This window comes from Thermodesulforhabdus norvegica (assembly GCF_900114975.1).
In the GTDB taxonomy this organism is placed as follows: Bacteria; Desulfobacterota; Syntrophobacteria; order Syntrophobacterales; family Thermodesulforhabdaceae; genus Thermodesulforhabdus; species Thermodesulforhabdus norvegica.
In genome coordinates this window covers 1-92,266 of record NZ_FOUU01000003.1, presented here as the reverse complement: position 1 = coordinate 92,266, position 92,266 = coordinate 1, and the positions used below count along the sequence as shown (strand labels likewise).

Genomic DNA, 92,266 nt, shown 5'->3' with positions numbered 1-92,266 from the left:
GTCGCAATCCCCTCGAATCGGGTCAAGCTTTCCGACTGCGTCCTTATAAATACACGAAATCATTAAGCCGTCAAGCACTTTTCGGTAAACCTCCCCCAAAAAGGGCGTCCCGATGATTTTAGTCCTCGCTAAAACAGCCCTGAAAAGAAGATAAATACCTGAAATTACTAGATTTGCTTACTTCGGTAAACCTCCGCAAACCCTCATTCCACCGTTGCAAAATCGGGCAATTCCCGAACATTTAAAACCCACCCCGGCACTCCGGATTCCTAACACCTGTGAAGTTATGGGGCTTACTTTCAGTTTCTCCTGCGGAACCCCTAAGCCCGGCAACCTCCGGTAAAGGCAATCAGTGCCCTTAACAACTCAAAGAGCGGAAGGAGAGCTGCCGGAAAGGTAAAACGATACCACCACATCCGGTCGTAACAGTATAAGCCCCTTCTCTGTTGACCTCTTCGGCCTTTCCCGTACATTATCTCCGAACCGGCTTTTTACGAAAGGCGGGCGGTCCCCCGCCGGAGAACCTGCCCGAACCCGGAAGGAGAAGGCTCCGTGAAGGCATACATACTAAAACGCATACTCCACATGATACCCACCTTTTTCGGAATTACCTTTCTGACTTTCCTGATCATTCAACTGGCTCCGGGAAACCCTATTCTGATGAAACTCCAGTTTACGGCAGAAGGTCAGATTTCCGACACGGCCACCACAAAGCAAATAATCGAAGAGACGAAAAGGCTTTACGGGCTGGATAAACCCCTACCGGTTCAGTACCTTATGTGGCTCAAAAGAGTCGTAATGCTGGATTTCGGAAAATCCTATAAGGATCACAGGGACGTATGGGAGAAAATCAAAGAGCGTCTCCCCGTAACGCTTCAACTTAACGTGCTGTCTTTCCTTTTAATATACGTCATCGCCATTCCGGCGGGTGTTTTTTCAGCGGTCAAGTCGGGAAGCAAGTGGGATCGATTCCTGACAATCCTCTTCTTCGCCCTCTATTCACTCCCCTCTTTCTGGGTGGCGGTGATACTCATTATGCTTTTCGGAGGGGGTGAATACTGGGATCTTTTCCCGGTATACGGAATTTCATCTCTGCAGGCCGATCAGTGGCCTTTCTGGAAGTGGTTTCTCGATCGAATGTGGCATCTTGTGCTTCCCGTGTTCTGCCTCAGCTACGGTGGATGGGCATACCTGTCCAGATTGATGCGCTCGGAGTTGCTGGAGGTAATCCGGGAGGACTACATAAGAACTGCCAGAGCCAAGGGCCTCGAAGAGCGGGTGGTTATAATGAAGCATGCCCTGAGGAACGCTCTTCTACCCATCGTTACGCTGGCCGCCTATTTGCTCCCTGCCCTTTTTGGAGGAAGCGTTATCATCGAAAGCATCTTTTCCATACCCGGTATGGGTCAGCTTGGCTTCGAAGCAGTTCTTTCCCGTGACTATCCGGTAATTATGGCCCTTACGACCATATCCGCCCTGCTCACCCTTATCGGGCTCGTACTTTCGGACATACTTTATGCCCTGCTTGATCCCAGAATAAAGCTGGAGTAGAGGAGATCCCGTTTATGTTAAACCAGCCGCCCACAGACGAGGTGCTTTACGAAAAGCCCCGTTCCTATTGGAGTGCGGTATGGAACAGGTTCAGGAAAAACAGGCCGGCCATGGTTGGGGTTGTCTTTATAATCTGGCTGGCCCTCATCGCAATCCTGGCCCCTTTGCTTGCCAACAACAAACCTCTTTGTGTTTACGCAGAGGGCAGACTGTTCTTTCCCATTCTGGAGGGCAAGGGTTATGCAAAAACCGTCGTGACGGGAAAGGACCGGAGAAGGGAAATTCTTCTGGACTGGAAAAAACTCCGCGGGGTTAAGGGAATTTCTCCTTTTCAGAAGATGGAAAACCCGGTCAGAGGATGGATATTGTGGCCCCCGGTTCCCTACTCACCAACCGAGCACAACCTCTTTGAAATCCTTCAACCCCCCGGCGGAAAACACTGGCTGGGAACGGACGACAGAGGCCGGGATGTGCTCAGCAGGATGATTCACGGCTCCCGCATATCTCTTTCCGTCGGCATGGTGTCGGTTGGGATTGCGGCGGTTTTTGGCATTATACTGGGCGGTATGGCGGGATACTTCGGTGGTTGGGTCGATCAACTGATAAACAGGCTTATCGAAATCATGATGACGATCCCCACTTTCTTTCTCATAATAGCAATAATAGCCTTTCTCCCGCCGAGCATATACAACATTATGGTCGTGATCGGCGTAACGGGGTGGACGGGAATAGCCCGATTCGTGAGAGCGGAGTTTCTGAAGCTGAAAAACCTCGACTTCGTCACGGCATCCCGCGCTCTTGGCACTTCCCACGCCCGAATTATTTTCGTGCACATGCTTCCCAACGCCATGGCGCCCGTTCTGGTTTCTGTGGTATTCGGCATAGCAGGTGCGATTTTGACGGAATCCAGTCTGAGTTTCCTGGGGTTCGGCGTGCCGCCCCCAACCCCGAGCTGGGGAGATATTCTCAGTCAGAGCCGGGATTACATAGAATTCGCCTGGTGGTTGACCCTCTTTCCCGGGCTGGCCATATTTATCACAATAACGGCTTATAACCTCGTGGGTGAAGCGCTGAGGGACGCAATGGACCCAAGGCTTTTTCAGTAGGGGGAAGGTCGGATGATGGATTTTATTGAAGCGGCAACAAAAGACGGAACAATACCGCTCCTCACGGTAAGCGAGCTTACCCGTGAAATAGCCCGGGTTCTCGAAAACGAGTTTCCCTTCGTCTGGGTTACCGGTGAAATATCCAACCTGCGCATTCCGTCGTCGGGTCACATGTACTTTACCCTTAAGGATCAGTTCGCCCAGATCAGGGCCGTATGCTTCAGAGGTACCCGGCCTGCAATTCGATTTTCGCCAAAGGACGGCATGGAAGTGATTTGCTTCGGCAGGATAAGCCTTTATCAGCCCCGTGGCGAGTACCAGATTATAGTTGAAATCATGGAGCCCAGGGGGCTCGGTGCACTTCAGGCCGCTTTCGAGGAGTTAAAAAAGAAGCTGTTTCAGGAGGGTCTTTTCGACGAAGCCAGAAAAAAACCGCTTCCCCTTTGTCCGAAGCACATTCTGGTCGTAACCTCGCCGACCGGTGCGGCCATAAGAGACATCCTGAGAATCCTCAAGAGCGCGCCTCTGGGCGTAAGCGTCACGCTTCTTCCGGTTCAGGTGCAGGGTGAAGTTGCCCCCGCAGAGATCGTCAAAGCCATCGAATGGATTAACGAGAACGCACGGGCCTTTCCCTGGGACGTGGTTATTGTGGGCAGAGGGGGAGGCAGTATCGAAGACCTGTGGGCTTTCAACGACGAAGGAGTGGCCAGAGCGGTGGCAGGCTGTGTGGTTCCCACAATTTCCGCCGTGGGTCATGAAATCGATTATACAATCTGTGATTTTGTCGCCGACTGCCGGGCGCCGACTCCCACGGCGGCGGCAGAAATCATAGTTAAACGCCAGAAGGAAATTCTGGAAAAAGCCGGCAGGATTCAAGCTACTCTTATCACCTCAATACTGCATCTTCTGGATCGGTACAAAAACAGGCTGGACTTCAACCGGAAAAGACTCAGAGATCCCCAGAGATGGGTGGACGACAAAAGGCTTTATCTCGACGACCGTCAGGAAAGGATTATACGGGCGGTAAAAGGGCTTATTGAAGGCAAGCAAAGAACCCGGGAATTACTGGAAGCAAAGCTTATGATCGCCTTTGGCCCTCAAAAAATAGAGGAAAAAAAGCGCCGCCTAGGTGATCTTTATCGTGAGTTGAACCGGGGAATTGCAAATGTTCTGAAGGACGGTTCCGTCAGGTTGAAGAAGGCAGAGACGTCCTTGAGAATGCTCAGTCCTTACAGAGTGCTTGAAAGAGGGTATGCAATTGTGACAAGATCCTCTGATGGGACCCTGTTGAAGGAGGCTTCCGGAGTTGAGGTGGGCGAGGAGGTAAATGTCCTGCTGGCTTCAGGTGGTCTCAGGTGTACCGTAAACGAAAGACTTGAGGGAGTGGAGAAGTTTGATGACCGGGAAAAAACGCAGTGACCCCGTCAGAGCCGTTACCCTGGAGGAAGCCTTTGAACGACTTGAGTTCATAGTTCAGGAGCTGGAAGGCGGGCAGATCCCCCTGGAAGCTGCTATAGAAATGTTCGTCGAAGGCATGAAGCTCGTTGAATTCTGTCAGAAACGCCTTGATGAAGCCGAGCAAAAAGTGCAAAAGGTGATCAGGGAAACCAATCAGAGGTGGACTGTGGAAGCCTTCAACCCCGGATCTGACGACGACGAAACCCAGGGTTGGAGGTCTGATCCCGGGAGAGGAAAAAATGGAATTTAATCTTTCCGCATACCTCAAAGAGCAGAAAGCCAGAGTTGACGAAGCTCTGGAAAGGTTTCTCCCTCAGACGAGCGGGCTTGAAGCCAGGGTAGTTGAGGCTGCGAGGTACAGCCTTTTTGCCGGCGGTAAAAGAATCAGACCGATCCTTTGCATTGCCGCCCACGATGCGCTGAAGGGAAACTCCCCTGCCCTTTACCCCGTTGCCTGCGCCCTTGAGATGATCCACACCTATTCTCTTATCCACGACGATCTGCCCGCAATGGACAACGACGATTTCAGGCGTGGCAAACCCACTAACCACAAAGTCTTCGGTGAAGGCGTGGCAATACTTGCAGGGGATCTTCTGCTCACTTACGCTTTCGAGCTTATTGCCGGAGCGGCCACCAACGGAGCTGACGCTTCTCTGCTTTTAGAAGTAATAGGCCTGATTGCTCAGGCTGCCGGCTTTCGTGGGATGATAGGCGGTCAGGTCATAGATCTGGAGTGCGAAAACAGGAGTGATGTGGATCTGGCGACAATTGAGTACATGCACACGAAGAAAACCGGGGCGTTGCTCACGGCTTCGGTCGTTTCAGGTGCCCTGCTTGGAGGAGCCGGCGATAAAGACCTCGAACGCTTCAGGCGATACGGTCATCACTTTGGCCTGGCTTTCCAGATAACTGATGATTTGCTTGACCTTATCGGAAATTTTGATCAAATGGGTAAATCCCCGGGGTCGGATTTACAGAAAAACAAAAAGACCTACCCTGCTCTTATGGGAATTGAAGAGAGCAGGAGGGCGGCCGAGGAGCACGTAAATAGGGCCGTTGAAGCAATTGAGGTGTTCGGGGCTGACGCCGAACCCCTCAGAGCCATAGCTTTATATCTCCTGGAGAGACGGGGTTGACACCCGCCTGATCGGGAGTTTGCAGGAGGAAAGCCTTGACGGAGCAATCGAGGATTCTGGACAACATAAACTCTCCTGCCGACCTTAAGCGCCTGTCCCCTGTTCAGCTTCAGGCGCTGGCACAGGAGATCAGAGAGGAAATTATCAGGGTCGTTTCGAAAAACGGCGGTCATCTGGCTCCAAACCTGGGAGTCGTTGAGCTTACCCTTGCCCTCCATTACGTTTTTGAATCTCCTGAGGATCGTATAATCTGGGACGTAGGCCATCAGAGTTACCCTCACAAGCTGATTACTGGCCGTCGAGAGGTGTTCCACACTCTACGGACCTTTGGCGGTATATCGGGCTTTCCGAAGCGTGACGAGAGTCCCCACGATGCCTTTGGCACAGGCCACGCCAGCACCTCCATATCTTCGGCTCTGGGCATTACCGTGGCAAAGAGTCTCAAGGGCTGTTCGAGAAAGGTCGTTGCGGTCATAGGCGACGGAAGTATGACCGGAGGTATGGCCTTTGAGGCACTGAATCACGCCGGTGACCTCGGAAAGGATTTGATAGTCGTGCTGAACGACAACGAAATGTCCATATCGCCCAACGTAGGAGCTCTTTCTTCTTTCCTCAGCCGCAAGCTCTCAAGCCGTACAATCGTTCAGTTCAAAAAGCAGATGGAGCAGTTCCTCAAAGCCATTCCCGGAGTCGGATCGAACATCCTGCAGTGGCTCAAAAAGAGTGAGGATTCCTTTATCGCCTTTTTCACTCCCGGGATTCTGTTCCAGGCACTGAAGTTTCATTACATAGGCCCTATAAACGGTCACAGGCTTGAGCGGCTTATAGAAACCTTCGAAAAGGCAAAGCACATCAACGGGCCGGTTCTGATTCACGTCCTGACACAGAAAGGGCGTGGCTATCATCCTGCAGAATCAAATCCCACGCACTTTCACGGAGTCGGCCCCTTCAAGATCGACACGGGAGAAAGCTGCTCCTCCGGAGGATGTCCGCCGACCTATACGTCCGTGTTCGGGAGGACTCTGGTTAGGCTGGCAGAAAAGGATCCCAGAATCGTGGCGATAACGGCGGCAATGAAAGAAGGAACCGGGCTGGACAAATTTGCCGGCCTCTACCCCGAGAGGTTCTTTGACGTGGGAATTGCCGAACAGCACGCCGTTACCTTCGCCGCAGGGCTTGCAACTGAGGGATTTCGGCCGGTGGTAGCCATATATTCGACCTTTTTGCAGAGGGCCTACGACCAGGTAGTACACGACGTGGCCTTGCAAAACCTTCCCGTTGTTTTTGCAATGGACCGTGGAGGCATTGTAGGAGAGGACGGGCCCACACATCACGGAGTTTTTGACTTTTCCTATCTGAGGCACATACCCAATATGGTGGTGATGGCCCCGAGAGACGAAAACCAGTTGCAGCATATGATCTACACGGCTCTGAAGTACGAAAGAGGGCCTATTGCTTTCCGCTATCCCAGAGGATACGGTCTGGGAGTACCGATGGATGAGGAGTTAAAGGAAATCCCCATAGGACGTGGTGAAGTTTTGAGAGAGGGCAATGACGTTGTGCTGGTTGCAATAGGGGCCATGGTTCATCCCGCGGTGGAAGCGGCAGAGCTTCTGAAAAAGGAAGGGATCGAGGCCACGGTAATCGATGCTCGTTTCGTAAAACCTCTGGACGAAGAGTTGATAGCTTCAAGAGCAGAAAAGGCGGATGCGGTGGTGACACTGGAGGAGAATGTTCTGCAGGGAGGCTTCGGCAGTGCCATTCTTGAAATGTTTTCCAATCTGGGGTGGTTTCCTTCCAGGTTTCTGAGGATCGGTATTCCCGACCTTTTCGTACCCCACGGATCTCAGAAGGATCTGCGAAAAGCCCTGAAGCTGGACCCCGAGAGCATTGCGGAATCCGTAAAAAAACTCCTGGAAAGCAATGCAAAGGAATTCCGGACAAAGAGTGCCCGACTACGAGCGATTAGATAAGCTTCTCGTCCGGCGAGGTCTTGTGGAAACCAGGTCCCGTGCTCAGGCCGTCATAATGTCGGGGAGTGTGTACGTAAATGGAGAAAGGGTAACAAAAGCCGGGGCGAGGGTCAGCGTAGAGGCAAACGTAGAGATCCGCGGCAAACCGATTCGATACGTCAGCCGTGGAGGGCTGAAGCTGGAACACGCATTAAATTTTTTCGGGATTAATCCTGCGGGGTGTGTCTGTATGGACGTGGGAGCATCGACGGGAGGGTTTACGGACTGTCTTCTCCAGCACGGTGCATCCAGGGTTTACGCCGTTGATGTAGGCTACGGTCAACTGGACTGGAAGCTCAGGAAAGACCATCGCGTCGTGGTTCTGGAAAAACGAAACATTCGATATCTGCCCCGGGAGGCGGTCTCTGATCCAATAGAACTTGCCACAATTGACACTTCTTTCATATCTTTAAAACTCGTTATTCCGTCAGTTACGGGTTTTTTGAAAAAGGGAGCCATTACAATAGCCCTTATAAAACCTCAATTCGAAGCGGGACGTAAGCAGGTGGGAAAAGGGGGTGTGGTCCGGGATCCCGCCGTCCACGATAGGGTATGCAGTGAGATCAGATCTTTTATGGAGGATCTGGGTTTTGACGTTTTGGGCATAACGCCGTCACCCATACTCGGGCCGCGAGGCAACAGGGAATTCTTCATTGCGGGCGTCTGGAAACCCCATTCCGTGACGACTTCCGGTTCCGAAGGTAACGGTGAGCTTTCGATAAACCCCGCACGGCTTAATAATGCAAAAAAAGCCGATAAAAGCTTGTTTTTATGAGCAACGACGGCTAAATAGGGCTTGCTTTGGCTTATCGCCTATGTATAATGGCCTTGGAGTGCTGGGGATTAGGGGCTATCTACTTATAATCACTGGATTTTATCCACTGTTTTAGGGAGGAAAGAACATGACGAAGGCGGAACTTGTCAGCAAAATGGCCGAAAAAGCCAACATCAGCAAAGCCAATGCTGAAAAGGCACTGAACGCATTTATAGAGACCGTGAAAGAGGCTCTTTCGCAGGGAGACAAGATCAGTCTGGTAGGGTTCGGTACTTTCAGTGTTGCCGAAAGGAGCGCCAGGGAAGGTCGAAACCCCAAGACCGGTGAAAAGCTTACAATCCCTGCCTGTAAGGTGGTCAAGTTTAAACCCGGTAATATGTTAAGAGATGCGGTAAAATAGTTCTTTTGCCCTGCAGCAGAAATGCTGGTTCTGCTGCAGGGATCTTTGCCGACTGTGAATACGAGGAATCTTATCGGTGCTGTTAACGGTGCGGGTGATCGTCCTGTAATTGAGCCTCGAAAGGGAAAAAGGGAGGGTCTCCTTCCGGAGGTTGGTTGCTTCGTCTTTGTACCCGATGATATTAGGCTTTTTCTGAGAAGAGTTCGTTATCAAGTATCGAAGAGAAGCAGGATCTTTTTGAGTAATTGCTATGTTTTTTCCGATGGTACAAAAGCCAGATGGTGTTTATTGGGCCCCATTCTGGGCGCTCCACAGGCCGTAATGGTGCTGGAAAAAGCCGTAGCTCTGGGTGTTCGCGACGTGGTTGCCCTTGGCTGGTGCGGCTCGCTTCAAGAAAGTGTGAAGATAGGGGATGTGGTGGTTCCCATCGGTTTTTTTTCCGAGGAGGGAACTTCATCTCATTATCCCGTCGTCGAGGCTGAAAAAATCGGCGTGGCGGCAGGCGCCGGCTTATCCTGTTTGAAGATTCTGGAAAAAAGACGCATCCCCATACACAGGGGGGTTGTGTGGACTACCGACGCTCCTTTTAGAGAAACGGTCGGGAAGGTTCTTTTTTACAAGCAGAAGGGCGTTCTGGCCGTTGATATGGAGTCCAGCGCATTAGCGCGAGGCGCATCTTATCGAGGTGTAAACCTTTTAATTATACTAATTGTCTCAGACCACCTGTACACTTTAAAATGGCATCACGGTTTAAAGGAGGCAGTTTTTAAGGAGCGGAGAAAGCAGGTTATTGAAGCGGTAGTAAAAGCCCTTGATAACGGGGAAAAGGATGAAGGACGATCTTGAAAAGATAAGACAACGGATAGAAGAGCTTCGCAGAGAGATTCTCTATCACAACTACAGGTATTATGCCCTCGACGACCCGGTCATAACCGATCAGGAATATGATACCCTGTTCAGAGAGCTGCAGGAACTTGAAGAACGGTATCCTCAATTCATTACACCCGATTCCCCCACGCAGAAAGTCGGCCATCCGCCTCTTGAGTCTTTTGCTCCTTTCGAGCATCGCATTCCCATGCTGAGCCTTGAAAATGCCTTCAGTGAGGAGGAAGTGCTGGCCTTCGACGCCAGGGTGCGGAGGGCTCTCGGTTCCCCGGTTTACAGCTACGTAGCCGAACCCAAAATGGATGGGGTTGCCGTCGAGGTTATCTACGAAAGAGGTGTTTTAACGGGAGCCGGAACCAGAGGTGACGGGCGTGTGGGAGAAGACGTGACGCCCAACGTGAAAACGATTCGCTCCATACCGCTAAGACTTACGGCCTTCGACGGAGCGCCCGAACCGCCGGAGTATCTTGCCGTAAGGGGCGAAGTCTTTATGGAGAAGGAAGAATTCAGACGGCTTAACAGGGAACAGACGGAAAAAGGTCTGCCGCCCTTTGCAAACCCGAGAAATGCGGCTGCCGGATCTTTAAGACAGCTCGATTCAAGGATTACCGCCTCCCGGAAGCTCAGGGCTTACTTTTACGGCGTAGGCCATGTGGAAGGCATAGAATTCAGAAGTCACTGGGAAATCCTTGAAACCCTCCGTTCCTGGGGGCTTCCCGTGAACCCGTTAAGAAAGCTCTGTAAGGACATCAGGAGTGCAATAGCTCATTACCACGAACTGGAAAGAATGCGGAGTGCGCTGCCCTACGAAATCGACGGAGTCGTGATAAAGGTTAACGAAATCGAACTTCAGAAGCGTCTTGGCGAAAAAACCAGAAGCCCTCGTTGGGCCATTGCTTTTAAATTTGCTGCCCATCAAGCGGTTACCAGGGTTGTCGGAATAAACGTTCAGGTAGGCCGGACGGGTGTTTTGACTCCCGTGGCAGAGCTGGAACCCGTGCAGGTCGGCGGGGTTGTGGTCCGGCATGCAACCCTCCACAATTACGACGAAATAAAGAGAAAGGACATCAGGATAGGAGATAGGGTTGTCGTTCAGAGGGCCGGTGATGTAATTCCGGAAGTCGTTCGCGTGGTCAAGGAAGCCAGGACGGGAAGCGAGAAAGAATTCGCCATGCCCGACAGATGTCCCGTTTGCGCCAGTAAAGTGGTGAGGTTCCCCGAAGAAGTAGCCTACAGGTGCATAAATCAGAACTGTCCGGCCCGGGTGAAGGCATCCATAATTCACTTCGCCAGTCGTAATGCTATGGACATAGAAGGGCTGGGAGAAAAAACGGTAAACCTTCTGGTGGATAGAGGTTTGATCAGAAAGATTCCCGACATTTATCGCCTGAAAAAGGAGGACCTCGTTAACCTGCCCGGATTTGCTGACCTGTCGGCGGAAAACCTCTTAAAGGCGATCGACAAAAGCAGAAGGACAAACCTTTCCCGCTTTCTATTTGCCCTTGGAATACCCTACGTTGGAGAATATACGGCGTCGCTCCTTGCAACTCACTTTAAATCTCTGAAAGCCGTCATGGAGGCCGGACGGGACGATCTGGTTTCCATACACGGAATCGGTGATAAGGTAGCCGACGCAGTGGTGGAATACTTCCGCAATCCAGAAAACCGTGCCATGATAAAGGACCTTCTGGATCAGGGACTGGAAATAGAAGGAGAACCCGAAGAAGTAGCCGAATTCGATTCCTTCTGGAAGGGGAAGACAGTGGTCTTCACAGGATCGCTTAAGAACTTCACCCGGGACGAGGCCTCCAGAATCGTTACTTCTTTAGGCGCCAGAGTGGCCAACAGCGTAAGTCGAAAAACAGATGTGGTGGTAGTCGGTGAAAATCCAGGATCTAAGCTGGAAAAGGCCCAGAAGCTGGGCATCCAGATCATGAGGGAAGAAGAATTTTTGGAGAAGGTAGGTCAAAGGAGGTAGAGTCCTATGAAAAAGCGGGTGCATCTCTACATATCAGGTCGCGTGCAGGGAGTTTTTTTCAGGGACTACATGAGGGACACGGCAAGAAAGGTCGGTGCCACAGGCTGGGTCAGAAACCTTCCGGACGGTCGCGTTGAGGCGGTGGTCGAAGGAGAAGCCGATGCCGTGAATGCCGTCGTAAACTGGTGCTATCGCGGCAGTCCGGCAAGCAGGGTCGATAACGTGGAAATCTCCGAAGATATATACAGTGGTGAATTTTCAGACTTTCAGATTCGATATTAACCGTAACATCCCTTAAGGGGAGTAGAAAGGTGGAAAGCATAGTTAATGCATGGCACAAATTCGTAGATTTTCTGGTTACTTACGACCTGAAAACCCTGGTGAAGGCCCTCTACAAAGTAGACTGGATTGCCCTGCTTCATAACCCGGTGACGTGGTTCGTAGCCGGTGCAGGGCTAATTTATGTCATCATTTCAAAGAGATACGGTATTCTGGTTTTTGTGGGCTCCGTGGCGGCCCTGTGTTTTATATTTTATCAGACGATACCTGAAAACATAGAAGAGGTGGAAATCGATAAACTTATAACCTTTTTCGGTGCGACTCTGGCCGTCATGCTCGTAAACATATACTACTTCGTAATTCGTAAATAATGAAAAGGGCGGTGAAAACCCGCCCTTCGTCGTTTACTTTTCTCCGTTGACCCTCATCTTCAGGTCCTTTCCGACCTTAAAAAAAGGCAATCTTTTGGGCTTTACCTCAATGACTTCGCCGGTTTTTGGATTTCTTCCTTTATAACCCTGATATTCCTTCACCTTGAAACTGCCAAACCCCCTGACTTCGAGTCTGTCTCCCTTTATGAGAGCCTCTTCCATGGCCTCAAAGGTTACGTTTACCGCCAGTTCGGCCATGCGAAGCGTTATTCCTTCAGCCCTGGCAACGGCTTCTATTAGCTGACTCTTGGTCATGATCCTCTCCTCTTACCGACCGGTTCGATCACTTCTCGTCCTTTCATGTAAGGTCTCAAAGCCGGAGGGATTATCACACTTCCGTCGGCCTGCTGATAATTCTCCAGAATGGCAACCACGGTTCTGCCGACGGCCAGCCCCGATCCGTTCAGAGTGTGAACGAACTCACTCTTTTTCTTACCTTTCCTACGAAACCTGATATTGGCACGCCTTGCCTGGAAGTCTTCGAAGTTACTACAGGACGAAATTTCTCTGTAGGTATTTTGCCCCGGCAGCCACACTTCTATATCGTAGGTCTTTGACGCAGCAAACCCGAGATCACCGGTACACAGGCTTACCACCCGATAATGAAGCCCCAGTTCCTGAAGTATCGTTTCGGCATCCCGGAGTAAGCTTTCCAGCTCATCATAAGAGGTTTCCGGCTTGACAATCTTAACGAGCTCCACTTTGTTGAACTGATGCTGCCGGATAAGCCCTCTCGTATCCTTACCGTAGGATCCGGCTTCTGCGCGAAAACAGGGCGTGTAGGCCGTGTAGTATTTGGGTAACTCATCTTCCTGAAGTGTTTCATTCATGTGTATGTTGGTCACGGGCACTTCTGCCGTAGGAACAAGATAATAATCCCAGCCATCAAGCTTGAACAAATCTTCTTTGAACTTGGGCAGTTGCCCCGTGCCGATAAGGCTCGTGCTGTTGACTATGAAGGGAGGCAATACTTCGGTATAGCCGTGCCGTGAAGTGTGAATGTCCAGCATAAAGTTGATAAGGGCTCTTTCCAGTTCTGCCCCTTCCCTCCAGTACAGGCAGAATCTGGCACCCGTCATGCGGGATGCTCGCTCGAAGTCCAGTATTCCGAGTTCTTCGCCTATTTCCCAGTGAGGTCTTGGGGAAAAGTCAAACTCGGGCTTTTCACCCCACACTTTAACCACGGGGTTATCCGCCTCATCCTTCCCGACGGCTACGGATTCGTGAGGCATATTCGGAATAAGGAGAAGAATATCCCTGAATCTGTTCTCTATGTCGGCTACTTCCCCATCAAGAGCCTTAATTCTCTCGGAAAGCTTCTTCATTTTCGAGATAAGCTCATCGGCACTCTTACCTTCTCGTTTAAGCCGGGCAATATCCTCAGAAGCCTGATTCCTTTCGTGTTTTAAGGATTCAACTTCCTGAAGTAGTTCTCTCCTTCGCTGATCCAATCTTCTAAACTCGGAGAGATCCATATCCAGTTGTCGATCTCTCAACATCTGCTCGACACGGTCGATATTCTCGCGAACGAATCGCAGGTCCAGCATTTTTGTTCCCCTTTTATAAAGTCAACGACTTTTATCCGATCTATCATCCCTTTTCAATTTCCGCATTTACATAGGATATACTGTAATCGGTCAGTTCTTCAATGGGGGGAAGGCTATAAAAAACGGCCATAAAAGGAACGGTCTGACCGGGTTTTATGTGCACATTGGATAGATTGTCCCCTTCCCTTCTCGATAGTCTGTCTTGAATTTCTTTTAAGGACAGCTGAGTTAGTTCGTCCCTGGAAAGCACGTTTCCGGGGAAGAATTTTTGAGACATCACAACCTTGCCGTCGATACCTATAAGTTTGGCCTCAAGCGTAACAAAACTGACGGGATAGGGTGAAACGTTTCTTATTTCTCCCTGGATAACGAGCATCTGCCCCACATTCAAGTTTTCTATGAAAAAGGCTTCGGTTTTTTGTGCTATTTCTACGGGTGGTGTTTTGCCGGCGGGCGCATTTTTTTCGGTCTTTTCCGGTTTGATCATGAAGTAATAGACGGTCGCTATCGCTATCATAAAGAGCGGTAAAGCCGTTAATACGAAGATTTTGGATCTGGCCACGGGAGGACGCCGTGCCATTCCTGCCGTTCTCTGGCGGCCCGTAGAAGCCAGAGTGCGGGGCTTACGAGCAGGCTCTGCCTCATCCGTCGTCTCTTCTTCACCGGTAACATCTTCTTTATCTCGAGGTTCTTCAGGCTCTGGAGCTTCCAGAACCACCATTTCCTCTTCCGGCTCGGTCTCCACCTTGACCGAAAAAACATGTTTACACCGCGAACACCTTACTTTACTTACGGGTTTTTTCAGTCTTTTCTCGTCAACTTTAAAACGGGTACCGCAGGATTCACATGTAATTACCATTATTTTAAACTCCTCGCTTTAAGTCCTGACACCGGAAAAGCATACCTCATAAATTCCGGGCAGATGCCTGTACTTTTCGGAATAGTCAAGGCCATAACCGACCAGGAACCCCTGTTCAACGGTAAAACCGACATAATCGACTTCAACGGCGCACCGACGTCGTTCTTTTTTATCAATAAACACACAAACTTTCAACGAGGCAGGCTTTTTGGTAAGCAAATAATCCACAACCCACTTAAGGCTGTATCCCGTATCAACGATGTCTTCCACCAGAAGGACGTGCTTGTCTCTGATGTCCAGTTCGATATCCTTCGTTATCTTAATCTCTTCACTACTTACCGTGTTCAATCCGTAGGTGGAAATTCTCATAAAATCAACTTTTGCGGGAAGGTTCAAATTTCTCAGAAGATCCGCCAGAAAAATGAAAGCTCCTTTAAGAATTCCCACGAAGATTACTTCCGAGACCTCTCTGTTCCTGTAATCCTCTTCTATATCCCGAGCAAGCTCTTTGACTCGATTTTGAATATCCTTTGCAGAAATTATCTCCTTCAGAGTGTAATCCACCATTTCTTTTACCCCCGTAACCCGTTTTTTATCAGATCCAGCGACAGCGCCACATTGTTAAAAAAAGCCTGAAAAGTCAATGGCTTCTTCACTCTGTTAGGAAGATCCGCAGGGGCTGGAACCCGAAAAGGCCGTCATAAACGGTAAGGAAGTCCGCCGATTCTGCCGATTAAAGTAATGATAGCCAGATTGTAAACTTTTCTCCTCTTCATTGACATGACCCTGCAGGGTTCTTAAGGTTTTCTATGAAGGTGTAGTGCCGTTCAAGCCAGCCCCCCGGCGGGGTCCGGAGGAAAATTATGAAAGTAATCAACAAAAAATGCGACGAAGATGAATTTATGGCACCGCGCTTTCGTGGCATGACCGAGGATGACGAGGAGGAGTTTTACGAGCTGGATGATCTGGAAGCACCCGAGGAAATAGGTCTTATTCCGCCGGAAGAGGAATACGACGCGTCAGAGGAGGAAAAAGTGGAAGACTCTGATGAAGCTGAAGCGGTTGCAGAGGAGGAATCTTTTTTTGATTCCGATCACATTACTACTTACCTGCGGGAAGTTTCCGAGTACGTACTTCTTACTCCCGAAAGAGAAATTGAGCTTGCGGCGATAATCCGAGAGGGCCAGAACGCCCTTATGAAAATCATCGAGGAAGAAGGTAAGTCGGATCCTTACTTCAGACAGGTTTACACCAAGATTCAGAGGCTTCATGCAAAAGAAAAGACCTTCCCTGGAATGCGCGATAAAATCCTGAAGGTAATCCGCCGTTCCGTCGTTCAGGCTCTCGAAAAAAATCCGGAAAACGAGCATTATCGGGAGATTTACCGGCGCGTTCAGGAAATACTGACCCGGATAGACGAAGCAAAAAACGAAATGGTCAAGGGAAACCTCCGCCTCGTTTTGAGCATCGCCAAGAGATACCGGGGACGGGGGATGAGCTTCGACGATCTGATTCAGGAAGGCAATCTCGGGCTTCTCAAAGCGGTCGGTCGCTTTGACCACACCAAGGGAAATCGCTTCAGTACCTATGCTACCTGGTGGGTCCGACAAAGCATAATACGCGGGATTTACGACAAAACCAGAACCATTCGACTTCCGGTACATTTCATAGAGATGAGGAATCTCTATCAGAAGGTTTACAGTGAGCTGTACAGGGAACTGGGAAGAGAGCCCACGCCCGAGGAAGTTGCGGAAAGGGCAAACATACCGGTTGAGCGTATAGAAACCATTATGGCCCTGACGGGTCAGCCTGTTTCTCTTGAAACCCCCGTTGGAGACGACGAACAGCGTCTGGGAGATTTTATCGAAGACACCAGGGTGGAATCTCCCGCCGAAAACATACGGGATAAGGAGCTCTATGAGGTACTGAGGCGTGTGCTTGCCACGCTACAACCTCGTGAAGAAAGGATACTTCGCCTCAGATTCGGTATAAACGGAAATCCCGAGGAGACTCTTGAAAAGATCGGTAAGAGCTTCAACGTTTCAAAGGAAAGAATACGTCAGATTGAGAAGAAGGCTCTGCAGAAGCTTCAGCATCCCAAAAGGAGAGCACTTCTGGAGCCCTTTCTTGACTGAAGAGGGGAGCGGAGCAACGAAGTGGGACTGGAAGTTTACTGGCTAAAGGGCATCAGACAGGTAAAGGGATCAGACAGAAGAAGTTCAGCAGACCCGGATCCGGTGAAGCTTGCGGAAGAAAATTGGCGTCCTTTACCGGAGAGGAATTTAACGGGGCGCGAAAGACGGGAGCTTAACAGAAAGGCACAGTCCCTGAGGCCCTGCGTTCAGATCGGAAATCGAGGTGTGACCAGGGAAGTTATCGGGGAAATCCGCCGTCAACTGCTTATTCACGAACTCATAAAGGTAAAGTGGGCCACTCTTTCAAAAGAAGACGGTGATAAGCGAGAGCAAGCGGAGGAATTGGCCCAAAAGGTCGGAGCTCATCTGATTTCCCTTATAGGGAAAACCCTGGTACTTTACCGCCAGAAAGAACAGGCCAATCAATAGGGGAAAGATGAGTCGTCGTGTTATCGTCATAGGTTCCGGGGCCGTCGGCAGCACCTATGCTTTTGCACTTTTGCAAAGCGGGCTCGTTGAAGAAATAGTTCTTCTCGATCAGAACCGGGATCTGGCCGCGGGTCAGGCTATGGACCTGTCCCATGGTCTGCCCTTCGTTCTCGCCGCAAGGGTTTACGCAGGCGGTGAAGAAGATCTCAAAGATGCCGACATGGTCGTTATCACGGCGGGAGCAAAACAGCGCCCCGGTCAATCTCGCCTGGACCTGCTTAAAGTAAACGCCGCAATAATGAAGAGCATAGCCGATTCGCTGGAGAAGCAATGCGGCTCTGAAATTCCGGTTATGGTGGTTACAAACCCCGTAGATGTGATGACCTATGCCCTTTACCGCTACACGGGCTGGTCCCGTCGTTTGATCTTTGGATCCGGCACCGTGCTGGACAGCGCCAGATTCCGGTACATGCTGAGCAGACATTGTGGAGTGGACTCAAGAAGCGTCCACGCCTATGTTATCGGTGAACACGGTGACAGTGAAGTACCGGCCTGGTCGCTTACCCACATCGCAGGAATCCCTTTTGATACCTACTGCGGGCAATGCAATCGTTGCAATGAAGACCGGGAGAAGGTCAAAAAGACCGTCGAAGAGGAGGTCAGGAATTCGGCGTACCATATCATAGATTACAAAGGAGCCACCTGGTTTGCCGTGGCTCTTGCCATGACCCGCATTACCTCCGCCGTCTTGAGAAACGAGCGCTCCGTCCTGACGGTTTCAACAGTTTTGAAAGGAGAATACGGCCTCAACGACCTTTGCCTCAGCGTGCCCTGCATCGTGGGAAGAAACGGAATAGAGCAGATCATAGAAGCCGACTTAAAAGACCCGGAGAAAGAAGCGTTAAGTCTTTCTGCCGGTGTAATTCACTCGGCCGTCAAAGAACTGTCCTTAGGTTAAGCATCACATTGCCGTAAACAATTACGGCATTTTGAATTACACGCCTGCAGGGACAACCGCAAGGGTTGTCCCTGCTTGGGCAAGGAGCTTCACGGACACTTAAGACCTTTCAATCGGCCTTTCTCAGAGGTGGCAAGGCCAGATAAAGAGTGTGATCTCCACGCTTTATCAGAAGAAGCAGGCTTTCCGTCTCTTTTGCTTTGCTTATGGCAAGTTTGAAGTCTCTTATGTTGTGCACCTTTCTTCTGTTGACTTCCTTTATTAAATCACCTTCGGAAACCCTCGCCTCCCAGGCAGGAGAACCCGGCTCAACCCCGGTCACGAGCACACCGGTCTCGTCCCTGCTCCATCCGAAGCGCTCGGCTACCTCCGGAGTAAGATTTTGAACGGTTAGTCCCCATTTTTGAGCCTTCTCAACGGCTTCGTCCCCGGTCTCAAACTCCGTTGCGCCTTCTTCGGGCATAGTTCCCACGATAACACTTACATGCTTCTTTTTACCGTCCCGAAGAACGGTAACATCTACATGGGAGTTCGGAGCCGTTGCAGCGACAATCCTAGAAAGAGTTCGTGCATCAGGAATTTCTTTACCGTCAAACTCCACTATAATGTCGCCTCTTTTTATGCCTGCCTTATCGGCGGGGCCTCCTTCCAGCACATCCGCAACCAAGGCACCTTTAGGCTCTTTCAGTCCAAAAGATTTTGCCAGCTCAGGTGTCAAATCCTGTATCATGACACCCAGCCAGCCCCGCACGATTTTCCCTTCCTTGAGCTGGGGCAATAGTTCTTTGGCCATATTTATAGGTATTGCAAATCCTATACCCTGGCCTCTTGCCACAATGGCGGTATTGATCCCAACGACTTCACCCTTCAGATTGAAAAGAGGCCCACCGCTGTTTCCCGGGTTTATTGCGGCATCGGTTTGCAGAAAATCATCGTAGGGTCCGGCTCCGATAACGCGGCCTTTCGCGCTGATTATGCCCGCCGTAACCGTATGACCAAGCCCAAAGGGATTGCCCACCGCTATCACCCAGTCGCCCACCCGGAGTTCGTCGGAATCGCCCAGAACGGCAGGATCGGGAAAATCCTTATCGGGTTTGACTTTGATGAGGGCCAGATCCGTCTTGGGATCTCTTCCAACGATCTTTGCTTCGTATTCCCTGCCGCTGTCCAGCTTGATGGTTATTTCATCTGCCTTCTCTATTACGTGGTTATTCGTCAATATGTATCCATCAGAGCTTATGATAAACCCCGATCCGAGAGAATGAGTCTTGAATTCGCGTTTCGGCAGGTCACCAAAAAAGCGTTTAAAAAATTCGTCTCCGAAGAAGTCGCGAAAGGGGGAATCGGGGTCAAGGAAAGGCTGGAGGGGGTGATCCTTTATAACCTTTGTGGTGGATATGTTTACGACGCTGTGCTTAACCTTTTCCACGAGGTCGGCAAAGGACGGCAATTCTGAAGCTGACTTAGAGGGCCACAGAGCAAGAGAAAGGTTTGCATGCAAGACGACCACAACGGTCAGAACCACGCCTAAAAGTCCGGGAGCTTTTATGCATTTCATCAATCCAATCCTCCGATTCGAAAGTGTTGCTTTCACCTTGAAACTTCTTAATAAGAATTAATGAAGAAATCAACCGGAGTGTAGCATGGAGGACGCAAAATGGAGAGGGAACAGAGATATTTTTTTGAGTCTGCCTGCGACAGGGCGATGGCAATTGTTTTAAAAAACTCCGAGCTGAAAAAACTGTACCGGAAGGCCGAAGCCACCTATACACCCGGCGAGCTGAAGATACGGGTACTCGAACAGGCCGTGCAATCTATGGAGAAGGACGAGAATGCCAGGAACTTCTTTGCCGACGAAGAGAGCCTCACCAGTTTTTTCTGCGGGATATGGATTCAGTTTCTGCTAATTGAAGTCGGGGGGATGGAGGCGGAAAAATTAAAGACCGTTGCGCGGGACATTTTCAGAGAAAACTTAAGGTCTGTCACCATTCATTGATTTTTCCCGGAAATACGTCTCAATGCTGACATTAAAATCTCTGGTAAGAGCGTCGAAAAAGTTTTTTGCGTCCCGCAAACTTTTCATCCTTGCAAGGCAGAGGGCCGACGCATGCCCGTACCTGTCGAGCTTTTGTGCAAGCTCGATAACTTCGTACTCGGAAGTATCGGGCCATTTTGCGAGAAGCCTTCCCAGCGATACCCCCGGAACCGTTATTCTGAATACAATAGGAGAATCCCATGGGTCATCAAGAAGCCAATCAACACGGAACAGTCTGTCCGGGGGAATGGAATGCCGGGTTACCGCATCGGTGCATTCACCCTTGTGGATTGTCACCCCTCTTTCACTCAGAAGGGCCATGCAGTTGTCTTCACCGGGATAGGGTTTGCAACAATAGGCAAACTTGTGAACAGCCCGGTCAATCTGACCAATCGTTACAGCTAACTGCCTGCTTTGAAAACGAAGGAAACCGCCCCTTTCAACGGAAATAATCTCCGAAACTATCCTTCGAACCTCTTCGGGTCCGAGAACATCCTGACCCAGTTTTACGTAAAGATCCGTTTCACTTTTGGAGCCCGTTTTTTTGAGTATCAATTCCATGCTTTCAAAATTAGCGTTTTCGGCCTTCAAACCAAGCAGGGTGATAATCTGCTGAAAAATCTCACGCCCGATCTTTTCTGCGTAAAATCTCCTTCTTCTCTGAATCAACTTCTGAACACCCGCTCTCGCCCTCAGAGTCTTGCATATCGTTTCGTATTCCGGATCCACATCGAGCACTTCGGTCGTCGTAAGGATTTCAACGGTTGCGCCGTCATAAAGCGGGTAAACAGGGGAAACCTTCTTCCCGTCTATCAGCCCTCCCCTGCAATGATCGCCCAGTTGAGTATGAATGCGATAGGCAAAATCCAGAACCGTGCTTTCCTTCGGCAGAAAATAAAGGTCGCCTTTCGGGGTATAGACGGCTATCTCTTCACCCTCGGTGTACCTCAAAAGCTCCTTGCGATGCGTAGAGGGTCCCTGGTATTCGGCTATCTCCCTCAAAAACTCCGCTATTTCGTCATCATGCTCCTCGCGGAAAAACTCCTTATCCTCTCTCCACCTCCTCAATATGCCGTACTGCGCCCATGTATCCATTGATGGAGTTCTGATCTTTACCAGATAATTCTGCCCTGCATGATGAAACCTTGCGTGAAGGCTCCGATAACCGTTGGCCTTGGGGCTTGCAATAAAATCTCTGATGGTACGGGGCAACGGCGGGTAGGTTCGGTTTACAATCCCGAGAGCTTCGTAACAGAGGAGTTCATCTTCGGAACTTACGACAATTGTGAAATCGACGTAATTCTCAGCATTATGCACTTCCAGAGTTTTTCGCTGAGCATTATAGTAACTTCCCAGTCCCTTGCATCTACTTCTAACCTGTGCGGAAATACCCAGCTTCCTCAGAGCTTCTTCCAGAGTACTCCTTATTTCTACAATCTTGGGGTCGTTACTGATCTGATTTATATGGTTGAGAATCTTTTTGCTTTTGCGGGGATAGAGATACATAAGAGAGAGGTTATAAAGCTCTCGTTTGAGATGATAGATGTTCAGCTTTGCCGCCAGAGGTGCATAGATATCAAGGGTTTCCGTTGCGATTTTCTGCCGTTTCGCAGAGCTCAGATAATGAAGTGTGCGAAGATTATGAAGCCTGTCGGCAAGTTTTATTATGAGAACGCCAAGGCGACGGCTTGCACTCTTTAGAATTTTGCTGTGAGTCATGTAAACAGAGTTACCGTCGTGCCCCAGCCCGATCTTTGTGCATCCGTCAACGAAATCGGCAACGGCCTGGCCGAATCTCTTTCTCAGGTCCGATAGGTCAACATGAGGTACATCCTCAACCGTATCGTGCAAAAGGGCGGCACACAGAAGCGTTACATCCAGGATTTCGAATTCTCTGGCTATAATCTCCGCAACGGACACGGGATGAGTGATGTAAGGCTCCCCGGACTTCCTCTTCTGATCCTTGTGAAGCGCCGAAGCATATTCAAAGGCTTCAAAAATGCGATCCCCCTCATCACCGCACTTCTGTGCGATGGCCTTTATGGTTCGAAGTGCCTGCCAGTATTCCTGCGAGTTAGTTTGCATAAAACCTCAATCCGACTGCCAAAAAGCAATCAACTTCTCACAATTCTCATTTAATCCTCAAACTCGATACTTTCAACTAATAAAAAACCCTGTTCGGCCGGAGGGGGATAGCCGAACAGGGCCAGGAGGGGTTAGGAGAAGGCGACCTAACACCATCTGGTATTCTTTATAGTCGACAGAAAAAAAAGATTGCAATTTTTTTGTTTCAATATGCAAGCTTGCTAAGTGATCTCATTATGAGAGTAAACCCCATGCCTATCATGCCCATGATGCCCATCCCGCATGAAAATCCTGCGAGGAGAACCGGCGCGTAGTGACGCCACCTGAGTCCGTATTTTTTTATAAAATAATACCTGCCCAGCAGGGCCCCTATTACCTCGAGAAATACGCCGTGTGGCGTGGTCTGTCCCAGTCCTCTGGTGACCCCGTAGATAAGCATTATCGGGAGGTTAAGCACTGCAAGCAACCAGTAGGTCAGAACCCCCAGCCCCAGTCCCCAGAGGACATAAGACAGCTTCAAAGCCTGGAAAAATGGTGAATCCCCCTCAACCGTAGCACTCTGAAGGAGGAGAGTGTTCAAAGCCTGAAGATGCCATAGCTCCTGAGCATAAGGATAATGACTGGAAGGGATTGGCGCGAGATGCCACAGATACTGTGAAAAAAGCAGACTTGATATCATGACCACAGGAAAAACGAAAATCTCCGCCTTGATAATGCTCCTAAAGCTGGTCCCCGTCAGCTCAATTTCGCGAAACTTGACCGTCGCCTTTCCGTAATTGTGAATAGGTATCGGCGCATACCATATGCCTATACCGTGGTAGCCGAAAAACCGGGACGCTGCAATGAAGCTCATTTCCCGAACCATGGGTAAACTGACAAACTGCCCTGCCACACCTTCCATCCTTGCCGATATGTAAGAGATGATAGGCGTGTAAATAAACCCGTAGGCTACGAGGAAAATAATCGGAAATCCCGGAACCAGGTAATTACAAAGCAGGATATAAGCAGTCGTTGAAGCCACGTAGATGGCCAGGGCAATCCATATGCTGAAATCGCCACGGCCGGGAGGCGGAGTAAAAAGCCTTTTAAACCTCTCACCCAGAGGTTCCTTATGTCCGGCCTTCCGCAACATTACCATTACGTGGACGATACCTGCCACGGCAATTGCCAGTCCCAGCCCTATACCGAAGCTCATGTAAAAATCGAAGTTATTGGCAAACACGGTATCAACCGTCTCCATTCCCTTGTGCCAGTGATAGAGAATGCCCTTACGATAAAGAATGGGGTTTGCTATCATCGTTATAATGAAACCTATAAGTCCCCCCATAACCGCCCAGAAAGGTAGAACCATACCGAGAAACATTAAACCGAGATCGAGCTGGATACCGGTAGCTACGGCGGGAAGGAAATCCTCCGTGTAAGGAGTGAGCTCTATCCACGGAATGGGAAGAATGCGGATGGGTTCCACGAGAATAACGCCCGAAGCAGACGGTATAAGCACATAGATGAATCCGAAAATCAATCCTATAACGCCGCCTATTGAAAAGACCCTCCATCTCCAGCTCGTTTCCTCTCTGTTGGCCGACTCGGTAAGGGCCATTGTCCCGAGAGCTCCCACAGGAGCCATGGGAAAGGGAAGCCTCTCAACATCCGACGTGAGCCTGTAGAGCGCATACCCCAGGCCGAAATGATCCACCGCCTGGATAAGCTCAAAGCCTATCATCAAAAGTATAGGAACAAGCCAATCACGATGGAAGAAAGTCCTTTCAACATAGGACTCGGAACCGGGAGGCGGGGCAACCCAGGAGGGTATTAAGTGCGTAAGCCCCAGGACTCTCGCCGCCTCGGACTGCACTATGTACTGATTCCAGAGAAGACCCGAAAAAGGAGAGGAAAGAGCGGCTCCGGCCATATAGTAAAGTACGAAAACCTCCTGCTGCCTTAGCCGGGTATAAGCTCTCTTGGCCACCTCTCCAAACAGAATAACCGTAACCCACCTTGCCGCAGGCCCCACACCCGTTCCAATGACCAGGTTCAGATACATAGAGCCCGGCATCATGACAAAACCGATAAAAAGAGCCCCGAAAACGGCCTTCCATCCAAAGCCGTCTTCAAAATGATCCGGCGGCTTTAGAAGCTCTCTGTATTCCCTCAGTTCTCTGTCTTCTTTCACCTTACCCACAGCTCCGTAAATCAAAGTGGGAAAACGTGATACGAAATCGGCACAAATAGGCCGATCACAAGCCAAAGAAGTGCCATCGCCACATCACCCCAGATAAGCCCGATAAAAAACCAACGGGCTTTATGATACAGTTGCAGGCCACCGTAACGCATTACGATGACGTTGAACAACCAGCCCAGAAAAAAGGAAAACCAGAGTATCTTCATGGCCGAACTGTAGGCAACAAGATAGCCGATTGGATGTAAAGGCCACCATATGAACCTCTGATAACCCGCAATAACAAGCATCATAACCCCGGCTCCCACAACCCCAAAGAAAATGCTCCATCTCTTTGGCCCCTCCGGATGCTGAATCAGCGTTAACGCTTTTTCGTGGACACGGGATACGGACTCAAGAACCCAGGTGTCCGGAAAGCTCAGTATACCGTACTTGTAGGTTATGATAATTACCGAAATTGTTGAAATTACGAGGGACAAAGCAGTGGCCGCAACAATACCCAGGAGAAAGCGCCGCTTTTCTGAAGTGCCTTTTGAAAGAGCAGAAGCATGAAACAGGGTCGGCTGAAGGGATTCACGCATATCCAGAAAAGCAACCTTCTGCACCACCGCACAGAGGTATATCGAAAGCGGGGACAGATGGCCGCTGTGTAACACCGAAAGAAGGCCGTCGGAAGGAGCGGCGGTCAACGTATAATAAGGCAATCCACCCTGACATACTATTCGGGACGAAACCAGGTAAATAACAAAGGCAACAACCAGAAAGACCAGGGAAGATAAAAAATCGACACCGACACATACAAACCACAGACAAAGACCGATAAATCCGACAGTTGCGGCCATAAAAGAGCCCAAGGGTGATAAAAAGCCCGAGTAGCCCTCAGGAAAGACTTCATCGGAACCTCTTCCAGAGCGAGCTACCACCCTGAAAACCGCTTTGATGTGATGCCTTGCAAGCCATATAAGGAAGAGGGCAAAGACTCCATAGGCGCCCACCGCCTGCATTTCTTCAACCCTTTCTAGAACCGGACCGAAGGTCGTTCCCAAAGCTGCATCGGGTATGTGCATTCCGAAGACGCCAAGCACTCCCGGAATCAAGGAAGTAAGCACGAAAAAGAGCCAGAAACTCAGGGAAACCTGTCTTGGAGCTAAAGACGCAAAGCCTATGAAAGCAGGATAGATGTAAATCTTCGCTCTGTAAAACCCCTGTAAAAGGCCTTCTTTTGGAATATAAGGCTGAGCCAGCAGTAAAGTGGGGATTTGAGGGACCCCCGGAAAGTAGGTATGAAGACCGTTGAGAAGGTGAAGGGTCACCGGAATCAAAAGTCCGCAGATGAAAAAGGGACCGAAAAGATTTCGCCATAACGATCCCTTCTCCGACTCTTCTACAAAAATCTCCGGAACCCTAAGCAACGGAAAGCTCATTCGTTCGTTTTCTATCCAGTGATGGGAAAAGATCCCTGTGATCCCCATGAGTGTGGTAACCAGAAAAACCAAAAAGACTCCCCAGAAGAGGAGAGGAGTAATCCAGTGATCCCAGGGAATGCGAGAAAAAATTTGAAAAGCGTTCAGGCCGTAAGCCCCTTCCATACCGTAAAGAAGCTCTCCGATGAGGTCTTCCTGTACCGGGAAGATCTCTCTTCTCACCTCCGATATTACCTTCAAAATCTGCCGCTCCTGTCCCTGCAACCATCCCGGAGCCGTTATGTTCGCAATAAAGGTTCTGGCAAACCCCGTATGTGACAGGGTAGAAGCAATTGCGGACATGGCCCAGAGCAGCAGGACTTCAGAAAGAGACAATCTGAGAAAAGGGGAAATTCTCCCGGCCAGAGGATTCCACAAAAGCAGACAAAACATGAGGATGAAAAAGGACACCAGTGGGAAATGGCCGCCTCCAAGAGGGGAATTCTGACGAACGATATTATTCCACGGCGTTATCCAGCTTATAAGAATGCACAGCACAACACCGATGATAAGAACCCAGAATCGAATGTGCCTATTAGAATCGCCACTCATGAAAGAGTCTCTCTCCCCTCTATTCCCAACCCGTCGCTTTAAAAGCCACTTTCACTGGGTACCTTTTTGAAGGCATCAACTACAGGGGCAATCACATTTGAGCTATCTCACCGTCCCCAATCCGACCTCCTCTTTGGCCGCAGGATCCAGGGTATGCCACCTCAAAAGCTCCTTTCTTACCGCAGCAACGAACCTTTTATTTGCCCTGTACCAGGCTCTCGCCTCACCGGAAAGCCTCACGATCCTTAAAGTAACATGAACATAGCCCGGCTCATCGGGATCGGGACAGCAGTAAACGTGAACCCTCTGCCTCATCCCGAAATCGAAAGGAGCGAGCCATACGGTCGTCTGCAACAGCAAGCACATTGAAACCCCGGGGATCGATCTACCTTCGTGTATTTCATCCCACTGAGCCCAATCTATACGAACGCCATCACTCATGAAGACGCCGTGAGGCACGTCCTGATGGAGGTTGAAAAAGGCGGCCAGATAACGGACTATCTTCTCGTGCTCTTCCTCCGGAAAGAGAAAAGGAATATCGACGACGAGGACCCCGTTCTGGGGTTCGGGAAGCTTCCATGAGCGTTCCACATCCGGCATCGACATGTTCACAGCAACCCTGGCCGGGTAAAGAGAAGCCAGGAAAACGACGCCAAATACCAGAACCATACTTACAACGCTGACAAGAGAGGAATAGTTAAAGGTCAGGGAAGCGAACATTGCCGTACCACCAAGATACCTGGCAACAAACTGAGCCAGAAGATAGCCGATGACGCAGGATAGCACGGCATAAGCCATGGCTTCCATCATGAAAAGAAATCCGACATAATGTGGAGCCAGCCCGACGCTTGTGTAAACGGATATTTCCCTGCGCCTTTCGTGAACCTGACCGATTAAAGTGTTGATGCAAATAAGCAGAACCACTCCGACGGGTATGATAACATTTGACATTCCCTGATAGCGAAGGGCTGAGGAAGAGCTGTGAAAAAAGACTCCCTCGTTTTTTCCGAGATAAACCGGATACAGGTACCAGGTGCCCAGCCGCTCTTCGGCAGATGCTCCGTCATGGGAATTATTCTTTTCCGTTAACACATGGACGGCCATAATGGAACCACCCATCCTCAGGCATGTCCAGAAAGGAATAAAAACAGTGCGTTCCGCAGAAGCGAAGGAAAACCTCTGAGCCTCCGGCAGAATCTCCTCACCGGCTTCAATGGCCTCTACCTCAACCTCGGTAAGCTCTTCTTCGGGGTGGATTTCGAGATAGGCCGGTAAAAGAGGCTTGCCGTCAAGGCCTTTCAGGCTCTTAACAATATCTTCATCAAAGATGCCCACTACGGCAAAATCCAGCCCGTTGATCTTCACCCGGGGAAACATTGCAGAATCCGGTCCATGAAAACCCCGCCCGAAAGCGTGATGCCTTCTCCTTCCAGACTTCCCACGATCGCCGACAGGTATTCCCAGCTTCTCTGCAAGATAAACTGAAATAACTGCTTCCCTGATGGCTCCCTCCCCGATCCACCTACCCCATACGAGGCTTTGCACCAGAGCTTTTGGAGGCCTGACCCCAACTCCCATAACTCCCTCAAGTCCAACTCTTTTTCCATCCGGACTCGATATAACGGAAACCGTTCGGTCGTAAGAGCCCCCTGATCGGCCTATCCAGGCACGAGGAAATACGATCGTGTCGTGATACAGGGCCTTTATCTGCCTCAAAGCAAAATCACTCATAGGCATCCAGAAGGGATGATGCACCTCAAGGCCCTGATATGACGGGTTCTCACCTACTTTTGTATCGGTAACGCGCTGAAAGGTCTTAACGCTGGTGAAGGACATTATGGCAAAGGTCAGTATAATGAGTGTGATGCAGGTGAGAGCCGTTCTCAGGCGCCGTCTGTGGAGGTTGGACACTCCGATGGCGAACCCGGAAGTAAGAGCCTGGGAGGCCTTTATTTGCCCTATCGCTTTCGCCCCTGATGCCCTCCACGCCGCTTTTTTCTGCGTCTCGATTTCGTGCTCAAATCGATCCACAATCAGATAACCCACCAGTAAAGAAAGCCCGACGATAAAGAAAGCCACGATCACCATGGTAGGACTATAAGTGATCCGGAAGGCCGGGTGGACGCTTTTTATAATCCAGATGGTCAGCAGTAGAATAATCGAAAAGGTAAAGATCTGCCGGTATATTCCCGTGTGACAAAAAAGGTACCGCTCCATACAGTAAGCAAAAGGCACAAACAGAATTATGAAGAAGATTACGCCGAATAGCACATCTCTCTGAGTTGAATCTATGTCACCGTAGATTTTATTGAAATAACCCCAGGCACGAACGGTTTTTTCCCAGGCAATGCCGTAGTCTCCGGAAAGCAGACCCTTCTCGGCACCATTTAGATACTTCAGACCCTCTTCGTAACTCCTTTCGAGAAATGCATTTCTTATTCCCGTGTCACGAAGGTTTTTCAGACGATGTCCCACCAGTGCAGCCATATCCCGTACCGACACAAGAGGCCCGAAAATAATCCTGCCGGGATCACCGATCAGAAAGCCCCGTCCCATTGGATGTTTCTCGTCTGCGTTTAGAAAAAGAACATCCCTTGTGGTCAAGGAATCGGAAAGTACCAGCTTGAACCTCGTTCCGGGTTCCAGCAAAACCGTCATAAGAATTGTGTCCCTGCCGTCTATCCTGCTGTACCAGTACTTCATGGGAGTGGCATCGGTTTTCACATCCAGAAGCCTGACCTTGGTCACATAAGCCAGCTTCCTGGGATGAAACAGACCGAATATATCCGTCTGTTCGCAGGGAAACATGACGAGGGAAGTATAAGCCGTGCTTCCTTTAATTTTAACACGATACTGGGATTTGCCCGTCTCCCTCTTATCAGCGGCCCATCGAATTCTGCCGGTTTCCGGATCGAAGCCGTAAGGCTCCAGGATGAGCTTCTGGTAAGCCGCTTTTTTATTTGCGACACCGTGCAGTGAAAAGGTTCCGTCCATAAAAACCATAGATCTGAAAAGGTTTGCACCTTGCATGGCGGTAACGACGACGGCGGGAGCAGGTCTGTCGGGAAAGAGTTCGCCATAGCGGATGAAGCGGGCCGTGCCCTCAAGGCTGGCTATGGCTTCCAGTCCCGTCTTACATGCGCTGCTCAGGCCGGGCATATCGGTAAGCTTGCGAAAAAAGGGTAGCATAAAGGCCTTCAACCTCACGAAGTTAACGACATGCCAGTTTTCCCAGGTGTCATCGGGCGTTCCCCATAAAGGCGGTTCTCCTAAGTCGGAGGTCAAACCGTAGGCGGGAAGCCCGCCAAGGGTAGCCACATCACAACAAAGGCAGGTAAAAGGCGCTCCTTCTGCAGTATCTTCCGCCCAATAGGGGGAAAGAAAGAGGTTCTCAATACCGTAAGTTTCCGAGACGGTTCTGGACAGAGCGGTAAGTAGCTTTACCAGATGGCCTGATCTGGAAAGCTTTGTAATGTCACTCCTGAAGGGATAAGAACTGCCCCGTTCCTGTAACTGCACATAGGGAGACGCCGTAGAAAGATCCAGACTGACGAGAAGAACGGGCTCATAGCTCTTGACCTCTCCCCGAACCGAAATGGCGGATTTTATTACCAGCTCCCGCTTTTTCAGCTCCTGTAAATACTCCGGAAGCTGATGGGCTATGGAAAGAAGAATAGAAGCAACCAGCTTTTTCTCTTCATCTGATAAATCAACAATCTCCTGAAAGGAGCCCTTCCAGGATAGCCTGCGATAGAAGCTCTGAAGCCCTGAGAGGTCCTCTCTTTTCTTCTCCGAATGTGAAAGTTCTCTTATTAAATCATCGGCTCTGTCTTTGGCTTTATCGACAACAAGAGGCCAGATAAGGCTGTCCAGATTTATATCCTTTGCCAGCTCCTTAAAATCCAGCTTTTCGATAGCTGAAACGACTGCTTCAAGGGCCTCTATGCGCTTTTTCGTGAGTTTTATCTCGTCCCGGAGATAACGTCGCTCTCTACGCAGGTTTTTTGAAGAAGTCGTAATTGCCCATACAAATTCCCTCATCCCCGCCAGTTCTCTGTTGCCTCTGGAAGTAAAAAGAAACATGACCGACCGCTCTGGCGGATTACGCGCAAATTCCCGGGCAAGCTGCAGAAGAAGCAACATGGAGGTGGCCTCGTCAACCCCCGGAGATACTCCCGGTATGTAAGCGGTACTATCATATCGGGCTTCGAGTATCACGAGTTCTTCTTTGAGTTCGGGATTCCTGCCGGGAATAATTGCGTAAAAGTTCCTGAGGACGGTATTCTGCCAGGCCGTGCGAGCAACAATATGCCCATGAAGGGCCTTTTCTGACGAAAGGAGGTTTCTCACAACTTGAGCATCTTCGGGGGCAAGCCAGAAACGCGGGAAGGCCACCGGAGCCGACGAGTAAGTAGCCCTGTATGTACCTGAAGGATAGCCTTCGCGCCCCAGATAAACGACGGCCTTTGCTCCAAACATTGCAGCGTAAATCCAGGCATCGGGAACCTCCAGCTCCAGAAAAACAATTGCGCCTTCAAGTTTCAACCCCTTAAGATCCTCCCATTCTCCTCTACCGGCGTACACACAGGGTCCTCTGATGCCATTTTTACCCGCAGTGCTGAGATACGAAAGATTCGGCATCCACGGGCGTATCGGATAACGGACTCCTTCAACCTCCAGAAAAGCGTAGCTCGAGTCGGGTACCGGCAGAAAAAAATATTGATGCCCCATAACGGGATAGTCCAGCTCACGGAAAACACTTTCGACGTAACCTATAACGTTTTCTGCACCGGCCGATCCCGCAGATCTGTCGGAGTGCCTTATGACCCGGGCGATATCCTGCCACAGATCGGCGGGCTGAAGCGCTACTTCCGTGTGCGCACTCCCTTCGGGCCGGGTCTTTGCCGCATCACAGGGCACGCACAGAATAAAAAAGAGACAGAAAAGAAAGGCGAAGAGGCGCATATCAGGAAACTTCACCTGGCCGGTAATAATTTTCCGAATTCGTACATCTAAGAAACTCCACCGACGGAAACCTTTAGTTTCTCACGGGTCTCTACACGTTCTATATATCCGTCCCTTATCCAAACGACTCTGTCCGAAACGTCTATCATTTTGATATCGTGGGTTGCCGAAATGACCGTAACGCCCTTTTCTATGGAAAGCCTTTTAAGAAGTGAAATAATTTCTTCACCCGTTTTCAGGTCCAGATTACCCGTTGGTTCGTCGGCAAGAATAATGGAAGGATCGTTTGCCAGTGCCCGGGCAATGGCAACCCGCTGTTGCTGTCCTCCGGAGAGCTCCGAGGGCCTGTGCCATGCTCTGTCTTTGAGGCCAACCAGATCCAGTAACTGCATGCCTTTTTCCATGTATTCATCGCGATGCAGACCTGCAAAAATCATGGGCAGAGTTACGTTTTCAATAGCAGTCATCACCTGTATCAGGTTGAAGGTCTGGAATATGTAACCTATCTTATGGCATCTTAACCAGGCCAGTTCATAGGCATCGAGCTGGGAAACATCGACTTCATCAATAAAAACCTTCCCTTCCGTCGGTTTGTCAAGGGCTCCTATCATGTTGAAAAGAGTCGTTTTACCTGATCCCGATGGTCCCATGATGGATATGTACTCGCCACGGGCAACCGACAGAGAAACCCCTTTAAGGGCTTCAACGCGATTGTTACCCATTTCAAAGACCTTTTTAACGTCCTTTACCCTGACGACGTAGTGGACATCTGCCATGAGACTTTATCCCGAGCTAATGCGTGTCCCTTGATGCTTCCACAATTGGAAAGCACTCCTGACAGAGCAGGGTACGCTCAAAGGGAATGCCTTCATCTTCTCCAAGCTTTTTTCCGCAACAGCTACATTTTTTGTCTTTTTCGTCAACCCGACCGCCCCGTTCCATACTTTTCGTCCTGATTATAATAATTGTTATTGCAAATGTTAAATCATTCTTCCTGTCTTAAGGCCACGGCGGGCTGCATCCGGGCAGCTACAATGCAGGGATATGAGACACCCAGTATAGAAAGAAATACAGTCAGAGTAACCGTAAGTATTAAAATCTTCCCCAGTCCTCCGGCGGGAAAATACAGAAGACATATCAACCCGATCTTTGCCAGCGCCGTAAGCGTCGCCAGGATCGTGCCCAGGAGCCATCCGGCCAGGCTTCCCATTAACCCCTGATAGATCGCCTCAAGCATAAATATCTTCACCACAAAGGAATCAAGAGCCCCCAGACACTTCATAGTTCCTATCTCTCGAAACCTCTCGGTAACGGCCATCAATTGAGTATTGGTTATACCAACAAGGCTTATCAGCATGGCAAGAATTGCAAGCCATATGTCTCGAGGATGGGCACCAAACCTGCCGTTCTCCATAAGGTATCCGGCCCTGATTATCTTCTGTTGAGTTGCGGGATCGGCGAAAGGCCACAGGCTGTTAAGTATCTCGAAGGTAAAAAAAGTGTAGGCCAAAAAGGAGACCGCAAGCATTAAGGAAGCAACGGTAATAACGGACCTGGACCACCGTTCAATCATAAAGGTCCAGGCTATCCTCATAACGTGCTTCCAGGGTAGCACAATCTGTTTTTTTACCGTTCCTTTATCGATCTCCTTCATTTCCTGTACAAACCCTTTTTCTGTCTGCTGTATCTTTCCAGAATCCTTTTAGTACTCAATGCCCCGTCGGTATCTATGGGATACTCTCTTCCGGTATGAGGCTCCCGATCAAGACAACGAAGTATTTCTCCGGCCAGATATTCGGCATCGAGCTTTTCAATACACCTGACGACCCCAAACTTCTCAAATCTTCTGGCCCTCAGTGCTTGTTCCCGGTTCTGCTTAAAAGGATACACAAGCCCGAATACTCCGGCGCTCAGAAGGTCCATCATAGTATTGTATCCGGCCATACTTATGGAAAGGTCACTTGCCAGAAGCTCGGAAACAAAATCCCGGGAAAAAGTATTTACCCTGATTCCACGATACCTTGCCGCCCTGCTTTCAATAGGTTTTTTGACCTCCTCGGGCATAAAGGGACCGGGGAATACATCCAGTTCGACATCATTCAGGGGCAACAGCCCGAAGGCATCAATAGCCGTCTCGATTAACTCATGCCCCACACTTCCTCCACCGTTACTTACGACTATTCGCTTTCCGGACCGTTCTGAGGGAGCACGAATCCCGCATCTTCCGGGCTTCCTGACCACGTATCCCGTGTATTCCACGGGTACGGGGATTTCGTCAAAGCGCGCAAAACTTTCCTGAAGTGTAATCACCCTGGGATCGGAGTGCACCAGAACGAGATCGAAAAAGCTCTTCAGATATTTAAGGGCTTTTTTTTCAAATTCATCTCTCTTTTTCTTTTCGACCAGAATGTCTCTTATGCTTGAAACGACAAGCGTGTCGGGAAAATCACGCCTCAGCATCTCGAGAAGCGGAACCAGTTCGAAACGAAACTTCTTTCTACCAAAAGGAAACAATTCTATAACGCAGACATCCGGCCGCTCATGCCGGCAGGTCTCCAGCAAAACCTCCTTTCTACGATTTTTTACTGCCTCGAGATCCTCGCCGTCGGGAGAAAAAAGCCTCTCAAAATTTTCGTCCATCATCAGAGCCGGTAATCTAAGAATTCGAACATTTCCAGGGTAGTCAACTTCATCTATCGGCCGGCCGCCCTCGATGAATATGACCTCATGGGGCTGCAATGCCCTGGCAATTTCAAGGCTACGGTAAAGATGCCCGACCCCCAAAACGTGCTGACAATAAAGCAGAACCTTCATTTTCAGAGTTTCCTGTAAAGGGTCACGATCTTCTGGCCGGCCACGTCGGGATCCACCAGTTCAAACCCCCTGTATCGGGGCAAAATACCGTTGAAACCGTAAACCATATAGTAGGCTCCACTTCTCGCCTTTTCACGAAGGAAATCTGCGAAAAGGTCGTGCATGGTTATGTAGGTATAAAAGATGTCCACATCCGCCAGAGTAACTCCGGTTTCTTCTGACATCTTTCTATGAGACCTTTCATCCAGAGAGTCCCCACACCACACCTTCAGAGTGTCGGGAAGAGGTTTCAGGCCTTTCATTTTTAAAAACGACGCAATTTCACCTTTTAAGTCAAGATATTCATCGTATATGAAATCTTCTATTTCAAATCCCAGAGACCATCTGCAAACGTAAGCCATGAAGATATTTACCCTTCCGTCCCCACTACCCATATCCAGAAAAACGGTTTTTTTCGGAACCACTATGCCCTTATCAATAAGCCGCTCCAGGATCTTCAGAAGTACGGCCATGTCGCTGGTCTTGCGATATCCTGAATTGCCGACATGGCCTACCTTTCTGGCATCGAGAAACTCCGCCAGCCTCTGAAGGGTTTTACAGGTCAGCCGATCCATGGTTACGAAATCTCAAAAAGGCCAGAATACGCTCGTTCAGCTCAAAGACCGCATTTATCTCGTGTCCGGAAATTTCCTGGAGTTTAACGATAGAATCGCTACCAAGTTCATCGTAAATCTTTCTGCATAGATAGTTTACACAGATGGTATGTCTAAAGACCAGGCTGCATCCACCGGGTACGAGGAAGAAGCATCCTCCGGGATCATATCTCTTTTTCGGCAGTTCCACGGCGGCCATAAGGTTTGCCAGCAAAAGTGACATACCGTAGTAATTTTCTATCCCTTTACCGCAACAACTGCCTCCTTCCTCTTCGTCACACTTGCGACATATCTCATCAAGCCCGAGTTCCTGCATTATCCTGCGACTCCGTTCAACACACCTGAGGGCTCTATCCATGCAGGGCTGAACGGCTTTTATGAGTTCCTTTCCAAAGATACCGTAAAATCCTCCTGCCCTGCTTATTTCCCTTAATATATAGCTTTCAGAAGTGTTCACCTCATGAGTCATTTTCCACCAGTCCTTCCAGAATATCAACAAATCTGGCGTAATGCTTATGCGCGTTTCGTTCCCGTGCCACGAATTCTCTTGCACTCTCTCCCATGAGTTTTCTCAGATTTTCGTCCTCCAGCAGGCTTTCAATAACCCTTGCGTACTTTTCCGGATCCCGTCCGTTCACAAGGAATCCGGTCTCCCCGTCTCTGATCACCTGTGCCACTCCGGGCCCCTTAAGGGCTATAACGGGCAACCCACAGGCCTGTGCTTCCAGGTAAACCATGCCGAGAGACTCGCCTATCCCGGGAAAGGCAAAGAGGTCCGCAGCAGAATAATACCTCCAGAGTTCACTCCGGGCAATTTGACCGAGCAAGATCACATAGGACTTCTCGTTGACCTTTTCAAGGTTCCCGGCAAGTCTTTCTACGTGCCCGTACATCGGACCTGTCCCGATCAGAAGTAGCTTAAAGGGGGTCCTGACAAACCTGAGAGAAGCGAAAAGGAACTTCATGCTTTCGTATTTGACTCCCGGACGGAACCTGCAAACGCTGAGGACAACCCTATCTCCGTCCTTTATGCCGTACCGCAATCTGACTTCCGATCTTGCCTGTTCACTAAAGGCAAATTCCTCGGGGAAAATTCCGGGAGGCAGATAAATAAGTTTACTCCCGGGAACGATTCTTTTCAGTCCCGGCAAGTCCATAAGGTTATTTGAAAAGACGAGATCGGCGCACATCAAAGCCAGAGAGTTGATGAGGTAGCCTGCCTTGAATCTGGCTTTTTTCTTCGGGCCCGTACTGTACATACCCTGAAATATGACATATTTCGCCGGATCCGGCTTCTTAAGCTTCCCGATCCACCATCCGAAAAGATCGGGCGACTTGTAGTAGGAATGATAAGTCAGCCATACATCGGGCCTGAGTTCCAGGAATCTGCGTATTGCCGCCACCGTCTCAAGGGGTAAAGTCAAAATCCTGTCGGGATAGAGCCAAAAAAGTCTGGAGCGGAAAGACGATGCTTCCACCCAGGAATGCCCTTTTTTTACCAGTGCATCTACGAGATGCTCTGAGATCGTACGGTCACCCGAAGGAGATCCGTAACGAAAGGGCTTATTTGGAAAGTAACAGCATACCTTCATTAACAGCCTGCCTTAACAGTGCGTGGAGTTTTTCAATCCAGATCCGCTGGTCGAACTTTTCTTCCACGATCCTGCGGGCTTTTTCCGCTCGCTTACGGCTTGAGTCATAGCGTTCAAATACTTCCTCAATAGCCCTGGCAATAGCTTCGGGACGTCCCGGTTCAACCAGAATCCCTGTTTCCCCGTGTATAACCGCTTCGGGAATGGCCGAAAAATTCGTCGCTACAACGGGTATCCCGACGGCCATGGCTTCAAGAATAACATTGGGCAGGCCGTCCTGATCACCGTTTAGAGCCCTTTTGCACCCCAGGACGAAAACGTGGGAAGTTCTGTAAAAGGGGATTACCTTCTCGTGAGGCAGCGTGCCCAAAAACTTTACGACATCCTTCAGATCGAGCTCGGCCGCCATTTTTTTGATTTTTTCGCCGTCATCACCATCCCCTATGTGAATGAATTCAAAATTGAAAGGCTTACCCCTCGAAGGGCTTCTCCTAAGCATTGCCAAAGCCTTTAACACATCGTCATAGCCTTTTTTCTCCACGAGCCTTCCCACCGACAGAATCCTGTAGGGCTCACCTTCAGGAGGATTGTGACCATAGGCAAAATAGGATAGGTTTATACCGTGATAGATTGTGTAAATGGGGGTATTGATGTTTCCCGCAACACTTTTGAGATACCTTGCGTTATACTCTGTGCAGGTAACCACAAAGCGAGCCTTCCTGATTTTGCGCCTTAGCTGTGAAGGCTCGGAGGTATAGATATCTTTTGCGTGAGCGGTAAAGCTGAAGGGCACTCCCGTGAGTTGAGAAAGAAAGAGCGTTACCGAAGTCGGGGTGTGGCAAAAGTGAGCATGGAGATGTACCACCGGCCTGTCCGAAACCTTTAAGGACGCAAGATGTCCGGCCTGAAGAAAATGCCTCAGGGTCGCCGTCGTTCCTCTTTCCATGGCTCTTATAACAGCCTGAAGACATATTGCCGAATAGCGTACGGGATGTTTCAAAAAAAATCTTCCGTTTGTTCTAAAAAGCGTCCGCCACCAGAGTTTCACGTATTCCGGAACGTATGTAACGGGAGCCAGGATTTCAGTTACCAGACCATGGGTGAAATTCTCCCTGGGCCTTCTAAGAGAATATATCTCCAGAGGAATTCCCAGCCTCTCGAGCAGATATATCTCGTTGCTTATGAAGGTTTCCGAAATCCTGGGATATCCCTTAAGGACCATTCCGAGAAGGCCCCGAGATCTGCTCACCGCCTTTCTCCTTCAGTACAATCAGCCTTTGCCGTATTACATCAAAAGCCGTGAAAGGAAATCCCTTCATCCTCTCGGAAAGACTTGATCGATCCGAAAGCAATTTTAAAATCTTTTCTCTTAAAATTTCAGGGGTAAGAAAACCTGGCTTAATGTAATCACAAAATCCGTGGCGATGCAGTATCTCTGCCCTTATGAGTTGCTCTTCTCTGGGCACCGTTCGGGGAACGACGAGGCAGGGCTTGCACTGGGAAAAAATCTCACAGATCGTGTTATACCCCCCCATACTCACCACCACATCGGAGTTGCCTATAACGGCCTCCATAAACTTGTGAAATCTGATGGCGCGCCAGCCCAGGCTGGCCGCCCGGCTTCTGACCTCCTGAAATCTGGAGGAACTCAAAAAAGGCCCGGTCACCAGCAGTCCGTAAAAGGACAACTCGGAAGACTCCGTTTCAAAAGCTCTCAGGAAGGTATCAAGGATTGGGTAGCCATCGCCCCCACCCCCGACGGTAACGAGAACCGTGGGTCTATCCTGAGGCAGTCCGATGTCTCTACGGACCTTTTCCAGCTCCTGCCTTGTAGGAACGTACCTGGGAATGTAACCGGTAAAGTAAACTTTACGGGAGACGGACTCCGGGATTAGATACTCTTTTACGGGGTCGTAAAACCCCTGGACCCCATAGACCCAGATTTCGTCGTAAAGCGAGTCCATCACCACGTAAACGTTTTTCTCTTCCCAATCCCGCCGCGTCTCCTCTGCACTGTCCATGACATCCCGGAGCCCCAGAACGGTTCGGCAGGAAGGGAGTTCCTCTCTTATCCACTCCAGGGCAGGTACGACTTCTTTTTTCAGGCCCAGAGGAGCCTTATCCACGACGAGCACATCGGGACGAAAGGACTTTACCGTTGCAAGAATTATTGATTCCCGTATCGAAAGAACCTGAGTGGCCTCCAGCTTCATTGATAGAGGCAAATACTCCTCGTTGGTTACCTTGATCATGCCGGGAATTCTTACAAAATCGACATTTCTCGGGATGGTAAACCTTCCGACAAGGGGAGAACCCGTAAGTATCAAAATATTGGCCGGAAGGCTTCGTATGTTTTTTGCTATGGCCAGGGTTCTCCTGATGTGCCCGAGCCCATAGGTATCATGGGAATACATCAAAATTTTTAGAGGTAGTGACAGTGTCAATTGTGTATTCCCGAGAACAGGTTTACCGGTTCACAGCATCTCCAGTATGCGATTTTTTCTTTCTGGCGGCAAGGACAGAATGGCACGTGCTTCGTCGGGAGTGGCTATATCGCGGCCAACCTCTCTGGCGATTCGAACGACCTTTTCCACAAGACCGGGATTGCTGGCAAGGCTCCCGTCGGGCATGTAGAGATTGTCCTCAAGGCCCACACGAACGTGGCCTCCCATAACAATGGCCGCAGTTGCCAGAGGAATTTCCGCCCTTCCTATTCCGGCAACAGACCATGTGGAACCGGCGGGAATTAGATCGACCAGAAACTGTAAAATCTTGACCGAGCCAGGTAGAGCCCCCGGCGCTCCAAGCACGAAATCGAAATGAAAGGGCGGATGAATCCACCCTTTCTTGCTCAAAAAGAGAGCATTGTTGATCATTCCGGCTTCAAAAACTTCTATTTCGGGTTTAACACCCGTTTCGTTGAAGACCTTTGCGAGATATTCCAGAAACTGAGGCGGATTTTCGTAAACTATGCCGGGGAGGTTATTGGAACCCGTCGTAAAAGAAGCCATCTCGGGGAGAAGCCTCACCGGGGCAACACGGGCATCCCAGTCTCTACCTGCCCTACCCCCTGTGGAAAGCTGAATGATTACGTCGGGGGCAACTTCCTTTATGGCCCTGACGATCCTTTTAAAAACATTCACGTCCAGTGTGGGTCTCCCCTGTTCATCGCGGGCATGGACGTGAAACAGTACCGCTCCGGCATCGGCACATCGCCTTACGTCCTGAGCTATTTCTTCGGGCGTAACCGGAAGGTTTGGATTCATTTCTTTGGTCGGAACGTTACCCGTAAGGGCGACGGTTATTATCAATTTTTCCATAATCGATGTCCCCCTGCTCTTTCTACGAATTCGTCCGTCGGGCTCTTAATTTCTGCATGATCATCACAAGAATCCATAATACGATACCGGGTATGTACATAAAGTATCTCTGCTCGTAGGGAACGCCCACCCAGGAAGCTATCAGATCAGGCCTCATCATTATAAGAGTCACCGCAAGAAGGAGGGGCACCTCGTAGAATTTGTTCCTGGTAACAAACCACCCCTGAGTGGCCGATGCAAAGGCGAAATTTCCGATACAGGCCGTGGCAAAGATCAAAAGAGCCTGCGGAATGCTGTTTACATTATGCAGGATCAGGTCGTGGTTAAAAATAAACATAAAAGGCAGAATTGCCGTGCGCAGATCATAGGTAAACCCCTGCAACCCCGTAGGGATGGGTTCCGAATTGGCTATAGCCGAGGCGGCGTAAGCCGCAAGCCCCACAGGCGGGGTATCATCTGCAAGAATGCCGAAAAAGAAGCAGAAAAGATGAGCAGCCATCAGCGGAACCTCAAAGCCGTTCATGGCTCCCACATGGACGATGGCAGGGGCGGTCAGAGAAGCCATAACTATGTAGGTAGCAGTTGTCGGAAGCCCCATACCCAGGATCAGCGAGGCAACGGCGGTAATTATCAGCATAAGAAGGATATTTCCTCTGGAAAGGGCCGCAACAAGCTCGGTGATGAGGCCCCCGAGTCCCATGGTCACGACACCTACAATTATCCCCGCCGCAGATGTGGCAATGGCAACGGTAACCATATTTTTGCTTCCGGCCACCATACTTTCAACCAGCAGGCGGCCGGCATGGATCAGATGATACTTTACGGACTCGCCTTCTCTGAGAGCAATGACAATCGCTCTTATGATAATAATAGCAACCAGAACGATTATGGCACGGAAAGCCGCCAGTTCAGGAGTGTGTCTGGGTATCACCAGTTCATAGACCAGAACGGTTAAAGGCAAAAGAAAATGTATTCCACTTTTTAAAGTTTCCCAGAATCTGGGGAGCTGCTCCCTGGGAAGCCCCTTTAATCCCAGCTTTGAGGCCTCAATATGAACAATCCAGAAAAGCGCCGCATAGGAGGCAAAGGCCGGTATGGCAGCAGCCTTAATGACGTCAATGTAGGCCACGCTGAGGTATTCGGCAATGATGAAGGCTGCGGCCCCCATGATTGGAGGTGCAAGCTGACCGTCCGTACTCGCCGCAACCTCTATGGCGGCAGCCTTTTTGGGCGGATATCCAACGCTTTTCATGAGCGGGATTGTGAAGGTTCCCGTGGTCACTATGTTAGCAACACTTGATCCCGAAACCATTCCGGTAAGAGCGCTCCCTACAATGGCAGCCTTGGCCGGACCTCCTTTGAACCCGCCCAGAAGGCTCATGGCAAGCTCAATAAAATACCTTCCCGCGCCGGCCCTTTCGAGCATGGCGCCGAAGAAAACAAAATAAAAAACTATTCTGGCGGAAACGCTCAGAGGTATTCCGTATATTCCCTCGGTAGAAAGACTAATCTGGGTTATGTAGCGAGAAAGGGACGTTCCCTTGAAAGCCAGCACCCCCGGCATGTAAGGACCCAGGAAGCAATAAGCCGTAAAAGCAACAGCAACAACAACAAGTGCGGGACCAACCGTTCTCCTGGTAGCCTCAAGAAGCGTGACGACCAGAAGAACGCCAAAAATAATATCCCTCTGATTCGGCATTCCCATGCGCATGGAAACGCCTTCATAATCCACTGCAATGTAAAGGGCCGCAGCAGCCGCAACAAAGGCCATAATCCAGTCAATCAGCGGTATCCTATCCGGCGGAGATATGAACTTCATAAACCCCTTGTTAAAGGTCTTCCGAAAGGCCGGATAACCGAAAAAGGTAATGGCCATCGCAAAAGCAAGATGAATTGACCGAATATAAGTGCTTTCAAGCAAAAGCCAGCTGGAAATCGATAGCTGGAAAAGACACCATCCTACGGCCAGCACCGGAACGATGTATCCGGACATACCCGTGGGAGTACGAAACCGACCACTCTCTTCAGATGCAATAGCCCTGGCTTTTTCTATTCCCTCGGTCGTTTCCACATCCGGTCGTGCCCATGCCCGTACCATTTGCTCCACCTCAAAGAGAATTTCCTGTACCGAATTTCAGGATCTTTACACGGAAAGGAGACGGAAGTCCCCTTCCGTCTCCCCTTTTATTCCTCTAAATATCGGGAATCTACTTCATCAACCCCGCCTCTTTGTAATATTTGATTGCACCGGGATGAAGCGGAGCACTCAGACCCTGCAACATATTCTCCTTTGTAAGAACTTCAAGAGCCGGGTGAAGCTTCTTAAACTTATCTAGATTTTCAAAGATCTCCTTGGTAACGGCATAAACAACATCTTCAGGCATGTCTGCCCTCGTAACGAAGGTCGCCTTAACGCCAAAGGTAGGAACATCTTCCTTATTGAGAGCATCGGGATAATGCTTGATGGGAATGAAAGCCGGAGCATAGTAGGGATACTTTTCGCAGAGCTTGTCCACATTTGGAATGGCTATGAAGAGAACTTTCCTGGCACCTGCCGTAGCTTCTTTAATCGCACCGGAAGGATGTCCCACCGTATAAAAGAAGGCATCAATTCGGCCATCCTGAAGCATTCCCGGAGCCTCCGCAGCCTTGAGCCCTTCGGCAATGATGTCCTTCTGCCAGTCTATGCCGTTTATCGTCAGAGCGTCGATTGAATTCTGGCGCTGGCCGGAGCCGGGATTCCCGATGTTTACTCTCTTACCCTTGAGGTCTGCAAAGGTCTTGATACCGGCATCGGCCGCTGCAACAAGGGTGACCGCTTCCGGGTGCAGGGCAAAAACGGCTCTCAGGTCCTTCTGAGGTTTCCCTTCCCATTCGGCAAGACCGTGGTATGCCTGATACTGACGATCGGACTGGACAATACCGAATTCCAGATCTCCCGCCATAACCGCGTTGATGTTGAAAACCGATCCAGCCGTGGATTCCACCGTAGCTCTGATGTTATAAACATCTTTTTTGGCATTTATCATCTTGCTGATCGCGCCACCCGCAGGATAATAAACACCGGTTACCCCACCTGTTCCTATGGTTATAAAGGTTACCTTACCGGCAATAACCGGCACGGAACAGGCCAAAGCAAACAAAAACGCAAAAACAGCCACTCCAAACCTCGTAAATCCTTTCATTTTGAAACCCTCCTTTTTTAGCAAACCACCTTCCAGACCAACACTTTCCGAAAAAACCCTGAAACCACAGGGTAACTTCCACAAAACGCAAAGTATGTTTCTTTCATAGCAGAAATCATTCATCAAGGTCAAACCCCCTTTAGCAGACGCCGGGTAAAAGGAGCAAAACGCTTTAAAAGAGGCTTATAAGGGAACTATTGCAAGGCCAGAAATCCGTTTACCATAAATTGAACTGCCAGCACGGCAAGGAGTAATCCCATTATCCTTGATATAACGCCTATACCGCTCAATCCCAACAGCTTTCTCAGGACATTTCCGAACACGAAGGTAACCGTCGTGATGACGCAGACGAGCAAAACGGCCAGAACCAGTAACCAGCCGTAAATTGCATCGCCATAGGAATGACGCCACACGAGAACCGCAGTGATTGCACCGGGGCCTGCCAGAAGCGGGGTACCGATGGGCACAAGAGCCACATGGGTTTTACCAAGACTGTCCTCTTCTTCCTTGGAGCTCGTTTTTATGCTACTCGGCAGAATGTGCAACATCTGCAAGGCATATAGAAAAAAAATGAACCCACCGGCTATCTGAAAGGCGGGAATGGACACATGGAAGAAGTTCAACACGGCGTCACCGCCTATGATGAAAACCAGAAGAATAATACCTGCCGAAAGGGATGCCGTCACGGCGGTTTTTATCTGATCTTCCCGGGAGTAATTTTCCGTAAACATCAGAAAAAACGGCAGATTCCCTATGGGATCCATGATGATAAAAAGGGATATAAAAGTGGTAAAAAAGTAGGTAAGCGATTCTCTGAAGTCCATCATATGTATCTGTCTGCAAGCTCCTTTATCAGCGTCTCAACATCGAAGCCCGTTTCGGTGGTTAGCTCTTTCAGTGCCACTTCAAGGCGAGATCTTACATCAGGGTCGTAAATCTGGCGAATGCTCCTCAGCGTACCGCCTCTCCTACCCAGCCGGAAAAGAAGCTTATCATGTTCCGGCAGCTCCAGATACTCATCAATAACAGCAAGCATTTTCGGCTTATCTTCCGGGAAGGTACCTTGAACCTCTTCCAGGAGATTCATTATATGGTCGGAGGTGAGAGTTGATGTGACCCCTTCAAGTCTTTCTATCATTATGCGAATTTCACGAACCACCTCGTCATCATGCAGAGGAGTAAAGCGGCCTTTTTGCACATCTTCGTAAAGAGGTACAACGGGAGGAATCCTCAGACTCCTGAGCCTTATAAAGTGAGGATTTATTTCGTTCAGGACCCTTGCGGTTTCAACGGCATGTTCAAAAGTCATCTCTTTTCCGCCCAGCCCTGGCATTATGTATTCAGAAAGAGTCATACCCGCTTCAATAACTTTCAACCCCGCATCGACGTGCTGTTTTGCAGTGGCGCCTTTCTTCACAAAGGCAAGGACTTTATCACTACCGCTTTCCATTCCCACATGAATTCGACTGAGCCCGGCCTCTTTGAGGATCTTAAGCTCCTCAAGGCTCTTTCGGGAAAGCGTACTGCTTCTTGCGTAGGAAGTAATTCGCGTTATCCCTCTGATTCTTTCTTTAAGATACCTCAATGCTTCGGCCAGATCATCGGTCTTCATTATCAGGCTATTGGCATCCTGAATGAACACATGTCCCGTTCCCCAGTAAAGCCAGGCGGCAACGTGCCGGTGGCAGTGACCCGCGGTATTGCTGGTCATTATAGCCCTTACAACGGGCTCTGTTACCTCACCACCCTCACCCAGAGACCAGGAAAGAGCCTTTATTTCATCGATAATCTGCGCAACTGCATCTATGTCCTTCTTTATCTCCCTGAGGCTTCTGCGCTCAAAGGGTGTACCCTTATAAACGGGACAGAAAGTGCACTTGTTCCAGGGGCAATTACGGGTAAAACGCAACAGAAGACTGGATGCCTCACTGGGCGGTCTTATTGGACCCTGTTCAAAGGAAAGACCTCGCGTCAGTACCGTCATCTCCGCTCTCCGGAAAACAGAATTAACTTGATGTTACTTTCCGAATGTTCAATATAAATGTTCTCTCTGGAAATGCAAACTGACGAAGGAGGCAAAATTATGGACGATAAGATCACAGCCGTTTACCTGATGGTCTGGAAATCAGAGCTCAAACCTGAAGACGGAAACAGCTTTGAGCGACCTCTGGCAGAGCAGAAAGCATATCTTCAGAAATGCATGAAGGAGCGATGGAAAATATCCCCCGATGAAAATGTACAGTTTTACACAAACAGAAGAGAACTCTTCTGGGACATAGAAAGACATAGAGTAAAGCGTCTGGTTGTGTACAGCCTTGACCGGCTTGCGGCCACCCGTGAAGAACTGGAAGGTATTCTTTTCGAGCTGGATGCGGAGGGGATTGAATTACTCATCGCAAATGAATAAAGGATCCTCGATTTCTCTCTTATCGGAGGAATCGAGGATCCTCTTTTTCTCAGGTTATTAACCAGCTTTTACCTCTATCTTCCTCGGCTTTGCCACGTCGACCTTGGGGAGCACCAGTTTAAGAACACCGTCCTTCATCGAGGCCTCGATCCTGGACTGATCTATAGCCCTGCCAAGAGTGAACTGTCTGTAATAATCGCCCACTTCGTACTCCACAAGAACGGGATTTTCATCCTTACCGGGCATGTCAACGGTACCACGTATCGTAAGAGTGTCGTCTCTGACGTCTATGTCCACGTTTTCAGGTGCAACTCCCGGCATGTCGGCCAGCACAATCAGAGCATCGCTGGTTTCGTAGATATCCACATTGGGTATGTAAACGGGAACATCCCTGGTGCTTTCGGCCTGACCCTTCACTTCCTGTTTCTCCCTAACCTGCATTTCCCTGCTCGTCATGGCCAACACCTCCTTTCATTCGGCTTTCCCTCTCGGACATTCTATTCCGCCTTTACGGTAATCTGACGAGGTTTGGCCTCTTCCGACTTCGGAAGCGTTATCGTCAGGATCCCGTTCTTGAACCTGGCTTCCACTTTGTCAGGATCGAAGGCACCGGGCAGCCTTATGGCTCTCCTGAATTTACCCATCTCTCTTTCCCTTCTGTGATAGGTCACATCCTGAATCTCTTCAGCTTTTCTCTCACCGCCCAAAATAACCGTATCCTTCTCCACGGAGAGCTCTATGTCATCGGCCTTGACTCCGGGAAGCTCTGCCCGTATATAATAAGCGTCCTTATCTTCGGTTATGTTTACGGGGGGGAATACCCTCCCTGAAATCGGCCAGGCTCTACGGCCCATGACTGTTTCGAAAAGACGATCCATTTCTTTCCTGAGCCTTTCGAGTTCCTCCAGGGGCTTAAAAAGCGACGGACGATCGGACCACCTCATTGTTGCCATTGTACATCCCTCCTTTCCTGTTGATTTTACTTGCGATATCCATTTCCGGCTGAAAATTAAGCATGCCCCTGAAGGCTGTCAACGCATCTCTACGGCATTTGCTCTTCGAGTGGAGTCATGAAAACTTTTAGAATAGTAATACTTCTTACCATCGGCATAATGCTTACGCCCGGTACGCCATCATCCCGGAGTGCCGTTGTTTTTACTGACGACACGGGAACCACCCTGAGCCTCTCATCGCCCGCGAGACGAGTCGTGCCTCTCTACGGGGCTTTTCTGGAGATGCTCATGGCCATCGGAGCAGGAGATTCAATCGTTGCAAGGACCAGGGCGGATTCGGTCATTCCCGGAGCAAGACATCTCCCATCGGTTGGAACCCACATGAAACCGAACCTGGAGCTCATAGTCTCGGCAAAGCCGGATCTGGTGGTGCTCACCACTTCCCAAAAAGGTCGAATCTCCGAAATCCTTCATCTGGAAAAGCTGGGAATTCCCGTAGCGGCTTTTAATCCCACCGATTTCGAATCCATCTTCTCCACAATGATCCGTCTTGGAATAGCCACCGGTCACGAGCACGAAGCGAGAATGAAAGTCGAAGAGATGAGAACAAAACTCAGGACTTTCGGGGAAATCGTACAAAAAAGCGGCAGAAAATATACGGCTTTTTTTGAGGTCAGGGAACAACCGCTCACCGCCGCAGGAACTGACTCCATAGTTAACCAGATACTGCAGGCAGCAGGGCTAGAAAATATAGTTAAAACGCCCAGGAAGTTCATACAATTCAGCGTGGAAACCCTTTTGTCCGAAGATCCTGACTACTACATCATTCAGAAGGGACCCATGAATCCAAATCCTTCGGATCCACGTAGCCGTCCCCATATCCAGAGGCTGAAGGCCGTAAGAGAAAACAGAGTATTGATCGTGGACGAATACCTTTTTTCACGCCCCGGCCCCAGCTGTGTAGAAGCCGTTGGTTTCCTCGTGGAACGGATATACGGCGCAAGGGAAAGCGTAAAATGATTTCCAGCGAAAAGCCCTGTGTACGAGTCGGGACTTCCGGCTGGAATTACCGACACTGGAAAGAAGTTTTTTACCCGAAAGGGCTTTCTTCGAGAAAATGGCTTGAGTTTTACGCAACCCACTTTAATACCGTGGAAGTGAACGCAACCTTTTACAGGACTCTGCCTGAGAAGACCTTTGCGGGCTGGTACGACCGCACCCCTGAGGGATTCCTGTGGTCCGTGAAAGCGCCAAGAAAAATCACGCATCATCTTCGCCTTGAAAATGCGGCCTCTCTCTGCAAGGAATTTCTCAACTCCCTCAGTCCTCTCAGAGAAAAACTTGGCCCAATTCTTTTTCAGCTACCGCCGGGCTTAAAATATACACCCGAAAAACACCGAACTTTCCTTGAACTTATATCCCGAATCCCCCTCGCCGTCATAGAGCCCCGCAACAATACGTGGTTTGAAGACGCCGTGCTTGAAGAGCTCAAATCTCACCGGATCGCCCTCTGCATCTCCCATTCAGGGGGACGATTTCCGTATCTCGAAACGATAACATCGAACTTTGCCTACCTTCGCCTCCACGGCCCCAAAAGACTATATGCTTCCGAATACAGCCTGAAGGATCTGGAAGCCTGGGCGGGCAAAATTCGGGCATGGAATGTGCCGAGCTTTGTGTATTTCAACAACGATTTCAACGGCTATGCCGTCAAAAATGCCTTGCAACTTCTCGAAATCCTGCAACAAATCTGATCGGCCACGGTCACCACAAGTACCAGCAGGATAAGACCCTCGACGGGATGCAGTATGTGAAAAAAACCGCCACCTTTCAAGGGAATCCAGAAAGAAGACGGACTATTGTAGGCGAATACAAAAGCCCCGTTAACGAAGACCGTTACCGGCTTGGACTCTATCTTCACGTCCATGATGATGCGATTGGAAGCAAGGCCCAGGAAGATAATTGAAGCAATGAAGAACATAACACCGTACATCCTCGTGGAAAAATCCTCCCGATAATAACCTTTTCCGGGAAAAAGCGAACAATACATCAGGATACCCATCATAACACCGGCAAAGTTCAGTAAAAAATCGTTAAAATCCAAATAGCTGGTATAGAAGGGATAAAATGCGTAATTGTAAACCTCATCCAGTATGCCCAGCAGGGTCATGCCCCACAGCACACCGTGGATTGAAGAAGATAAAAACGCAGCCAGAAAGGCCAGCAGGCCGTACTGGAAAAAGTGAATATATTCTATTCTTGCACATATCAGAAAACAGCCGCAGAGGGCGAAAAGCCCCATGGCATAAAACCATCCGACTATAATACTCCTCACAAAGTGAGAATTTCCCGTCCGAAGGACCTTTAACAAAGCCAGAGACAGAAAAAACAGTCCCGACAGTATGAACAATGCCGTAATAGAAGATTCTACAACTTGCCTTCCTGCCGCTTTGATGAGATTTTCGTAAACTCTGGAAACCGATTGATGGGCCAGAGAGTTGACCATAAAGACGAGAAAAAGGAATGCCCATGAAGCATATAATTTCAGCCTTTCTCTTAATTTTTCAGTTCCTTGCCGGCAGCGGTCTTTGTAACCTATCAGAAGCATTTTCCAACGATCCCTTCGCAGCCAGATGTGCCCGCTTTCTGAGCGAACATATGTCCTCAACGGAAAAGGCTCTGGTACCGGAAGAAATTATTATAGAAAACATAAGATACTCCGTTAAGGCGAGAAATTTGATGCCCTGGGGTCGTTCAATCCCCGAAGACCTCTTTATGAATTACGTTTTACCCCACCGTATTTCTCAGGAACCGGTTGTAAACTGGAGACCCTACTTTTTCGCCCGGCTTTCCCACGAGGTGATCAACGAGAAAAGCATGATGGATGCCGCCTTAAACGTTTTGAATTGGTTTTACAACAGAGTGAACTATGAGCCCTCCGATCCCCGGGATCTCGATCCGCTTTCACTGATCAGGCGGGGCCGGGGAAGGTGCGAAGAGATAAACATTGCCGTTATAGCCGGTCTGCGAAGTGTGGCCATACCCGCAAGGCATGTCTGGGTGCCTGCGTGGAGTCACACAGACGGCAATCATAGCTGGATTGAAGTATATCTGGATGACGGGAAATGGCATTACATCGATCCGTCCTCGTGCTCAGGGCAGTTCGATTCCGCCTGGTTCTCTCCATACATACCTTCGGCTCCCGTTATATTTACGCACTCTTTGCAGGACAATTCCTGCAGGGTTTACAGAGCAGGTCCCTACGATCGGATATGCGAACTTACCGACGGCTACAGTTCCACGGTGCAGATTTCCGTAGTCCCTGAAATAGGGAATAAAACCGGGCATGATGAAGTAATTGTAACCATTAACGTCGTAAACGGCGGGCGTTTGCGTCCCCTTTTTTCCTCGGTCACATCTACTGGAAAACCCGTAAGATTTTCCTTGTCTCCCGGAACTTATGTTATTTCTGCTGCAATTGCCCCACTTCCACCGATTTATAAGTGCGTAAAGGCCGACTCTGATACCCGGGTCGTTATAGATCTCAACACCAACGATAATCCCTCATCTCAATCATTCTCTTGTACGATTTCCCCCACCCGTAACCGCAAAAGCCGGATCAACTCCCGGACTCCCACGACCTGCCCTAAAAGGGATAACCAGAAGAAGCTCAAAAGAGTAATTTCCCGATGGATTGGAGAACCGGAAGACACCGACGTGGTCGAAAAGCTGGCGTCCGTCGGACCTTCTGTCTTTAAGCTACTATCCGCAGTGGAGAATCTTCAAAAAGACGAAAAGGAGCTTACCAAAAAACTCATCTCTGTTACGCCGCCCAAAGAATTGGTAAGCGCCAACCCCCACAGGTTAATCGAGTACCTCCGCCACGTAAAAAACATTGCAGATCCGAAGATTCCGGGGCACATCTTCGAATTATTCCTGCTCAACCCCAGAATACTCGTGGAGCCAGTTGACTGGAAGCTACCGAAAATTTTCTCCTTACTGCCTCATCATAAAGGCGAAACTCTCTTTCAAAGGGCCATTGAGATAGGAAACATTCTCGAAGGGATCCGAATCCAGAAGTGCGCTCTTCTCCCTCCTGCCGTGACACCCTGGCAAATCTTAACTTCCGGGCTTGCATGCTCTGAGAGAGACAAAAAAATTGCAGCCGTCGCCCTTTTTCGGTCCGCCGGTCATCCTGCGGTTTTCATCGATTATGCAGAAGCCGTTGCCGTTTATCATGAGGGAACATGGTATGCCTTCAACCCTGATGATAAAAAAAATCCCCTACGCCCTCTACGCTTCGGTGAATTGGCCGTTAAATTTTCCGGTAACGAAAAATACTGTAGCTCCTCGCCCCCCTTACGATACCTGAGGGACTTCTGTCTTTCAAAATGGACGGGCCGCAGATTCCTCCCCGTCCGCGGTGCCGGGCCCGTGTGGAACAAGGATACCTGTTCCTACAACTTCACGCTTTTTCCCGGAATCTACGACCTTTCCGTCGTTCGCAGGAACCCCCCGGATCGAAATCTCCTCCTGCGCCGCATCGTGCTGAAAAAAGATGAGGCGATTCAAATTGAGCTTCCCTAGGCCACGATCCTGGCACCCTGTCGATAGCTCCCCAGGTAACGGAAAAATTCCGTCCTTTCTCTTAAGGCTTCGATAACCGAACGGTACTCATCAAGTTCGAGGTCCACCTCCAGATCGGCATAAAAGAGATATTCCCAGGGCCGTCCGTGAACCGGTCGGGATTCCAGCTTAACCATGTTTATCTGTCGCTCGGCAAAAATTTTCAGCACTTCATAGAGAGCCCCCGGCCGATTGCTCACGGAAAAGATAATCGACGATTTATCTTTTGGGCCATTTTCGAGCTTTTCCGCCGAAATCACTCCAAACCTGGTGAAGTTCAGAGGATGAGTCTCAATTCCGGCCTTAATTATGGTCATCCCGAATAGCCTTGCCGCCTCTTCGCTGGCTATCGCCGCCGCCGAAGGATCCTGTCGCTCCTGGACTCTCAAAACGGCCGTTGCCGAGTCCTTGCAGGCGACCAGATCCCAGTGAGGATATCCGGAAAGAAATTCGGAGCATTGTTCAAAAACCTGAGGATGAGAATAGACCGTTTTGATATCTTCAATTTTTGCCCCGTCCAGCCCGATAAGGTTGTGGACTATCCTTAATGTCAACTCCCCGACCAGAAACAGATCGAACTCCATGAGAAGGTCGTAGTTTGCATGGATGCTGCCCGTAAGGGAGTTTTCCAGGGGCACAATTCCCCATTTTGCCTTCCCGCTCGCCACGTTTTCAAAAACATTACGGAAAGTCGGGACCTGTTCTATAGGAGCATCCTCGCCGAAGTACTGCAATGCAGCCTTATGACTGAAAGATCCCGGCACACCGGCGTGGAGGATCTTTGGGGGTAGGTCAGGATAGGAGACACTGAAATACCTTGCCTTGGGTATGTAGTCAAAATCGAGTTGCTTACCCACCACGGGGGCTATGACATGGAGATCTCTCATGAGCGATTCAAACTGTTCGGGATAAAGGCTCTGAGGCCCGTCTGAAAGGGCTTTGTCGGGTTCTGTATGAACCTCCACCATTATGCCGTCGGCTCCGGCCGCGACGGCAGCCCGTGCCATGGGGATAACCTTGTCCCTTATGCCCGTGGCATGACTGGGATCCACAATCACGGGAAGATGGGTAAGTTTTTTAACCACAGGTACAGCCGTAAGATCCAGGGTATTGCGGGTGTAGGTTTCAAAGGTTCTGATGCCCCGTTCGCATAAAATCACCTGTTCGTTTCCTTCGGAGAGTATGTACTCGGCTGCCATGAGCCATTCCTCAATGGTTGCAGCCAGACCTCTCTTGAGAAGGACGGGCTTTCCCATACGGCCGACGCACCTTAAGAGTTCAAAATTTTGCATATTTCTTGCCCCCACCTGAACTACGTCCACATATTTCATCATCAGGTCGGCCTGAGCAGGAGAAGTAATTTCGGTGACGATGCCAAGACCCGTTTCTTCTCTGACTTCTGCAAGAATTTTCAACCCTTCTTCACCGAGCCCCTGGAACGAGTAAGGGGATGTGCGGGGTTTAAAGGCTCCTCCTCGAAAAAGCGTGGCGCCGTGCTGTTTTACAATCCTTGCGATTTCCAGTGTACGCTCCCGATTTTCAACACTGCAGGGCCCCGCTATGACAACGAGCCTGTCCCCTCCCACCACGATGTCCCGAATGCGAATCCGTGACGGTTCCGGATGAAGATCCCTGCTGACCAGTTTATAGGGCTTGCTGACGGGCATTACCTTGGCCACGCCCGGCAGGGTCTCAAAATAGCGGGAATCATGTCTGATCTGCCCCACAACACCAAGAACCGTCTCGTCCACGCCCTGGATTTCTCTGACCATGTAGCCGTGAGATCTCAAGGTTTTTCTGAGTTGCGACACCTCATCGTCTGACACATTTTTTTTGAGGACCAGAATCATTGTGCACCTCCCCTAAATAAAAAACCCCGAGGATTGCTCCTCGGGGTTTATGATTTATAGTCCCACCCCGGGGGGATCCTTCTCCACCCGGGGCCGCTTTTAAACGCGCACTACCCGGGTGGCTTCATAAAAAAGAAGAAAAAGAAATTGGCGAAACCATCCCACCGGGTTTTCTTCATGGCTATCTCTCCGGGAAATATTTACAGCTCTTTTTTAATGAGCACTGAGATGGATTGTCAAGCTGAATATAAGAGAAAGCCTGAACAACCTCAATAATTACGGTTGGTCAAACCGGAGACAGCTTGCCGATAAGCCGTGGCTCAACCGGAATCAACTTCATATCACCCGGTCTCAACTGTAAAGGCTCCCCAGACCCTCACTCAGACCAGGCGCAGAGTTTACCTGAAGCCCTGTAAAGACGGCAAATACATCCTGGCCGCATATCGGCAATTTCCTTACACGCCTCACTATCGTTACGGGCTACGTCAAAAATGCAACTAACGGAACTTACCGGAATTTTAAACTGACAGGAAAAGTAAAGCTTTATTCCTTTTTCCTCAAGGTAGGCTCTGACCTGAGGGGACGTCTGATGAGTTGCCGCAACAAAAATCTTCTCTCCGGGAAAAAGATGCTCAAGTCTCTGTATCTTCTTCAGAAATGAATCAACGTCTCTTTTCTTATGCCGGGTCTTGCATTCCCCCGGAATCCATACAGGCCCCCCCTTCCTCGTACCTCTACTGAGGACATTGATTTCCTCAAACCGCCCTGGACTAACCTCGACAAAATCCCTTTTCAATTTCTCAACCTGCATGTCCTCCCTGCTCAAAAGGGCGGGCAACGAGGCATAGGCTCTGTCTTCAAGCAGGTATTCTACGGCCCGAGATAGGCCGCCCGGTTCTGTTCGGGTTACACGATGATCTCGAATAAGCCTGTTCAGAGATTCCTCCGTTTTCTTCTGAGCCTACGCCAGTTCGTTCAGCCGCTCCTCAGTTCTCTTTTGAACCTCAGCCAACCTCTCAACAGCAACCTCCACTTCTCGGTACGACTCCGCGCCTCTGCAAGCCTATCCAGGGATTCCTCAACGCGCAGAAGACGCTACTCTGTTTTCACCTGGGCTTCAACCAGCTGTTTGACGACTTCTTTCAATTCGTTAAATTCGGCCTTTGTTACAGACTCCTCACTCTGGCGTTCGACCTTCTCGATGACGCCGATAAGAACACCCCGAAGCTCAGGAGGAACCCTTTCGAGTTTCTTATAAAGGCCGCACTGACCGTCATTTGCACTCCTGTTCTGGATTTTTTTGTAATCATCCGACAATTTCGAAAGAGGTCAATAATAACCTATATCCGACTGTTTTTTACAGCAAGGAAAGCAATTGAACCGCAGAGCGTAAAAGCCATTTTGCTGTGTAAACCTGGGTTTTTCGTTTTCATCCGATAAGTTTATCTCTCAAAACCGAATGTCTGTCCTGGTTATTGCCCTTTCCTTATCCCCAGATCTCCTTTACACACATGTTGAAGGGTAACCAGTATAGATCTTGAAACCGTCTGTGTAATAAACATCTGCCTCATGAATTTTTGTCATAAAACCGAAGAAGTGTTTATCTGCTTCTGGAACCCACTTTAAACAAAAATTTACCGTCAACTTACCGCTTCTGGTCACGCCAAATCACTGCCTGAGATAAGTTCACATCTCGCCCAATCTTTATATCCTGGAACGCCTGAACCTGTAATGGCATTTTTATCCATGAACACACAGTAGCTAAACTGATACCCAGAATCCTGTTTATACTCAATGTGCCCATGCTCTCAAGATACACGATAATAGACTTCTCTCCTAACCACCAAGGATGCACATGCCTCTAAGCTTCAGAAGTAAATCCATAACTGCAATGCTGCAAAGGTAAGTGTGCTTCCCCTTTGTCCTCTTATTACCACCACCCGTGTGGGCATCTTATTTCTTTCCTGAAAATCTAAAGCTCACCAATTGTTATCAAATCCCCGATTAAAAAATTAAAAATCCAAGCTAGCTCCATAAGAAAACTTCCCACGATCAACACGGCATATTCATACCACAAAAAAACTACGAGCGGAGATACCGAATCTCAAAACTACCTTGACACACCGTAATAATTTGGTACAGAATTTCGGACATCAGAACCCTATGTAATCGCCCGCAGAAGCCGGTGCGCAGAAGGCCATGAAGGCTGTTCAGTTGGTGATGGTGATATAGATTAGAAAAGGAGGAACAGCCTATGAAGTCTAAGAAGGCCTTCGTGCCGGCTTTTTTGCTTCTTTTAACTGTGCTCCTTTTGAACGATGGAGTAGCCGCAAATACAATAGTCGTTAACGTCCCAGGCGAGATCGTCGTCACTGCCTCAAAGTTACCTCAAAAACAGGATGACATTACTCAAAAGATTGATATTATAAATCGTGAACGAATTGACTTTACACCCTTCATCCAAAGAAACATAGCTGAAATCCTTCGTTACCAACCTGGAACTTTTGTTAATCCTTTATCACGCAACGATGCGAACTGGGGTTCCTATGGAGGGCTGGGTCCGAAATACAACGTCTTTCTGTTAGACGGCCTGCCTATCGATTCGTTCGCCGATCTTATGAGTCTGGATCCTCTTATTTTAGACCGGGCGGAAGTGCATCGTGGACCCGCTTCTGTGATGTATCCAATATACTTAAGCATGGATTTTGCCGGAAATCAGACTCCTCTGGCCGGCATCACCAACCTGATAACCAAGGAAAAAATAGAAGAACCTTGTACGATTCTTGGAACAGGCTACGGATCCTGGAATACCTTTGCAGGTACGGGCTATCATCAGGGAAGGGTCGAAAACCTTCACTATTTCTTGGGAGCAAGTTATGAGCGCTCTGACTACACTAACTACGGCACCGAAAATTCCTGGCTCCACATATTAAGCGATCCCGACTACGACAAGGCTCGCTTGTTTGCAAAGGGGACATACTTCTTTGATGGAAAGGATTCACATAAGTTATCTTTGTTCGTCCACCATACAGAACACTACGGAGACGTCGGTCGACCCAATCGCGATTACGACCACGATTACACTACTCTTAATGCCGACTACTCAAATTTGCTTTATGATTATGATGAAGTTATGTTCCAGTTCAAGGTGGGTTATCGGAGGTATAATAGAAGCTGGAACGAAGACAATTACCCCGACCTGTCCCTACGTTCTCATGACGGTGTACAACAAAACATAATACCGCTGGATTTGAGTTTCAATGTTCACCACGGAAACGGACTTCTTACCTTTGGAAGTGATGCACAGTGGGCGACTTACGAGACTTATTCTGAATCCAGAGGCGTCGAAACAAAAGGGAACGATATGAATGCCTGGTCCTTTGGTCTCTACGCCGAAGAAAAGTACAGACTGGGCAAATTCGTCTTCAGACTGGGTGGAAGATATTTAAGAATCGAGCACTCTTACAACCTACTTGGAGGCAACGAACCGGAGGTAGAAGACGCCTCATGGGATAAATTTACATGGAGCACCGGCTTGCGATATAAGGCTTCTGATAACCTGTCGCTTTATGTTAATGCAGGGTCCAGCTTTCAAGCTCCTTCGGGTAAATCGGTGGGAGGTACCCTGTCAATCTCAGACAGAGGAGTTCCGGGGCGTAACGGTCAACTGCCAAATCCCAATCTGAAGCCTGAAGAAGGGATGAGTTTTGACGCCGGAGCCGACCTAAATGTAGTGGACAGGCTGTTTTTAAACATAAGGGGCTTTTCAACCTTCGTGGATGACGCTATTGTAGAAAACGTTGTAAGCCGTGATCCTTCTCAGACTCAATCTGTAAATGCGGGAAAAAGTAAGTCATTAGGCGTTGAGATAGAAGGACGCTACGCAATCACCAATTCAATCGAAATTTTTGCCAACTATACCTTTGTCCATACGAAAGTCGAAAACAACGTAGACCCAAACCAAGACGGATCCGAAGTACCCTTTGTGCCTTCCCATCTTGGTAACTTGGGTCTGGTTATTCGACTTCCTTGGGATCTCACAATCGTTCCGTACCTCCATGTTTTTGGCAAATATTACGACAGCACCGACAAAACATCAAGACAGTCTTTTGGCCCCGAAGAGCTCATCAATATTCACATAGAAAAACCCATACTGAAATCTGATACGTGGAAACTGAAACTATCCCTAGACCTTAACAACATAACCGACAATGCTTACGAAATGCCGTGGCAATTCCGTGATCCGGGATTCAATACCATGATCAAAGCCGATCTGGTATTTTGAGGCAGGTTCCCTGCCCGTAAGAAAACCACAGAGAAGAACTTAATGAAAGGCGGGAAAATGTATGTTTTTCAGGTTATTGCTGACGATCCTTTTTTGCCTCCTTCTCGTTATACTGCAGTATGGTAAGGGCTACACGTCAATTCTCGTCAAAGACTTTCGAGGCAAGTCGATTGAACTAAAAGCAAAACCTCAACGCATAGTATGTCTTTTGGAGAGCGCTTTAAGTGCCCTATTCATGCTTCAACAGCAAGATCGGATTATCGGAATTGCGAACAATGTCTACGCAGAGCCGACCTTCAGGTTTTACAGACAGCTAGACAAGCGCATTCGGGATCGCCTATTACCGGCTCCTGGCAACTGGGAAGCGGTAAGCATAGAACACATAGTAGCCCTTATGCCTGACTTGGTAATCATTTGGTCTTCTCAAACAGATGTTATCCGCGCTCTGGAGACACGAGGGATACCGGTGTACGCAGTCTTTTTGTCCAGGGAAAATGACATCTACGACGAAATTCTAGACTTCGGAACTCTCTCAGGGAGTAGAAATCGCTCCGAGGAACTGGTAGCCTTCGTGAAAAAAGAAAAAGAGAGATTAACGAGAATAACCGGTACAGTGCCTGAGAAAGACCGTCCCAGAGTATTTTTCATGTGGGCCCAGGGGATTACGGAAACATCCTGTGGAGGAAGCACCGTCAGCGATGTGATTAGAATGGCAGGAGGGCGAAATATTTGTGAACATATTTTTAGAGAGCACGCGACCTTACAGATCGAAGAGCTGATTCAACAAAACCCAGATGTAATTGTCATGTGGTACAATGAAAAATTAAACCCCGAAGACCTTACCGCCGACCCCAGGCTCGCTCCAATTGATGCAATAAAAAAAGGGCGTGTTTACGAACTTCCTGATATTTTTACAAACGATCTTTGGACTCTCAAGTTTATAATTGCAGCAAATCGCATTGCACGATGGCTTTATCCAGGCTTGTTCCCAAACGAATCCGCCAAAAGTTACGAAAGGCGAGTTCTTAGATTTCTGTACGGTTCTGACTTCAACTAAAATTCTCCAGTACGAAAACTAAGTCGGAAGGAGGCCAGCAGGGATAAATCTGCAGGCCTCCTGCTATAGGCTTACTCGACATAAAACGTCAGATTAGAGGAAAGCAATAACTCATCGGCATCAGGATTATTTCTCAAAGGAACTCTGTAAGAGGCACTTATAAACTGAAAACCCGGTTTTTCTATGAGTACATCTACGATCCCCGCGTTATTCGTTGTCATCCCGCTTTTGTGACCTCCCCCTGTGGCAACCGTAACACCCTCTACCGGTTTACCGTCGAGTAATACTTTTACTTGCAGAACTTCGCCTGTCTTGAGGGACATCGGGTTTTTGAGCGGCACGATTTCCATCTTTAGGCCCACCGCATTGGTAAGCACAGGCGACCAGTCGATGATATGCTTAGCAAATTTCATCGAGTGACACGACTCTAAATAACTTCCCACGTTTCTTTTGGAAACATTTTTCCAACCTTCCTCCGTCTTTACCCAGAAACCGTTATCGAACACCATGGTTAACATGACCGTGTTATCCGGGGGCGCGACTACTGCCTTCCCGTCTTCTCGTTTTTTAACATCCAGCACCGTTCCATTTCCCTGACCATCATGGGCTTTAACTTCCTTTATTTTGGAAATATCATAACTTTCCAGTTCCTCACCGTGACCATAGAGAATGACGAACTTTCCGTCATTTGGCTCAAACCACGCATCGTGGGCACTAACCTGAGCTAATCCAAGTAACATAATTACGATTGAGCTTATAATCATGCGCACCATAATCTATTCCTCCTAGACTTTACATCTCATACCCCAGTCCCTTCACAACTAATAAATGCTTCACTCTAATTCGGTGGAGCACGGCAACAGGCTACTATTCTCTTCATGTTCGACAACTTACTGCCCCAAAGTCACCCTTTAGGATCATTTGCTCTAAAAAGTGTACTTCACTCCAACAACGAATTCATAGACCGGCTTGGGATCGTAAGCAGGCTCACCGCCCAGAAGAAACATGGCTTCAGATGCATACTTAGACGGATGGTAGTTAACTTGAAGCGAAAAGGTCCATCCTTTGATGCGAAACGATGCTTTACCCATGTACCGCCCTACAGGAGGTCGGAAAACACTGCCGGATGCATCAAGTGGAGCTTCTCCCAGACGCTGATACGCAAAATCGAAGAAGAGACGAGCCCCATCGTGCACAATAATTTCCCACTGAATGCCTGCGCTCAGATAGTCTTCAGGAACACCAGTAACCCTATCATGTCCCGGTACTGCAGGATTTTTCAGGCGAGCATTTACCTGCCCGTAGTTAATATAAAACCGGAGATCGGGGGTTGCATGAAGGGTAAATTCCAATTCGTATCCGTCTCTTCTTGACTCGCCAACATTTACGGTCTCCGATCCTACCCATCTGATTTCCCGTTCCATGTCAGTTCTGTAGAAGTCAAAAAGAAGCTGCAGTCTGTCAAAAAGAAATGCATCAAAGCCAATATCCCAAGTGTCTACCTTGGCCGGTTCCAGATCGAAGTTTGCATAGTCTCTATCAGCAGGGGACATTTCATCGGCCGAAGGTGTCCGAAAACCCAAACCCTTGTTTGCAAAAAGGTTGAAGTTTTTGGTTGGACTTATCACCAAGCCCACTTTGGGGCTCATTATGGAGGTGGTGCCATCTCCGGAGTTTTGAGGTCTTACATGGTTATCGATATCGAAAGAAAAGAAATCATAACGTAATCCCCCTACTATCTTGAGAAATTTGACGGGCTTCCACTGAACCTGTCCAAAGAGGCCCACTCCCAGGTTCTCGATGTGCCAGTCCTCCGTCCTCGCAACGATATCTCGGTTTTCCGTAATATAACCGAGTCGATCCCCTTCAGAATATCTCCCATCAGACCCCACCAGGACCGACAGTTTTTTAAAGGGCACGAAATCGTAAAGAAGCCTCCAGCCTCCGTAGTCCCAATCGTTGTGTTCAAGGGTCTGGGGTGATGGTTCAAAGGTTGCGTATCGATTCATTCTGTGGGAGGCAACATACAGGGTAGCGTAAAGTCCAGCTTCTCCGGTTTTCGGTACAAAATTAAGTACCAGGTTTTTGTATTCACTGTTTCCACCGTCTTCTGGATTGACGGCATCAGTTCTGCTGTGAAGTTCCTCTTTAACATCAGAGACACTCAGATATCCGGGAGCACCCCAGTCACGATCCACATAATGGGCCTGCAGTGAGAGAAGACCTCCCACAACTGGAAAAGTTATTTTATTAAATGCATTATATCGCCTGTAGTCTGAATTATCTCGAAAGCCATCTCTGTCGTAAATCTCGTAAATTAGGAAAGGCCTAACGCTCAATGGAGTGATCTCCCATGAGTCCTTTGAAACTGTAGCAACGGCTCGATAAGTTTCAAAGCTTCCTGCCTCTACTGCAACTTCCGGATCTTGTTGGTATTTCTTGGTCACGATGTTAACGACACCGCCAAGGGCAAAATTACCGTAAAGCACGGAAAAGGGACCCTTAATCACCTCAATACGATCTATCATTTCAGGGATGAGCCAGCCGAGGTCAGCCAATCCATGAGAATGGCTGTGATGTGGAATATTTATGGGCACACCGTCCACATATATAGCTATCTGGCTCCCATGTCCGCTCTGATAGCCCCTCATTCCAAAGCCATCGGCAACGTCTCCCTGGCCGTAATGACTTGTAATAACTCCGGGAATTCGTCTAAAGAAATCAAGATAATGTTGAACAGGCATATCTCTGATCTCCGCTCCTGTTATGACGTACACAGAGGCCGGAAGTGCTTCATTATTTATAGAGACACTTCCCTTGGTCAGCATTTCTTCCTCGACCACCATTTCAGGCATCGTGGTCACCTCGGCCGTCACTGACAACGTCCAAACAAGCAAACAGAGTAAAAAAAACAATGCGGGCATAATAACCTTACTCTTCTCACAAAGCTTGATAAAAGGTTTGTCCTTAACGAACCGAGGCTTCGTGCCGCTGTTAGAAGAGCCAAAAGATAAAAAGCCACGAAAGCACCTTCAGGGCTCATGCCTTCGTGGCTTTTTACGATACATCTTTTCGCTGAAAGGCAATTCCACTTCTCTGTGGAAGTTAACGAAAGGTTAACAGAGTTTTTCCAGCAGTGTCAAGAATAAAGTGGGTTTTGCATGGGGTATATTTATTTCCGCATCAAACCCTCTCCCACTGCATGCCTTTAGGGGTATCCATTACGGCAATTCCAAGCCGGAGTAACTCTTCTCGTAATCTGTCGGCTTCATCCCAACGGCCTTCCCGTCTGGCAATCCGTCTCCTCTGCAAAAGCTCAAGTTCTTCATCGCTGGGAGGAGCAATGTCACGGGAAAAAACGTTGAGAACTCGATCGATCTTTCTGAAAACCTCCAGCACCGCGGTTTTTTCTCCCGGAGTGATGGCACTTTCGTCCAATACTTTGTTGGCATCACGAACGAAAGCGAAGAGAGCGGCAAGAGCCCTGGGTGAGTCCAGATCGTCCGACAGGGCATCCAGAAACTCTCTCTCCATCTGATAAGCCCTGTCAGCAAGCCCCCTGTCAGCTCCTTCGGACCTTAACCCACAGGTGTGAAGTCTTGCCAGGAATCGTTTAATTCTTCTATATCTCTTACGACTGTTTTCGAGGCCGGTTCTGGAGGCGTGGAGAGGCTTGCGATAGTGAGTTGAAATAATCCAAAATCTCACCTCTTCAGGCCTGTATCCTTCGGCAAGAAGTTCCTCCAGACTGGTTCCTTCACAAAACTCATCGTCGGAACACTCCCTGCTTACCCACACCCTTTCTGCAAGAAGCCATATCTGAGCCAGTGGAGTGCCCTTCAGGGCTTCCCCCACAACCCTGACGTTTTCAAGATGGGGAAAAAGAAAATCCACACTGCTCAAATATATATCCACGGGAGGATTCCACTGACTCAGTACCACCGAGGCCGCTGCCACATGCCAGGTTGGCATCATATTACCCCAGGGTGTCCTAAGATAAAGTCCCCTTTTCAACTCTTCCAGCGTCGCCCGTTTCAGCAGGGCAAAATCACGGGGATTCTGTTTTTCATAAAGGGACAGATCAACTCTTTTGCCGGGAACCGTTCTCCCCGGATCCACTCCTGCAAGCCTACCGTAGTCTTCACATCTGGATATGCTGAAATATACGGACCTCAGCTTCTCGTAGGCAACCCCCCTGTCCATAAGAACCCTGGTGTTGTTAATTATGGCGTCTTCGTACTCGGAAATTCTGGCGTAATGATGTGCACGTCTTATACCGAACTGATCAAAGAGCCGGAAAAGCCCATCAAGACGCTCTCTTACGTAGGGAATCAAATCCTTTCCTGCCCGTCCTGATGCCTGAACCGTTCTGCTGTCAAGATCGGGAACGGTAACAACGGACACAACCGAAAAGCCCTTTGCCTCCAGGAATCTCACCAGAAGATCCGCCACAAAAAACCGCCTTGACTCCTGGAGCTCAAGCGGTACATCCAGAGGCGGTCCAGTAACAAAAAGCCTTATTCTTCCCTCTTCTGCGGGCTTTACAGGCACGGTTTCCCGCCTCGCATGATCGTAGAACTTGAAATCCGGTTCGAGCATAACCGTAAAAAGATTGGTGCTCAGGTATCGGTCGCCTCCATCGGGCAATATCGCCACAATTATCCCGGTTTCACGCTCTTTCGCTATTTCAACAGCCGCCGCCATTGCGGCACCGGAACTCATGCCCGCGAAAATCCCTTCTTCACGAGCCAGCCGCCTGGCCATTTCAAAGGCGTCTTCATCTCTTACGTGAATTATTCTGTCAAAGGCATTTCTGTCGAAAATGCCGGGGACGTAGGATTCCTTCATGTTCTTAAGCCCCTGGATCTTATGACCGGGATAGGGCTCTACGGCCACGACTTCTATAGCCGGATTTCGCTCTTTGAGGGCCCTCAGAACCCCCATCGCCGTTCCCGTAGTCCCAAGGGTGGCAACCACAACGTTTACCTTTCCTTCCGTCTGCTCGTAAATTTCCGGCCCCGTTCCGTAATAGTGAGCAAGAGGATTGGCAGGGTTGTTGAACTGGTCGGGCATGAAATAGAGGTCCGGATTTTCCCTGACAAGCCTGTAAACTTCCTCGATGGCTCCGTCGGTACCGAGGGCTCCCGGAGTAAGCAAAAGTTCGGCTCCCAAAGCACGAAGGATCTTCTGGCGCTCAAGGCTGGCCGTTTCGGGCATGGCAAGAATAAGCCTATAACCCTTTACTGCCGCAACTACCGCAAGGCCGATTCCGGTATTCCCGCTCGTGGCCTCGATTATTATCTTATCCTTTGTAAGGATGCCCCGTCGCTCTGCGTCCTCAATCATCATCAAGGCAGGGCGATCCTTAATTGACCCTCCAGGATTCTTCGCTTCCCACTTTGCGTAGATGGTGACGTTCGGGTTTGGATTGAGGCGGTTTATTTTTATAAGAGGAGTATTTCCAATGGCCTGTAAAACGTTTTCATAGACATTTTTTCCCATCATCCGTCACATCCCCGGTCTGGAAGTGGCTTAAGCGGAAAGGCGCCGTTATCCTTACCACAGTATACACCACTTCCGCAATTGCTGAATTCCTGATATACCTTTTGCCGTTGAAAAAAGGAAGGCCGGCAGATTGGCCGGTGAAATTGAAGAGGGAGGCTTCCATGGTAAACGCCGGAAATACAAGAATCGGCTGGATAGGTACCGGTGTAATGGGTCTTTCCATGTGCTCTCGCATAATAGACGCGGGATACGATGTTACGGTTTATAACCGCACGAAAGAAAAAGCAGAGCCCCTCCTTCAAAAGGGGGCTCACTGGGCGGACAGTCCCTCAGAAGTTGCCGTAAAATCCGACGTCGTCGTTACCATCGTGGGATTTCCCGAGGATGTGCGGCAGGTCTATCTCGATGAAAAGGGTCTGATAGAAGGGTCAAGACCGGGAACGATCCTGATCGACATGACCACAACGGAACCGGCTCTTGCCTGTACCATTTACGAGCGAGCAAAAAGCAAAGGGGTTCATTTTCTGGACGCTCCGGTGTCCGGAGGCGATGTGGGAGCAAGAGAAGGAACGCTTTCCATAATGGTGGGCGGCGATCGTGAAATTTTCGAGACCGTGCATCCTCTGCTCACAATACTCGGAAAGAACATCGTCTATCAGGGAAAGGCAGGGTCAGGCCAGCACACAAAAATGTGCAATCAGATTGTCATAGCGGGAACCATGATAGGCATCTGCGAAGCTCTGTTATACGGATACAAAGCCGGACTGGACCTGACGGAAGTTTTAAAATCCATTGCCAGAGGTGCCGCAGCGTGCTGGAGCCTGGACAACCTTGCGCCCAGGATACTGACCAGGAACTTTGACCCCGGGTTTTTTGTGGAGCACTTCATAAAAGACCTGGGAATTGCATTAAAAGAAGCCGAAAGAATGAATCTCGCTCTGCCCGGTCTTTCTCTGGCGCGCCAGCTCTATGTAGCAGCCAGAGCCCAGGGGCACGGCCACAAAGGCACTCACGCATTGATCCTTGCACTGGAACATCTTTCAGGGTTAAAGATTTTTTCGTAATCTGGAAAGCTACGACAAGGGGGATAAAGTGGCCAGGAGATTCGTCCAGATTGAAGACTTCCCCGTAAGGATCACTCTACCCGTTTTGTGGGGTCACATGGATGCATTCCAGCATGTGAATAACGTGATATATTTTCGTTATTTCGAGACAGCACGAATCGAGTATTTTGACAGAACCCCGCTTATGAAGATAATGAAAGAGAAGGGTGTGGGGCCAATTCTTGCTTCGACTAGTTGCAGATACATAAGGCCTCTTCGGTACCCGGACATAATCGAAGTGGGTTGCCGCATGCTGTGGGTCAGCGATTCCGAAGCCGAGCAGGAGTACGGGGTGTACAGCACGAAACAGAAAGCAATTGCTGCCGTCGGAACGGGTTTGATTGTGGCCTACGACTACGGCAAACAACAGAGAACCAACTTTCCGGAAGAGTTCTTCGAAGCCGTAAAGGCCATAGAGCCGTCCGTAGAAATAAGACGCCGTTAGGGAAGAAAAGAAGTATGTTTACGATGACGGAAATATTCGAAATGGCATTGAGGCTTGAAGAAAACGGCGAGGCCTATTACAGGCAGGCTGCAGAGCATGCCAGATCCTGCGGAATGCCTCAAAAAGTGGCCGACCTGTGGAAAAAGCTTGCGGAAGACGAACGGGAACATAGAAAGATGTTCATGGAAATGAAAAAATCTTTTTTGCAGGGCACCGACATCGACATAAAAGAGAAGGTGGGATCCTGGTACATAGTCGAAGCTATAGGCAACAGGCTTTTTTCATTCGACCCGGCCTGTGCCTTCAGCGCATCGGAGCCGAAGGATATAATCGGGATAGCCCGTGGTGTGGAAGAAGATTCTATCAGGTTCTACGAATTCCTCAGAAAGCTCGTCGATAATGAAACCGTTTTGTCGATCATAAAAAGAATAATCGATGAAGAGCGGGGCCATGTTGAACATCTTGACCGGCTACTGGCAGGCTTATAATCCGGGGATTGCAAATCCTCATTAATTCACGAAAGGATCTTGCTCTTCACCGGCCCGAACCGATTTGTCGTAGCATAAGGTCAATTCACTTTAGGCCTGTAGCTATGAATATGCCGACAGAAGCACATCCACAATCTGGTTGGGCACAACAGTTCTCGCCCAGACTTTTCACCGAAACCTCTCTCAGCCCTGCCTCCGCCAACCATTCCTTCATGTGCTCACTTTTAAATCCCAACCACGCATCGTGATGCTCTATCCGCAGGAAGTCGTGGGAATGCTCATCCAGATCGGTGATAATAAGTTTACCCCCTGGTCTGAGAATTCGCGCCATCTCTTTAATTGCCCGATACGGCAATTCTATGTGATGAAGACACATATTGGCAAAGGCGTAATCTACACTTTCGTCGGAGATGGGTAGCTCCGTCACTTCTCCGACCAGATAATCAACCCCGCTAACGCCTGCCAGCTTCCTTCTCATCCCGGCAAGCATTGCTCCGGAGCGATCAACCGCTATCACACGCAAACCTCTGTTGACCAGCCCTTCGGTGATGAAACCCGTGCCTGCTCCAATGTCGGCAGCAACGGCATCGCTTCGCACACCCGCAATTGAAATGGCCTTTTCTCTGACCTCCTCCGAGAAAAAACCCCGCCTCATCCGATCCCAATCAGAAGCAACCCGGTCGAAATAGTGGTTCGAAGTCATGACACCCCCTATTACCTTCGCCCATACACTCAACCCCAGCAGACCTTACAAACCGTCGACACGATAAAAAGGCCTTTTTCACCGTGCGGAAGAAACTTCGGGCAGATCAGAGGCAGAAACACTCTGAAGCTTTTTCTTCACTATCATAAGAGACAGGTAATGGGGCTTTTGCCCCCGTAAGGATCTTACATCGTACGAGATGGATTCCCCCTCCAGGCCGCACCGGCTGACAAAACAGGCGTTCTTTTCCAGCCCCTGTGATTCCAGAGCATCTATTACGGCGTCTATGTTCCGGTAAACCTTCAGTAAAACCACGTTGTCTGTAACTTCAAGCATTCTCCGGAGATGTTCTCCCCCCTGTGCTCCCGAAACTACGGCCAGAGATTCTTCACCTTCAACCAGAGGCACCGTACAGGCAGAAGCCGCCGCCTGAAAGGAAGTGATGCCCGGAACGGTTTCGATTTTTACGCTTCCCAGCAGGTTATAGAGTTCTCTCACCAAATATATGTATGTGCTGTAGATCAGGGGGTCTCCGAGAGTAACAAAGGCGACATCCTTACCGCTTCTCAAGACCTCCGCCACCCTCAGGCCGTTTTTGTGCCATGAATTTTCAAGGGTATCCGAATGGTAAGTCATCGGGAAGTAAAGATATTCCACAGGGGTTTCCGGAGGCAGGTAGGGTTTCACTATGTCGAGTGCCAGGCTGTAGCTATTTTTGGAGGAGGCCGCAGCGAAGATATAAGATACCCGATTCAAGATTCTTACGGCCTTAACGGTAATGAGTTCGGGATCCCCGGGACCAACCCCTATTCCGTAGAAAGTTCCCACCATTTCTCATACCCCTTAAAAATAAAAATCCTTAGAAGGAATCGACTTCTAAGGATCCCCCATTTCCATCCTCAGAACTGCGGGCTCACCCTCATCCCCGAGGTGAGAGCCTCTCGTCGTCAGGCAGGTGTTCTGACTTGCGGATCTTCCTACTCCCCGCGCCTTCCCCCTGAAGGAGTGGCCTTCTGCGGGTTTCGTCCCCGCTCACAGCGGTGGGTCCGTGCCGGATTCTCACCGGACTTCCCTTTTAAGCCCTCTACCGGGCACCTGACAACAGAACAGCACTTGCCTTTTACATTAATCCTTTCTTATCAGTCAACGATAAGAAAAGGCCAGAGAGACAAAAAGCCGGGGCTACTGCCCTTCTTTTATCGTATGGCAGCCCTGACACGTTATGGGAGCTGCTTTGGTGTTGTTTTCGTGATTGTACTTGCGATGGCAGTCAATGCAGAGCCCGTGATAAGAAAGCTTCAGATTCAGTTTTTGCTGAGGAGGAGGAAGCCTCTTTTCGTTTTTCACCGTCGGTTCGTTATGACAGACCTGACAGGACGTTTCATCTCCGTCGGTCCAGATATTTTCGCCGTTTTTGTAAAGATGATGACACTCCGTACAATCATAACCCAAATCATCAAAGTGAAGCATGTGAGGAAACCTTACAAGGGGCATTGTATGCTTCGGGTAGAGCGATGAGTTGATAATAATCTCCTCTTCCTGAGCAAAACCCTTTGGCGAAGAGACAAAAAGTATTGCAAAAACCATCAAAAAAGCCAGTTTCTTCATGGTACCTTCCTCTCGAAAGCAATAAAAGTTAGTTCTTGTGACGGCTTCGGCCTACTTTTTAGTGAAATTTTTCTCGCGGTGTCAAGTGAAGCCGGAAGGAAAATTCTTGCCGACAACTCCGGCCAGAGGGTATTTCATAAAATCCGTATAAAAAAGACGGCAGAGTGAGGTGGATTTATGGAGGGTTTTGAAAAAATAGACGAGCGGGAGATCCCTGAGCTGAGCACCAGCGCCTTTAGATACACCCACAAGCCTTCAGGGGCAGATATCCTGTTGTTAAAAAACGGGGACGAAAACAAAGTTTTTGGAATAACCTTCAGAACGCCCCCTCAGGATGCCACCGGACTTCCTCACATACTGGAACATTCGGTACTCTGCGGTTCCCGCAAGTATCCGGTCAAAGAACCCTTCGTCGAGCTTCTCAAAGGCTCACTCCAAACCTTTCTGAATGCCTTTACCTATCCCGACAAAACATGCTACCCCGTGGCAAGTACACATGAAAAGGATTTTCATAATCTCGTGGATGTGTACCTCGACGCAGTTTTTTTCCCGATGCTCAGGGAAGAAATCTTTCTCCAGGAAGGCTGGCACTATCATGTGGAGAATCCCAGCGAAAAGCCGGAAATTCGCGGGGTGGTTTACAACGAAATGAAAGGGGCTTACTCATCACCCGAGAGAGTTCTCGCAGAAACCATCCAGCAGTCCCTGTTTCCCGATCACCCCTATTCCTTCGATTCCGGAGGAGACCCCCTGGAGATTCCGAATCTCTCGTACGAGGACTTCGTTGCCTACCACAAAAGATTCTACCACCCCAGCAATTCCCGCATCTTCTTCTACGGAAACGGTTATCCTGACGCCGAACTCAGCCACATCGCTTCCTATCTGGAAAGCTTTTCGGCGACCCACGTTCCTTCTTCAATCCCGGACCTGAAGCCCTGGACGGGTTTACGGAAAGTACAAAAAAAATATGCAGCAACGCCCGGTGACAACCTGGATCGTAAAACCTATGCAACGCTCAACTGGTTACTGCCGGAAACACACGAAAGGATCACAAATTTTTCGCTTCAGATACTGCACCACATCCTGATCGGCACTCCGGGATCTCCGCTGAGGAGAGCACTCATAGAGTCAGGGTTGGGCGAGGATCTTGCCGGTGGGGGCCTGGAGACAGAACTGCGATGGATGTACTTTGCCATCGGCCTCAAAGGCATGTCTTCAACCGCAATAGACGACATGGTCAACCTGATAGAGGATACCATTAGAGGGCTCATCCGAGACGGCATTCCAAGATCTACCGTAGAGGCCGCCCTCAACACGGTAGAATTCGCCTACCGGGAGGGTAATACCGGGAACTACCCAAGAGGTCTCATCCTGATGCTCAGTGCTCTTACTACCTGGCTCTATGATCACGATCCTCTGGCTCTCGTGGCCTTTGAAAAACCCATCAACAGGATAAAAGACCTTTATGCGGAGAACCCTCATTACTTCTCAGAACTCCTAGAGAAGTACTTCCTTCAGAACGACCGAAAATCCCTGGTCATTCTCGAGCCGGATCCCGATCTTTTGCGGAAAATGGAGGAACGCCTCCAGGCAAAGCTCGAAGAAGCCACGAAAGGATGGACGAAGGAGACGAAAATTTACTTCCTGGAAAAGACAAAAGCTCTTGTAACCTACCAGAATCAGCCGGATCGTCCCGAAGACATAGCTAAAATCCCGCGGCTGAGCAGGAATGACCTCAGCCCAGAACATCCCGCCTTACCCCGGATCATCGAAAACTCCTCGAACCCCCTCATGATGCTCCACCCGATTCAAACGAACGGTATCGTATATATCGACATAGGTTTCAAGTTTGACGGAATGCCACAGGATCATCTTTCCTATCTGCCTCTTTTTTGCTCAGCTCTTCTTGAAGCGGGTACGACCGACGAAGACTACGTAAAGTTTACCGAGCGAATAGCCCGTCATACGGGGGGCATACGCCCGAAATTAGTTGTCAGGAATTCCTTCAGTGACCCGTCAGGGGTTTATCTGCTACTACTCAGGGGTAAGGCTCTTTCCGAGAAAGTTCCCGAGCTACTGAGAATCTTCCGGGACATGATAAGTAAAGTAGATCTGAACAACCGGGACCGTATCTTTCAGATTATTCTTCGCCATAAGGCCCTGAGGTATCAGAGGATCATTCCCGAGGGACATCGAATGGCCATGAGAAGAGTCCGGGGACACTTTACCCTGCCCGACCGCGTCAAGGAAGAGCTTTCGGGATTGAGTCAATACTTCTTTGTGAAAAACCTGGCTGACAATTTCGACAAGAAGTGGCCCGAGATTAAAGAAAACCTTTCAGCCCTGAGGGATTATCTTTTTAAAACATCCCGGATGGTCGTGTCCGTAACGGCAGACGGAGATCTTCTGACCGCAACGAGAGCAAGTCTGGAAAGGGAACTGCTGCCGGAAATCGGGGACGGCAAAAACATTCCCGAAAGTGGCTCTCTTTCATGGAATTTTAAGGATCTGCCTCCGAAAGAAGCTTTTACATTGCCCGTTCAGGTCCATTATGTGGCTTCGGGGGCACCTCTTGGTGCAGGAGCCGTAAAACCCGACGACGGTACTCTTCTGGTCGTCTTAAACTACCTGAGAACCGGATGGCTATGGGAAAAGATACGCGTTCAGGGAGGAGCCTACGGTGCTCACTGCTTTTTCGACCGCGCTTCGGGCATTCTGGTTATGACATCATACCGTGATCCCCATCTCGAAAAGACGGTTGACATAATGAGGAACTGTCATGAAAGCATCTCCCCTGAAAAGCTGGGCGATGAAGATATTACTCCTGCGGTTATAGGCACCTTTGGAAAAGTCGATCCGCCCCTATTCCCCGATGCAAGGGCTTACGTCTCTTTAGTCCGTTATCTGACGGGAGAAACCGAAGAAATGAGACGAAACCTCAGAAAGGCGATTATCCAGACCGATAGAGAAGATTTCTACAGAGCAGCGGAATTGCTCAGACAATGGTCGCAGAACCTTCATCTCTGTGTCCTGGGACCTGCCGATTCAATAGAAAGTGCACGAACAGACCTTTTAAAAGACGCAGAAAGGGTAGCAATTGAAGGCTGACTTGCATCAGACAAAACCGGGGCTCCTTTCAAAAGGCCCCAGTTTTGTCTGCGATAAACTCTAGCTTGATTGAAGCAGAAGAGGTTTGAAGAAAATATCAAGAATCAAATTCGGATCTTCCGGCAGGGGATGTTCCTCCGGCTTTTCAAGCCACAGGAAAATAAAGCCATTACAGACACTATCCAGAGCCACGGCCAGCCTGTAAGGATCTGAAAGGTCATTGAATATTTTTTTCTCCATACCCGACCTGAAGATGGATGCCACCAATTTCAGACACTCATCATACTTCTTTCTGATTTCCTGGTCCAAACCGGCCTTTATGGAAAAACCCGCCCCTCTGGTTTCCGTAAAGTAAAGCCGAACGATTTTAACGTTTTCCCGAAAGAGGCGACATTTAGTGGTAATAAACCTGCGCAATTTTTCAACCTCATCGCCTTCACGCCGAAGAGCCTCAATAAGCTGAGCGTGTAACTCCTCGGCCTTATCGAGCATAAGAGATCTGTAGAGATCTTCCTTGCCTTCGAAGAACTTGTAAATGGTCCCTATGGAAAATTCGGCTTTTTGGGCAATGTCTCTTACCGAAACATTGTGATACCCTCTTTCCGAGAAGAGTTCCAGGGCAGCATCCAAAATTTCCCGACGATGCCTGAGGCGCTCTCTTTCGCGCCGTGAAAGTCTTTCCATAATACCTTTCTCCCGAGCAAGGTCATCCGGTGAACAACCATTCGATACCTGACACTCAATTATATCTATAGATCTATCATTCACAGGTCAAGAAAAAACATGATCGCTTCGCCCACAGCCCAATCAGAAAGCCTTCATTCAGCAATTTCCGCCACCACCCGGGACAGAACATCCACACCGGCCCCGTCACCTCGATCAACCCAGACCCTCAGCGCATACCTGCCCCCGGACAGACGCCAGCCGTCCACGTTGATCACATCCCCGGGGTAAACCACATTGGAGAAACGGCATTCAAGAGAGCGAAATCCGGAGGGATCACCCTTACAAAGTGATAATACCAGTGCGCGGACAACGTGGCCAAAAGTGCAGAGGCCGTGCAGTATGGGCCGTGAAAAGCCCGCCTGCCTTGCGCATTCCGGATCTATGTGCAGAGGATTGTAGTCCCCACAAAGTCTGTAAAGTGCAGCCTGTTCTTCGAGGGTAGCCCGTCTTAAGGAAAAATCGGGTTCCTTTTTTTCAGGTAAAGGCACAGCTTCCTTACGGGGTCCAGGATCACCGCCCCAGCCACCGAATCCCCTGCAAAAAAGTCCCATGGACATTTCAAAAAGTCTCTCTGCGGAACCCATCTCGCCGTAAACATCAAGAACCACCAGAGCCGCTTTCTTCTTGTCGTACACGCCGGAAACCCGGGCATAGGACTTTATTATCCCTTCAGCCGGTACCGGGGAAAACACCCTCAGGGACTGTTCACCGTGAAGGACTACCGAAATATCAATTCCCAGCTTCTCCAGAATATCGTAGAGCGGTGAATAACCCGTTACGGTAACAAAGGAGGGATACACCCTCAGCCCCCCCGGTACTCTTTCATAAAGATATTCCAGTTCGGAAATCCCTGCACCGACACTCAGATTGTAGAGAACCGCATCGCGCCAGTCGTAAACAAAGTCGAAAGGCCCAAAGGTTTGTCCCACAATTTCTAAGTTGATCATGACGCTCTCCCCTTTTACCGACAGGCAATCGGAGTTCTTCTTTTATACCACAGTGGCAAAAGGCCACCGTACACCGTCTTAAATCAGTTGCTTATCCTTTGAAATTTCATCTATATAATCATAGAAAAAGCTTCAAAAGCAAAATCTGTTGCCTTGGCGGGGAGAAAAATGAAAAGGATATTAATAAGCACACTGGGAACAAAAAAACATATCGAGTGCAGGTATGCTCTTGGAGATTGGACGTCCGAGCCAGTTCTGTTCCTTCAGGAAGCGCTAATCCAGAAGCTATGCAAAGATTGGACTGAGGATGACAGGGTTTATATTCTCTGCACTCCCGAAGCTCATAAAAACAACTGGGAGGGGCGGAAAGATTTCGGGGAGGGTCTAAAAGGACGCCTCGGTAGTATGGAAATCGCCCCTCAGGTCATTAACGTAACGATACCCGACGGAAAAGAGCCGGATGAAAACAGAGAAATAATTCAGACGATAATGGACATGATTTCAGAGGATTGCAGAATTTTTCTTGATGTGAGCCATTCCACCAGGAGCGTTCCTTTGCTCCAGTTAGTTTCTCTGTATTGCACAAAGGTCGTCGGAAATGCAGAGATAGGGGGCATATACTACGGTCCCTACGATCTGCTGGGCACTCCGGAAAAAATCCGTCAGATTCCTTTAGAAGAGCGCGTTGTTCCCGTGCTGGACCTGACGGAATTGTGGAAAACCCTTGAATTTGCCAGCGGAGTTCTCCTTGCCAGACGAGCCGGTTACGTAGAGGATCTGAAGCTATGGTTAAAAACACAGGAGAACAACGAAGCCTTCCCCGAAAGCCTGAAAAAGTCGTTATTCGCTCTGTGCAATATTCTGGAAAACATTGCCTTAATGAGTTATCCGGACCGACAGGCCTTGGAAAGCATCGAAAATTCCCTGGAGTCTTTTGAGAATAATCGGGGAATTGGGGCATTATACGGACGGATTGTCAGAGATTTTCTGACAAGCTTCAGGAAAGGTACTCCGCCAGAAGGCTTCGGTCTGGCAGAATGGTGTTTGTCCCGGGGCATGGTTCTGCAGGGATGTCTTTACGCCAGAAACAGGGCTCTTAAAACCCTTTCAAGCCTGAATCCCGCCAGATCAACGGAAAAGGATTGGGACTGCTTTCTCACGAAGGTAACAGAACTTCCCGAATTGAGCGATCTGGACTTTTCCGGCCCGCTTACTCCCGCCCACATTGGAGTAGCCGGAGAAGTCATCAAAGAAGGCTTTAAGACCCTTCTGTTTCATCGCGATCGACTACGCAATAACCCGGTAAAAGAAGAACTTGCGCAGATATGGTCAAGGGCTATCAGGAACTTCCAGATGAAGAACATCCCCGAAGACTGTAGAAAATTTCTGGAAGAAAACGAGGCAGCTACAAGACGTCTGGCCCGGAAATATGTGAATCTCATCACCTTGATAAAGGGTATGCTCCAGGATACGGAAAGCCGGAGATCAGAAAAATCACCCGGTGAATTTACCGAACTTTGCCGAAAGGCTATAAGAGAGCTGGAAGAGGCTCTGGAGCACTTTACCAAACCTCTGGATTTGAAGGCTACCACCCGGGATCAACGGACATGTCTTCGGGAGTCAGGACGGTAACGGCGAATTTTAGAATTTTCTCGTGATGAGGAGGCATATTGATATTCCATACCCACACGTTAGGATTCCCGGGATCACTTTGAGGTGACTCGGTCATTTCTTCAATTTTCACGGTAATTCGCTCGTCCGTTGCAATGGGCTTTCGCTCCTCGAGGACAAGATCCACAGGATACTCGTGATTGTTTCGTATTATGAACTGCCACTCCCAGCTGTAAGTTTTCTTCTCTTTTATCAGCCCCTCTTTGCCCGTTTCTCTTTTCTTTAATACCAGATCGCCCGTGACCAATCGATCCGGCCCGAAGTAAAAAACCTTTTCCAAACCGTGAAATGAGAAAGGTGCGCTTTTTACGAAAACCCCGTCGAGAAAATAGAGACCATTGCCGCCGGGAAGGGTCACGCTCTCTTTTAACGAAACTTTACCGCGAATAAAAGACCAGGGAGATACGTAAGGTCTGAGAAGGTACTTAAAATCGGTATCCCAGCTGAAGTTTTCTATCATTATACGTTCTCCGGTACCCGCTCTTACGGTTCGCTTTCCCACATGGTAAACTGCAAAACCGGATTTTTTTTCATGTTTTATTCCGGCTTCTGCCGGCAATTCCGTTTTTTCAGGAACTGCCATTAACTTGAAAGACCCGGCCGATCTGGGCGGCAGTTCAAGAGGACGAATATTCCAGGGCGGAAGTTCCGGCGGTTCAAGATTAAAAACGGGTTCCGTGGTGGCCAGCATCAGATCCACGTCCCTCCAGTCAATCCCTGACTTCTGCCATACTTCTGCCAGCCATGTAAGGGTCAGTCTATCACGAGCCGGTTCTCCGTTGATAAGGTAAACTGCCTTCCATCCCGCATCGGAAAACAAAAAACTGTACGCAACCCTTAGTTGTGTTCCCGGTTTTAGGGAGTAATTCGACTTAGAAGAAACTCGACACTTAAACCTCCAGCTCCTGTTAACAGACCCTGCCAGGTTCTCATATGTCTCTTTCAGCCTTTTGAGTTCTCTTTTCTTTAACTCCACATCATGGATTGTTCTTATCCTTGATGCCTGCAACTCTTTTACCCGCTTTCCCGTCTCTTCCATCACGGCAATGAAATTACCCGACGAATCAGCCTTTTGAGCCCATCCCAGCCAGGTATCGATAAGCCTCGAGTTAATATCCGCTTCGGCCTGAAGAAGGTCTATTTCCTTTTCAAGGTCTTTTATCTTTTCTGCCAGGAGTTTAAGGTTTTCCTCATCGCGCTTTTCAAGGAGCTCATAAGAAAGGTCGGTTACGATCAACCCGGACGGCTGTTCGACCTTCAGGCTGAGCGTATCGGGTTTGGTCTGGGGTGGGAGAGTGAGTTCAAAGTAAGGGTCTTTTCCGTCTTCTTCAACTGTAACATAGGCGGTACCCCAGATCGTTGCAGATTGAGGGCTGAGCAGTACTTTTTCAATCCTGATTTCGGCGGCATAAGAGATCAGCACGCCGGAAAGTGTGGAGATCAAAAAAGCAAAAATCCACACGGTCTTTTTTAACCTCATGAGCCGATAACCTTTTTGCTGTAATCGGTATCGATTTGAAGGCCCTCTATATCGGTTGTTCTCTCGCCCCGGCTGGCTTTAATGGCATCGATTCCTCTCTTAACGATAGCCCGGTTTGAGGCATAGAGGATCGCCGTTTCTTCCGTAATTTCACCGCTCCGGTACAGGTCCAAGATGTAGCTGTCAAAGCTCGTCCAACCGAAGGGTTTGCTCTGCTCCATTATATCGTAGAAGGTTTTCCCTTCGGCTTCACCGTGGATTATGGCTTCCCGCACACGAACGTTATTTCCCATGATTTCAAAAGCGGCTATACGACCGCCCCCCACTCGAGGAAGAAGCCTCTGGGAAACAATCCACCTCATGGACTCTGCCAGTCGGAGTCGAATAAGCCTTTCTTCTTCGTATTCAAACATGCCTATGAGACGGCTTATCGTATGGGAGGCGTCAATGGTGTGCAGAGTGGTGAGGACCAGATGGCCCGTTTCTGCTGCATTCAATCCGATTTCCATGGTTTCCCGGTCTCGCATTTCGCCCACGAGGATCACCTTCGGAGCCTGACGAAGTGCGGCCCTCAGGCCGTTGGCGTAGGTATCGAAATCACTCCCCAGTTCCCTCTGGTTAAAGGTGGCTTTTATGGGTTGATGTACGAATTCGATAGGATCTTCGAGTGTCACCACATGTACGGGAAAGTTTCTGTTTATTTCGTGGAGTATAGTCGCGAGGGTTGTCGACTTTCCGCTTCCTGTTGCGCCGGTTACGAAAACTATTCCGTTTTTTTCGAAGGCGATTTTTTTGAGAACCCTGGGGAGATTCATTTCTTCCATAGTGGGAACTCTGGGCGGAAGCTGACGCATGACAATTGAAAGATTACCCTTTTGATAGAAGACGTTAACGCGAAATCTTGCTTTTCCAGGGACGGCATAGGAAAGATCGCAGGAACCCTGGCGCAGGAGATTTTGTAGATTTCTCCGGTTGTTGCCTATAAGGGCAAGCGCTATCATCTCGGTATGATAGGGTAAAAGCTCTTTTATGCCTATTTCCAGAGGGGCCGGCTTTAGAACCCCGTCAACTTCAGCCTGTGGAGGATACCCCACGGTGAAGTTAATATCCGAAAGTGTGGGATATTCGTCCAGGATCTTGGACAGTAATATATCCAGCTCTTCCCGTCTCATGGATCACACCTCCGTAAAGTCGGTAGGCGGTTCGTGCAAATAGGGTCTGAACATTTCTTTGTTGGCACACTTCATATAGGCTTCCTGAGCAGAAATACGACCTGCCTGTAAATGCTCCAGTATGGAGTCATCAAGGGTTTGCATGCCGTATTTTTTCCCCGTCTGAATTGCCGACAGAAGGTGCTGGGTTTTTTTCTCACGAATCATTGCACGAACACCGTGAGTTGCTATCAGGATCTCGCAGGCGGGGACACGCCCGGGCTTATCAATCCTTTTCAGTAGTGTCTGAGACACGACGGCCCTGATAGAATCTGCCAGCATCTGGCGGATGTGTTCCTGTTCATCGGTAGGGAAAACCTCGATAATCCGGTTCACGGTCTTTGAAGCATACTCGGTATGAAGGGTTGAAAAAACAAGATGCCCCGTGGCGGCCGCTTCGATGGCAAGCCTTATGGTCTCCAGGTCTCGCATCTCTCCCACAAGGATTATGTCCGGGTCCTCGCGAAGAGCGGCCCTCAGAGCGGTAGCGAAACTCCTCGTATGAGTTCCCACTTCTCTGTGGTTGATCAGGCAATTTTTGCTCTTGTGAACGAATTCTATGGGGTCTTCAATGGTAATTACGTGATCCTTTCTATGTCTGTTGGCTTCATCTATTATGGCCGCAAGGGTTGTGGATTTTCCACTTCCTGTAGGACCCGTCACCAGTACAAGCCCTCTGGGAAGAAGGGCAAGTCTCTTGATAACCGGTGGAAGTCCAAGCTCTTCTACGGTTTTTATTTCACTGGGTATTACCCTGAACACAGCGCCTATTCCCCTGTTCTGCATAAAGAGATTGGCACGGTATCGACCGAGTCCCGGTATTTCGTAGGCGAAATCTACGTCACCGGTTTCTTCGAATTCCTTTATTTTTTCTTCCGGCGTTATTTCGTAAAGCATTGCCCTAAGATCGTTGTCGTCGAGTACCTTATACTTCACTCTTTCAAGGTCTCCGTGTATTCGCAATGCAGGTGGATGACCCGAAACCATGTGAAGGTCAGAAGCACCCTGCTTATGCATCAGTTCAAAAAAGGCATCAATCCTTGCCATATCCGATCCCCCTTAAGGATTAGCATTCACCATACTCTATAAAACTCCTCATCCGGCAACTTCACACAGGTCAGGTACCTTCCGTAAACCGCTCCCGTGTCAATACCAATCTTGTTATGCATAACCAGCGGTTCCACCACCGGGGTATGACCGAAAACGACCCTTTTTCCGAAATCCTCCATGCTGTAGATAAATTCATGCCTTATCCACAGCATGTCCTCTTCACTCTGGAGATCAAGAGGAATACCCGGCCTGAGTCCTGCGTGAACGAAGATATAATCGTCCGTCTCCACACCCAAATGAAGACTCCTGAGAAACTTCAGATGCTCCTCGGGCACGAAAACCTCGTAGGATCCATCGTCCCGCTCCCGGTATCCGTAGCTCTTAAGGGTTTGTCTTCCGCCGTTCCAGAAATAAACAAGCGGATCGGCTCCAGAGAGAAAGTCCAGAAACATTTGTTCATGATTGCCCTTAAGGCACAGTACCGAAGGATACCGGTTTACAAGCCCCAAGAGAATTTCAATAACCTCCCTGGAGTAGGGTCCTCTGTCGATGTAGTCTCCCAAAAAGATCATCAGATCCTTATCAGGGTCAAAGGTTACAAGATCAAGAAGCTCTTCCAGCAGCGGCGCCATGCCGTGTATGTCGCCCACGGCGTAAATAGAGCGAAAAGATTGACCTCTGAGGTCACAGACCTTCATCAGATTGACCAGAAAAGCGCTGTTCTCCTTTCATCAAGGCGGGTGATCCCCGCATCTTTTGCGTATTTAAGGGCTTTGACGAACTCTTCGACGGTAATTCTCCTGCGAAGCTGAGGATCCCTGTAAGCATTTCCACAGGGTCGGTACTGATCCATAACGTTAACATAGGTATGAGGCGAGATCTCCCTGGCAAGGAAATTCATGATCTCACGAGTCTCTTCCAGACACCCCGGCATTACAAGGTGGCGAACCAGAAGGCCTCTAAGGGCAATGCCGTTTCTGATGGTCAGGTCTCCAACCTGACGGTACATCTCCCGCAAGGCCTCACGAGCTCGCCTCGGATAATCGGGGGCCTGACACCATCTGGCACTACTGTCGGTACTCCAGAATTTAAAATCCGGCATGTATATATCGATTACACCTTCAAGAAGCTTCAGCGCCGGAATCCTTTCGTATCCTCCGCAGTTAAATACAAGAGGTACCGATAATCCCCTTTCTATGGCATGGGGCAGACTTTCCAGAATCTGGGGAACCACATGAGTGGGAGTAACAAAGTTGATGTTGTGACAGCCGTTTCTCTGAAGTTCCAGCATTATTTCGGCAAGCTGGACGGGGGATACGGTGAACCCATCGGCCGTATGGCTTATTTCGTAATTCTGGCAAAAAGTGCACATCAGATTGCAGCCGCAGAAGAAAATAGTTCCCGACCCGTAACGACCTACCAGAGGCGATTCTTCGCCAAAGTGAGGCCCATAGCTTGCCACGACGGCGCTACGCCCTATAAGGCAGAAGCCTCTCTCACCAACCGCTCTGTTCACCCTGCACATCCGGGGACAGAGGGTACATTTTTTCATCCACGCGAGGGCTCTTTCAATCTTCTTTTTCAGGAGCCCTCGCTCGTAAGTTTCTATATAAACCGGTCTCATGCTGAAGCTTTAGGAAGTATTATTACCTCAATTTCTCCCCTGAGCCCTTCTGCAAACTCCCGGGCATCCTTTTCAGAACCCACAATGGCACCGTAGTGCATCGGAATGGCCACTTTAGGCCTTATTGCTCTGGCCGCTTCTATCGCTTCACGGGCCGTCATGACATAGGTCCCCGACACAGGCAGAAAAGCCACATCCGTTTTGATACCGCTCATCTCGGGAATATGATCCGTATCTCCGGCATGATAATACCTTACACCGTCCAACTCCACAACAAAAGATAGCATACCTGCATTTTTGGGGTGAAATTGTTTATTCACATTATAGGCCGGATACACCTCTACGACAGCCCCCCTGACCTCCAGTTTATCTCCCGGCTTAACGATCCTGACATCGCCTTTCAATTTTTTTGCCGAGGCCGCATCGGTAACGATTACGGTGTCATCCTTCTGGATTTTTTTAACATCCTCGGGAGAGCAATGATCAAAGTGTTCATGGCTTATGAGAATCAGGTCTGCAGCAGGCAGGCCCTGGGGCAACTCATAGGGATCAAAGTAGACGCGAATACTTCCTTCAATGCATATGGAATCATGACCCAACCATTTTACCCTTTTCTTCAACTCTTCCAGATTCATTTCACTCCTCCTGCCTCTTTACCTGAAAGGGTTATAGCTGTACACTCCCGACGAAGCCTTTTCATGTTAATTTAGAACATTGCGTTTAAAAGTTCAAACATATGGCTCTTCAGTATTTTCTACAAAACATAAAAAACGAAGAGGAACGATGGAGGGTTGTAAACCACACCTTTATCGAAGGTAACCCGCCGTCCTTTGTACCCCTAAAAACCTCCATCGCCGCCGGCGTGTTCCCTCTACTGAAGAGATTCAACATTCATCAATTATACCGCCATCAGCTTGAAGCTCTGAAGGCACTCCGCAAGGGAAAACATCTGGTGGTGTCAACCCCGACCGCAAGTGGAAAGTCGCTAATTTATCAGATCGCCATTGCAGAAAAAATTGTAACAGATCCAGGCGCAAAGGCCCTGCTTATATTTCCCATAAAAGCCCTTAGCCGGGATCAGCTTCAGAGTGCAAGAGAGTTCTTTTCCGGTTTGCTCTCTGAAAAAGCCATAGCGGTCTACGATGGGGACACCGCCGAAAAAGAACGGGCCGAGATAAGGAAGAATACGCCTTCGATTTTAATCACCAACCCCGATATGCTTCACTACGGCCTGCTTCCCTACCATGCGAAGTGGCAGAAGCTATGGCAGGATCTGAAATTCGTCGTAATCGACGAAATGCATTCCTACAGGGGAGTTTTCGGAAGCCATGTATCGCTGATCCTGCGAAGGCTTCGCCGCATATGTAAACTTTACGGATCAAGCCCGCAGTTCCTCTCTCTTTCGGCAACGATAGGTAATCCCCTGGAGCTGGCATCTCAACTAACGGGAATATCCCCCGACGATTTGACACTCGTAGCATCTTCGGCGGCTCCGTCCCCGCCACGGCACATTCTGTTTATCACCACCGATCTGCCCCTTGCCGTGACCGCCGCACTCCTTACGGTTCGCTCCATAAGAAAAGGACTCAAGACCATCGTCTTTACCCGCTCAAGGCGGATGACGGAATTGATTTATCTTACCATAAAACGAAGGTTTCCCGACGTAAGCCGTCTCGTCAGTTCCTACCGTGCCGGTCTGCTGCCCTCTGACAGGCGCTTCATCGAAGAAGCCATAAATTGCGGGAACCTTCGAGGCGTAATTGCAACCAGCGCACTGGAGCTGGGAATCGACATCGGCGACCTGGACGTCTGCATACTCGTGGGCTATCCAGGCACCGTGATGACAACGTGGCAAAGGGCAGGAAGGGTCGGGCGAGGCGGGCAGGAGTCTGCGGTTATATTAATACCTCAGAACGATGCGCTTGATCATTACATTATATCGCATCCTGGCCATGTTCTTTCGGGAGAATACGAGACTGCCGTGGCGGATGTGGCAAATCCGGAGATCCTGAGGGATCATCTTCTCTGTGCTGCTGCCGAAATTCCCATTACCGAAAGGGAAGTAAACGAGAATCCCGGGTGGTTCGATGTTGTAGGCCGACTGAAGGCTCTGGGGTTGCTTCACAGGGGAGAAGAGGGTTCCTATAAGTCAAGGTACCGGTATCCGCATCGGGATGTGGACATAAGGCAGGTGGGTCAATCTTTTACGATTTTTCTGGACACAAAGGGCAAAAAACCCGTGGCGGTGGGCTCAATTGACGGCGTTCGGGTCTTCAAGGAATGCCATCCTGGTGCCGTATACCTTCACCTTGGCGATACCTACATCGTCCGGCATCTCGACATCGAACGACGCAACGTCTGGATTACTCCCTTTGACGGGCCCTATTTCACGGCAGTTACCGTAGAAAAAGAAACGTCTATTCTTGAAATCATCAAATCAAGACCACTTCACAACTTCGTAATCCGTGCAGGAAGGATTCGGGTTACCGAGCAGGTTACAGGCTACGATAAAAAATCCACGGGCACAATGGAAATTATAGACCATGTGGAGCTCGAACTGCCGCCTCAGAGCTACGAAACCGTGGGATTCTGGATAGAAGTGGACGGCTGGATTGAAAAAGTCGTCAGGGACGCAGGACGCCATTTTATGGGCGGACTCCATGCCCTTGAGCATGCCATTATCAGCATGTTTCCGCTCTTTCTTCTTTGCGATAGAAACGACATAGGCGGCATAGCGACCCCCTACCATCCTCAGGTGCAGAAAAGCGCCGTATTCATATATGACGGCTACCCGGGAGGAATCGGGTTATGCCGACGGGCTTTCGACATGATCGAAGACATACTGAAGCGGGTAGAGGATCTGCTTAAGGAGTGCGACTGCACAGAGGGGTGTCCCAGGTGCATACAATCACCCAAGTGTGGATCCGGTAATAAGCCTCTTGACAAGGACGCAGCCCTGCTGATTGTAAGAGCACTCACCGACCCCGACATGCTGGTTGAAAACTCCGAAGCCGAACCCACTTCAAGAGCGACAGAGCCGGTAATACTTCACAGGTCACCGCAAAAATACAACATTGCTTTCTTCGACCTGGAAACTCAAAAGCTTGCTCACGAAGTTGGAGGATGGCACAACTGCCACCTTATGAGAGTCTCTGTTGCCGTTCTCTACGACATGGTCAAGGAACGTTTTCTGGTTTACAGAGAAGATGAAATAGAAGACCTGATAAAGCAGTTTCAGACATACGAACTGATCGTGGGATTTAACATCAAAAGATTTGATTATCGCGTACTCATGCCTTATTCGACGATCGACCTTCAAATATTACCCACCTTCGATATTCTCGAAGAAGTATCACGTGTTCTCGGCTTCCGCCTTAGCCTGGATCACCTCGCAGCTGCCACGCTGGGAAGCGTAAAAAGGGCAAACGGTATTCAGGCGGTAAAATGGTTCAGAGAAGGCAGATGGGAAGAGCTGGTCAGCTATTGCATCCAGGATGTTGCGCTGACGAGAGATTTATTTCTCTTCGGGCTTCGCAACGGACACCTTAAGTTCAGAGGAAAAAGGGGAAGCATGACGAAGATCCCCGTAAACTGGTCTCTGGAGGAACTGCTCGAAACATCGAAGGAAATGCGCAGCAGAAGGAGTGTGCTTCCATGAAGGTTCTGGTACTGCACGGCGTAAACCTTAACATGTTCGGGAAAAGACCGTCTGGTCTCTACGGAAACTGGACCCTCAAGGAAATAGACGAAGCGCTGAGGGAGCTCGGCAGAGAACTGGGCGTTGAGGTTGAATGCTTCCAGAGTAATTCCGAAGCTGAAATAATAGGGCAAATACACAGGGTGCATGTAGAAAAAAGTGCGGACGGTATCCTCATAAACCCCGGTGCCTGGACTCATTACAGTTATGCTCTCAGAGACGCCCTTGAAATGCTTACAATCCCCGTTGTTGAGGTTCACATGTCCAACATACACGCCAGAGAGCCCTTCCGACACGTTTCGGTAATTGCTCCTGTAGCAAAAGGCCAGATAAGCGGTTTCGGGATAAACAGCTATCTTCTCGGTCTCAGAGCCCTCGTGGAAGAAATTCGAAAAACCGGGTCCTGAAACCTTGAAGATTTCCGAGACATTTGGACTCTACCTGAGAAAAAAGATGCTCATTCTGGCGGGGCTGGGTTTTTCTTCAGGCCTCCCTCTGGCCCTTACGGGCTCAACCCTGCAGGCATGGCTCGTAACCGAAGGCGTTGATATAAGGCTGATCGGGGCCTTTTCTCTCGTTTCACTTCCCTACAGCATAAAGGCTCTCTGGTCTCCTGTAATGGACCGGTTCGTACCTCCTTTTATGGGCAGAAGGCGGGGATGGATCCTCATATGCCAGCTACTCCTTGCCTGCTCCCTTATCGCAATGGCCTTCCTTTCTCCTTCGCGCTTTATAACCCTTCTGGCCGTTTTAGCTTTTTTCACGGCATTTTTCAGTGCCAGCCAGGACATTGCCTTTGATGCTTACAGAACCGACGTTGTCAGCGAGAATGAGCAGGGTACCGGAGCGGCGGCGTCCGTAATGGGATATCGCATTGCCATGCTCGTATCGGGAGCCTTCGCCATGGTTCTTTCCGATCACATACCCTGGAAAGCCGTTTACATCTTAATGGGAACGATGATGATTCTTTGCTGTATCCTGACTTTAACCGCACCCGAACCCGCAGAGGCCCAGTCGATTCCCCGTACACTCAAAGATGCAATCTACCTGCCCCTGAAGGATTACTTTTCCCGCCCCAGGGCATTACCCATACTGTTGTTTATCGTCTGCTTCAAACTGGGAGATGCTCTTGCCGGGGCCATGACGACTCCCTTTCTGATGGACCTGGGGTTCTCACGATCCGACATCGGCCTGGTGTACAAGACTCTGGGGCTGGCGAGCACGCTTCTGGGGGCTATGGCCGGCGGCGCCTTAACGGCCCGACTTGGGCTTTACAGGTCTTTATGGATCTTCGCACTGTTTCAGGCCGTCTCTAACTTCTCCTTTGTACTTCTCGCCCTTGTGGGGAAAAGCTACTTTCTGATGATAGGAACGGTTATCTTCGAGAATACAACCGGAGGAATGGGCACCGCTGGATTTATTGCGTACCTCATGAGTCTGTGTAACCCTGCGTTTACGGCCACCCAATATGCTCTCCTTTCCAGCCTGACTGCCGTGACGAGGGTTATGTCGGGAGTACCCAGCGGTTTTATGGTTGCCAGTATGGGCTGGGCAAAGTACTTCCTGGTAACCGTCGCGGGAGCAATACCTGCAATATTGCTTCTTCCTGCCGTTGTACCTCCGGCCGTAGCCGATCACCAGAGAAGATGACGGTTGGCTATCCTGACTCTCTTAAGGCCTGCTTCACGGGCGGCTTCAAAGCATTCTCCGGCCTGTCTTGCCGAAGTGGGCCGGAAATCCTTCATTTCGAACTGAGGCGCAAAGGCGAGCAGGCTGTAGGGGATATCGGGATCAAAACGGGCTATAAACCGGGCTATGTTAAAGACTTCCTCCGCATCCACATAGCCCGGGACAAGAAGAGTACTTGCTATAACGAGAGGGGGTTCCAGGCGTTCTTTTGCCCGTGACGCCAGATAGGCAAAATTTCTGAGAATATGATCGTTATCCACTCCACACAGAGCCATGTGGATCCGGCGATCCCAGGCTTTAAGGTCCACCTTGATGCAGCCACCCGTTTTTTTCGACACCTCAAGCATGTATTTGAGAAACGGTATGGAGGCCATACCGTTGGTTTCCCAGCATATGCGCAATATCCTGGATTGTCTCGCGGCAAGCATCTGATTCACCACTCTTATTGCGTAGGGAAGCTGAGGGGAGGGATCCCCTCCGAAAAAGCAGACGCAACTTGTTCTCGAATCGGGAAGTGATGCAAGAAACTCCACACTCTTCCAGCGGCCCTTAAGAGCTGCGACCTTGAAAGACCAGTTCTGACAGAAAAGGCAATTCAGGTTACAGGCCTCGAAGAAGACGGCAAGATTGTAATAACCCACTTCGGGTCCGGGTTCGTAGGCAAACTCCGGATAACCCGATCCGGTACCTCCGGCACAAACCCAATCGGCAACACAATTTGTGGGAAGGGGATCGAAGTAAGCACTAACGAGAGCCCTTTTATTTCCATCCCTTGAAAATGACTCTTTTGACCCCTTCCGAACCCCGCACCACCCCACATCACCTTCGCCCATCACACATCTGCGGACACAGATTTTGCACTCCCTGCCCCCGTCAGAACAGGGCTTACGGGCCGGAAGGTTAAACCTTTTTCTAGATTCCCTGTGAACCCCTTCAACCAGGCCTCTGGCTTCTTCCCACCTGTTCCGTATGCAATCGGAGCATACCCCTGGAGTTTTACCCACGTTTTGAAATACGGAACCACACAGAGAACATATCAACATAATGCGGAAATACCCCCCGGCCTGTTTTTTAAAAAATGTCAAAAAGGGGCATTAGAAGGGGATGTCTTCATCGGGAGAATCACCATCAGGAAGGGGCGTTAAAGTTTCGGACAGGGTATCGTCCTCGTAGGATCGGGCAGATTCATCGGAAACATCGACAGAAGCGTCTCCTCTGGAGACACCGCTGTCCAGAAACTGAATATCTCTGGCAACCACTTCGGTCGTAAAACGCCTCACTCCCTGTCTGTCTTCCCACTGCTGAGTACGCAGCCGACCTTCTATGTAAACAAGGCGCCCTTTAGAAAGGTAGTTTCCGCAGGTCTCGGCCAGCTTTCCGAAGACGACTATCCTGTGCCACTCGGTTCTATCCTCCCAGTTGCCTTCTCCGACAGGCACCCTCTCTGTGGTCGCTACGTTGAAACGGGCTATGGCCGTCCCGTTGGGAGCAAAACGCAAATCCGGATCGGCTCCGAGTCTACCGACAAGTATCACTTTGTTTATGCCCCTCGTCATAAACCCAATCCTCCTTCACTCACCAAAATCATATCGCCACAATACATCCACACCCGCTCCCCGCTCATCCCCTATCTGGCTCTGGACAGAGAGATGGCGATTTATCCTGTACTCTATTTTTACCTGATCGTTACCCTCATCCTTTATATCCTTCTCATAGGTAACATAAAAATCCGGGGTAATATACTTCCCGACTTCAACGACGCCATGGCCGGACTCGCCCGTGTATATTTCCAGCACGTCGGGCGCAAAGGGCGTATTTCCCAGTACTTCCTTCAGCTTCTGAGCCGCCTTAGACCCTATGAAGAAGGCCGCATTCTGCTGCAGGTTTACGCTCTCCTTTGCAGTGAGATTTCGAGCCGGTCTGTTAAACAGAAGATACGACAGAATATCGACATCACTCATGGCAGGAGAACTGGAAAGTTTCAAAACGGGCTGACTAACTCTTCCCACAACGGAAACCCTTATGACGACATCATCCACGCTCTTTTCTCCGGTGAAATTTATATCCGGATCCGGAGGAACCATCCCTTTAAATCGTACCTCACCCTCCGTAATTTTCAATCTCACACTTTGAAAAGCATACAATCCCCGACGGGCCTCTATTGACCCGTAAATCCTTAACGCTTCGCCACTACGCTTCCTCAAAGAAAGCCTGCCATCGACCTCGGCATCAACACCGAGCCCTTTAACCCGGGCATTGCCCTGAGAAAAATCCACATCGACATCCATACTCATCCTGTCGTATATCCCTCCGGAACTTCCTTCTTCAATAACTTCCGCCTCACCTTCACGGGCCACAATCTCCACGGATCTTACATCTCTCGAGAGCTCACCCTGCAAAGCGTCGAGGTCCATAAAGGCCTTCAGGGCAGTAAATTTGCCCGCAATGCTAATTTCCCTGCCCCGGACTGCCCCATCGGCACTTCCCGATACAACCCCGCTTATGCCGTAAATCTCGGGGATATGTATCTCTCTTAAACGGACACTCAGAGTCACCCCGGCATTTTCCGATCTAAGGGGTACCAGCGCTTTCAACTCAAAGGATCCGTCCAGCAGTCGGCCTTTTATCGCATCGGCTTTGAGCACATTGTCCAGGATTAAAAATTCACCTTCCACCTCACTTACCGAAACCTTTCTTCTGGAAACCAGATAAGCCTCATCGATCCTTACTTTGCCCCAACCCCCTGCGCGAAGATCCTCTAACTTACCGCTGATTGACAAATCGGCGGTAAATCTACCCTTTATTGCCATCGTTTCAGAATACAACATCCCAAGTGCGCCGAGGTCGAATTCCTCAACACGGATTTTACACTCAAGAGAGCGCTCCGGATCCAGTGCAATTAAGCTATTTACAGGCGGTAGCGGAAGAGCCATCTTTCCCGGCGTCTTTTCAGACAAGCTCCTGATCTTTACAGGAACGGAAGCAGAAAGCATCAACCCATTCTGCCAGTAAGGAGCCCTTACTATTGCCGAGGTGTAAACCATATCCCCGCCAACGGTGACATCCAGTTTCATGGCGTCCCAAAAATATTCCTCCGAAGAAATACCTGAAATGCGTAGCGGTCGGATAGATCCTTTTCCCGCTTCAAGACGGGCTTTCAGGTTCACACCACCTTCTTTCAGAGATCCCTTGATCCCACCACTTACCGCCAGGCCTCTGGTCTGAAAACCCACCACAGACACCAGGTCGTCCAGAGGAAACCGATCGAAAAGGGAATTAAAGGATATACTTTTATCGTACCCAATACGCCCTTCAAGTCCTGCACTCCCGTCACCGTGATAAACCTTCAGCCTGCTAACGATTAAGGCTTCGGTCGTTATCCTGAACTCACCCGACGCCCGGTAGTTACCACTCCAGTTCAGGATACCCTTTTCGATAACAATTTCCGGATTCGACCAGATGTGAAAAACATTACCCTCCATGAGAAAATTCCTGCTCCTGTCCAAATTCACCTCGACGTGGAACCCCAGTTCGTCATCCCTTTGCGTCAGCGAAGCTTTAACCATTAGAGGGTCCGAAACTCCTGGAACGGACATGCCGGACGCAGAGATATGAACCGACTTTGCACCTTTTCTGGTAAGTCGGCCCCGCCCCACGATTCTGACTTCTTCGGCACGGTAATCCCCGTAACGGGGCTTTTCGACCAGACCCTTAAAAGATACGTCGGGCGCTTCAACGGTACCTTTTAAGACTGCCTCCCCCGAAAAGGTTCCCTCTACCCGTGCTTCCAGAACCTTCAAAGCGGAGAAGATCTTATCAAGCCTTAGAGACCTTACGTTCACCTTTCCCTCAATATTACCCTCAGCAATAGAGCCTGAAAGCTCTATCTCTTCGTCGTTACGGTAAAGAAAGGCATCGCCGTCAGCAATCCAGCCCTTTAAATCCGATCCGCACCCTTCACCACATCTCCCCGTCAATCGCCCTCCGGTCTTAAATCTTCCAAAATCCGGAAGCTTCATCACCGAAAACCAGTTTAAAGAAAACTCCACACCGGCGGACAATCCGAACTTTTCACCGTACAACAGCGATCCTCTAAACCAGACCCTCCCCTGCGACGCATCAACCGACGCGGGAGAAACGGCAATACCTCCGGGAAAGAACTCAATCCTCACATTCAGAGTTTCAACGCTGGAAAGGATTTCTTTAAAATCCCTTTCAGGCTTAACGGGCCCGCATCTCACATCAACGACGGCGTAATAGTCCTCCCCGCTGCCGTAGTAACCCTTCATTGAAAAAGATCCCGAAGATCGGGCAAAGCCATTAAGATCGTAATGTCCGGACACCGTTAATAAGAAATCGTCGGCGCGATGATTTCTGCTCACGGTAAAAAGGGCATTCATCGAAAAACCGGAAGACGATTCGGCCCGGATAAAGCCTTTGACACCTCCTGAATCAATATCTCCCCCGGCATTGACGGTTAAGGTGCCTGATTTTCTGCCGATTTTTCTCGTGTAAGGATGTTTTAAAGGATCAAAATACATCACATGGAGAGACACCCGGCCGGAGTTATGCTTAAGGCTCCAGAAGCCCTGAAGCTTCCCTGCAAGCAGGTCGGGTATCTCAAGAGAAATCCCATTCACATCTACCCTTTCTTCGTTTGCCCTCAGGGCTCCGTTAAGCCTGATCCTGCCCACCATGGGACTGTTTACGAGCCCTTCCAGCCTGAGCCTTGCGGTGACCTGAGCTTCTCGAAGATAGGGCAATATCTCTCCCGAAAGGCTGCTTATGTGATAGCCGGACATTCCACTACGGAGCACCCCTACCTTCCCATCCTTCAAACGAACATCAGGAAGAAGGGTCAAATATAAGCTCTCTAAAGCCCCACCTTCCCGTTCCGTCCTTTTACCCGACGGTAAGGCAGGCCATATCAGCCTTCCCGTCTCGTCTACTTCCAGAACGACAAAGGGCTCCAGCAGGCTTAGGCTCTGAGGCTTAACAAAGGGAAAAGTTTTTGAAATTGCGAAAGAAAGGATAAGATCCCTGCAGATTGCAAGCTGGCGGCCTTTTTTACCGACGTAAACATTTTCTGCATACAGCTTGCCCCAGGGAGCAAAATACAGGGACCTGGCCGATATGGTCCAGCCGGTGCGCTCCGAAAGCCTTTCCAAAACCAGACTCCACACGCGGTTCTGAACGGCCGGGATACTCAATGCCAGAGTCAGCAAAAACACAGACACCAGTAGCGTCAGGCCGGCATGCTTGAATTTCTTTTTGATACTCGCCATTTTGCACCACCCGTGAAGCCTATTTGTACTCGGCATGTGTTTTCTGGTATATCACGGGCAGGCAAAGGCAGACACGGAAAAAATAACGATTTAGGAAGGAGAATTATCATGAAGGCAATGGTTCTCCGATCCTGTGCACCTGTTGAATCCTTTCCTTTGAAGATGGAAATCCTTCCCGACCCGGAACCCGGCCCGGGAGAAATCCGGGTTAAGGTTGAGGCCTGTGGAATATGCCGGACAGACCTCCACGTTATCGAAGGGGAACTTCCCCCGAGAGATCATCCTGTAATCCCGGGGCATCAGATTGTGGGGAGGGTTGATATGGTCGGGCCCGGCACACAGCGTTTTTCCCGGGGCGATCGGGTAGGAATAGCGTGGCTGAGGCACACCTGCGGTAAGTGCAAGTTCTGCCTGACCGACCGCGAAAACCTTTGCGAAAGCCAGTTATTCACAGGCTATCACGAACCGGGAGGCTATGCCGAGTATGCCCTTGTAAACGAAAACTTTGCCTATCGGGTACCCGAAGAGCTATCCGCCGCCGAAGTGGCTCCACTTCTTTGTGCCGGAATAATAGGATACCGTGCCCTTAAAAGAAGCGGCTGCAAACCCGGAGATTCCATTGCCCTCTTCGGCTTCGGATCTTCTGCCCACATCGTGATGCAGATATTGAACTTCTGGAAATGCCGTGTTTTTGTGGTATCCAGAGGTTCGAAGCACCAGGAACTGGCAAGAACCATGGGAGCGTACTGGGTAGGATCGTCCGCAAAGGAGATTCCGGAGAAGGTTTCATCGGCCATTATCTTTGCGCCGGCAGGTCACCTGGTAAAAGATGCCCTGGAATGCCTTGAAAAAGGCGGAACCCTTTCACTTGCGGGCATTTACATGACTCCAATACCCGGGTTAGATTACGAACGGCATCTTTTTTACGAAAAGAACATACACAGCGTTACGGCAAACACCAGAAAAGATGGAGAAGAGTTGCTGGTGCTGGCCGGGCAGATTCCCATAAAACCCCATATCCAGACCTATCCTTTTGAAAAGGCCAACGAAGCTCTTTGTGATCTTAAAGCTGACAGAATTCAAGGTTCAGGAGTGCTGGTTATGTCATCTTAGGCTGGAAACCGAACTGTCCTTCACTGTTGATCGGAACCTTAAAGGAATGTCACACAGGCTACTGCAGATCATTCGGAAACAAGTCCTCAATAAAAAAGGGACCCCCTTTTAACAAAGCTGGTAACAGGAGAATTAAAGGGCAGAAACTCAAGTTTTATGCTGCCCTTGCTCTCCACCGTTAAGATGGTTCTGGGCCAAATTTATACCCAGTTCAAGGGCCTTGCGGTTAAGTTCTTCCGTTCCGGGAGGGACGCGGTTCAAAAGGGCGGCTTCCAGGCTTTTGAGCGACACCGCACCGGTCAACGTTACGAGGGCTCCCAGGGCAACCACGTTTGCAACCATTTCCTTCTGCAACTCCCTGCGTGCCGCAGCCGTAAAAGGCAACCCTATCGCCTTCGTCGTCGGTACATGCTTGACAAAGGTGCTGTCCACAATCAGCATTCCACCCGGCTTAAGGTCGTAAAAATAGGCATCACAGGACTTCTGATTCATGGCAAGCAAAACATCCGGCTTGATCGCCTTCGGATAATCTATCTCCTCATCACTTATGACCACTTCCGACTTGCTGGCACCGCCTCTGGCCTCCGGCCCGTAGCTCTGAGTCTGACAAACATACTTCCCGTCGTAAATCCCTGCCGCCTCGGCCAGAATTATGCCAGCCAAAATAAGCCCCTGACCACCGGAGCCGCTAAGCCTCAGCTCATACCTGTATGGCATCTACACCTCCTCAACTAGGCCCTCTTCAGAAATCTCTGCCTCGCCTCTTCCCGGATCTTCTCATACTCCTGCGTGTAGATGGGTAGTTCCCTGTCCACCAGAACCCCTATGGTTATCCTGCCTTCAAGCTCCTCCG

The 92,266-nt window shown here is 49.5% G+C and carries 78 protein-coding genes, 1 pseudogene and 1 riboswitch; of the genes and pseudogenes, 32 read left to right on the top strand and 47 right to left on the bottom strand.

What is annotated here, in order from left to right; all coding sequences use genetic code 11:
- Window positions 1-552: 552 nt before the first annotated feature.
- The 13 genes and pseudogenes from BM091_RS06495 to BM091_RS06440 all read left to right on the top strand — a co-directional run bounded on the left by BM091_RS06495 (window position 553) and on the right by BM091_RS06440 (window position 11,951).
- The gene (locus BM091_RS06495) at window positions 553-1,551 is read left to right on the top strand and encodes an ABC transporter permease (RefSeq protein WP_093394402.1); all 999 of its coding nucleotides are present in this window, start codon (window positions 553-555) and stop codon (window positions 1,549-1,551) included.
- A 14-nt stretch (window positions 1,552-1,565) separates the two neighbouring features.
- Window positions 1,566-1,721, top strand: a pseudogene (locus BM091_RS14535) (ABC transporter permease); the annotation flags it as partial.
- A 168-nt stretch (window positions 1,722-1,889) separates the two neighbouring features.
- The gene (locus BM091_RS06490; RefSeq protein ID WP_425443306.1) at window positions 1,890-2,657 is read left to right on the top strand and encodes an ABC transporter permease; all 768 of its coding nucleotides are present in this window, start codon (window positions 1,890-1,892) and stop codon (window positions 2,655-2,657) included.
- 12 nt (window positions 2,658-2,669) lie between these two features.
- On the top strand, window positions 2,670-4,076 hold the full coding sequence (xseA, locus tag BM091_RS06485; RefSeq protein ID WP_093394399.1) for an exodeoxyribonuclease VII large subunit: 1,407 nt from the start codon (window positions 2,670-2,672) through the stop codon (window positions 4,074-4,076).
- A complete protein-coding gene (gene xseB, locus BM091_RS06480) occupies window positions 4,054-4,365 on the top strand; it encodes an exodeoxyribonuclease VII small subunit (protein ID WP_093394397.1) in 312 nt (103 codons plus the stop codon). Before xseA ends, xseB begins: the two co-directional genes overlap by 23 nt.
- Complete coding sequence (locus BM091_RS06475; RefSeq protein WP_093394396.1) at window positions 4,355-5,251, top strand: polyprenyl synthetase family protein; 897 nt, start codon at window positions 4,355-4,357, stop codon at window positions 5,249-5,251. The genes xseB and BM091_RS06475 overlap by 11 nt, the downstream gene beginning before the upstream one ends.
- A gap of 35 nt (window positions 5,252-5,286) precedes the next feature.
- On the top strand, window positions 5,287-7,224 hold the full coding sequence (gene dxs / locus BM091_RS06470; protein WP_093394394.1) for a 1-deoxy-D-xylulose-5-phosphate synthase: 1,938 nt from the start codon (window positions 5,287-5,289) through the stop codon (window positions 7,222-7,224).
- 22 nt (window positions 7,225-7,246) lie between these two features.
- On the top strand, window positions 7,247-8,038 hold the full coding sequence (locus BM091_RS06465; protein WP_245735292.1) for a TlyA family RNA methyltransferase: 792 nt from the start codon (window positions 7,247-7,249) through the stop codon (window positions 8,036-8,038).
- A gap of 127 nt (window positions 8,039-8,165) precedes the next feature.
- Complete coding sequence (locus tag BM091_RS06460) at window positions 8,166-8,438, top strand: HU family DNA-binding protein (protein WP_093394391.1); 273 nt, start codon at window positions 8,166-8,168, stop codon at window positions 8,436-8,438.
- Between the two features lie 21 nt (window positions 8,439-8,459).
- Complete coding sequence (locus tag BM091_RS06455) at window positions 8,460-9,284, top strand: nucleoside phosphorylase (RefSeq protein ID WP_093394390.1); 825 nt, start codon at window positions 8,460-8,462, stop codon at window positions 9,282-9,284.
- Entirely contained in the window at window positions 9,268-11,301 is a 2,034-nt protein-coding gene (gene ligA, locus BM091_RS06450) for an NAD-dependent DNA ligase LigA (RefSeq protein WP_093394388.1), read from the top strand. Before BM091_RS06455 ends, ligA begins: the two co-directional genes overlap by 17 nt.
- Before the next feature lie 6 nt (window positions 11,302-11,307).
- Window positions 11,308-11,583, top strand: a complete 276-nt coding sequence (locus BM091_RS06445; RefSeq protein WP_093394387.1) for an acylphosphatase — start codon at window positions 11,308-11,310, stop codon at window positions 11,581-11,583.
- 29 nt (window positions 11,584-11,612) lie between these two features.
- Entirely contained in the window at window positions 11,613-11,951 is a 339-nt protein-coding gene (locus BM091_RS06440; protein ID WP_093394385.1) for a hypothetical protein, read from the top strand.
- A 33-nt stretch (window positions 11,952-11,984) separates the two neighbouring features.
- Here the strand turns inward: BM091_RS06440 and BM091_RS06435 are convergent, their stop codons facing one another.
- The 4 genes from BM091_RS06435 to hpt are packed head-to-tail and all read right to left on the bottom strand — an operon-like array spanning window position 11,985 to window position 14,984.
- Window positions 11,985-12,266 carry an HU family DNA-binding protein gene (locus tag BM091_RS06435; RefSeq protein ID WP_093394384.1) on the bottom strand — a complete coding sequence of 94 codons (282 nt, stop codon included), beginning with the start codon at window positions 12,264-12,266 and terminating at the stop codon, window positions 11,985-11,987.
- On the bottom strand, window positions 12,263-13,558 hold the full coding sequence (gene serS / locus BM091_RS06430) for a serine--tRNA ligase (RefSeq protein ID WP_093394382.1): 1,296 nt from the start codon (window positions 13,556-13,558) through the stop codon (window positions 12,263-12,265). Before serS ends, BM091_RS06435 begins: the two co-directional genes overlap by 4 nt.
- Window positions 13,559-13,601: 43 nt before the next feature.
- The gene (locus BM091_RS06425; protein ID WP_093394570.1) at window positions 13,602-14,417 is read right to left on the bottom strand and encodes a DUF3426 domain-containing protein; all 816 of its coding nucleotides are present in this window, start codon (window positions 14,415-14,417) and stop codon (window positions 13,602-13,604) included.
- A gap of 18 nt (window positions 14,418-14,435) precedes the next feature.
- Window positions 14,436-14,984 (bottom strand): hypoxanthine phosphoribosyltransferase, encoded by a 549-nt coding sequence (hpt, locus tag BM091_RS06420; protein WP_093394381.1) that lies wholly within the window; start codon window positions 14,982-14,984, stop codon window positions 14,436-14,438.
- 296 nt (window positions 14,985-15,280) lie between these two features.
- Between hpt and BM091_RS06415 the strand changes: the two genes are divergently transcribed.
- From BM091_RS06415 to BM091_RS06405, 3 genes are read left to right on the top strand one after another with little or no spacing between them, the layout of a single operon-like run.
- Window positions 15,281-16,552: an RNA polymerase sigma factor RpoD/SigA gene (locus BM091_RS06415; protein ID WP_093394379.1), complete on the top strand. Its 1,272-nt coding sequence runs from the start codon at window positions 15,281-15,283 to the stop codon at window positions 16,550-16,552.
- Window positions 16,553-16,573: 21 nt separating this feature from the next.
- Window positions 16,574-16,981, top strand: a complete 408-nt coding sequence (locus BM091_RS06410) for a YhbY family RNA-binding protein (protein ID WP_093394378.1) — start codon at window positions 16,574-16,576, stop codon at window positions 16,979-16,981.
- A gap of 7 nt (window positions 16,982-16,988) precedes the next feature.
- Complete coding sequence (locus BM091_RS06405; protein WP_093394376.1) at window positions 16,989-17,939, top strand: L-lactate dehydrogenase; 951 nt, start codon at window positions 16,989-16,991, stop codon at window positions 17,937-17,939.
- 109 nt (window positions 17,940-18,048) lie between these two features.
- Here the strand turns inward: BM091_RS06405 and BM091_RS06400 are convergent, their stop codons facing one another.
- On the bottom strand, window positions 18,049-19,497 hold the full coding sequence (locus BM091_RS06400) for a DegQ family serine endoprotease (protein ID WP_093394375.1): 1,449 nt from the start codon (window positions 19,495-19,497) through the stop codon (window positions 18,049-18,051).
- 99 nt (window positions 19,498-19,596) lie between these two features.
- On the opposite strand from BM091_RS06400, the gene BM091_RS06395 reads away from it, so the two are divergent.
- On the top strand, window positions 19,597-19,935 hold the full coding sequence (locus BM091_RS06395) for a hypothetical protein (RefSeq protein WP_093394373.1): 339 nt from the start codon (window positions 19,597-19,599) through the stop codon (window positions 19,933-19,935).
- Here BM091_RS06395 and BM091_RS06390 read toward each other — a convergent pair.
- The 18 genes from BM091_RS06390 to BM091_RS06310 all read right to left on the bottom strand — a co-directional run bounded on the left by BM091_RS06390 (window position 19,912) and on the right by BM091_RS06310 (window position 44,766).
- Window positions 19,912-22,059, bottom strand: coding sequence for a RelA/SpoT family protein (locus tag BM091_RS06390; protein ID WP_093394372.1), 2,148 nt, complete (start codon window positions 22,057-22,059; stop codon window positions 19,912-19,914). The genes BM091_RS06395 and BM091_RS06390 overlap by 24 nt on opposite strands.
- A 205-nt stretch (window positions 22,060-22,264) precedes the next feature.
- On the bottom strand, window positions 22,265-24,232 hold the full coding sequence (locus BM091_RS06385; RefSeq protein WP_093394370.1) for an OPT family oligopeptide transporter: 1,968 nt from the start codon (window positions 24,230-24,232) through the stop codon (window positions 22,265-22,267).
- Between the two features lie 20 nt (window positions 24,233-24,252).
- On the bottom strand, window positions 24,253-26,253 hold the full coding sequence (locus tag BM091_RS06380; protein ID WP_093394369.1) for a DUF6785 family protein: 2,001 nt from the start codon (window positions 26,251-26,253) through the stop codon (window positions 24,253-24,255).
- A gap of 102 nt (window positions 26,254-26,355) precedes the next feature.
- Window positions 26,356-31,218 carry an FtsX-like permease family protein gene (locus tag BM091_RS06375; protein ID WP_093394367.1) on the bottom strand — a complete coding sequence of 1,621 codons (4,863 nt, stop codon included), beginning with the start codon at window positions 31,216-31,218 and terminating at the stop codon, window positions 26,356-26,358.
- 47 nt (window positions 31,219-31,265) lie between these two features.
- Complete coding sequence (locus tag BM091_RS06370) at window positions 31,266-31,994, bottom strand: ABC transporter ATP-binding protein (protein ID WP_093394365.1); 729 nt, start codon at window positions 31,992-31,994, stop codon at window positions 31,266-31,268.
- Window positions 31,995-32,010: 16 nt separating this feature from the next.
- Complete coding sequence (locus BM091_RS13890; protein WP_177193553.1) at window positions 32,011-32,160, bottom strand: hypothetical protein; 150 nt, start codon at window positions 32,158-32,160, stop codon at window positions 32,011-32,013.
- 43 nt (window positions 32,161-32,203) lie between these two features.
- Complete coding sequence (locus BM091_RS06365) at window positions 32,204-32,872, bottom strand: ABC transporter permease (protein WP_093394364.1); 669 nt, start codon at window positions 32,870-32,872, stop codon at window positions 32,204-32,206.
- Window positions 32,869-34,032 carry a glycosyltransferase family protein gene (locus BM091_RS06360; protein ID WP_093394362.1) on the bottom strand — a complete coding sequence of 388 codons (1,164 nt, stop codon included), beginning with the start codon at window positions 34,030-34,032 and terminating at the stop codon, window positions 32,869-32,871. The genes BM091_RS06365 and BM091_RS06360 overlap by 4 nt, the downstream gene beginning before the upstream one ends.
- 2 nt (window positions 34,033-34,034) lie before the next feature.
- The gene (locus BM091_RS06355; RefSeq protein ID WP_093394360.1) at window positions 34,035-34,646 is read right to left on the bottom strand and encodes a class I SAM-dependent methyltransferase; all 612 of its coding nucleotides are present in this window, start codon (window positions 34,644-34,646) and stop codon (window positions 34,035-34,037) included.
- Window positions 34,627-35,154: a hypothetical protein gene (locus tag BM091_RS06350; RefSeq protein WP_093394359.1), complete on the bottom strand. Its 528-nt coding sequence runs from the start codon at window positions 35,152-35,154 to the stop codon at window positions 34,627-34,629. Before BM091_RS06350 ends, BM091_RS06355 begins: the two co-directional genes overlap by 20 nt.
- On the bottom strand, window positions 35,144-36,277 hold the full coding sequence (locus BM091_RS06345) for a glycosyltransferase family 4 protein (RefSeq protein WP_093394357.1): 1,134 nt from the start codon (window positions 36,275-36,277) through the stop codon (window positions 35,144-35,146). The genes BM091_RS06350 and BM091_RS06345 overlap by 11 nt, the downstream gene beginning before the upstream one ends.
- Window positions 36,249-37,526: a glycosyltransferase gene (locus tag BM091_RS06340; RefSeq protein WP_093394355.1), complete on the bottom strand. Its 1,278-nt coding sequence runs from the start codon at window positions 37,524-37,526 to the stop codon at window positions 36,249-36,251. The genes BM091_RS06345 and BM091_RS06340 overlap by 29 nt, the downstream gene beginning before the upstream one ends.
- Entirely contained in the window at window positions 37,489-38,691 is a 1,203-nt protein-coding gene (locus tag BM091_RS06335; protein WP_177193552.1) for a glycosyltransferase family protein, read from the bottom strand. Before BM091_RS06335 ends, BM091_RS06340 begins: the two co-directional genes overlap by 38 nt.
- A gap of 60 nt (window positions 38,692-38,751) precedes the next feature.
- Window positions 38,752-39,597 (bottom strand): beta-keto acid cleavage family enzyme, encoded by an 846-nt coding sequence (locus BM091_RS06330; protein ID WP_093394352.1) that lies wholly within the window; start codon window positions 39,595-39,597, stop codon window positions 38,752-38,754.
- A gap of 22 nt (window positions 39,598-39,619) precedes the next feature.
- A complete protein-coding gene (locus BM091_RS06325; protein ID WP_093394351.1) occupies window positions 39,620-41,695 on the bottom strand; it encodes a TRAP transporter permease in 2,076 nt (691 codons plus the stop codon).
- Between the two features lie 109 nt (window positions 41,696-41,804).
- Window positions 41,805-42,782, bottom strand: coding sequence for a TAXI family TRAP transporter solute-binding subunit (locus BM091_RS06320; RefSeq protein ID WP_093394569.1), 978 nt, complete (start codon window positions 42,780-42,782; stop codon window positions 41,805-41,807).
- 194 nt (window positions 42,783-42,976) lie between these two features.
- On the bottom strand, window positions 42,977-43,609 hold the full coding sequence (locus BM091_RS06315; RefSeq protein ID WP_093394349.1) for a MarC family protein: 633 nt from the start codon (window positions 43,607-43,609) through the stop codon (window positions 42,977-42,979).
- Window positions 43,606-44,766 (bottom strand): radical SAM protein, encoded by a 1,161-nt coding sequence (locus tag BM091_RS06310; RefSeq protein WP_093394348.1) that lies wholly within the window; start codon window positions 44,764-44,766, stop codon window positions 43,606-43,608. The genes BM091_RS06315 and BM091_RS06310 overlap by 4 nt, the downstream gene beginning before the upstream one ends.
- A gap of 99 nt (window positions 44,767-44,865) precedes the next feature.
- Between BM091_RS06310 and BM091_RS06305 the strand changes: the two genes are divergently transcribed.
- Complete coding sequence (locus BM091_RS06305; RefSeq protein ID WP_177193551.1) at window positions 44,866-45,189, top strand: recombinase family protein; 324 nt, start codon at window positions 44,866-44,868, stop codon at window positions 45,187-45,189.
- Window positions 45,190-45,246: 57 nt separating this feature from the next.
- Here BM091_RS06305 and BM091_RS06300 read toward each other — a convergent pair whose 3' ends face one another.
- Complete coding sequence (locus BM091_RS06300; RefSeq protein WP_093394345.1) at window positions 45,247-45,645, bottom strand: Hsp20/alpha crystallin family protein; 399 nt, start codon at window positions 45,643-45,645, stop codon at window positions 45,247-45,249.
- Between the two features lie 41 nt (window positions 45,646-45,686).
- Complete coding sequence (locus tag BM091_RS06295) at window positions 45,687-46,142, bottom strand: Hsp20/alpha crystallin family protein (RefSeq protein ID WP_245735290.1); 456 nt, start codon at window positions 46,140-46,142, stop codon at window positions 45,687-45,689.
- Between the two features lie 117 nt (window positions 46,143-46,259).
- On the opposite strand from BM091_RS06295, the gene BM091_RS06290 reads away from it, so the two are divergent.
- Both BM091_RS06290 and BM091_RS06285 read left to right on the top strand, forming a co-directional pair.
- Window positions 46,260-47,162 carry an ABC transporter substrate-binding protein gene (locus BM091_RS06290; protein WP_093394343.1) on the top strand — a complete coding sequence of 301 codons (903 nt, stop codon included), beginning with the start codon at window positions 46,260-46,262 and terminating at the stop codon, window positions 47,160-47,162.
- The gene (locus tag BM091_RS06285) at window positions 47,159-47,896 is read left to right on the top strand and encodes a DUF72 domain-containing protein (RefSeq protein WP_093394342.1); all 738 of its coding nucleotides are present in this window, start codon (window positions 47,159-47,161) and stop codon (window positions 47,894-47,896) included. The genes BM091_RS06290 and BM091_RS06285 overlap by 4 nt, the downstream gene beginning before the upstream one ends.
- On the opposite strand, the gene BM091_RS06280 is transcribed toward BM091_RS06285, so the two are convergent.
- Complete coding sequence (locus BM091_RS06280; protein ID WP_177193550.1) at window positions 47,845-48,750, bottom strand: hypothetical protein; 906 nt, start codon at window positions 48,748-48,750, stop codon at window positions 47,845-47,847. The two genes, BM091_RS06285 and BM091_RS06280, sit on opposite strands and share 52 nt — an antisense overlap.
- Window positions 48,751-48,800: 50 nt before the next feature.
- Here BM091_RS06280 and BM091_RS06275 point away from each other — a divergent pair, with 50 nt between their 5' ends.
- Entirely contained in the window at window positions 48,801-50,729 is a 1,929-nt protein-coding gene (locus tag BM091_RS06275; RefSeq protein ID WP_177193549.1) for a transglutaminase-like domain-containing protein, read from the top strand.
- On the opposite strand, the gene aroF is transcribed toward BM091_RS06275, so the two are convergent.
- The 3 genes from aroF to BM091_RS06260 all read right to left on the bottom strand — a co-directional run bounded on the left by aroF (window position 50,726) and on the right by BM091_RS06260 (window position 53,935).
- Window positions 50,726-52,618: a 3-deoxy-7-phosphoheptulonate synthase gene (aroF, locus tag BM091_RS06270; protein WP_093394337.1), complete on the bottom strand. Its 1,893-nt coding sequence runs from the start codon at window positions 52,616-52,618 to the stop codon at window positions 50,726-50,728. The genes BM091_RS06275 and aroF overlap by 4 nt on opposite strands.
- A gap of 376 nt (window positions 52,619-52,994) precedes the next feature.
- Window positions 52,995-53,429 (bottom strand): hypothetical protein, encoded by a 435-nt coding sequence (locus BM091_RS06265; RefSeq protein WP_093394336.1) that lies wholly within the window; start codon window positions 53,427-53,429, stop codon window positions 52,995-52,997.
- Window positions 53,430-53,713: 284 nt separating this feature from the next.
- Window positions 53,714-53,935, bottom strand: a complete 222-nt coding sequence (locus tag BM091_RS06260) for a hypothetical protein (RefSeq protein WP_093394334.1) — start codon at window positions 53,933-53,935, stop codon at window positions 53,714-53,716.
- A 937-nt stretch (window positions 53,936-54,872) separates the two neighbouring features.
- Between BM091_RS06260 and BM091_RS06255 the strand changes: the two genes are divergently transcribed.
- Together BM091_RS06255 and BM091_RS06250 are read left to right on the top strand one after the other, a co-directional pair.
- On the top strand, window positions 54,873-56,903 hold the full coding sequence (locus BM091_RS06255) for a TonB-dependent receptor plug domain-containing protein (RefSeq protein ID WP_093394333.1): 2,031 nt from the start codon (window positions 54,873-54,875) through the stop codon (window positions 56,901-56,903).
- 61 nt (window positions 56,904-56,964) lie between these two features.
- Complete coding sequence (locus BM091_RS06250; protein WP_093394331.1) at window positions 56,965-57,960, top strand: ABC transporter substrate-binding protein; 996 nt, start codon at window positions 56,965-56,967, stop codon at window positions 57,958-57,960.
- A 71-nt stretch (window positions 57,961-58,031) separates the two neighbouring features.
- Here the strand turns inward: BM091_RS06250 and BM091_RS06245 are convergent, their stop codons facing one another.
- The 3 genes from BM091_RS06245 to BM091_RS06235 all read right to left on the bottom strand — a co-directional run bounded on the left by BM091_RS06245 (window position 58,032) and on the right by BM091_RS06235 (window position 63,465).
- Window positions 58,032-58,733: a DUF4198 domain-containing protein gene (locus tag BM091_RS06245; RefSeq protein WP_093394330.1), complete on the bottom strand. Its 702-nt coding sequence runs from the start codon at window positions 58,731-58,733 to the stop codon at window positions 58,032-58,034.
- A 153-nt stretch (window positions 58,734-58,886) separates the two neighbouring features.
- The gene (locus BM091_RS06240) at window positions 58,887-60,815 is read right to left on the bottom strand and encodes a TonB-dependent receptor (protein ID WP_177193548.1); all 1,929 of its coding nucleotides are present in this window, start codon (window positions 60,813-60,815) and stop codon (window positions 58,887-58,889) included.
- A 328-nt stretch (window positions 60,816-61,143) separates the two neighbouring features.
- A complete protein-coding gene (locus tag BM091_RS06235) occupies window positions 61,144-63,465 on the bottom strand; it encodes a cysteine synthase (RefSeq protein ID WP_093394327.1) in 2,322 nt (773 codons plus the stop codon).
- Window positions 63,466-63,608: 143 nt separating this feature from the next.
- Here BM091_RS06235 and BM091_RS06225 point away from each other — a divergent pair, with 143 nt between their 5' ends.
- From BM091_RS06225 to BM091_RS06215, 3 genes are read left to right on the top strand one after another with little or no spacing between them, the layout of a single operon-like run.
- On the top strand, window positions 63,609-64,529 hold the full coding sequence (locus BM091_RS06225; protein WP_342745457.1) for an NAD(P)-dependent oxidoreductase: 921 nt from the start codon (window positions 63,609-63,611) through the stop codon (window positions 64,527-64,529).
- A 28-nt stretch (window positions 64,530-64,557) separates the two neighbouring features.
- Window positions 64,558-65,013, top strand: coding sequence for an acyl-CoA thioesterase (locus BM091_RS06220; protein ID WP_093394322.1), 456 nt, complete (start codon window positions 64,558-64,560; stop codon window positions 65,011-65,013).
- Between the two features lie 14 nt (window positions 65,014-65,027).
- Window positions 65,028-65,501: a ferritin-like domain-containing protein gene (locus tag BM091_RS06215; protein ID WP_093394321.1), complete on the top strand. Its 474-nt coding sequence runs from the start codon at window positions 65,028-65,030 to the stop codon at window positions 65,499-65,501.
- 85 nt (window positions 65,502-65,586) lie between these two features.
- On the opposite strand, the gene BM091_RS06210 is transcribed toward BM091_RS06215, so the two are convergent.
- The 3 genes from BM091_RS06210 to BM091_RS06200 form a co-directional block, all read right to left on the bottom strand.
- Window positions 65,587-66,204, bottom strand: a complete 618-nt coding sequence (locus tag BM091_RS06210; protein WP_093394319.1) for a class I SAM-dependent methyltransferase — start codon at window positions 66,202-66,204, stop codon at window positions 65,587-65,589.
- A gap of 78 nt (window positions 66,205-66,282) precedes the next feature.
- Window positions 66,283-67,035 carry a precorrin-2 C(20)-methyltransferase gene (cobI, locus tag BM091_RS06205; RefSeq protein ID WP_093394318.1) on the bottom strand — a complete coding sequence of 251 codons (753 nt, stop codon included), beginning with the start codon at window positions 67,033-67,035 and terminating at the stop codon, window positions 66,283-66,285.
- Between the two features lie 102 nt (window positions 67,036-67,137).
- Window positions 67,138-67,318: riboswitch (cobalamin riboswitch) on the bottom strand.
- 68 nt (window positions 67,319-67,386) lie between these two features.
- Window positions 67,387-67,812 carry a cytochrome c3 family protein gene (locus tag BM091_RS06200; protein WP_143083111.1) on the bottom strand — a complete coding sequence of 142 codons (426 nt, stop codon included), beginning with the start codon at window positions 67,810-67,812 and terminating at the stop codon, window positions 67,387-67,389.
- Window positions 67,813-67,989: 177 nt separating this feature from the next.
- Between BM091_RS06200 and BM091_RS06195 the strand changes: the two genes are divergently transcribed.
- Entirely contained in the window at window positions 67,990-70,920 is a 2,931-nt protein-coding gene (locus BM091_RS06195) for an insulinase family protein (RefSeq protein WP_093394316.1), read from the top strand.
- A gap of 60 nt (window positions 70,921-70,980) precedes the next feature.
- On the opposite strand, the gene BM091_RS06190 is transcribed toward BM091_RS06195, so the two are convergent.
- Both BM091_RS06190 and BM091_RS06185 read right to left on the bottom strand, forming a co-directional pair.
- Window positions 70,981-71,604, bottom strand: a complete 624-nt coding sequence (locus BM091_RS06190) for a TetR/AcrR family transcriptional regulator (protein ID WP_093394315.1) — start codon at window positions 71,602-71,604, stop codon at window positions 70,981-70,983.
- Window positions 71,605-71,738: 134 nt separating this feature from the next.
- A complete protein-coding gene (locus tag BM091_RS06185) occupies window positions 71,739-72,593 on the bottom strand; it encodes a MaoC/PaaZ C-terminal domain-containing protein (RefSeq protein WP_093394313.1) in 855 nt (284 codons plus the stop codon).
- 168 nt (window positions 72,594-72,761) lie between these two features.
- Between BM091_RS06185 and BM091_RS06180 the strand changes: the two genes are divergently transcribed.
- The gene (locus BM091_RS06180; protein WP_093394312.1) at window positions 72,762-74,225 is read left to right on the top strand and encodes a CRISPR-associated DxTHG motif protein; all 1,464 of its coding nucleotides are present in this window, start codon (window positions 72,762-72,764) and stop codon (window positions 74,223-74,225) included.
- Here the strand turns inward: BM091_RS06180 and BM091_RS06175 are convergent.
- Genes BM091_RS06175 through BM091_RS06150 form a run of 6 tightly spaced genes read right to left on the bottom strand, consistent with a single transcriptional unit; the run spans window position 74,179 to window position 80,264 of the window.
- Entirely contained in the window at window positions 74,179-75,744 is a 1,566-nt protein-coding gene (locus tag BM091_RS06175; RefSeq protein ID WP_093394310.1) for a DUF4139 domain-containing protein, read from the bottom strand. The genes BM091_RS06180 and BM091_RS06175 overlap by 47 nt on opposite strands.
- Window positions 75,741-76,916 carry a type IV pilus twitching motility protein PilT gene (locus BM091_RS06170; protein ID WP_093394308.1) on the bottom strand — a complete coding sequence of 392 codons (1,176 nt, stop codon included), beginning with the start codon at window positions 76,914-76,916 and terminating at the stop codon, window positions 75,741-75,743. Before BM091_RS06170 ends, BM091_RS06175 begins: the two co-directional genes overlap by 4 nt.
- 3 nt (window positions 76,917-76,919) lie before the next feature.
- On the bottom strand, window positions 76,920-78,002 hold the full coding sequence (locus BM091_RS06165; protein WP_093394307.1) for a type IV pilus twitching motility protein PilT: 1,083 nt from the start codon (window positions 78,000-78,002) through the stop codon (window positions 76,920-76,922).
- 26 nt (window positions 78,003-78,028) lie between these two features.
- Window positions 78,029-78,703: a metallophosphoesterase family protein gene (locus BM091_RS06160; RefSeq protein ID WP_093394305.1), complete on the bottom strand. Its 675-nt coding sequence runs from the start codon at window positions 78,701-78,703 to the stop codon at window positions 78,029-78,031.
- Window positions 78,703-79,629, bottom strand: a complete 927-nt coding sequence (locus BM091_RS06155; RefSeq protein WP_093394304.1) for a radical SAM protein — start codon at window positions 79,627-79,629, stop codon at window positions 78,703-78,705. The genes BM091_RS06160 and BM091_RS06155 overlap by 1 nt, the downstream gene beginning before the upstream one ends.
- Window positions 79,626-80,264, bottom strand: a complete 639-nt coding sequence (locus tag BM091_RS06150; protein ID WP_093394302.1) for an MBL fold metallo-hydrolase — start codon at window positions 80,262-80,264, stop codon at window positions 79,626-79,628. Before BM091_RS06150 ends, BM091_RS06155 begins: the two co-directional genes overlap by 4 nt.
- Before the next feature lie 101 nt (window positions 80,265-80,365).
- Here BM091_RS06150 and BM091_RS06145 point away from each other — a divergent pair, with 101 nt between their 5' ends.
- Genes BM091_RS06145 through BM091_RS06135 form a run of 3 tightly spaced genes read left to right on the top strand, consistent with a single transcriptional unit; the run spans window position 80,366 to window position 84,976 of the window.
- Window positions 80,366-83,287 (top strand): DEAD/DEAH box helicase, encoded by a 2,922-nt coding sequence (locus tag BM091_RS06145; RefSeq protein WP_093394301.1) that lies wholly within the window; start codon window positions 80,366-80,368, stop codon window positions 83,285-83,287.
- Window positions 83,284-83,733: a type II 3-dehydroquinate dehydratase gene (aroQ, locus tag BM091_RS06140; protein ID WP_093394299.1), complete on the top strand. Its 450-nt coding sequence runs from the start codon at window positions 83,284-83,286 to the stop codon at window positions 83,731-83,733. Before BM091_RS06145 ends, aroQ begins: the two co-directional genes overlap by 4 nt.
- A 4-nt stretch (window positions 83,734-83,737) precedes the next feature.
- Window positions 83,738-84,976: an AmpG family muropeptide MFS transporter gene (locus tag BM091_RS06135; protein WP_425443305.1), complete on the top strand. Its 1,239-nt coding sequence runs from the start codon at window positions 83,738-83,740 to the stop codon at window positions 84,974-84,976.
- Here the strand turns inward: BM091_RS06135 and BM091_RS06130 are convergent.
- Genes BM091_RS06130 through BM091_RS06120 form a run of 3 tightly spaced genes read right to left on the bottom strand, consistent with a single transcriptional unit; the run spans window position 84,961 to window position 90,300 of the window.
- Window positions 84,961-86,058, bottom strand: a complete 1,098-nt coding sequence (locus BM091_RS06130) for a radical SAM protein (protein WP_093394295.1) — start codon at window positions 86,056-86,058, stop codon at window positions 84,961-84,963. The genes BM091_RS06135 and BM091_RS06130 overlap by 16 nt on opposite strands.
- Window positions 86,059-86,109: 51 nt before the next feature.
- Window positions 86,110-86,571 carry a single-stranded DNA-binding protein gene (locus BM091_RS06125; protein ID WP_093394294.1) on the bottom strand — a complete coding sequence of 154 codons (462 nt, stop codon included), beginning with the start codon at window positions 86,569-86,571 and terminating at the stop codon, window positions 86,110-86,112.
- Between the two features lie 15 nt (window positions 86,572-86,586).
- Window positions 86,587-90,300 (bottom strand): translocation/assembly module TamB domain-containing protein, encoded by a 3,714-nt coding sequence (locus BM091_RS06120; protein ID WP_177193547.1) that lies wholly within the window; start codon window positions 90,298-90,300, stop codon window positions 86,587-86,589.
- Between the two features lie 108 nt (window positions 90,301-90,408).
- On the opposite strand from BM091_RS06120, the gene BM091_RS06115 reads away from it, so the two are divergent.
- A complete protein-coding gene (locus BM091_RS06115) occupies window positions 90,409-91,413 on the top strand; it encodes a zinc-dependent alcohol dehydrogenase family protein (protein WP_093394291.1) in 1,005 nt (334 codons plus the stop codon).
- A gap of 147 nt (window positions 91,414-91,560) precedes the next feature.
- Here BM091_RS06115 and BM091_RS06110 read toward each other — a convergent pair whose 3' ends face one another.
- Complete coding sequence (locus BM091_RS06110) at window positions 91,561-92,130, bottom strand: 2-oxoacid:acceptor oxidoreductase family protein (protein ID WP_093394290.1); 570 nt, start codon at window positions 92,128-92,130, stop codon at window positions 91,561-91,563.
- Window positions 92,131-92,266: the final 136 nt, after the last annotated feature.

Excerpts from the sequence above, each read along its gene's own strand:
- BM091_RS06490 (WP_425443306.1), top strand. The coding sequence starts at position 1,890 with ATGGAAAACCCGGTCAGAGGATGGATATTGTGGCCCCCGGTTCCCTAC.
- xseA (WP_093394399.1), top strand. The coding sequence starts at position 2,670 with ATGATGGATTTTATTGAAGCGGCAACAAAAGACGGAACAATACCGCTC.
- xseB (WP_093394397.1), top strand. The coding sequence starts at position 4,054 with ATGACCGGGAAAAAACGCAGTGACCCCGTCAGAGCCGTTACCCTGGAG.
- BM091_RS06475 (WP_093394396.1), top strand. The coding sequence starts at position 4,355 with ATGGAATTTAATCTTTCCGCATACCTCAAAGAGCAGAAAGCCAGAGTT.
- BM091_RS06460 (WP_093394391.1), top strand. The coding sequence starts at position 8,166 with ATGACGAAGGCGGAACTTGTCAGCAAAATGGCCGAAAAAGCCAACATC.
- BM091_RS06455 (WP_093394390.1), top strand. The coding sequence starts at position 8,460 with ATGCTGGTTCTGCTGCAGGGATCTTTGCCGACTGTGAATACGAGGAAT.
- ligA (WP_093394388.1), top strand. The coding sequence starts at position 9,268 with ATGAAGGACGATCTTGAAAAGATAAGACAACGGATAGAAGAGCTTCGC.
- BM091_RS06445 (WP_093394387.1), top strand. The coding sequence starts at position 11,308 with ATGAAAAAGCGGGTGCATCTCTACATATCAGGTCGCGTGCAGGGAGTT.
- BM091_RS06435 (WP_093394384.1), bottom strand. The coding sequence starts at position 12,266 with ATGACCAAGAGTCAGCTAATAGAAGCCGTTGCCAGGGCTGAAGGAATA.
- serS (WP_093394382.1), bottom strand. The coding sequence starts at position 13,558 with ATGCTGGACCTGCGATTCGTTCGCGAGAATATCGACCGTGTCGAGCAG.
- BM091_RS06425 (WP_093394570.1), bottom strand. The coding sequence starts at position 14,417 with ATGGTAATTACATGTGAATCCTGCGGTACCCGTTTTAAAGTTGACGAG.
- hpt (WP_093394381.1), bottom strand. The coding sequence starts at position 14,984 with ATGGTGGATTACACTCTGAAGGAGATAATTTCTGCAAAGGATATTCAA.
- BM091_RS06415 (WP_093394379.1), top strand. The coding sequence starts at position 15,281 with ATGAAAGTAATCAACAAAAAATGCGACGAAGATGAATTTATGGCACCG.
- BM091_RS06405 (WP_093394376.1), top strand. The coding sequence starts at position 16,989 with ATGAGTCGTCGTGTTATCGTCATAGGTTCCGGGGCCGTCGGCAGCACC.
- BM091_RS06400 (WP_093394375.1), bottom strand. The coding sequence starts at position 19,497 with ATGAAATGCATAAAAGCTCCCGGACTTTTAGGCGTGGTTCTGACCGTT.
- BM091_RS06395 (WP_093394373.1), top strand. The coding sequence starts at position 19,597 with ATGGAGAGGGAACAGAGATATTTTTTTGAGTCTGCCTGCGACAGGGCG.
- BM091_RS06390 (WP_093394372.1), bottom strand. The coding sequence starts at position 22,059 with ATGCAAACTAACTCGCAGGAATACTGGCAGGCACTTCGAACCATAAAG.
- BM091_RS06380 (WP_093394369.1), bottom strand. The coding sequence starts at position 26,253 with ATGAGTGGCGATTCTAATAGGCACATTCGATTCTGGGTTCTTATCATC.
- BM091_RS06375 (WP_093394367.1), bottom strand. The coding sequence starts at position 31,218 with ATGCGCCTCTTCGCCTTTCTTTTCTGTCTCTTTTTTATTCTGTGCGTG.
- BM091_RS06370 (WP_093394365.1), bottom strand. The coding sequence starts at position 31,994 with ATGGCAGATGTCCACTACGTCGTCAGGGTAAAGGACGTTAAAAAGGTC.
- BM091_RS13890 (WP_177193553.1), bottom strand. The coding sequence starts at position 32,160 with ATGGAACGGGGCGGTCGGGTTGACGAAAAAGACAAAAAATGTAGCTGT.
- BM091_RS06365 (WP_093394364.1), bottom strand. The coding sequence starts at position 32,872 with ATGAAGGAGATCGATAAAGGAACGGTAAAAAAACAGATTGTGCTACCC.
- BM091_RS06360 (WP_093394362.1), bottom strand. The coding sequence starts at position 34,032 with ATGAAGGTTCTGCTTTATTGTCAGCACGTTTTGGGGGTCGGGCATCTT.
- BM091_RS06355 (WP_093394360.1), bottom strand. The coding sequence starts at position 34,646 with ATGGATCGGCTGACCTGTAAAACCCTTCAGAGGCTGGCGGAGTTTCTC.
- BM091_RS06350 (WP_093394359.1), bottom strand. The coding sequence starts at position 35,154 with ATGACTCATGAGGTGAACACTTCTGAAAGCTATATATTAAGGGAAATA.
- BM091_RS06345 (WP_093394357.1), bottom strand. The coding sequence starts at position 36,277 with ATGAAGGTATGCTGTTACTTTCCAAATAAGCCCTTTCGTTACGGATCT.
- BM091_RS06335 (WP_177193552.1), bottom strand. The coding sequence starts at position 38,691 with ATGTATTCCCATGATACCTATGGGCTCGGGCACATCAGGAGAACCCTG.
- BM091_RS06330 (WP_093394352.1), bottom strand. The coding sequence starts at position 39,597 with ATGGAAAAATTGATAATAACCGTCGCCCTTACGGGTAACGTTCCGACC.
- BM091_RS06325 (WP_093394351.1), bottom strand. The coding sequence starts at position 41,695 with ATGGTACGGGCATGGGCACGACCGGATGTGGAAACGACCGAGGGAATA.
- BM091_RS06320 (WP_093394569.1), bottom strand. The coding sequence starts at position 42,782 with ATGAAAGGATTTACGAGGTTTGGAGTGGCTGTTTTTGCGTTTTTGTTT.
- BM091_RS06315 (WP_093394349.1), bottom strand. The coding sequence starts at position 43,609 with ATGATGGACTTCAGAGAATCGCTTACCTACTTTTTTACCACTTTTATA.
- BM091_RS06310 (WP_093394348.1), bottom strand. The coding sequence starts at position 44,766 with ATGACGGTACTGACGCGAGGTCTTTCCTTTGAACAGGGTCCAATAAGA.
- BM091_RS06305 (WP_177193551.1), top strand. The coding sequence starts at position 44,866 with ATGGACGATAAGATCACAGCCGTTTACCTGATGGTCTGGAAATCAGAG.
- BM091_RS06300 (WP_093394345.1), bottom strand. The coding sequence starts at position 45,645 with ATGACGAGCAGGGAAATGCAGGTTAGGGAGAAACAGGAAGTGAAGGGT.
- BM091_RS06295 (WP_245735290.1), bottom strand. The coding sequence starts at position 46,142 with ATGGCAACAATGAGGTGGTCCGATCGTCCGTCGCTTTTTAAGCCCCTG.
- BM091_RS06290 (WP_093394343.1), top strand. The coding sequence starts at position 46,260 with ATGAAAACTTTTAGAATAGTAATACTTCTTACCATCGGCATAATGCTT.
- BM091_RS06285 (WP_093394342.1), top strand. The coding sequence starts at position 47,159 with ATGATTTCCAGCGAAAAGCCCTGTGTACGAGTCGGGACTTCCGGCTGG.
- BM091_RS06280 (WP_177193550.1), bottom strand. The coding sequence starts at position 48,750 with ATGCTTCTGATAGGTTACAAAGACCGCTGCCGGCAAGGAACTGAAAAA.
- BM091_RS06275 (WP_177193549.1), top strand. The coding sequence starts at position 48,801 with ATGTCCTCAACGGAAAAGGCTCTGGTACCGGAAGAAATTATTATAGAA.
- aroF (WP_093394337.1), bottom strand. The coding sequence starts at position 52,618 with ATGATTCTGGTCCTCAAAAAAAATGTGTCAGACGATGAGGTGTCGCAA.
- BM091_RS06265 (WP_093394336.1), bottom strand. The coding sequence starts at position 53,429 with ATGCAGGTTGAGAAATTGAAAAGGGATTTTGTCGAGGTTAGTCCAGGG.
- BM091_RS06255 (WP_093394333.1), top strand. The coding sequence starts at position 54,873 with ATGAAGTCTAAGAAGGCCTTCGTGCCGGCTTTTTTGCTTCTTTTAACT.
- BM091_RS06250 (WP_093394331.1), top strand. The coding sequence starts at position 56,965 with ATGTTTTTCAGGTTATTGCTGACGATCCTTTTTTGCCTCCTTCTCGTT.
- BM091_RS06245 (WP_093394330.1), bottom strand. The coding sequence starts at position 58,733 with ATGGTGCGCATGATTATAAGCTCAATCGTAATTATGTTACTTGGATTA.
- BM091_RS06240 (WP_177193548.1), bottom strand. The coding sequence starts at position 60,815 with ATGCCTGAAATGGTGGTCGAGGAAGAAATGCTGACCAAGGGAAGTGTC.
- BM091_RS06235 (WP_093394327.1), bottom strand. The coding sequence starts at position 63,465 with ATGATGGGAAAAAATGTCTATGAAAACGTTTTACAGGCCATTGGAAAT.
- BM091_RS06215 (WP_093394321.1), top strand. The coding sequence starts at position 65,028 with ATGTTTACGATGACGGAAATATTCGAAATGGCATTGAGGCTTGAAGAA.
- BM091_RS06210 (WP_093394319.1), bottom strand. The coding sequence starts at position 66,204 with ATGACTTCGAACCACTATTTCGACCGGGTTGCTTCTGATTGGGATCGG.
- cobI (WP_093394318.1), bottom strand. The coding sequence starts at position 67,035 with ATGGTGGGAACTTTCTACGGAATAGGGGTTGGTCCCGGGGATCCCGAA.
- BM091_RS06200 (WP_143083111.1), bottom strand. The coding sequence starts at position 67,812 with ATGAAGAAACTGGCTTTTTTGATGGTTTTTGCAATACTTTTTGTCTCT.
- BM091_RS06195 (WP_093394316.1), top strand. The coding sequence starts at position 67,990 with ATGGAGGGTTTTGAAAAAATAGACGAGCGGGAGATCCCTGAGCTGAGC.
- BM091_RS06190 (WP_093394315.1), bottom strand. The coding sequence starts at position 71,604 with ATGGAAAGACTTTCACGGCGCGAAAGAGAGCGCCTCAGGCATCGTCGG.
- BM091_RS06185 (WP_093394313.1), bottom strand. The coding sequence starts at position 72,593 with ATGATCAACTTAGAAATTGTGGGACAAACCTTTGGGCCTTTCGACTTT.
- BM091_RS06180 (WP_093394312.1), top strand. The coding sequence starts at position 72,762 with ATGAAAAGGATATTAATAAGCACACTGGGAACAAAAAAACATATCGAG.
- BM091_RS06175 (WP_093394310.1), bottom strand. The coding sequence starts at position 75,744 with ATGAGGTTAAAAAAGACCGTGTGGATTTTTGCTTTTTTGATCTCCACA.
- BM091_RS06170 (WP_093394308.1), bottom strand. The coding sequence starts at position 76,916 with ATGAGACGGGAAGAGCTGGATATATTACTGTCCAAGATCCTGGACGAA.
- BM091_RS06165 (WP_093394307.1), bottom strand. The coding sequence starts at position 78,002 with ATGGCAAGGATTGATGCCTTTTTTGAACTGATGCATAAGCAGGGTGCT.
- BM091_RS06160 (WP_093394305.1), bottom strand. The coding sequence starts at position 78,703 with ATGAAGGTCTGTGACCTCAGAGGTCAATCTTTTCGCTCTATTTACGCC.
- BM091_RS06155 (WP_093394304.1), bottom strand. The coding sequence starts at position 79,629 with ATGAGACCGGTTTATATAGAAACTTACGAGCGAGGGCTCCTGAAAAAG.
- BM091_RS06150 (WP_093394302.1), bottom strand. The coding sequence starts at position 80,264 with ATGAATCTGGAAGAGTTGAAGAAAAGGGTAAAATGGTTGGGTCATGAT.
- BM091_RS06145 (WP_093394301.1), top strand. The coding sequence starts at position 80,366 with ATGGCTCTTCAGTATTTTCTACAAAACATAAAAAACGAAGAGGAACGA.
- aroQ (WP_093394299.1), top strand. The coding sequence starts at position 83,284 with ATGAAGGTTCTGGTACTGCACGGCGTAAACCTTAACATGTTCGGGAAA.
- BM091_RS06130 (WP_093394295.1), bottom strand. The coding sequence starts at position 86,058 with ATGTTGATATGTTCTCTGTGTGGTTCCGTATTTCAAAACGTGGGTAAA.
- BM091_RS06125 (WP_093394294.1), bottom strand. The coding sequence starts at position 86,571 with ATGACGAGGGGCATAAACAAAGTGATACTTGTCGGTAGACTCGGAGCC.
- BM091_RS06120 (WP_177193547.1), bottom strand. The coding sequence starts at position 90,300 with ATGGCGAGTATCAAAAAGAAATTCAAGCATGCCGGCCTGACGCTACTG.
- BM091_RS06115 (WP_093394291.1), top strand. The coding sequence starts at position 90,409 with ATGAAGGCAATGGTTCTCCGATCCTGTGCACCTGTTGAATCCTTTCCT.
- BM091_RS06110 (WP_093394290.1), bottom strand. The coding sequence starts at position 92,130 with ATGCCATACAGGTATGAGCTGAGGCTTAGCGGCTCCGGTGGTCAGGGG.